We start from the raw sequence: 115,343 nt of genomic DNA on the forward strand, positions 1-115,343 counted from the left end.
ACGCCTGGCCCACTACCCGCACAACGAAACCATGCTCAAGCTGGCCGACGAAATGGGTTTGCTGGTGTGGGCCGAGGTGCCGGTGTACTGGACCATTGCTTGGGAAAACCCCGCCACCTACCAGAACGCCGAGCAGCAGCTTTCCGACCTGATTTCGATGGGGAAGAACCGCGCCAGCGTGGTGGTGTGGAGCGTAGGCAACGAAACGCCGCTGGGTGAGCCGCGCCTGAAGTTCATGAGCAGCCTGGCCCAGAAAGCCCGCTCCCTGGACGACACCCGCCTGATTTCGGCCGCCCTAGAACTGCACCGTACCCCCGACAACGTAATTCACGTGGACGATCCGCTGGGCGAATTTCTGGACCTGACCAGCATCAACGAGTACGCCGGCTGGTACTGGGGCGGCAAGCCCAGCGAAATCACCAAGTACACCTTCGACATCAAGTACAACAAGCCGGTGACCATTAGTGAGTTTGGCGGCGACGCCCTCGGCGGCTACCACGCCGACGCCGAAACGCGTTGGAGCGAGGAGTACCAGGAGGCGCTGTACGTGAACCAGCTCAAGATGCTGAGCACCATCCAGAACCTGCGCGGCATGACCCCCTGGATTCTGACCGACTTCCGCGCCACCCGCCGCCAGCACCCGGTGTACCAAAACGGATTCAACCGCAAAGGCCTGATTTCCAGCACCGGCGTCAAGAAAAAAGCTTTCTACGTGCTCCAGGATTTCTACCGCCAAATGGCCCAGAAGTATGACGGCAAGCAAGGTAAATAGTCATGCTACTTATGAAAAAGAACGTCATGCAGCGCAGCGCGAAGCATCTCGCGTGCGGTCATTGCAACGCCAACTCAACGTCAGCACGCGAGATGCTTCGCGCTGCGCTGCATGACGTTCGAATGACACGTTCTGTAATAGCTGCGGCACTTCTCGCCTTCACCCAAACCACCCAGGCCCAACAGCTCGATACCACCGAGTACACGCTACGCGTCGATGCCAAGAAAACCATCAACAACTCCACCGTGGATGGCAAGGCGGGCTTTTCGGCGTATAAGAGCTACCCCACGCGCAGCATTGCGCAGCTGCCGGGCTTTCGGCCGGGCACGGTGAAGCTGAGCAAGTACGGCGGGCGGCTCGACAAGCGCACCAAGGCTACCGGCTTCTTCCACGTGGAGAAGATAGCCGGGCGCTGGTGGGCCGTGGACCCCGAGGGCTACTACTTCCTGCACAACGCCCCGAACGACGTGCAGCCGGGCCGCTCGGAACGGACCCAGCAGGCGCTTAAAACCAAGTTCGGCGACCAGGCCGGCTGGGCGGCCGGCACCCGCAAGTTTCTGCAAGCCAACGGCTTCAACGGCACCGGGGCGTGGTCGGCTACCAAGGATATTCAGGCGGAAAACGCCCGGGCCGACAAGCCGCTGGCCTACACCATCAACCTGGATTTCATGAGCAAGTACGGGGACAAGCGCGGCGGCACCTACGTGCAGCCCGGCCACAAAGGCTACCCCAACGACGTGATTTTTGCCTTCGACCCCGGCTTTGAAACCTTTGTTGAGGAGCAGGCTAAACAGCTGGCGCAGAACAAGAACGACAAGAACCTGTTCGGCTACTTCTCTGACAACGAGATGCCGCTGCTGCGCAAAAACCTGGATGGCTACCTGAGGCTACCCACTACCGAACCCGGCTACCAGGCCGCCAAAAAGTGGGCCGATGAGCGCAACATCACCCTCGAAACCATTACCGACCAGCACCGGCAGGATTTCCTGGCCTTTGTGGCGGAGCGGTACTTTAGTATTGTGGCGAAGGCCATGAAAAAGTACGACCCCAACCACATGTACCTCGGCTGCCGCTTCCACGGAGCCCAGCGCTACTACCCCGAGTTGATGCGCGTGGCCGGCAAGTACCTCGATGCGGTGAGCATCAACTACTACAACAACTGGACGCCAGAACCCCGCTGGGTGCGCGAATGGGAGCAGACGGCCGGCAAGCCGTTCATCGTGACGGAGTGGTACGTGAAGGGCGAGGACGCGCCCGGCCTGGCCAACACGGCCGGGGCGGGCTGGGTGGTGCGCACCCAAACCGACCGGGGCTTGTTCTACCAGAATTTCACGCTGGGCTTGCTGGAATCGAAGAATTGCGTGGGCTGGCACTGGTTCAAGTACCAGGACAACGACCCGACCATTGTGGGCGCCGAACCGTCGAACACTAACGCCAACAAAGGCATTGTGGACAACTATCTGGAGCCTTACACGCCTCTGCTGGACAAAATGCGCGAGCTAAATCAGCAGATGTACCTGCTAGCCGATTACTTCGACAAGCGCCAACCCGTGGTCCGGTAGAACGATGTAGAGACGCGACACTTCGCGTCTCGGCGTCCGCGCAATTAGGATTAAACAACCTCAGCAACGACGAGACGCGAACCGAAGGTCGGCGCAGCCAAGTGTCGCGTCTATACATCTCCACATGAACCACCTTTCTCTCCTGCTTCTGACCATAACCACCCTGCTAACTGGTTCGGCGGGGGCGCAGAGCCTGCGGCCGAAGGCGCGGCAGCAGGTGACGCCACCGGTGCGAAAAGAGAAGTTCCGGCTGTATCTGTTGGTGGGGCAGTCGAATATGGCGGGGCGGGGCACGGTGGAAACGCAAGACACGCTGCCCAACCGGCACGTGCTGCGCCTGAATGCGGCCGGGCAGTGGGAAGTGGCCCAAGACCCTATTCATTTTGATAAGTCTGTGGCGGGCGTGGGGCCGGGGCTGACGTTCGGCCGGACGCTGGCGGCGCAGGACACCAGCGTAGTTATCGGACTGATTACGTGCGCGGTAGGCGGCTCGGCCATCAGCTACTGGCAGCCGGGCGCGTTCTACCCGCCCACCAAAACCAACCCCTACGACGATGCCATCCGGCGGGCCCGCGCGGCCATGCAGAGCGGCACGCTGGCCGGCATCATCTGGCACCAGGGCGAATCGGACAGCAACCCGGCCGGCAGCGCGGCCTACGCCCAGAACCTAACGGCCCTCATTGCCCGTTTCCGCCAGGATTTGCAGGCACCCACCGTGCCGTTTGTGGCCGGGCAGCTGCCAGAGTTTCAGCTTGCCAAGCCCGACAGCGCCGGCCGGCCACACACCAACCAAGCTGCCCAACGCATCAACGCCACAGTAGCCGCGCTGCGAAAAACGGTGTCGCGCTACGCCTACGTCACGGCCGAGGGCACCACCCACATCGGCGACTATACCCACTTCAATGCCACTTCGGCCCGCCTGATGGGCCGGCGCTATGCCGCGGCCATGCTGCGCCTTCAAAAAGCCAGCAAGAAAAGCTCCCGGTAATTGCTCCTACCCTCACGCCCCTACTTCATTCCCATGAAAGCAACCATCCTGCTGAGTGCCCTAAGCCTGACCTTGCTGACGCAGTGCGGCAAGAAAGATTCCGGCAACGGCAACCCACCCGAGCCGCCGCTGCCGGTGGCCAGCCTGAGGGCAGTGGCGCCGTTTCCGGTGGGGGCGGCCGTGAACATCAACCTGCTGAAAACCCGCGCCGCCTACCGGCAGGTGATGACCACCGAGTACAGCAGCATCACAGCCGAAAACGCCATGAAATTCGGCGCCCTGCACCCGTCAGCTACCACCTACAACTGGACTGATGCCGACTACCTCGTGGATTTTGCGCAGCAGAACAACATGCGTGTGCACGGCCACACGCTGCTCTGGTACAATTCGCTGCCGGGCTGGGTCACCAACTTTCAGGGCGACTCCATGGCCTGGGAAAACCTGATGCGCACCCACATTACAACCGTGGTGACGCACTTTCGGGGCAAGGTGGCCTCCTGGGACGTCGTGAACGAGGCCATCGACGATGCCGGCAACCTGCGCACTGCCAACGTGTGGCGCCAGCACCTCGGCGACCGGTACATCGACCGGGCCTTCCAGTACGCCGCCGCCGCCGACCCCGCCGCCCTGCTCTTCTACAACGACTACGGCAACGAGTACAGCACTACCCGCCGCACCGGCATCCTGAACTTAGTGAATGCCCTCAAAAGCCGCGGCGTGCCCATCCACGGCATCGGGTTGCAGATGCACACCAGCAGCAACATCTCCGATGCCCGCATTGCCGAAGCTATAACCACCGCCGCTGCTACCGGCCTGAAAGTGCACGTGGCCGAGCTGGACATATCCATGAACCCCAACCGCACCGCCACGGCCACGTTCACCGAGGCCCTGGCCGCCGCCCAAAAAGCGAAGTACAAGGCCCTCACCCAAACCTTCAAAGCCCTGCCGCCCGCCCAGCGCCACGGCATCACCACCTGGAACGTAGCCGATGCCGACACCTGGAAACGCACCGATTGCAGCTGCCCCGAGTGGCCCCTCCCCTTCGATGACAACTACCAGCGCAAACCCGCCTACGACGGCATTGTGGAGGGTTTGCAATAAGGTATAGAGACGCGACACTTGGCTACGCCGACCTTCGGTTCGCGTCTCCACGTCCGCGTAAACTGGTTCGTCCGGTTAAACAACATCAGCACATCGAGACGTGCAGGCTAAACAACATCAACAACGTCGAGACGCGAACCGAAAGTCGGCGCAGCAAAGTGTCACGTCTCTACAGCCACCCAAATCGCCAGGCTCCCCCTCTCCTTTTCGGAGAGGGGCCGGGGGGGTGAGGCCCCACCAGAACGAATTCCAACTACCCGGATGCTTCCCCCTGAAGGCAGCCTTCCCAGCCAAAGGGAAGTGTAGCCAGGTTTCTTTCAACGCGTCGGCCAGCCCGTGGGAATGCTGTCCTGACCGAAAAAAGGAAAGAACCGCTGTGCTACGCTTCTCTTTGGCCGGGAAGAATCCGACTTTTCCACGGCCCCGCGCCGTTTGCTTTTACTGCCTTCCGAATGCCAGTATCCCTATCCAAACGCCTCCTTTTTTCTAGCCTGCTGCTGTCGGCCAGCCTGACGGCCACGGCCCAGAAAACCAAAACGCCCGACGCCGCCACCATCGAGCAGCGCATCGACGGTCTGCTTCAGCAAATGACGCTGGAAGAGAAAATCGGCCAGCTCAACCAGTACTCCGGCCGCGAGGTGACGGGGCCGGCCAGCAACCGCAAAAACGACCTGCTCAACAGCATCCGCAGCGGGCAGGTGGGCTCCATGCTCAACGTGAAAGGCGTGGCCGACACCCGCACCATCCAGGCCGAGGCGCTGAAATCGAGGCTGAAGATTCCGCTGCTGTTCTCGCTCGACGTGATTCACGGCTACCAAACCGTTTTCCCGATTCCGCTGGGCGAAGCCGCCTCCTGGGACCTGGCCGCCATCCGCGAATCGGCGCACGTAGCCGCTCGTGAGGCCGCCGCCTCGGGTATCCACTGGACCTTTGCGCCGATGGTGGACATTGGGCGCGACCCACGCTGGGGCCGGGTGATGGAAGGCGCCGGCGAAGACACCTACCTCGGCTCCCAGATTGCGCGGGCCCGGGTGTTGGGCTTCCAGGGCGAAAAGCTGGGCGGCACCGATGCCATTATGGCCTGCGCCAAGCACTTTGCTGCCTACGGAGCCGCCCTCGCCGGCCGCGACTACAACGCCGTGGACATGAGCGAGCAGCAGCTGTGGGAGGTGTACCTGCCGCCGTTCAAAGCCGCCGCCGACGCCGGCGTAGCCACATTCATGAACTCCTTCAACACCCTGAACGGCGTGCCCGCCACCGGCAACAGCTACTTGCAGCGCGACATTCTGAAAGGCCAGTGGCAGTATCCCGGCTTCGTGGTGAGTGACTGGGGCAGCATCGCCGAGATGGTGCCCTGGGGCTACGCCCAGAACAAAACCGACGCCGCCCAAAAAGCCCTGGCCGCCGGCTCCGACATGGATATGGAAAGCGACGCCTACCACACCACGCTGGCTCAATCGGTGAAAGACGGTAAGGCCGACGTGAAGCTGGTGGACGATGCCGTGCGCCGCATTCTGCGCAAGAAGTTTGAGCTGGGGTTGTTTGATGACCCATACCGTTTCTCGGATTTGAAGCGCGAGAAAAAGGTACTCAACGACCCGCAGCACCGCGTAGCCGCCCGCGACGCGGCCCGTAAATCGGTGGTGCTGCTGGAAAACCGCAACAACACGCTGCCCCTCGCGCAGCAGCGCACCATTGCTGTTATCGGGCCGCTGGCCAAGGCCAAGCGCGACTTGGCCGGCAGCTGGATTGTGCTGGCTGACACCACCCAGATTACCTCCCTGCACGACGGCCTGACCAAACGCGCCGGCAAAAACGCCCAAATCCGCTACGCCAAGGGCTGTGAGGTAGAAGGCGACTCCCGCGCTGGTTTTGCGCAGGCCGTAGAAACCGCCAAAGCCGCCGACGTGGTGGTACTGGCCCTGGGCGAAACCTGGGACATGAGCGGCGAGGCCAAATCCCGCACCGACATTCACTTGCCCGGCGTGCAGGAAGAATTGTTTCAGGCCCTGAAAGCCACCGGCAAGCCCATTGTGATGGTGCTGCTGGCGGGCCGGCCGCTCATCTTCAACACCATTGCCGACCAGGCCGACGCCGTGCTCTACGGCTGGTTTCCGGGCTCGGAAGGCGGCACCGCCTTGGCCGACGTGCTCTACGGCGACTACAACCCCGGCGGCAAGCTGCCCAGCACGTTTCCGCGCGCCGTGGGCCAGATTCCGCTCAACTACCAGCAGTACAACACCGGCCGTCCCGTCACCAAGCCCGGCGACATCCGTTACAAATCCGCCTACATTGATGCGCCCAACACGCCGCGCTACGCCTTCGGGCACGGCCTAAGCTACACCACCTTCAAGTACGATAACCTCAAACTCAGCCAGCCGACCATGCAGGCCGGCCAAACCGTGACGCTGCAATGCACCGTTACGAACTCCGGCAAAGTGGCCGGCGAGGAAGTGGTGCAGCTTTACCTGCGCGACCTGGTGGCCTCGGTGGCCCGGCCGCTCAAGGAACTGAAAGACTTCCAGAAAATCAGCCTCAAGCCCGGCGAAACCAAAACCCTCACTTTCACCATCGACCAAAACAAGCTGGCTTTCTACAACCGCAAGCTGGAATGGCAGGCCGAGCCCGGCGACTTCCAGCTGATGCTCGGCTCGGCCTCCGACGATATTCGCCTCGAAAGCAAGCTCACGCTCCTCCCCTAACCTTATTCTATGACTACGCCATCATCTGAGCCGGCGGCTGCGTCCGTTCCTGCTTCCCGCCCTGCCTCTGCTCTCGACCAGTTTTCGCTGCGCGGTAAAGTAATTGTGATTACCGGCGCCACCGGCGTGCTGGGCGAAGCCATGTCGCGGGCCGTGGCGGAGGCTGGGGCCAAAGTCGCCATTCTGGGCCGTGATGCCGGCCGCGCCGCCGAGCGGGTGGCCGCCATTGAAGCGGCAGGCGGCGAGGCCCTAGCAGTGCTGGCCGATGTGCTCGATAAAGGCCAGATGCAGGCCGCCTGCAACGAAATTCTGACCACCTGGGGCACCATCGACGGGTTGGTAAATGCGGCCGGCGGCAACATGCCCGGCGCCACCGTCGGCCCCGACCAGGATTTGTTTGACTTCAGCATCGAAGACACCCGCCGCGCCGTGGACCTGAATTTGTTTGGCACCGTGATACCCACCACCGTATTTGGGCGCGTGATGGCCGAGCAAGGCAAGGGCTCGATTGTGAACATATCCAGCCTGACCGCCCAACGGCCCCTGACGCGGGTGCTGGGCTACACCATGGCCAAGAAAGCCGTGGAAGCCTACACCCAGTGGATGGCCGTGGAGCTGGGTTTGCGCTACGGCGGCGGCATCCGCATGAACGCCATTGCCCCCGGCGTGTTCCTCACCGACCAAAACCGCGCCCTCCTCGTGCAGCCCGACGGCACCCACACCGACCGCGCCCGCAAGTTCATCAACCACACGCCCTTCCAGCGTTTCGGCGAGCCGGAAGAGCTAACCGGCACGCTCATCTACCTACTCAGCGACGCCTCCCGCTTCGTGAGCGGCGAAACGGTGCTGGTGGACGGCGGCTTCAACGCGTACAGCGGGGTGTAGCTGTATGCTCCGCTCACGAAGCACGTCATTCCGAGCCTGCGAGGAATCTCGCGTGCTGACGTTGCCAAACTATTTCTGTCATGCTGAGCTTGCCGAAGCATCTCTACCGCAACAGTATATAATTTACTGTTGCGGTAGAGATGCTTCGGCAAGCTCAGCATGACGTTCTAATTTCCCGCTTTCAAACGCTACCTACAATGCCCATTATCCAAAGCTGGCGCTGGTACGGCCCCAACGACCCCGTTAGCCTCGCCGATATCCGCCAGGCCGGCGCCACCGACGTGGTGACGGCCCTACACCACATTCCGAACGGCCAGGTGTGGACCGTGGAGGAAATCCGGCAGCGCCAGCAGGAAGTGGCCGCCGCCGGCCTGACGTGGAGCGTGGTGGAAAGCGTGCCAGTACACGAGCAGATCAAAACCCGCACCGGCAGCTTCCAGCAGCACATCAGCAACTACCAGCAGAGCCTGCGCAATCTGGCCGCCTGCGGCATCTTCACGGTCACCTACAACTTCATGCCGGTGCTGGACTGGACCCGCACCGACCTGGCCTACGAAGTGGAAGACGGCTCGAAAGCCTTGCGCTTCGAAAAGGCGGCGTTTGTGGCCTTTGATGCGCTGCTGCTCAGGCGCCACGGGGCCGCCGAGAAATACTCCGCCGAAGAGCTAGCCGAGGCCGAAGCCCGCCTGAATGGCATGAGCGACGACGAAAAGCAGCTGCTCCAGCGCAATATTATTGCCGGGTTGCCGGGCTCCGAGGAAAGCTTCACGCTCCAGCAGTTTCAGCAGGCCCTGGATGCCTACGACGGTATTGACGCCGCCCGGCTGCGTGAGCACCTGGTTCTGTTTTTGCAGGAAATCGTGCCGGTGGCTGAGGAAGTCGGTATCAACCTCGCCATCCACCCCGACGACCCGCCCTACCCCATCCTGGGGCTGCCCCGCGTGGTGAGCACCGCCGCCGACGTGCAGGCGCTGGCCGACGCCGTGCCGTCGGTGCGCAACGGGCTGTGCTTCTGCACCGGCTCATTCGGGGTGCGCCCCGACAACGACCTGCCCGCCATGGTGCAGCAGTTTGCCCAGCGCATTCACTTCATCCACCTGCGCAGTACCCAGCGCGACGCGGCCGGCAATTTCTACGAAGCCAACCACCTGGAAGGCGACGTGGACATGTACGCCGTGATGCGCGAGCTGGTGCACGCCATGCAGCAGCGCCAGACCAGCCTGCCCATGCGCCCCGACCACGGCCACCAGATGCTCGACGACCTGCACAAACGCACCAATCCCGGCTACTCCGCCATCGGCCGCCTGCGCGGCCTCGCCGAGCTGCGGGGCCTGGAAATGGGCATTGCACGCGGCATGGAAGATGCCTTGGCAAGTACGCGGCAGGTGCGCTGATGGAGGGCATCAGCGCACCCGTTAGCAAGCCGCTGCCGCTTTCTGACTTAACGCAGCAGCGGGGCTACGCGGTGACCAATCAGCTCGGTAGCCTGCAGAATTTTCTCGTGCGGCAGCACGGCTACATCCATCTGAAACGTCACGCGGGAGATGCCACCCAGCGCCTCGCTGTGGCGCAGAATCTTGGCGGCTACTTCCTCGGGGCTGCCCACCAGCAGGGCGCCCAGCGGGCCGGCCTGCGCCTCTACATGCGCCCGCGTCGGGGCCATTCCGCCCCGCTCCCGGGCCCGTTGGCCGAAGGTCTGGATGTAGCCGGGCGCGAAACCATTCAGCGCCTCTTCGGTGGTAGGGGCAACATAGCCCAGTGAGTGCAGACCTACTTTCAGCTGCTCGGGCGCGTGCCCGGCCCGGCGGCCGGCCTCACGGTAGAGGTCCAGCAGGGGCCGGAAGCGGTGGGTTTCGCCCCCGATGATGGCCACCATCAGCGGCAGGCCCAGCGCCCCGGCCCGCACAAACGACTCAGGTGTGCCGCCCACGCCCAGCCAGATGGGTAGTTGCGCCTGCGCCGGACGCGGGTACACGCCCTGTCCCGTGAGGGCGGGCCGGAACCGGCCCTGCCACCGGATTTTCTCAGCGTCCCGAATGGCCAGCAGCAGCTCCAGCTTTTCGGCAAACAGCTCGTCGTAGTCATTGAGGCTGAAGCCGAATAGCGGGAAGGCTTCCGTAGACGAGCCACGGCCCACCACCATTTCGGCCCGGCCCTGCGAAATCAAATCCAGCGTGGCGAATTCCTGGAACACGCGCACCGGATCGGCAGCCGACAGCACCGTGACGGCACTGGTAAGACGAATGCGCGAGGTGCGCGCCGCTGCCGCTGCCAGAATTACGGCCGTGGCCGAATCGAGGTACTCGGCGCGGTGGTGTTCGCCAATGCCAAACACATCGAGGCCAACCTGGTCGGCGCGTTCAATCCGTTCGAGTAGCAGGCGCATGGCCTCCGTACCGCTCAGCAGGTCGCCGCCGTTTTGAAGTAGGTGGGAGGCAAAGCTATCAATTCCGACTTCCATAAGATAAATCAGTAGGTGAAAAAAGGATTTCTGCCTGGCCCTCCGGAGAAAGCCGGGCATCTGAGCTTCAACCGGACAAAGCCGCCGCCGGTTGCCCCGTAGCCGGTAGTTGCGCCGATACGCCGCTTCGGCGCGATGATAACACCCTTTTTCAGGTCTTCCGCAGTCTGGTTTACCTGGCCGACCTCGCAGCGCGCTGCGCAACCGATAAAATATGCGTGATTCGTCGGCAGCCCGGAATTTGATGGCACCTTTGTGGCCTGTTTTTCAGAATCAGCCCGTGATGAACGCAACCGAGCAAGAAGAGAGAGAATATCTGGAGGAAATCAAGGAGAAGCTCACGCTGGCCGTGCGGCGCGTGGATGACGCCGTGAAGCAGTTTTCTAGTGAGCTGCGCCAGAAAAAGCAGTATATCCACGAGCACCAGTCGGGCATGGATGAGGCCGACATGGTGGCCGCCGACCAGTCCATCAACCGCATGGCTCTCACGGGGGAAGGGGCCGTGGCCCGGAAGCGCCGCCTGCTCAAGCTGGTGCAGTCACCTTACTTCGGCCGCCTCGATTTCGGCCCGAAGAACCAGGCCGTCGCGCCGGTGTACATCGGGGTGCATTCATTTTTTGATGAGCAGCAGCGTCAGAATCTGGTGTACGACTGGCGCGCGCCCATTTCCTCTTTGTTCTATGATTTCGAGCTGGGTGAGGCCTCCTACGCCACGCCGTCGGGCACCATTCATGGCCGCATTGAGCTGAAGCGGCAGTACAAAATCCGGGACGGCCGCCTGGAGTTTCTGCTCGACAGTGATGTGAACATTCACGACGACGTGCTGCAGCAGGAGCTGGCCAAGTCCTCCGACGATAAGATGAAGAACATCGTCGCCACCATCCAGCGCGACCAGAACGCGGTAATCCGCAATGAGGAGGCCACGGTGATGATAATTCAGGGCGTGGCCGGCTCGGGCAAAACATCCATTGCGTTGCACCGCATTGCGTTTCTGCTCTACCGCTACCGCGAAACCATTGCCGCCAAGGACATCCTCATCATCTCCCCCAACAAGGTCTTCGCCGACTACATTTCTAACGTGCTGCCCGAGCTGGGCGAAGAGCACCTGCCGGAAATGGGTATGGAGGAACTGGCCGCCGACTTGCTGGAAAACCGCTACCAGTTCCAGACGTTTTTCGACCAAGTAGCGGCCCTGCTGGAGCACCACAACGCAGCCTTTATTGAGCGTATCCGGTTCAAGTCGTCGTTTGAGTTTCTGAGCCAGCTGAACCAGTATTTGCTGCACATTGAGAATACCTACTTCACCGTGAAGGAATTGCGGGTGGGCCGCACCGTGGTGCCGGCCGCCTTCATCCAGCAGAAGTTCCGGACTTACCACCGGGTGCCCCTGCTGAAACGGTTTGCCTTGGTAGCCAACGACGTGCGGGCCTACGTGCGCGACGCCGCCGGCCGCAAGCTCACGGGCCAGGAGAAAGGCACGATTGGGGAAGCCCTACCCCGCATGTTCCGGCTGCATAATGTGGCGGATCTGTACCGGGACTTCTACCGCTGGATTGGGCGGCCCGAGCTGCTGAAGTTCAACCAAGGCCAGCCCCTGGAATATGCCGACGTGTTTGCCCTGATTTACCTGCGCATCCGCCTGGAAGGCCTCCCCGGCTACGACCACGTCAAGCATTTGCTGATAGATGAAATGCAGGATTACACGCCCGTGCAGTACGCCGTGCTGTCGCGCCTGTTCCACTGCCGCAAAACCATTCTCGGCGACGTGAGTCAGACGGTAAACCCCTACAGCGCGTCGTCGGCCGAAACCATTGAGCGGGTGTTTCCGCAGGCCGATGTAGTGCGGCTTTACCGCAGCTACCGCTCCACCGTGGAAATTACCGCCTTTGCCCAGCGCATCACGCCTAATCCGAACATTATTCCGCTGGAACGGCACGGCCCCGAGCCCACGGTAACGCGCTGCACTACCCAACAGGAAGAACTGCAGGCCATCCGGCAGCTGCTGGCGGACTTCCCCGGCTCCGGCAATCAGTCGCTGGGCATCATCTGCAAAACCCTCCAGCAAGCAGAGCAGGTGTACGAGGCATTACAAGCGCCCGGCGTGTATCTGCTTACCGATGAGTCGACCAAGTTCAAGGAAGGCGTTATCATCACCACGGCGCATCTGGCCAAAGGCCTGGAGTTTGACGCCGTCATCGTGCCGTTTGCCTCCTCCCGCAACTACAAAACAGAGGTCGACCGGAGCATGCTGTACGTGGCCTGCACCCGCGCCATGCACCAGCTCACGCTCACGTATTCCGGTGAGTCTACCGCCTTCATTTGAGCGTGATAAGTCCTGTCATTTCCTGCGTTGTGGGTTACGTAAGTAGCCGGGGCTTTTCCTGGTACACCTTCCAGAGGAACTCCCCAAAGAGCGTGTTGGCCCAGGCAAACCAGGCCCGCGTGAACCTGCCGGCGTCGTCCTTGTGGAAGGATTCGTGCATGTAGCCGGTGCCGGCGTGGGTGGCGCGCAGGCTTTGCACGCAGGCCCGGATTTCGTCGTCATGCAGGCTGGTGAGGCCGCGTATGGCAATGGCAATGGGCCAGATCATGTCCTGCCCTACGTGGGGGCCTCCAATACCTTCCGCAGCCTGGCCTTTGAAGTAGAACGGGTTGTTTTCGGAGAGCAGAAACCGGCGCGTATTCTGGTAGATGGTGTCGGTAGCCGGCACCGCGCCCAGATACGGCAGGGCCAGCAGGCTGGGCACGTTGGCATCATCCATCAGCACCTGGCTGCCGAAGCCATCTACCTCGTAGGCGTAGATTTTGCCGTGTTTCGGGTGGTCGACAACCGCGTACTGGCGTAGGGCGGCTTCCACTTCGTCGGCCAAAGCAGTGAGCTCCCGCGCCGTGGTGGCGTCCCGGGTTAGCTGGTTCAGCATCTCACTGGCCTGGCGCAGGCTGGTTACGGCGAAAAAGTTACTGGGTACCAGGAAGGAATAGAGCGTAGCGTCGTCGCTGGGGCGGAAGGCCGAGCAGATCAGACCCACCGGACGCACGGGGTAACCGTAGCCGTTCATGGGCTGGGTGTCGGTGGCGGTGGCGGTTTCGCGCTGGAACTTATAAGGCCCCAGGCTGGCTTTGCGCTGCTGCGTGCGGAAAGTTTGCAGCACCGCCTTCATGGCCTGCTGCCAGGCCGCATCGAACGGCGCGGTATCCCCAGTGGTTTTCCAGTAGTGGTAGGCCAGCCGGATGGGGTAGCAAAGCGAGTCGATTTCCCACTTCCGCTCGTGCACGCCGGGCTGCATGGCCGTCAGGTCCGACTTCCACTCCCCCACCCGCGTGTCGTCGCCGTAGAAAGCGTTGGCGTAGGGGTCTTTGAGGATGCAGCGCGTCTGCCGGTTAATGACGCCGGCCACCAGCTGCCGCAGCTCCGCATCCTTCCGGATAAACTGCAGGTAGGGCCACACCTGCGCCGAACTGTCGCGCAGCCACATGGCGTCAATGTCGCCGGTAATAACGTATGTATCGGGCCGTCCCTCGCGCGTGGTGTAGGTAACGGTGGTATCCAGGGTGCTGGGGAAACAGTTCTCAAACAGCCACCCCAGTTCCGCATTGGACACTTTCTGCTGAAACTCCCGGATGGCCGCCTCCACCGCGCGGCTCCGGAACCGCCGGATGGCCGCTACCGGGCGCACCACCGGAAAGCCGGGTGCCGCTGCCAGCAGCGCAGTAGGTTGCAGCAGCGCGCCACCGGAAAGCAGCGTCAGGCCCTGGAGGAAGTGTCGGCGGTTCATCGGGTAAGTGGAACTTGGTGAGGAGTATTTTTTGGAGTGGGAGGATACAAGAACGTCATTCCTCGGCTCCGCTCGGAATGACATACCTCCTTCCGTGTCTACCAGGCAAGCTGCTTCGGGTGGCAGCTTCTGCGTGGCCGTGCTGGTGCCTTACTTACAGTACCGATTTCGGCCGGTCGGCGGGGGCCACGCCCCAGCTGGCGCTGGGTCTGGGGCCCATTTCAAACGTGAGCTTACCGCCCTGTAGTAGCTGCTGGTGCGTGATGTAGGACCTGGAGTAGGCCCGGCCGTTGAGCGTAACCGATTGAATGTATTTGTTGGCCGCGCTATTGTTTTTGGCTTCGATAGCCAGGGTTTTGCCGGCGGCCAGCTGAATAATCGCACGCTCCACGGCCGGGCTGCCGAACACGTACGCGCCATTGGCCGGGTTGAGCGGGTAGAAGCCCAAAGTGGAGAAAACGTGCCACGCCGACATCTGCCCGACATCCTCGTTACCGATGATACCATCGGGCTTAGTCGTGTAGAAATTATCGGTGATAAACCGGACTTTGTCGGCGGTTTTCCAGGGCTGGCCCACGTAGTTGTAGAGGTAGGTGATGTGGTGGCCGGGCTCGTTGCCGTGGGCATACATCCCTATCAGGCCCGAAATATCCGGGGACGCCTCCTCGCCCATGCTGCCCTTCACCAGAAACAAGGAATCCAGCTTCTGGCTGAACCGCTGTTCCCCTCCCAGCAAACCAATTAGCCCCTCCACGTCCTGGGGCACCAGCCAGGTGTACTGCCAGGCGTTGCCCTCCGTAAAGTCACTCTTCATGTGCACCGATTTGAAGGGGTCGAAGGGCGTACGCCACTCAGTTTGGGCCACGCGGCCACGCATGAAGCCGGCTTTCTTGTCGAAGTAGTTCCGGTAGTTGTTGGCCCGCTTGCTGAAGTAGGCGTAGTCCGCCGTTTTGCCCATTTTCCGGGCCATCTGCGCAATGCACCAGTCGGCCAAGGCATATTCCAGGCCTTTCGATACGCTTTCCACTTCGCCGTTAGCCGGAATATAGCCCAGCCCCTTCACCGCTTTCAGCCCGAATTCGTCGCGCATGGCGGTGGCCTTTACGGCCTCGTAGGCCAGGGCCGCATCAAAGCCTTTGAAGCCTTTCAGGTAGGCATCAACCACTACGGGTACGGCGCTGTAGCCCACCATGCAGTTGGTTTCGTTGCCCATCAGATGCCACACGGGCAGTTTGCCCTGCTGCTGGTAAATGGCTAGCATGGAGTTCACCATGTCATTGACGCGCTCAGGCTGCAGAATGGTGAACAGCGGGTGCGCCGCCCGGTAGGTGTCCCAGAGGGAGAAGGTGGTCAGGTTGGTGAAGCCGGGGTTGCGGTGTACCTGCTTGTCGGTGCCCCGGTAGTCACCGTTGTGGTCGTTGAAAACCGAGGGCGCAATCATGGTGTGGTAGAGGGCCGTGTAGAAGGTTTTCAGGCGGGTTTCATCGGCCTGCACCTGCACTTTCCGCAGCTCTTTGTTCCAGGCAGCGTCGGCCTGCTTCACTACCTTATCGAAGTTCCAGTGCGGAATTTCGGCTCGGATATTCGCCAGCGCCCCCATGGTGCTTACGGGCGAAATCCCCACTTTCAGCTGCACTCTTTCGCCTGCCCGCGTGGCGAAAGTCAACACGCCTTTGATGCGGTTGCCGGTGGCGGCGGGCTTGGTGTTGCCCAGCGTATCGAGCACCTGCACGCTGCTGAAATTACGGATGGGTTTCGAGCAGACTGCCGCGAAGTACAGGCGCTGATCTACGGCCCAGCCCCTGGAGTTGCGGTACCCCACGAGGGTGCTGTCGTTGAGCTGCTCAATGTGGGTATCAGTAGCCAGATCCCAGCCGATGCCCTGCTGCAGATCGAACACCAGGTGCGCCGCGTCGGATTTTGGAAACGTGTACCGGTGGAAGCCGACCCGCTCGGTAGCGGTCAACTCGGCCCGGATGTCGTAGCGCTTCAGGCGCACGGCGTAGTAGCCGGGCCGGGCCTCTTCTTCCTTGTGCGAAAACGTCGAAATCAGACCCCGATCGGGGGTTTTCACCCGGCCTTCGGTTACGCGCACCGGCCCGGTGGTGGGCATCACCGTCACGTCGCCCAGGTCGCCGATGCCGGTACCGCTTAGGTGAGTGTGGGAAAACCCGACGATGGTGGAGTCGGAATAGTGGTACCCGGAGCACCAGTCCCAACCCTCCGTAACGTTGACCGGCCCCAACTGCACGCCTCCGAATGGCACGTTGGCTCCCAGAAATACGTGCCCGTGAAACCCCGTGCCAATGTACGGGTCCACGTACCGGGTGAGGCTGGATTCGGGGGTTTTGGCGACTTTCTTCCGGTTGCTGGCATGAGGAGGGGCCATAGCCGTAGCGGCACCACAGATCAGGACAGTAGCGGCCAGGATAAATCGGTGGGCAATACGCTGCATAGGGTGGGGCTTGAGCCAGTAAACAGAGCAGAAATGGGCTGGTTTGGCATGAAGATAAAGCCCGTCATGCAGTATCCCTGGGCGGGCATACTGGGCGGCCAGCTTCAGCGAGGCCACCCAACGGCCAAACGGCCAGGACTACCAGCAGCGCAGTGTGTAGATGCTTCCTCATTCGAAAGAGCCCAGGGAAATAACGCAAGGCTTTACTGTACCACAATTTCACCGGCAAACAGCCAGGTTTCGGGCTTGGAGGCTCCAACCGCCTGGGCGTTCCTGGCCGTGATTCTGATAAACCGGGCCATGGTTTTCTGCACGTCGGCCCGCACTTCGCTACTGGTAGGCTTAGCTTGCGTGGCCTGCGCCGGCACGGGGGCGGAGTACACCGTTCGGTAGGTTTTACCGTCCTCCGATACCGCTACTTCCACGTTCGTTGGCAGCAGAATTCCGGAACCGGCAGCCCGCAGAAAAGTGCTTGTAACTGTGTTGATTTCGGTGGCTTTCTGCAGATCCAGCGTGGCTACCAGATCGGTGCCGTAGAAGCCCAGCCACTGCCCGTCGGCATGGTTGGTGGAGCCTTTCTGTCCATCCACCAGCGTTACAGGTCCGGTGCCTTTGTAGCTTTTGTTGGGCTCGTTGGTCAGCGTCACGGGAGTGGCAAAGGCCTTGTGCATCATTACTTCCCGGGTCGTGACTTTGCCCATCAGCTTCCCCTTTTCGAAAGATGCGGCTTTGATGACAGCCGAACTCGATACGGGAAACGGCTGAGTGTACACCCGCGACACAGCAGTTGGGGTCGAGCCATCAAGCGTATACATAATTTGCGGCCCCGCGGCGTCCGTTTGCAGGGTAACGAGGGTGGTGCGCCGGGCGGGGTCAAGGGCGAGCTGCTGCCGCACGTTGAAGGCGCTGCGGGAGTAGGTGGCACCCCAGGCTTCGTAGCGGCGGTACTGCTGCTGCATGCGCTGCTGAAAATCGGGCCAGCTCCGTTGCCGGGCCGGGGTCCAGAGCACCTCCGCCAGCGCCGACATGCGGGGAAACGCCATGTATTCCACCTGCTGCTCGGTGGGGATATACTCGGTCCAGATGTTGGCCTGCGCCCCCAGAATGTACTGCTGCTCGGCAGCGGTCAGCTCTTTGGGCGTGGGCTCGAAGGAGTATACCTTCGAGAGGGGCAGGTAGCCGCCAAACGACAACGGCTCCAGACTAGCCTCGCCCTGGGCATGGTCGAAGTAGGCGTGCGAGCCAGGGGTCATGACCACGTTGTGCTGCTGCCGGGCAGCCATGGTGCCGCCTTCCATCCCGCGCCACGACATCACGGCCGCGTTAGGTGCCAGGCCGCCTTCCAGAATTTCATCCCAGCCGATAATGCTCTTGCCCCGGGAGTTCACAAACTTCTCTATGCGCTGCACGAAGTAGCTTTGCAGCTCGTGCTCGTCCCTGAGGTTTTCCGCCTTCATGCGGGCCTGGCATTTGGGGCATTCGTGCCAGCGGGTCTTGGGTGCTTCGTCGCCCCCGATGTGCACGATGTTGCCCGGAAACAGAGGCATCACCTCCGTCAGCACGTCCTGCAAAAACGTAAACGTCTGCTCATTGCCGGCACAGAAAATATCGTCGAACACGCCCCAGAGCCGCTCCACCTTGAAGGGCCCGCCCGTGCACGACAGCTCCGGGTAGGCGGCCAGCGCGGCTACGGCGTGGCCGGGCATCTCAATTTCCGGCACCACCGTGATGTAGCGGTCCTGGGCATACTGCACCACCTCCTTAATCTGCTCCTGGGTGTAGAAGCCGCCGTAGCGGATGTTATCGAACTGGTGGGGCTGGTCGGTGTAATGCCCGATGAGCGTACCGTCGCGCCACCCGCCCACGGAGGTCAGCCTAGGGTATTTTTTGATTTCGATGCGCCAGCCCTGGTCATCGGTGAGGTGCCAGTGGAAAGTGTTCATCTTGTGCCGGGCCAGGTAGTCGATGTACCTTTTGACGAACTCCACCGGGAAGAAGTGGCGGCTTACATCCAGGTGCATGCCGCGCCACTGGTACCGGGGTTTGTCTACCACCTCCAGTGCCGGCAGGCGCACGGCCATAGCTGAGCGTTGCGTGGGCAGCAGTTGCCTGATGGTTTGCAGGCCCAGAAACACGCCCTGCGGTTTGCCGGCCGCCAGCACTACCTGCGTAGGCTGCACGCTGAGCATATATCCCTCGGTACCCAGGCTATCGAGCGGTTGTCGCAACATCAGGAAAATACTGCCGGGGCCCGGCCTGCCCGATGGTGCCGTCACTACCGGCAGCTGCACGCCGGCGGCGCGCTGCAGGTCCTGGCTCAGCACCTCCCCGATGCGGCGCAGTTCCTCATTTTTGGGGTCGACGTAAATTTTGGTGGCCGGCGTAACCGCAAAGCTGCCGCTACCGGCCGTAAGGCGCACCGGCTGCGGAATGATGGATAGGGCACTACGGTTTACGCTGGCCGGCTGGGCAGAAGCCGGTGCCCCGGCCAGTCCAATACCGCCGCCCAGACCCAGCAGCACCGCCAATGACACCCGGATTTTCTTTTTCACGAAGAAGGTAGAGTATAATAGAAGTGGCAAGAAACTTTGCTGCAACTGGGAAGCCCCGTTGTTGGGGGACAAAGGTGCAATAACCAGCCGCTTCGCCACTCCCTGAAGAGGAAAGGCACCTCACCGGGTGCTGTGTCATCGTTGGTTTGCGAAGCACCTGTAAAGTAAATAGTGTGCGCGAATCCAGTTCCGGGTGCTTGCCGCGAAGTATGCACTGGCTCAATCCAAAGGTGAGTTCAGGCACGCTGCCAATTCCCGCACGATAGTCGCATCGGTTTCCCAGCGTGGCGTATCAAACTCCGTGGCTTTCGGCGCAGGCGGAGCGGCCAGCTGCCTTTTGGCGCTGGCGTGAAACTCATGGGCACCCGTATGCCGGGCTAAGTCCCGGATGGTAGCGGGCGTCACTCCCGCGCCCGGCATAATGCTGATGCGCCCGGTTGCCTGCTGTACCAGCGCGGCCAGCTGCGTACGCCCTGCCGGCGCGGTGGGCTGACCGCCGGAAGTTAGAATCCGCTGGCAGCCCAGGCTGATAATTTCCTCCAGAGCCTGGTGTTGATCCGGGCATGCATCAAAGGCGCGGTGAAACGTAACTGGCAACGGTCCGGCCGCCGCCAGCAGCCGCCGACAAGCCGCCAGATCCACGCGGCCCGCCTGGTTCAGAGCCCCCAGCACCACGCCCGCGCACCCCAGCGCCCGGCACTGCCGGATGTCTGCTTCCATGATGGCTAGTTCCTCCGCATCGTAGCAGAAGTGCCCGGTTCGCGGCCGAATCAGCACGAATACGGGAATGGCAAGCCGGGTCAGTACGTGCCGGATGGTGCCGTATGAGGGGGTCGTGCCGCCCTGCTCCAGGTTCTGGCACAGCTCAATGCGGTGGGCGCCTCCGGCTTGCGCCGCCACGGCCGACTGCACCGAGCCCGCGCAGATTTCAAGCCCGCGCGCCCTCATTTCAGCAGGTAATCGGCCTGAATGAGCTGCTGCTGGTTGCCGGCGTCGCAAACGGCGTAGCTAAAGCCTTTCTGTAGGGCAAAGGCGCCGTGCTGGCCCTGGGCACTAATGGCAATAAAGCACACCTGAATGTCGCGGGCTTTGTCGCCTTTGATTTTGGCAATGCGCTCCACGGCGGCTTTACAGGCCGCTTTCGGTCCCATTCCCTGGCGCATAAGCTCCACCACGGTGTGCGCCCCGGCTATGCGAATCACATCCTCGCCCTGGCCGGTAGCGGCGGCGGCGCCCACGGCATTATCCACAAACAACCCCGAGCCGATCAGGGGCGAGTCGCCGAGGCGGCCGCGCATCTTAAAACCCATGCCGCTGGTGGTGCAGCTGCCGCTGAGCCGCCCCTGCGCATCCTGGGCCAGCATGGCAATGGTATCGTGGTTGTTGGCTCCGCCTACCGGGCCGGTTTTGCGGTTCCCGGTGTTTTCTATGTTGACGACGGGCTTGTACTGGCTGGTTTTGAGCCATTCGCGGTAGGCCTTTTCGGCGTCGGGGCTAAGCTTTTGGGCTTCCAGCGGAAAGCCCTGCGCCACGGCAAACTGCTGGGCACCCTCTCCTACCAGCATTACGTGCGGGGTACGCTCCATCACGCGCCGTGCCACGCTGATGGGGTGCTTAATGCGTTCCAAGGCCGCCACGCTGCCGCAGTTAAACTGCTCGTCCATGATGCAGGCATCCAGCGTCACGATGCCTTCCCGATCGGGGTTGCCGCCCAGGCCTACACAGCAGTTTTGCGAGGCTTCCGTCACCATCACGCCGGCCTCCACCGCATCGAGGGCACGGCCACCCTGGCTGAGCACTTTCCAGGCCCCGAGGTTCGCCGCCAGACCGGTGTCCCAGGTCGAAATTACCAGCGGTTTGCCAGCCACCGGAGCTGGTGGCAGACTCAGTGCCTCGGCAGACGGGCTGGCAGCCAATGCGGCTAAACTAGCGGCAGAGGAGGAGAGAAACTTACGACGGGTAGGCATACGGAAAGCAGGCAATGTGGACTCTCTCAAAGAAAGAGATTTTCGGGTGATGTTCCACAAAGTCCAGGCGGGGCGTAGCTTCCGGTTAGCTCGCCTCAGTGCGCTTGCTGCGCAATTGCCGCACTGTTGAGCGGCGGCAGTTACAGCCTGGTTATCCCGAGCTTTTCACGGGTGCTTCGCGCAGTCTGTCAATACTCTTTTCGCAGTAGCCTCCAGGAGTTGCGCATGTTCGCCTACGATGCGGGAGTTGCCTCGCGGATGAGCTGGGTCTGGTTGTTGCGCGCGTGACAACACCGGCATTCCGCCCTCGGCTACTTGGCCCCTAACCACTTTGAAACCCAATTTAAAACCACGCCCCAATTGTGTCCGGCTTAGCTGGACCACCTCATGATTCATTCAAACGGCATTGCCTTCGCAACCGAAATGGGCCTTTATCGAACCGGCCGGGCCAATGCAATTTTCCGCACAATTGCCTCAACTACAACAATTAACAGAAATAAAAAATCCCGCTTTACGATACCGTAAAGCGGGATAATGTGGGCCCAACTGGACTACCAACCATTTGCCCTATCTTATCATAATCATTCTTAAAACATCCATTTAAACGCTTTTTAAGCGGTTCATCGCAAGGATAGGACAAGTAAAAACAGGGTGAAATAAGAATTTTTGTCCCGTGAATTGTCCCGTTGACTTATCCCTCTACCTTTGACAGGGCCATTAACCCCTCCCCTGTGCTACGGACAAAATTCTACCTTACGGATGCCCAATCGGCATCTCCCACGGCTATCTATGCCGCTTGCTATCTGGATGGCAAACGCAAAAAGCTTTACACGCCCTTGTCCGTTTTACCCAGCCAATGGGACAGCAAAGCCCAACTATTTCGCCGAAGCTTCGCCAATTACTCAAATGCCAACCGACTGCTTCGGTTTCTGGTAACTGAACTGGACGACTATTTCTTGGCCACTGTATCGAAGGGCAAGTTGGTGCTGATAGAAGATCTACGCACTATCATCGCCCGCATCCTCACCGGAGCTGAGCCCCCAGAAGTCACTTTTACCGATCATCTCTCCAACTGGATTGAGGACAGCAAGCGGGATGTGAAGCCCTCCACTATCAAGAGTTACATCACGTTTCGAAACCACATTCTGGCTTTCGGTAAAGCCAAACGCTACGCCTTGGACTTCTCGACTCTGGACCTGGCATTCTCTGAGGCGTTCAAAAACTATCTACTCCAAACAGCAAGACTCACCAACACATCCGTCAATAATGTTATCAAGAATCTGAAGGTGTTCCTCAATGCCACCCATAATAAGGGCTTACATGAGTTCCAGCATCATACTCGCTTCAAAAAGCTAGAAGGGCATACTCCGGAACTCATGTGTCTTTCAAAAGAAGAGAAGGCTGCCATTATTGGCCTTAACCTGGACTACTTCCCCCGTCTGGAAAAGACGCGTGATGTGTTCCTTTTTGGTTGTGAGACAGGGCTCCGCTTCTCCGATATCATCGCGTTGTCGCCCCACCAAGTGCACAAAGATTATATCCTACTCACGACCCAGAAGACTAATGATTTTCTGAAAGTCCCACTATCAAGTCTGGCACACTCTATTCTGAAGAAGTACGCTGGAAAGCAGGTGAAGGCGCTACCAGCGAAAACAAACCAGAAAACCAATGCTGACTTAAAGCAAATTGCCAAACTCGCTCGTCTGGAAGCTCTGGTATCGGTTGCCACTGTGCGCGGCACCGACCGACAGAAACTGATGGTGCCCAAATGGAATCTATTGTGCACACACACTGCCCGCCGTACGTTCGTCACGCTGGCTCTTGAGGCTGGAATGCGGCCGGAAGTAGTGATGCGTATTACCGGCCACAAGAACTATCGAACTTTACACCAGTACACCAAAATTACCGATTCGGTGGTGCAAGATGAATTCCTAAAGCTACTAAGCTAAATAATAGAACAAAACCAATAAAAACGAGTGGCATCCGGTTAGTCCAGGTGCCACTCGTTTTTATTGGTTTCGTGTAGCAATCTGATCTTCAACCAGCCGATTTTTATCCTTAACGCAACTATAATCGGACATAATCGGACATAATCGGACATAATCGGACATCCGTGGACACGCGCTTTTATCTTCCATGTTCTTGCCTTACCCTTGCTCAACAATCACAAAAACCACCTAAACACACGTAGAGCAAGATGAAACATGATGTAGTAGAAATCCTTTGGGAACAGTTTGAAGAAAGAATTTTCCGAACAGTGTGTAAAGCACTACAACAAGCCCCACAGGATGCCGCCACAGGCAAAGCCACTGTAGACGACCGCCTGTACACGAAGGAAGAGATATGTCAGGAACTAGATATTTCTAAGACTACCCTGACCTCTTGGATGAATGACAACAAGGTTCCATTCATCCGGCTGGGCCGGCGCATCTACTTCCAAAAAAGTCTGGTACTGGAAGCTGGGCGTGCTCATCAGAAGTATCAGCGCCGGAAGTAATGAACCAGCTCACAAGCCAGTCTCTCTTTGCCTTACAAGGTGCGCAGCAAGCTCTTCGGACTATTATACATATCCGAATACAGCACGAGAAAAAGCAAGCTCAGAAAGGCCTACTGGTACCTGCATTTGTGCAACGCGAAACCAGACAGTTGGCTGAAATCCATGACGATCTGGATGACTTGATCGAACAAAGCGAAACACTGCTGCCGAATGAGGCATTACAAGGAGCTGAACTAGGGTTTTTCAAATGCTTGGACATTATGGCCAAACAGGGAATTCTATCTACTCAACCAACGGGTTCAGCCGGACGCTTACTCGACTCGTCGAAGAGAAGTGTTGACCGAATCCTTGCCCAGCGTCAATTAAATAAAGGCTCCGTAACTGCGTCTACTCATGGCCAAGTTTAATTTACCAGTCAACGAATTGCCGCCAGCCCCTAGCATGGAATTAGCGGCAGGCAGGCCTCGCATCCGGTATTCAGCTGAGCAATTACGACAGTACCGCATTACTTCTGACTCACAGGTAGCCAAGCCTGAGCCTGCTATCTACATTCGAGATTCTGTTATTGCCATGAAGGGCGACTTAGCGGTAATTTCTGGCCCAGCAAAGGGAGGCAAAAGTGCCGTTTGTCTTAATATGTTAGCTAGTGCGCTATCGCCGGATGATACGGATATCGATACGCTTAGCATCCAGGTACCTCACGCTGGTACCAAGCCGGTAATTTATGTGGATACCGAGCAGGGTGATTATGCGGTGGCTGGCATGCTCAAGCGGCTCTGTAGCATTCTGGGGCTTGACAGGGCCCCAACCAATTTGCACATGCTGTCCTTACGAGAAGAACCCAAAGAACGCGCTTACGATATCATCACAAGCTATCTGGAGGCAGAGGCCTGCCCCCACCTAGTCATTATTGATGGAATCGGTGACTTGGTTGGCAGTGCAAATGATGAGGTAGAGGGCATTCGCATCCTTCGAGAGTTTATGGCTCAGGCCTCCCGGTTGAAAACGACCATTGTGACGGTGTTGCATGATAGCCATGCCAACAGCGCCAAACCACGAGGTCACCTAGGCAGCGAAGCCGAACGCAAAGCGGGTGGCCTGATAGCGGTGGCTATGGAGAATGGGGTACGCTATTTAGTTGCCCGCAAATTGCGCTACGGAGCCAATTTCGACCCAGTACCCTTCATGTGGTGTGATATTTCCAAGCGTTTCATCTCCATGGAGCCCTCCGATATTCCGGCTCGGTTGCAAGTAGACAGAGCTGCCAACCGAGAAGCGGAGGCCCGGCTATTAGCCAAGCAGTGTTTCCCGTATGGCACCGCAGAGGTGCGCTCTAAGGCACTAGTTGACTTAGTAAGAACCACTACCAAGAAAGGCGAGAGTATTGCCTACAAGCGCATTGAGGATATGGTGGAGTTTGGGTTCGTGACGGCCCGCAAAGACGGATCAGCCACCTACTACTCCATTGCCGCTGCCTTGCAGCCCCAGCCCGACCCGCAGATGGAACTTTCCCTGCCTTAAATCGGCACTTTACTTTACTGTAGTGGGTGTATATAGGCCGCCCCACAGTAAAGCACCCTTCTCTTTTTCCTTCCGGCAGCTACTTCGGCGCTTTGCTTTACCCCTCCTTCATATAGAGAGGAAAAGTAAAGTAAAGCCCTCCTATGCCCTATTGCGAAGTTGCTCCCACTTCACCTACACTGTAATGGCTCACACTAAAAACTGTCAATCTTGCGGCACCACAATCATTGGCAACATCAACCGCCGGTTTTGTACGGATGCCTGCCGTAAATACTACAAAGCACACGGTAATACTGGGCACTCTGGTTTGTCGGACAACCGGTTGAACAGAACAGAAAAATCCGGAGAAAAGCGGAAATCAGCCTCCTCTTCCATTGGTGATTATGCTGCTAAGCGCCTGATTGACTTTGCCGGCAAAATGGCCGGAAACCAGCTTCTATCGGCTTCAGCAGAACCCAAACTGAGCAATATTGCTGGCTTGGTAGGGCAAACACCACTGCTTACTGCTACCCTCACGGGTGAAATACGCGCTGGCCGGCAGCCGGGACAGTACCGACCGGCGCTCCCCACTACTCTTCGGCACTTCCTGGGCGAGCTTATGCACCCGTTTCAGATGCTGATTTGGGGCTTGCCAGGCAGTGGCAAATCAACCATGAGCATGATAATGGCCAATGAAATGGCAGCCTTCCGTAAGGTGCTCTACATTTCCGGGGAGGAAGGACTGAATAGCGCTACACTCCGGCAAAAACAGGCTCGTACCATCACCCGCCCCGACCGGTTTTTATTCGCCAACCGGTTACCTAATTCTAAGCTGGAATGGCGGCAGATTTTGCTTACCGGTGCCACCGGTCAAACGTCCGGTCAATTGTCTGGAAACGCACTTTTTCCCACCGGTCAGCATACCGGAGCCACCGGTCAGGCAACCGGTGGCGCTCCTGAATACCGGACCATTGTGTATGACTCTATCACAATGCTGGGAATTCACCCTTTTCATGTGAAATCCACCGCTAACGACTGCCAGCTTCCAGCGTTCAGCCAACATATCAGCCACATCTTCATCAGCCACGCTCATAAAGACGGGAAAGAGTATCGGGGAGATGGTAGCTGGGGCCATGAGGTGGATATTATCATCCGGTGCCATGAAGGCGTTGCCACCATTCAGAAGAACCGTTTTGCCACGGCCGAACAGGGCCGAATAGGTACAGAATATAAAATCTATTAACCGGCTTAAAGACCAGTTGGCCGGAGTCTAGGCTCATAATTGGCTGCTCACTTTGTACCATCTGCCTGGAAGCGCAAAACGCCTACCGTAGCCAACGGTAGGCGTTTTGCGTCTATTCTGATTGCGAGTTTGCTTAAATCAGCGGTGGGCCCCGCTCGGCCAGGAATTGGTTGTGGTGGGCGGTGGCTTTGCTTGATTTCGACCAGCTGTTGGTGTACGCCTTGCAGGTCAATTTCCTTAGCGGAGGTGACCGTTCTGTGTCACCTCTACCAACAGCACCCTCATGAGCAACAGCGTACTCTAAGGCAGGTTATTCGAAGTGTAGCCTACAATTTGTTAACGCATTTAGCAGAAGTTCACTAAAAAAAATGGCACTTTAAACTAAAACATAGTCAGTTTTACTTGTAATTTAACATGAATTATTTCAGACAGCATTTAATAAAGCAAAGCACATGTCAAGATGTACAGCACCAAGATACGGACATCGCACATCGAGCGGAAGAGAGGCATGTCCAGCCTGTGGCGGCCGCTCTAGCTACAGTTCGCCCTCTTACTATTCTACACCATCCTCCCAATCATACCCTACTACATCTTTCTCGTCGAGTTATAATTCAGGGACTAGAAGTACTGGAGGCAGCAGATCAATTAAGCCACGCTGGTCGCGGGGAAGTACGGGGGTGAGAGACAGCTCGGGTTCGGCAGGGAGTTCAGCGATTCTGTACACGCCTGCCGAGGTACGAATGCTTACACCGGTTCGCGAAAACGTCGAGAAACAGCTTGCCATGGAGAAGCAATTAGTCGAGCAGCACTTGCCCGTACCGGATACCCGAGACTATTTTCTTTGCCACGCATGGGCCGACCGCAAAGAGGCTGCTAAAGAGTTGTATGACCAGTTGGTGTCGCACGGTGCCTCAGTTTGGTTCAGTGAGAAAGATGTGCTTCTCGGTTCAACGCTACTCCGTGAAATCGACAAGGGATTAGTAAAGTCCCGAGTTGGAATCGTACTAGTGACCCCTGCATTCCTAGCTGGCATACCAAAAATGGGAATCGCCGACAAAGAACTTTCGGCACTCTTGGCGCAGGATAGACTCATCCCCATCGTACACAACACAACGTATGATGCCCTGCGTGGTGTTAGCCTACTGCTCGGCTCGCGAAGTGGCTTGGATACCGCAGAGGAGTCAATGAAAGACATTGCAGCCAAGCTGGCAGAGTTGGCCGCACCCGATTTGGTCGCGTCGTAGCACTTTTCAAGTGCAAAGCAAAAGCCCGTTTCCTATCTATATCACGTACGATATAGACAGGAAACGGGCTTTTGCTTTGCGTCCCCCCTAAATTAACGGCAGCCCCAGCTCCGCCAGGAAAGCGTTATGTCGCGCAGTGGCCTCAGCAGCTTTCTGCTCTATTTCCTGTAGCTGCTTGTGCACGGCCAGCAGGTCGATTTCCTCGGCGGAAGTGGCGGTGCTCACGTAGCGCGAAATGTTGAGGTTGTAGCCGTTCTGCTCAATCTCGGCCATGGGCACGCGGCGGGCGTAGCGGTCTTCCTCGCTCCGCTCCCGGTAGGTGCCCACGATTTTGTCGATGTCGGACTGGCGCAGGAAGTTCTGGCGCTTGCCCTTTTCGAAGTAGTCGCTGGCGTTGATGAACAGCACATCGTCGGGCTTCTTGCACTTCTTGAGCACGAGGATGCAGACGGGGATGCCGGTGCTGAAAAACAGGTTGGCGGGCAGGCCGATGACGGTGTCAATGTGGCCGTCCTTGAGCAGCTTGGTGCGGATGCGCTCCTCGGCCCCGCCCCGGAACAGCACGCCGTGGGGCAGGATGATGGCCATGGTGCCCTCGGGGCTGAGGAAGTGGAAGGCGTGCAGCAGGAAGGCAAAGTCGGCGGCCGACTTGGGGGCTAGGCCGTGGCTCTTGAAGCGGAAGTCTTCGCCCAGGGCCTCGGTGGGCTCCCAGCGGTAGGAGAAGGGCGGGTTGGCCACGATGGCGTCGAACTCCATCTTTTTGGCCGGGTTGGGCTCGTTGAGCAGGTCCCAGTCATTTTTGAGGGAGTCGCCGTGGTGGATGTCGAACTCGGTGTCCTTCACGCCGTGGAGCAGCATGTTCATGCGCGCCAGGTTGTAGGTGGTGATGTTCTTTTCCTGGCCGTAAATCTTGCCGATGCCGTGCGGGCCCATATGCTTGCGCACGTTCAGCAGCAGCGAGCCCGAGCCGCAGGTGATGTCGAGCACGCGCTCCAGCTTGGCGCGCTTGCCGGCAGCGGGGTTCTGGCCGTCGAGCACCACGATGTCGGACAGGATGGTGGAGATGGGCTGCGGGGTGTAGAACTCGCCGGCCTTCTTGCCGCCGCCGGCCGCAAACTGGCCGATGAGGTACTCGTAGGCGTCGCCCAGGGTATCGGCATCGGTGGAGAAGTCGCGGATGCCTTCCGAGATTTTCTGGATGATGGTGCAGAGCTTGGCGTTGCGCTCGGGGTAGGTGCGCCCGAGCTTCTCGGAGTTGAGGTTGATTTCGGAAAAGAGGCCCTGGAAGGTGCTGTCGAAGGACTCGTTTTCGATGAACTTGAAGCCTTCGCCGAGGGTCTTCAGCAGCTCGTCGTGCTGGGTGCGGGCCAACTCGGCGATGTGGCTCCACAGGTGCCGGGGCTCGATGACGTAGTGCACGCGGCGGCGCATGAGCTGCTCAAACTCGGGCACGTCGGCCGCGTTGGCGGCGTACCACACGGCCAGCGGGGCGCGCTGGTCGCCGGGGGGCAGGGTGGGGTAGTCGATGCCCAGCTCCTTGCGGGCGGCGGTTTCGTAGTTGTCGGAGAGGTAGCGCAGGAAGAGGAACGACAGCATGTAGTCGCGGAAGTCGTCGGCGTCCATGTTGCCCCGCAGCTGGTCGGCAATTGCCCAGAGGGTTTTGCCTAGTTGTTTGCTCTGTTGTTGGGTACTCATGCGATGGGTTCGGCAGTGGTGGGGGTTACCTCCGGAAACAGTGCCGGATTAAAGCGGTAGTTAGTCATGAAATCAAACAGAATTTGTCGGAAATATCCTTTATTCTCTGGCAGCATCTCTCGGGGCTCGAAAAGCGAATAGTTTCCATGGCTCAGGATATTAATTATCCTTGCATGCACAGTACCTTCCGGGTCATCGGCTGCTTGCTTTATGCAGGCCGAAAAATTACTAAATCCGTGGAAGCTAGCTGTCTTTTCCAAGATGCCGCGTAAGATATTAAAATGGTAGGTATAGAGTTTGCCATCTGCGCCGTTAGCTGCTTGGTACAAATCCTTAATTAGCGAAACATGGTGAAAAAAAGGCGTATCAGTAGTATCTTGTATAGTATAAGATTCATCAGCCGTATTCTTGCTCAAAAAATATTTTTTTGCGTTACCCAATTCATTACACATCACATTGAAAAAAAGCGAGTGATGCGAGGATATAACAGTTTTTAATCTATTGCCTGGCCTTTTGAGCATTTGGGCCAAGTGGCTGGCAACGGCAATAGCATTATTATCATCAAGTGAAGAAATCGGGTCGTCAACGTATAGATACCTTACCCAACTATAAGGAATTGGTGTTTCAGTTTCAGTATTGGGTTCAGCATCGATTGCAAGCTGTGCAACTGCTAAGAAAAAGCACCATATGAATATGTTCTCCTCGCCTCTGCTGACTTTTATAAATTCAACCCTCTCCGTTGACTCCTCCACCCGGATGTCGCGGTAGAAGTTAACAAAGCCGCCATCGTAATTAATTGTAAAGTCAAAGTCAGCATAGCGCTGCAATAGAGGGCGGATTCGGTTATCCATCTCTAGTTCACGTAGCCCGTCAAAAAAACGTGACTGAGTATTTAGAAGCAATCGACGTTCGGTATCATTTTCCAAATCATTGTTCCAGGAAAATAGGTCTTCCGTAAACGCATTGAAGTAAAGAGTATCTCCCTGTACGTCGGCATCATCCTCGCCTTCGGCATCAACTGTGTTATTAGTCTTGCCCGCATCTTTGAATGCAACTGATAAGCGCGTTTTGCCTGTACCGTTGTAAGCATAAAGTAGAACGCACTTTTTGGACGTGGGGTTATCGAAATCTATTGTCGTACGGAGGTGAGTAACTAGTTCAGATAGAGTCATGCCTCTGGGTTCTTAAGAGAAGAGAATAGGCCCTGCATTATCCCTTTTTTATGGAGTTTGAGAGCTTCCATTTTTTGCGTTTGCGCAGTGATGCGGTTGTCGAGTGAGGTGAGACAGTCGGCAATTTTTGTCTGCTCCTCAAGTTTGACAGGAAGTTTAACTATAATAGTCCTCAACGTTTTTTGGTTAATTCCTTTCGCTGTAGAGCCAGTCGAAAGCTTTTCAAGTTCGTCTTGAAACTGTTTGCTCCAAATTAGTTGAATAAGAAATTGGTTATTTACTAAGGATTTTGTTTTGAACGCGACTACGCGCTGACTTAGAATGTATTTCTGAGAGTCAGGAACTAAAAGAGCTTTGCCTAACGGGGCTTCCATCGTGAAGACAATATCTCCCTTTTCGAGATTTACTTTCCCCATCCATTTGTCATATAACTCCTCACTGCCCAAGTTGCATTCTGCATCAAAATCAATGAACCCATTTTTTACATTGTTTGCAGAAAGACTGATAATGTTGCCACCGCCCCAACTCATTCCAAGCTTTGGAGGTGTCCTTCCCCTAAAATCAAGAACATCATCGAGCAAATCATAAAAGCTAACATCCTTCCACTCCTCCCCATCCTGAAACTCCGAAAAACGCAGTTTCGGAACTGTTTCTCCTTCGGCAGGAAAGAGCCCCTGCATCAAACCCCGCTTGTGAGCTTGGAGAGCAATCAGCTTGGTATTTTGCGCGGTGATGAGGTCGTCTAGAGAAGAAAGGGTATCAGCGATTTTTTGCTGTTCCTCAATTGAAGGAATAGCTAGCGGCAGAACTTTGATTCTTTCCGCGTTCAAGTTTAATACTGCGGCACCGGCGGCATTAGCAATAAAGTAGGTTTGGCTCGCTTCTGAAGAAATAGCATAGTACAAATAATCCGTCAGGACATCATCTGCGATGTGTCTTATTGCTATCCATCCGTCATGAATACATGATTTTGTTTTCATGATGTATGGTCTGCCGAAACTCATAGAGTTAGACAGAATCAAATCACCAGGGCTAACTTCTCGGGTTTTGGATAAGGCTTCCCGGATTACCTTCTGCTGCGTTTTGAAAATGTATTTAGCTTCTGGCGCGACGTCGCCAATTTTCAACCAGTTTAACCCGTCGGGGTCAGTTGTAATAAAGTCTTCTATCGGACGAGGCGAGCCACCTCGGACTATCTCAGAGACTTCACCAAGTTTACTTTCTTTCCAACTATTCATCTCGCGGAACTCCGGAAACCGCAGCTTCGGCAGCGCCGTCTTTTTCGTTTCGTTACTCATAGGTTTTCAGTCCGGATATTTCGCGGCCTTGGGCCATTTTCTTCAATAGGGGAATCAGCTCGGCCATGAGCTCCTTTTCTTTGGCGGCGCGGGTTTTCCAGCCCAGGCCCAGCGGGGCCAGCAGGTCGCCCAGGGCTTCGCTGTCGAAAATCATGCGGCGCAGGATGCCGGCCACGAAGGCCGTGAGGGCTTCCGGGGCTACGCCGTGCGCGGTGGCGATGGCTGCCTGGGCGGCGGCGGTTTGGGCGGCTTTGTAGGCGTCGAAGCCCGCGCGGATTTCGGCTTCGGTGAAGCCGCGGTCGGTGGGCAGGCCGGCGAAGTAGGCGGTCAGGTCGTCGGCCTCGTCCATGAGGTTGGCGCTGGAGCCCAGCAGGCCGATGATTTGCTCGCGGGTCATCTTCTGCTTTTTCGGCCCCGGCGCGGTGCTGGCGGCCATCAGGCCCAGGATGTAGTCGTAGTCGATGACGGCCGAGGCGAAAAGCACGAACTCAAAGTCGAGCTGGAGCTGCTCCCCGCCGGCGTCGGGGCCGTCGGGGCCGGGGTGGCGGCCCTGCTGGTCGCGCAGGCGCTTGGCGGTTTCGAGGTACTGGCTGCGGAAGGCGCGCAGGTCGTCGGTGGGCAGCAGGGTTTCGAGCTGGGCTTTTTCGGGCTCGCCCAGGTCGGTGTACTGGTCGAGCTGGGTGCGAAGGCGCTGCACCTCCTTGAACTTCTCGATGAACTGGCCGCGGGCGGCGTCGCCCTTCAGGTTGGCTACTTCCTCGGGCCGGGCGGGCAGGTGCTGGCCTTGCAGGAAGGTTTCGAGCTGCTGCACGGCGGTTTCGTAGCGCGCCAGCACCACGGGGGCGGGGTCCACGAGCCAGATTTCCTTGGGGTCCTGCTTGTTTTCGAGGCCCGAGAACAGGGCAATGGCGGCATCCACGGCGGGCTGCTGCTGGCGGAAGTCGAGCACGTTGCCGTAGGGCTTGGTGTCGTTGAGCACGCGGTTGGTGCGCGAAAACGCCTGGATGAGGCCGTGGTGCTTGAGGTTCTTGTCGACGTACAGGGTGTTGAGGTACTTCGAGTCGAAGCCGGTGAGCAGCATGTCGACCACGATGGTGATGTCGATGCGCTGGGCGCGGGGGTAGTCGGCCACCGGCCACTTCTGGGCCTTGATGCGCTGCTGCACGTCCTGGTAGTACTGGTCGAACTCGGCGATGCTGTGGTTGGTGCCGTACTGTCGGTTGTAGTCGGCGATGATGGTTTTGAGGGCGGCCTTCTTGGTGTCGGGGTCTTCCTGGTTGTCCTGCTTTTCGTTGGGCAGGTCTTCCTGAATCTGGCGCACGTCGGCGTTGCCCTCGGCGGGCGGCGAAAACACGCAGGCCACGTTCAGGGGGCGGAAATCGGGGTCAGCGGCCCGTTTAGCCTGCTCCTGCTTGAACAGCTCGTAGTAGGCAATGGCGTCGTTGATGCTCTGGGTGGCCAGCACGGCGTTGAAGCGGCGCTGGAGAGTGGCCCCGTCGTGCTTGGCCAGAATGGACTCGACCACGGCCTGCCGGGCCGAGGCGGTGCCGGGCTTGGGGCTGGCCGCGCCGTCGGGCTTGAAGTAGTCGACGTGGAAGCGCAGCACGTTCTTGTCCTCGATGGCGTGCGTGATGGTGTAGGGGTGCAGGCGCTTCTGGAAAATGTCCTCCGTGGTCTGGTACGACGCTTCCTGCCCGTCTACCTGCGTGTAGATGGCATTAGCCTCAAAAATGGGCGTGCCGGTGAAGCCGAATAGCTGGGCCTTCGGAAAAAACTCCTTGATGGCCTTGTGGTTTTCGCCGAACTGCGAGCGGTGGCACTCGTCGAAGATGAGCACCACGCGCTTGTCGCGCAGGGGTTGCAGTTGGGTTTTGTAGTCCTTGGGGTGGCTGGGGTCGAGGGCGAGGCCAAGCTTCTGGATGGTAGTCACGATGACCTTGTCGGCGTAGTCCTGGGAGAGCAGGCGGCGCACCAGGGCGCCGGTGTTGGTGTTTTCCTCCACGCAGCCTTCCTGAAACCGGTTGAACTCCTCGCGGGTCTGGCGGTCGAGGTCTTTGCGGTCGACCACGAAGAGGCACTTCTCAATGTCGGGGTTGTCCTTGAGCAGGGTCGAGGCCTTGAAGGAGGTGAGCGTTTTGCCGCTGCCGGTGGTGTGCCAGATGTAGCCGTTGCCCCGGTTCTGGTGGATGCAGTCGACAATGGCCTTCACGGCGTAAATCTGGTAGGGGCGCATCACCAGCAGCTTCTGCTCGCTTTCCACCAGCACCATGTAGCGGCTAATCATCTCGGCCAGCGTGCACTTGGCCAGAAATTTCTCGGCAAACTCGCCGAGCTGGGTGATTTTGCGGTTGTCTTCGGCCGCGTACTGGTACACGGGCAGAAACTGCTCGTCGGCCGAGAAGCTGAAGTGCTCGGGGCGGTTGTTGGCGAAGTAGTAGGTGCTGCTGCGGTTCGAGACGATGAACAGCTGCACGAAGCACAGGAGGGTGTTGGTGTAGCCGTTGCCGGGGTCGGCCTTGTAGTTCACAATCTGCTGCATGGCCACGCGGGGCGACACTTGCAGGGTCTTCAGCTCAATCTGAACCAGCGGCAGGCCGTTGAGCAGCAGCAGCACATCGTAGCGGTGGTGGCTATTGGCGGTGTTGATGCGTAGCTGGTTCACCACCTCAAAGTCGTTCTTGCACCAGTCCTTGAGGTTGACCAGCGTGTAGTGCAGCGGCGTGCCGTCTTCGCGGGTGAAGGTGTTTTGCTGCCGCAGGGTTTTCGACGCTTGGAACACGTCGGGGTTCACGATTTCATCGCGCAGGCGGCTGAACTCGGCGTCGGAGAGCGTCACGCGGTTCAGGGCCTCGAATTTCTGGCGGAAGTTGGCTTCCAGCGCAGCCCGGTCGCGGATGTCGGGGCGGGGGGTGTACTTCAGGCGTGTAAGGTCGCCAATGAAGCCATATTCAATTTGCTGTTCGTTAACCATATTTAGATACAGTACTATTCGTGTAGATGGCACAAGGAGATGTCCCGCTAGCTGTCCCGTGAAAAAATTTAAGCTGCATAAACTACTGAAAATCAATAGTTTATGCAGCTTAAATGTGGGCCCAACTGGAATCGAACCAGTGACCTGCTGATTATGAGTCAGCTGCTCTAACCGATTGAGCTATAGGCCCGATGCGTGGCCAGCTGCTAAAGCAGTTGGTTTCGGCAGCACAAACTTCGACTTTTACGGTGGATTTTGCAATTACCCTGATCAGGAAAAGCAGCCTGCCTGTCCAGTACCCCAGCTACTCAGCCTTATGCCTCAGAAACTACCTAACCTGCTTTTCGATTTCGGCGGGGTCATTATCAATATTGATTATAGCCTGACGCTGGCGGCCATGCGTCGACACGGCGGTACCATTGAATTTACCCAAGCCGCTCAGGCAGAACTATTCGATCAAATGGAAACCGGCCGGCTCAGCGCGGAAGCCTTCCGCGCCGGTTTGCGGCAGCACTACCAGCTCATGGCTACCGATGAGGAGTTGGACGCGGCCTGGAACGCCATGCTGCTGGATGTGCCCGCCGAACGACTGGCCCTGCTGGCCGACCTGCGCGCTCAAGGCTACCAGACGGCCCTACTATCAAATACCAACCAGATTCACATTGAGGAAATAAACCGGCGGCTACAGGTGCAGTATGGGTTGGAGCACGGCATTGCCGACTGCTTGGACCGCGTATTTTACTCCCAGCAGGTAGGGTTACGTAAGCCGGGAGAGGAAATTTTCCGGCATGCCCTGCGGGAGATGAACTGGAAGGCCGAGGAAACGTTGTTTATTGAAGATAGTCCCCAGCACATTGAAACGGCCCGCCGGCTGGGGCTGCATACGCTTTTCCTGACGCCGCCTCTCACGCTGCAAGACGCTCTGCCCGCTGCCCTCCGTGCCTTCCCCAACCGATAATGCCCCGCTGTTGCCCCTGCCTGATGTACAGGCCTCCATTCACGATACCACGGCCGGGCTACGGGAAGCCGAGGCGGCTTTTCGTCGGTATGAGCGGCCGCCCTGGCCCCGCTGGGCGCGTTACACGCTACATCTGCTGCTGTTTCTGGTTACACTCCTGACCACTACGCTGGCCGGGGTGCAACTGCGCACCGGCGGCCTCGATTTTCTGCCGGTACAGTTGCTGCTGCAGCCGCTGGCCAACAGTTGGGCCGCCCTGCAACCCGGCTTGGCGTATTCGCTGCCGTTTCTAGGGGTGCTGACGGTACACGAGTTCGGGCACTACTTCACGGCCCGTTACCACCAGATTCGGGCCACGCTACCCTACTTCATTCCGCTACCCTTGGGTATCGGCACCTTCGGGGCCGTCATCCGCATCAAGGACCGGATTTTCTCCCGTCGTGAGTTTTTTGATGTGGGTTTAGCCGGGCCGCTGGCCGGCTTTGTGGTGGCGGTGGGGGTGCTGGCTTACGGTTTTTTGCACCTGCCACCGCAGGAAGATATAGCCCCATTTACATCCATTCCAGATTTTACCCTGGCTCAGCCGTTACTTTTTCAGGGCATGGCGGCTCTGCTGGCCGACCCCACCCGGCTGCCGCACCCGAACGAGCTGCTGCACTACCCGGTGCTGACGGCGGGGTTGCTGGCGCTGTTCTTCACGGCCCTGAACCTGCTACCCATCGGGCAGCTCGATGGCGGCCATATTGTGTACGGACTACTGGGGCCGCGCCGGGCGGCGCGGGTATCGGTGGTGCTGTTCGTGGGGTTTATCTTCTATGCCGGACTGGGGCTGTTTTCACTGCTTTCTGACCTTGATACTTGGCTGTACTGGGGCGCGCCGTACGCACTCTACCTCTGGACGGTATTCCGACGGGCTGTGCCCACTGCCCGGCGCGCGGTGCTGCTGGCGGCAGCCGTGTGGCTGGGGCAGGTGGCCCTGGCCTCGGGCGTGCCCGGCCTCGATGGCAACCCGGGCTGGCTGCTATTTGGCCTGCTGCTGGCCCGCGTTATGGGCATTTTCCACCCGCCCGCGCCCGATGAGCGGCCACTTTCTAGGGGGCGCCAAGTGCTGGGCTGGCTGCTACTGGGTATTTTTGTACTCTGCTTCTCCCCTTCTCCTATCGTACTTCGCTGAAGATTTCAGCCGGTTAATCGTTTTTTTTTTCGACTCCGGCACCATTGAATGACTACTGCTCAATTCGCTTATACGCACTTTTCCCGGGGCTCCACGCTGCTGCTCATGCGCCAGCACGGCCTGTACGTGAGTCAGCGCAACCGTCGGGGCGTGGCCTGGCTGGAAACCGAAATTCCCTACGAAGAGCTGCTGCCCGTGGAGCTGGAATACCACGAGCCTGCCCCGCTGCACCTGCCCCCGGCCGGTACCTGGGTAGCCGTTTGGATAGTCGTGCAGGGCTTGAGCCGCCTACTGAAAAGTGAGCCGGGACTTTCGACCGAGCTGTGGGTGGCCTGTATCGGGTTTCTGGCGGGACTGGCGGGCGTACTGCTGACCCGCCGCTACTGGGGACGCACGGTCACCATCAGCACCAACCGCATCCGCGTTACGCTGCCCAACCGTCGTGGCCGCCGCGACGCCCTCGAAACCTTCATGGAAGCCCTGCGCCTGCGCGCCCACGCCTACCTGCGTGACGAGTACGCTCAGGTAAACCCGCTTGGCCCCATCGAACTGCAGCTGCACCGCCTCAACTGGCTCCATCACCTCAATGTCCTCTCCGAGCAGGAGCTACGTACCCTCAGCACCCGCCTCACTGGCCGCCTCTCCCTAGACTCCATCAAGCTCATGGGCCAGGATCTGGAAACGCCTTATGTGAATTAGGGTTAGAAGTGAGAACAAAGAAATGAGAGCTGAACTTTTCGTTCTGGCAACGCGCCATTGAACGAAAAGCTCAGCTCTCATTTCTTTGTTCTTACTTCTGAATCTCTACCCTAGCGCCGTTACGCCGGGCAGTTCTTTGCCTTCCATGTACTCCAGCAGCGCGCCACCGCCGGTGCTGATGTAGCTCACTTGGTCGGCGAAGCCGAGCTGGTTGACGGCCGCGGCCGAGTCGCCGCCGCCGATGAGGCTGAAGGCACCCGACTCGCGGGTGGCGTCGGCAATGGCCTGGGCTACGGCAGTGGTGCCTTTGGCGAAGGTGGGCAGTTCGAACACGCCCATCGGGCCGTTCCAGAGGATGGTTTTGGAGTTGCGCACTACCTCGCTGAACGCCTTGATGGAGTCGGGGCCGAGGTCGAGGCCGAGCCAGCCGTCGGGAATCTGGTCGTTGGCGGCCACCTTGGTTTCGGCATCGTTGGCGAATTTATCGGCAATGAGGCTGTCGGTGGGCAGCAGCAGGTTTACGCCTTTAGCTTTGGCCTTCTCGATGAGTTCCAGGGCCAGGTCCATCTTATCGGCCTCCAGCAAGGAGCTCCCAATGCTGCCGCCCTGGGCTTTGGCAAACGTGTAGGCCATGCCGCCGCCGATGAGCAGGTTGTCCACCCGGTCGAGCAGCTTCTCGATGATGAGGATTTTATCGGAAATCTTGGCCCCGCCCATGATGGCGGTGAAGGGGCGCTCAGCTTCTTCCAGCACCTTTTTGGCGTTGTCCAGCTCACCCTGCAGCAGGTAGCCGCCCACGCGGTCCTCGGGGGCAAACGACTCGGCAATAACGGCGGTGGAGGCGTGCTTGCGGTGGGCCGCCCCGAAGGCGTCGTTCACGTACACGTCGCCGAGCTTGGCCAGCTTGGCAGCAAATTCGGGGTTGCCTTTCTCTTCTTCGGCGTAGAAACGCACGTTTTCGACCAGCAGAATCTGGCCGGGCTGCAGGGCGTTAGCCTGAACTTCTGCCTGTAGCGCATCGGCGGCAAACTGCACTTCCTGCCCGTACTCTTGGCCTAGACGGGCCACCAGATGCTTGAGGGAAAACTTGTCCTCGGGACCGCCTTTGGGCCGGCCCAGATGCGAGAGCAGCACCACGGAACCACCATCCTTCAGAATTTTTTTGATAGTAGGCGTGGCAGCCCGGATGCGGGTATCGTCGGTAATGGCGAAGCTTTTGTCGAGCGGCACGTTGAAATCTACGCGCACCACGGCGCGCTTGCCGGCGAAGTTGTACTGATCGAGGGTTTTCATGGAAAGAAGAAATGGGTTTGGCTGAGGCGAAGATAGGTAATGGGGGAATGAGAGGATGAAGCAATGAATGGATGAGCAGGCGGGTAGCACGCGAGATTCCTCGCTCCGCTCGGAATGACGTGCTTGTTTTCATCAGGCGCCTTATTCCGTCCTCACCTCTTGAAATACTACCTTTGCCTCCGATATGAAAATTGGCATCTTCTTCGGTGGCCCGTCGCGCGAACGGGAAATCAGCTTCGCGGGCGGCCGCACCGTGTACGATAATCTGGATAAGTCCCTATTTGAGGCCGTGCCCGTGTTTGTGGACAGCCGGGGCAATTTCATCCTGCTGAACTGGGAGTACATCTACAAAGGTACCATCCGCGACTTTTACCCGCCCGTATCGGCGCTGCCGCACACGGAGCTGCCGGTTCAGATGTACTTCGAGAGCCTGGGCGAGCTGAGCCTGGAAGAGCAGGACCGCATCATTTTGGAAGTGGGCCGCCGCGTGGAGCCCCGGGAGCTGGCCGACCTCCTCGATTTCGCCTTCCTGGCCCTGCACGGGCCCGCCGGCGAGGACGGGGCCGTTCAGGGCCTGCTGGAGTGGTACGGCATTCCGTACTCGGGCTCCGGCATCCTGCCCTCGGCCTTCGGTATCGACAAGATTGCCCAGAAGAAACTGCTGAAAGCATTGGACCGGCCCACGCCAGATTTCCGCCTCATCACGGCCGAGGAATGGGACGCGGCCGATCCGCAGGCCACTCTGGAGTATCTGGTACGTGAGCTGGGTCTGCCACTGGTATTCAAAGCCCCGCGTCAAGGCAGCAGCATCGGCATTAGTATTTTGCGCGAAGCCGACGTAGCGAAGTTTGCTACCGCCGTGGAACGTAGCCTGTTCCGCAAAACAGTGACGCAAACGGAGTGGCAGGCACTATCGGAGCAGCAGAAAACCGTGTGGCTCCAGCAGCTGGTGGATATTCGGGATGGGATTGGGCTGCCGGTTGTTTTAGCTGATAGCTCAGAGCTGTTAGCCGTTGGCGCTTCTTTGAATGACGCTAACAGCCAACAGCCAACAGCTAACAGCCAGCACCTCATCTACCAACCCGAGGAACTGCTGCGTGCCCTGGATACGCACCTTGCCACGACCGAAGCCGTGCGCCTGACCAGCATGGAGGGCGAAACTCAGGTGCTGGTGGAGAGCTTCGTGCAGGGCCGCGAGTTTTCCTGCATTGTGGTGGAGGATGCCGCCGGTCAGCCGCTGGCCCTGCCGCCCACAGAGATTGTGAAGGGCGAGGAAATGTTCGACTACCGCTCGAAATACCTGCCCGGCCTCTCCCGCAAAATCACCCCCATCGACCTGCCCGAGGCCGACATCCAGCGCATCCGGGAAGCCTGCGAGGAGATGTTCCGCACCTTCGGTTTTCAGGTATACGCTCGCTTGGACGGCTTTATTGGCCCCGATGGCAAGCTGTTCCTCAACGACCCGAATACTACTTCGGGTATGCTGCCGGCGTCGTTCTTCTTCCACCAGGCGGCCGAAATCGGGCTGAACCCCTCGCAGTTCCTGACGTTCCTGATTCGCACCTCTTTGGCGGCGCGGCGACGCGGCGGGCTGCGGCCGGTAAAGCTGGCGGGCCTGCTGGCGCAACTGGATGCGGCCGTGGCAGCCCGGGCGTCGGAGGAGCGCACGCGCACCAAAGTGGCCGTTATTATGGGCGGCTACTCATCGGAGCGGCACATTTCGGTGGAAAGCGGCCGGAATATCTATGAAAAGCTCAGCTCCTCTGTCAAGTACGAGCCGGTGCCCGTGTTCCTGACCGGCAGCAGTCAGGAGTTCCGCCTCTACGTGCTGCCCATCAACGTGATGCTCAAGGACAACGCCGACGACATCCGCGAGAAGGTGGAGTACATGGAGGCCGGCCACGCGCTGCACCCCATTCTGGAGCGCATCCGCCGCGAGGCCCAGGGCATCACCAGCACCTTTGCCGGTCAGCCCACGGCCCAGCCGCGCCGGGTGAGCTTTGAGGAGCTGGCAGGCATGGTGGACGAGGTGTTTATTGCCCTGCACGGCCGCCCCGGCGAGGACGGCGCGCTGCAACGGGAGTTGGAGAGATTTGGCCTGCCCTACAACGGCTCGGGCGTGGAAAGCTCCAGCATCACCATCAACAAGTTCGAAACCAACAAGCGCCTGCGCGAAGCCGGCCTACGCGTGGCCGAGCACCGCATGGCCGCCCGCCTGGAGTGGGATGCCGATGCCGAGAGCTTCTACCGCAGCCTCGAAACCCAGTTCCCCTACCCATTCATTGCCAAGCCCGCCGACGACGGCTGCTCCTCGGCCGTGAAGAAAATCAAGAACCGGGCGGAGTTGGAGGCCTTCACCCGCCTCATCTTCCGCAGCCAGGAGGACCTTATGCCCGCCGATGCCACCACGCTCAGCCTGGGCTTTAAGGAGGAATTCCCGCAGAAGGAAGCCTTCCTGGTAGAAACCCTGATTGACCGCGACGGCGCGGCCCACTTCCTGGAAGTAACCGGCGGCCTGCTCACGCACTGGGACGAAAACGGCCAATTAAAAATAGAGGTGTTCGAGGCTTCCGAGGCGCTGGCCACCGGCGAGGTGCTGAGTCTGGAAGAGAAGTTCTTGGCCGGCGAAGGTCAGAACATCACCCCGGCCCGCTACGCCACCGACCTCATGGAGCGCCAACGCGTGTCGGAGGAGGTGAAACAGGAGCTTCGCCGGGTGGCTGAAATCCTGCACATCCAGGGCTACGCCCGCATCGATGCCTTTGTACGGGTGCGCCAGAACGGGGCCGTGGAGGTCATCATCATCGAGGTGAACTCCCTGCCCGGCATGACGCCCGCCACCTGCATCTTCCACCAGACGGCCCTGGCCGGCTACACGCCTTACGATTTCATCGACCGGATTCTGGAGTTCGGCAAGCAGCGCACGGAAAAGCAGATACCTACCACCCATGGATAATCAGCAAATAGCGCATTACTTGCAGCAGCAACGTGATACTGCCTTAACTTCATTTCAGGCAGTAACAACCATGCACCCGCGTATTCGGGCCTGTTTTGCCACGTTGCAGGCGTTTGATTTTGCGGCGTACCGTCAACAGTTGCACGGCGAAATACTTCGCAACTTGGCCCAGTGGCAGATTCTCGCTAAACCGGAGGAAGCGTTGCAACCGTTGGATGCTTTGCTGTTCGAATTTAACAGCATTTATGAGTACGCGGAGCAGGCTGACGCCTATGGCATAGTCGATTGGCAGGACGCTGCGCCACATATAGAGGGCTTCGATATGGGCTATAAGCATGACTTTCGAAAGGGTTTTGAAGCCGTGCCAGGCATGTCACTCAGCTTTCTAAAACCGCTCGAAGTTCTATTGGACCCTGGAACAATAGATGAATTGGTGGATGATGAACAGGATATGGAGGAAGTGCCTGGGTTCCAGCCATTGGCCGACGCCTATTTGTTCAGTGGGTTGGCTGTGGTGCACGATGTACTAGCAGAACTGAACCAGCAAAACCATTTCGCGGGTATTGGCCTCAAGCCAGCCGCACAAATTTTACTTGGTGGGCATGATACGGGGATAGTTTATCCGTTGCTTTTCACTGCTTCCAAGTAATTCCTTTTCTCTCATTTTCCCAACGACTTCCACCGAATGTCCTTTTTCCGTTCCGATACGCCGGCCGACCTGCTCAAGCACGTGCTCATCATTGTGGTAGCCACGGCGGCCTTGGTGTTCGGGTTCTTTTACGTGTACCTGCCCATCACCACCAACCATGGCGAAACCATTGTGGTACCGAAGGTCACCGGTATGAACCAGGCCGACTTGGAGAACTACCTCGACGAGCGGGACTTGGCCTATTTCGTGGACGACAGCACCTACGACGCCAGCATCAAGCCCGGCACGGTGCTTACGCAGGAGCCCAAGGCCGGCGAGAAGGTGAAGGAAGGCCGCAAGATTTACGTGTCGGTTTCAATGAAGAATCCACCCGTTATCAAGATGCCCAAGCTCACCGACGGCTCGGTGAAAAACGCCCAAATGATCCTCAAAAGCTATGATCTGGTGGTAGGCCAGTTGAAATTCGTGCCTAACATTCAGAAGGATGCGGTGCTGAAGCAGCTGGTAAACGGCAAGGAAATAGCGGCCGGCGCGGCCATCACCAAAGGCACCCGCGTAGACCTGGAAGTGGGCGACGGCCTGGGCAACCAGGAATTTCCGGTGCCCAACCTCGTGAACATGCCCGCCGATGAGGCCAAAATCCTGCTCGTGGGCCAAGGCCTGCAGGTGGGCGAAATCTTCTATCAGGAGCCCGAGGACGGCCAGACGGAAGGCACCGTGGTAAAGCAGCGCCCCGTACCCGGCCCCGGCACCACCATCCGGATGGGCCAACTGGTGGATCTGTGGGTGGCCGGCAGTGAGCCGGTAAAGGCGGTAGATTAAAGACCCTTTTAAAGAAGTTAGTACCGGTCATTTCTTATGCCTTGAAATGACCATCTGATAGCTGCAGAGGCAGCAGCATACCACTGGAGAAGAAAGGTTCGTTGGGATACAACGAACCTTTTTTCGTTTCTGACCGTGAGCAGATACGAAACTGGTACTACTCCGCCTCTATTCCTTTTCTTTGCTTCAATGACTGATTTGTTACGCTTTTTGCTTGGTACTGCCGGGCTGTTCGGCCTGGTCACGTTATCGGGCCAGGCCCAGGTAGTGCAGCCGCTGGGGGCTGAGCCTGTTCACCTTACCCCTGCCCCGACGACAACGCAACGCCCTGCTGCCCTGGCGTTGCCTTTTTTGGATGACTTTGCAAGCCAACCGGAAGGCGCCCCGGCAGTAGCCCGCTGGGAACCGGCCGGCGGGGCCCTCATCAACAACCGCTTCCCGCGCCGACCCATCAGCCGGGGCGTGGCCACCCTGGACGGGCTGGATGGCCGGGGCCGGCCTCGGGGCACCGTTTCGATGGTGGGCGACGCGGACACGCTCACGTCCCAGCCCCTGAATCTGAGTGGCCTGACAACGGGCAGCAACGTGTTTCTGAGCTTTTTCTGGCAGGCCGGCACGCTGGTAGGGCCACCCTCGCCCAGCGGTACGCGGCCCATTGCGCTGTATGTCGATTTTAAGGACGCAGCTGATCAGTGGCAGCAGGTCTGGCAGCTGCGCAGCCCCGCCGACACCACCAATTTCCGGTTTAAGGCCCTGGCCGTGAATCAGGCGGCCTTCCTGCACGATGATTTTCAATTCCGCTTCCGGGTGAGCGGCTACCTATACAATGCCCGCGACGCCTGGAGCGTGGACTACGTACGCCTAGACCGCAACCGCACCGCCACCGACTCGGCCTACCGGGATATTGCCATCAGCAAGCCGCTGCCCAGTGCCTTGAAGCGCTTTGCGGCCATGCCCGTGACGCAGTTCAATCTCAACCCCACGCAGGAACTCAACGACCGGACCGCCACCAGCATCAACAACCTTGACGCCGGCCCTGCTCCCACGCCTATCAGCTGGGAAGGCTATCTGGAGACGCTGCCGGACAATACCAGCCGCCGCTTTCTTACCGGTGGCCGTTCTCTTGATGCCGGGCTGCGCCAGCAGCCCATTACGGGCAATCCGCGTCTGGCTACGCTGCCTGCCACTGCGGCGGCCAAGCAGCTACGGCAGCGGGTGGTACTCATCAGCAACGAAACCAACCCGCTCACGCTGCCCAACGACACCATTAGCCGCGTTACGGACCTGACCGACTACTACGCCTACGACGATGGCACCGCCGAAGCCACCCTCAGCCTAGCTCCGGCCTCTACTGGGCCAGCCAGCTACCACGCGCTACGCTTCGACCTGAACCGCCCCGACCAGATTCGGGCTATCCGGCTAGCGCCATTGCTCCTCACGGCGGGAGGGCGGACTATTACGGTTAACATCTGGGAGGATAACGGCAGTGGCCAGCCCGCCGCCACACCCAAAGCCAGCAAAAGCTTTACCATTCCTACCTCTCTACCAGCCGGGCAAGTGTTTATCGAAATTCCCTTCGATAATCCAGTGCCGGTGAGCGGTCGGTTTTATGCCGGTTATGGCCATCCACCGACACTTCAATTCGTGCAGTTTCAAGTGGACTTGAATAACGCTCCGCCTGCCAACACGTTTTTCCGTAACGAATTTGGCGCATGGAGTGTAGCCTCTACGGCTACCCCTGGCGGCTACACTCCCGCCGGCTCCTTGATGCTCCGGCCGGTGACGACCGGCGTGGTAACCGGCACGGCCGCTCCGGCTGGCGTGGCAGCGGCCTATCAGCTCTATCCCAATCCGACTACCGATGGGCAGGTACAGGTAGTAGGCCGCTACGTCCGGGCCTTGGTCCTGGATGCAGTTGGCCGCGTGGTATGGGAGCAGCCGGCCAATCAGGCGGGCCAACCGATACTGCAGGTGCCGCTGCCGGCTGGGCTGTATTTCGTGCGGCTAAGTCTGCCCGATGGCCAGACGGTCACGAAGCGGCTATCCATTGCCCAACCCTAAGGTTAGCTTACCGGTTTTCTCGTTAATCTTGCACACACGGCCGTAGCTGGTCTTTTCACTACCCTTCACTTTGTTGTAAACATGAACGACATCACCTCCCCCGAGCTGAAAGAGCGCCAGCATAATGGCACGGCCCCCGTTATTATTGATGTGCGCGAAACCTGGGAGAACGAAGAAAGCCATATCAGCGGCAGCCGCAACATTCCGCTGGGCGAGCTGCCCGGCAAGCTTGATGAGTTGGAAGATCTCAAGCACCAGGAAATTGTGGTGCATTGCAAAAGCGGTGGCCGTTCGGCCTCGGCCAAAGCCTTCCTGGTCCAGCACGGGTTCGACCATGTGCGCAACCTTCTCGGAGGTATGCAGGGCTACCAACAGGCTTAAGTGGCACTGCAACTTGCCAAAAGGTCCGCTGGGCAGTGCCCAGCGGACCTTTGTTTATTAATATAACAATCAATCATTCTGCATGTTACGCTATTCATATAGCGAGGATAGCAAATTTAATTGTATACAATCAAACATTACACAACCATAAAGCGTTTATTTGCCAACGATGACTGCAACGCCTCTTTCTCCCGCTGACCAGAACCCGCTACAGAAGCTGGAAAACCAATTGTGCTTCCCGTTGTACGCTGCTTCCCGGATGCTCACAAAGGCGTATCTGCCGCTGCTGCAGGAGTTGGACTTGACGTACCCGCAGTACCTGGTGCTGCTGCTGCTGTGGGAGCACCAGGAGCTGACGGTAAAGGAGCTGGGCGACAACCTGCTGCTGGATTCCGGTACGCTCACGCCCTTGCTCAAGCGCATGGAGCAGAAGCAGTGGGTAAGCCGCCGCCGCGACCCGCGCGACGAGCGGTCGGTCATCATCGGGTTGCAACCGGCCGGTACGGCATTGCGCCGACAGGCCTGCCACATCCCCGAGCAGCTGTTTGCTAGGCTGGGCATGCCCCAAGCCGAGTTTGAAGCCCTGCGCGACCAGCTCACCCAACTACTTACCCGGCTGCAATAGCGCGGCCGTTTTGCCCTTCCCTTTTCTTCTTTTCTTTCACTTCCCCTTCTCACTTCGCATGAAAATCGAGAAAATCTTCACGGCTCAGGCCAAAGCCAAAGGTGGCCGCGACGGCGCCATCACTACCAGCAACGATGTGCTGAACCTCAACCTGAGCACGCCGAAGGAAATGGGCGGCCCCGGCAAAACCGGTGCTACCAACCCCGAGCAGCTGTTTGCGGCTGGTTACGCTGCCTGCTTCGAGGGCGCGCTGGGCGTAGCCGCCCGCCAGGCCGGCGTGAAGCTGAACGATGTGACGGTGGAAGCCCTCATCGGTTTCGGCAAAGCCGAAGATGGTGGCTACGGCATTTCGGCCGACCTGCACGTAAACCTGCCCGGCTTCGAGCAGGCCCAGGCTGAGCAACTGGTAGAAGCAGCCCACGGCATTTGTCCTTACTCGCGCGCTACCAAAGGCAATATTGAAGTAAACCTCACGACTACCACCGACAACGCCTAAGCCGCGACGGTACTTTCCAGAGGGTTGAATACGGACCGGCCGCCACTTGGTGGGCAGTCCGTATTCAACCCTCTATCTTTTCTACCGTTGAGCTTATGAGCCCTCCGTACGTCAGTGCGTCAGGCGGTTCCACCCTATTTCCTTCCTTTTCCTGCTCCCTATGAAAACCAACACCATTCTGCTGGCTAGTCGGCCCCAAGGCGAGCCGACAGCGGCCCAGTTTCAGTTTGAAATCCGCGAAGTGCCCGCGCCCAAAGCCGGCGAAGTACTGCTAAAAACCCGCTACGTCAGCGTCGACCCCTACATGCGGGGCCGCATGAGTGCCGCCAAATCATACGTGGCGCCGTTTGAGGTGGGCCAGCCCATTGCCGGCGGCGTAGTGGCCGAGGTGGTGGAAAGTCAGGCCGAAAGCCTACCTGTGGGTAGCATTGTGGTGGGCAACCTGCCCTGGCAGGAATACAGCGTGGCCCCGGCCGCCAGCCTCAACCACGTACCCGCCGACCAGGCCCCCATCAGCTACTTCCTGGGGTTGCTGGGGATGCCCGGCCTCACGGCTTACTTCGGGCTGCTCGACATCTGCCAGCCCAAGCCGGGCGAAACGGTGGTGGTATCAGGAGCGGCCGGCGCGGTAGGCATGGTAGTGGGCCAGCTAGCCAAAATCAAAGGCGCCCGCGTGATTGGCACGGCCGGCTCCGACGAGAAAGTGGCCTACCTCAAGCAGCTGGGCTTCGATGAGGCCATCAACTACAAAACCGCCGACGTGGCCCAGGCCCTGGCTGCCGCCGCGCCCAACGGCGTGGATTGCTACTTCGATAACGTGGGCGGCGTCATCACCGATGCCGTGTACGATCTGCTCAACAAGCACGCCCGCATTGCCCTCTGCGGCCAGATTTCCACCTACAACAACACCGAAGCGCCCGTGGGGCCACGCCCCGAGGGCAAGTTGCTCAAAACAAGCACTCGGCTCCAGGGATTCATCGTGAGCGACTACCTGCCTCAGTGGCCCGCGGGCGTGAAGCAGCTCACCGAATGGTACGGCCAGGGCAAGCTGCAGTTTGAGGAAACCATTACCGAGGGTTTCGAGCAGATTCCGGCCGCTTTCCTGGGCCTGTTCAAGGGCGACAACACTGGCAAGGCCATCGTGAAAGTGGCCTAGCGTTTTTCGGCGCTTCGGCGCGAAACCTAACTTTCTGTCCCATGTCAACTACCGCTGAAATCATCTGCGTGGCCGCCGAATGGCGCACCCGGCCCGAGCACGTGGACACCATTTGCCGCCTGATGCGCGAGGCCGCCACCGCCGTGCGCGCCCACGAGCCGGGCAACCTGCTGTACGTGGCCCACCAGGACCCCAAGGACCCGGCGCACTTCCTGTTCTACGAGCAGTATGCCAACCAGGCCGCGCTGGACGCCCACGTGGCCTCGGCGCACTACAAAGAGCTGGTGGCGGCCCAGATTGTCCCGCTCCTCACCGAGCGCAACGTGACGCTTTACCGGTTGCTGGCCTAGCGACCAGCTTCATTTTTCCTCTTTTTTCTCTCTAAAATTTCCTTCCGATGAAAATTCTGATGGTGCTCACCTCGCACGACCAACTGGGCAATACCGGCCACAAAACCGGTTTCTGGCTGGAAGAATTTGCCGCGCCTTACTACGTGTTCAAGGATGCCGGTGCCGAGCTAACCCTGGCCTCACCCAAAGGTGGCCAGCCGCCCCTCGACCCGAAAAGCGACGACCCCAGCGCCCAGACCGACGCCACCACCCGCTTCAAAGCCGATGAGGCCGCCCAGCAGGCCCTGGCTCATACCGTGAAGCTGGATTCGGTTTCAGGCACTGATTTCGACGCCGTATTCTACCCCGGCGGCCACGGCCCTTTGTGGGATCTGGCCGAAGACAAGAAGTCGATTGAGCTAATTGAAACCATGTATGCCGCTGGCAAGCCCGTGGCGGCCGTGTGCCATGCCCCAGGCGTACTGCGCCACGTGAAAGCCGCCAATGGTGAGCCACTGGTGAAAGGCAAATCGGTAGCTGGTTTCACCAATACCGAGGAAGAAGCCGTGCAGCTGACGAACGTGGTGCCTTTCCTGGTGGAAGACATGCTGAAGGAAAACGGCGGCGACTACTCGAAAGGTGCCGACTGGGCCCCCTACGTAACCCAGGTCGACAACCTCATCACGGGCCAGAACCCGGCTTCCTCGGAACCGGCTGCTGAAGCCCTGCTGAAGCTGCTGAAGAAGTAGTCTGACGACCGTACTTCGCCCGAAAGCCCCGGTGGCTCCCAAAGCGGGAGCTGCCGGGGCTTTTTGATATCGGCTCAAGCGTGGGGAAATAGTGGCAGAACTGCGGCCTGAAATCCGGACATATTTCTATATTTCCCGCCTGCTGACCTGCCTTTCTGCGCTATGAGTAAGATTCTGGAGGAAATTGACCAGGCCCTGGCCTCCTTCGACCCCAGCCACGGCCGCCCCATTGCCATTGAGTTGGGCGAGCGGAAATACACCCAACTGGTCCTCGACGTGGCCCACCTGCACGCCGATGGTGGCTCCCTGACCCACAATACCGGTCGCCCCCTGGCCTACCGTGGCCTCGAAATTCTGCGCGACGACACCAACCGTGACCGGGTGCGGGTGATATAGGATGAGGAGGCAGGAGGCAGAAGTAAAAGAACGTCATTCCTCGCTCCACTTGGAATGACGTTCTGCTTTTTACCATTCCTTACTTCTTCCCGGCTTCTAACTCCTAGCCCCTACCTTTGCGGCATGAATTTGCTTTCCGCTGAGAATCTTTCGAAGAATTATGCCGACCGGTGGCTTTTCCGGGACCTGAACTTTGGCTTGTTGCAGGGCCAGCGTGTGGCCTTCGTGGGCATCAACGGCACCGGCAAAACCACCCTGATGCGCATTCTGGCCGGCCTGGAGCAGCCCGATACCGGCCTGGTAAGCACGCGCAAAGGTATTCGGGTGACCTATCTGGGCCAGCAGCCGGTGTTCGATGAAAGCCTGACGGTGGAGGAAACCATCTTCGCCAGCCAGAACGATACGCTCCGCGCCATCAAGGAGTACGAGCACGTCGTGAACGACCCCGACCACAAATCCGACGACCTGCAACGGGTGCTGGAGCGCATGGACGCGCTGAATGCCTGGGACTACGAGGCGCAGGTGCAGCAGATTCTGAGCCGGCTGGGCATTCTGGGCGAGCTGCTCAACCGCAACATCAGCATGCTCTCGGGCGGGCAGCGCAAGCGCGTGGCCCTGGCCCGCGTCCTCATCGAAGAGCCCGACGTGCTGCTGCTCGATGAACCTACCAACCACTTGGACCTGGCTACCATCGAGTGGCTGGAAAACCGCCTGTCGTCGCCGAACCTGACGCTGCTCATGGTCACCCACGACCGGTACTTCCTCGACAGCGTAGCCAACGAAATTGTGGAGCTGGACCAAGGCCAAATGTATCGTTACCAGGGCAACTACGCCTACTTCGTGGAGAAAAAGGCTGACCGCGAGATGCGCCAGGCCACCGAGGTGGAAAAGGCCCGTCAGCTATTCAAGAAGGAGCTGGACTGGATGCGCCGCATGCCCCAGGCCCGCGGTACCAAGCAGAAGGCCCGCATCGACGCCTTCTACATCACGAAGGAAAAAGCCAGCACCAACCTGAGCAAGCAGCAGGTGGAGCTGAGCGTGAAAACCACCCGCCAGGGCGGCAAAATCATCGAAGCCAGCCACCTCAATAAGTCCTTCGGCGACAACGTGGTGCTCGATGATTTCAGCTACGTCTTCAAGAAAAAGGACCGGATCGGCCTCGTGGGTCCTAATGGCGCGGGCAAATCCACGCTGCTGAACATGCTCACGGGCAAGCTCCAGCCCGATTCCGGCACCATTGAGGTGGGCCAGACCACCGTGTTCGGCTACTACACCCAGACGGAGCTGGAATTCGACCCTTCCCAGCGCGTGATTGACATTGTGAAGGAAGTGGCCGAGGTGGTGGAGCTGGCCAACGGCGACGTACTCACGGCCAGCCAGTTCCTGAGCCTGTTCCTGTTTCCGCCGGCCCAGCAGTACACGCTGGTTACCAAGCTGAGCGGGGGCGAAAAGCGCCGACTGCAGCTGCTGCGCGTGCTCATCAAGAACCCCAACTTCCTGATTCTTGACGAGCCCACCAACGACCTGGACCTGGGCACGCTCAACATTCTGGAAGACTTCCTGCTGCACTTCGGCGGCTGTCTGCTCATCGTCAGCCACGACCGGTACTTCCTCGACCAGCTGGCCGAGCACCTGTTTGTGCTGGAACCCGGCGGGGCCGTGCTCAACTTCCCCGGCAACTATACCGACTACCGCGAGTACCTGGCCGAGCGCGAAACCGAAGCCGCGCTGGAAGCGGCCGAGAAGGAAGCCAAAGCTGCCCGCGCTGCCGCCAAAGCCGTAGCGACGGCCCCGGCTCCAGCACCGGTAGTGGCCCCGGCTCCGCCCGCCGCCCCTAAGCGCAAAGCCACTTTCGCCGAGAAAAAGGAGTACGATACGCTGGAAAAGGAAATCGGACAGCTCGAAATTCGTAAGGAAGAACTCATCGATAAGCTCAACTCCGGTACCGGCTCCCACCAGGAGCTGGCCGACTGGGCTGCCGAGCTCAAACGCACCGAAACCGCCCTCGACGACAAGGGCATGCGCTGGCTGGAACTAGCTGACTTTGTGTAAGCCTCCCGCAAGTGGTTTTCAAACCAATCGGCCACCATTTTGTAATTTACCCAGCCTCCCGCCCGAGGCTGGGTATTTTTTTCACTCTCTTTCCCATATCATGAAAAACCTCCGCCTTTTCCGCGTATTGACCTTGCTGCTCGCAGTTCTGCTTTGGTCCAGCTACAGCCAGGCCCAGGATGCTCCTAAAGAAAAGCCCAGCCCAGCTGCCACTGCTACTGGCAAAATTGGGAAAGCCACTGTCACGGTGGCTTACAGCAGCCCGGCCGTGAAAGGCCGCGCCATCTGGGGAAGTTTGGTGCCTTACGGGCAGGTATGGCGGGCCGGAGCCAACGAGGCTACCACGTTCACCACCGACCAGCCCGTGCAGATCGAAGGCAAAACCCTGCCAGCCGGTACGTACGCCCTCTTCGTCATTCCCACTGAAAAGCAATGGACCGTTATTTTCAACAAAACGGCCAAGCAGTGGGGTGCCTTCAAATACGATGAGAAACAGGATGCGCTGCGCGTGATAGCCACACCCCGCAAAACCGCCACTCTCGCGGAGCGGCTGGTATACGAGGTAAATCCGCAGGGCTTGGTGTTGCGCTGGGAAAACCAGGAATTGCCCATAGCCATCAAATAGGCAGCTGAATAGATCAACCAACGAGGCCCTTTCCACTGCAGTGGAAAGGGCCTCGTTGGTTGATAGAAACCTTCTTCTACTAGTAGCTTTTCAGGTGCTGGGTGAAGTTGAACTGTACCGGCCGCTCATCAAAGAACACGACTACGCGTAACTTACGGGCAGCATCCAGGCGCGGGAAATAGAGTTGGCCCGTCATGCGCTGGCCCGGTTGCAGCGTATCATGCCGCAGGGCTACTGTTTCCAGGGTACGGGTGGTGCTGTACAGGTTGTCGGCGTTTTGCGCATGGGTTTCGCGCTGCTCATCGAAATATGCGTTGTCGGACTGGTGACGATACTCCCGTTCGGCAATCTGCTCGGCGGTTTCTTTTTTCTTGATGCTGGCCACATCCTCCACTGCGTGCGTGGCAAGCGTCAGTATTTCGAACCAGCTGACGTTTTCCGCTTTTTGGGCTTCCTTCGCCAACTTAGCCTTGAGTTGCGCCAGACGTAGCTCGGGGTCGGCGGCCAGTACGCGGGCCTCGAAGTACTGTGCAGGTGCCGCTACAGTGTCAGCCAGTGTGTCGGGCAGGGCCATGTAGTAGAAGGTTTCGGGCGAGATGCGGATCGGATGGTCGGAGTAGTTTTGGATGTCCGTTTCAAAAACCAGCTCCCGCTCCTCGGCCCGAATAAACCCTAGACGCACATATACGCTGTCGGGGTGGCTGAAGAAGCTGGTGGGGTGGCCGTTTACCCAGGGGCCATCGGGGCGGGTGGGGCTCACATTCAGAAAGGAGGTGGCACCGCAGGCAGTGAGAAACAGCACGGCAGCCAGGAGCAGCGCACGCGCAGCCAACGAAGTAAACGTAACCATCAGTAGGGAAGGAATAACGGGTAACCGAATACTAAAAAGGCCGGGCCGATCATCGACCCGGCCCTGTATAGTGCCAAAAGCAAGAATAAAGCCGATTTCAGCTCAGCCCAACTCCGGGGGCAGTTGCGCGCTACCATCCGGCGCTACTGGGAAGGGCCAGCAGCGGCTTATGGAAGCCAGTGGAATGCGGCCGAATACATGCGGAAACCATGCCTGCCGCCCGGCAGCCCACTCCCGCTCTACCCGCACGCCTGCCGCTGCTAAGCCCTTTTCCGGCACTTCCAGCAGCACCGCATCGGGACTGTTCCGATAGTACAGCCGGGCCGTTTCCAGCACCTGGGCCAGCTCCGAAGCGTGAATGAAGCCCTCGGCCGTTAAATCGGCACTAGCGAAAAAGCCGGTGTCCTGGGCCTGCTGCCAGTCGGCCGGTTGGGCAATGCGGTAGAGCATGTTAAAAATTGAGAAGCAAGGAGTGAGCAGTGAAAAGTAAAAGCCCGCGCATGAGCTTCTACTTTTCACCTTTTACTGCTGTTTCACTTCCGGTTTAGGCTTGCCACAGCTCCTGCTGCACGGCTTTACCTACGGTAAGCACAATGCGGGTGGGATTGGGAATGAGGGTGATGCGGGCTTCTTTGCCGGGGTATTTTTCTGAGTCAACCCATACGCCTTCTTTGGGCGAAGGGGTCCCGCCGGTGCTGGAGGGCAGGTAGGCGGTGGGCAGCAGCACATCGGTATCGGAGTTCAGGTCGTTGTGGACTTTCTCCAGGGCCGCTTCCAGGAACGCGCCGTATTCGTCGTTGAAATCGTCTTCCAGGTCGTGCAGCTCCTCCTCTACTTCGTCGTAGCGGGTGTCGTCGTACGAAAGCTCGTGCAGAGTCTGTTTCTTCTCGATTAGCGCGGTAAGGGCGCGGTTGAGGTCCTCCTTGTTCATAGCCACGGGCAATAAAATGGTGTGCCACAAAGGTGCGTAGGTTTCGGGAAAATCCCATGGCCGAGGCCGGGGCCTTGCCTAAGCCGACCACCAACTCGGCGCAGATTCGGGTATTCCCGTATTTTTACTCCCGTCAACTCATCCACCCGCCACCCAACTGCTTCCCGCCATGGAAACCATGACTTCGCCGGCCGTGCAGGCCCACCCCGCCCACGACTTCCTGCCCCTCAACGGCACCGATTACCTAGAATTTTACGTGGGTAACGCCAAGCAGTCGGCTTACTACTACCAAGCCGCTTTTGGCTTCGAGCTAGTGGCCTACGCCGGCCCCGAAACCGGCCTGCGCGACCGGGCCAGCTATGTGCTCCAGCAGAACAAAATCCGGCTGGTGCTCACCACCTCCCTCCTGCCCGATTCCGACATCACGCGCCACGTAGCTCAGCACGGCGACGGCGTGAAGGTAATGGCCCTGTGGGTAGACGACGCCCGCAAATCCTTCGAGGAAACCACCAAGCGCGGAGCCAAACCCGCCTTTGAGCCCTACACCATCGAGGATGAGCACGGCTCGGTGACAATGGCCGGTATTTACACCTACGGCGAAACCATCCACACCTTCGTGGAGCGCCGCAACTACTCGGGGCCTTTCCTGCCCGGTTTCGTGGCAAAATCCAGCGGCATTCCGCAGGGCGCGCCCGTGGGCCTGCAGGTAGTGGACCACTGCGTGGGTAATGTAGGCTGGGGTGAGATGAACCAGTGGGTGAAGTTCTACGAGGATGTGATGGGCTTCAAGCTGCTTATCACCTTCGACGACGACGACATCAGCACCGAGTATTCGGCCCTGATGAGTAAGGTGGTCAGCAACGGGAACGGCTTTGTGAAATTCCCCATCAACGAGCCCGCCGAAGGCAAGAAAAAGAGCCAGATTGAGGAGTACCTCGACTTCTACCACGCGCCCGGGGTGCAGCACATGGCCCTGGTCACCAACGATATCCGCACGACCGTCACGGAACTGCGCCGCCGCGGCGTAGAGTTCCTGCAGGTGCCCGCCACCTACTACGACGACCTGCTGGAGCGCGTGGGCCACATCGACGAGGATCTGGACAGCATCCGCGACCTGAACCTGCTGGTGGACCGCGACGAGGAAGGCTACCTGCTCCAGATTTTCACGAAGCCCGTGGAAGACCGGCCTACCGTATTCTACGAAATCATCCAGCGCAAGGGAGCCAAGAGCTTCGGCAAAGGTAACTTCAAGGCTCTGTTCGAGGCCATTGAGCGCGAGCAGGCGTTGCGCGGCAACCTGTAAGCCGCTGTCATTGCGAGCAGGCCCGACGAAGCGCCCGAAGGACAGCGCAGCTAATCCGTCCTTCACGCAGTCAGAAGTTCAGACTCGCTCAAAAGCCCCTGACGTCAGATCCAGTCGTCAGGGGCTTTTCATTTTCCAGGGCTTTGGGAAATAAAAAGGACAGATTAGCTGCGCTGTCCTTCGGGCGCTTCGCTGTACCTCCTCGCAATAACGGAAAAACCTCTTTTCTTTACTCCCGTTCTCTGAACCAGTTCAATCCCCCCAAAGCACCTACTCTATGGCCCTCACGCCCACCATTCAGGACAAAATCAATACCTGGCTCACCGATAGCTACGACGCCCACACGCACGCCGAAATCCGGCAGCTGCAGGCCGAAAACCAGGAGGATTTTCTGTCGGACGCTTTTTACCGCAACCTGGAGTTTGGCACCGGCGGTCTGCGCGGCATTATGGGCGCGGGTTCTAACCGCATGAACCGCTACACATTGGGCATGGCCACCCAGGGCCTGAGCAACTACCTGTTGCAGTCGTTTCCAGGCCAGGAAATCAAGGTGGCTATTGCCCACGATTCGCGCAACAACAGCGCCGAGTTTGCCCGCATTGCGGCCGATATTTTCTCGGCCAACGGCATCACGGTGTACTTGTTTGAGGCCCTGCGGCCTACGCCGGAGCTGTCGTTTGCCATCCGGGAGCTGGGCTGCCAGAGCGGCTGCGTAGTCACAGCCTCGCACAACCCCAAGGAGTACAACGGTTTCAAGGTGTACTGGAACGACGGCGCGCAGGTAGTGGCCCCGCACGATAAAAATATTATTCGCGAGGTAGAAGCCATTCACTCGGTCAGCGACGTGAAGTTTCAGGCCGATACCAGCCGGATTCACGCCCTCGGCTCCGACCTCGACGCGGCCTACCTAGCCCGGGTAAAGCAGCTCAGCATCAACCCTACCGCCATCCAGCGCCAGCATGATCTGAAAATTGTGTACACGCCGCTGCACGGCACAGGCATCACGCTGGTGCCCCAGGCGCTGGCGCAGTTAGGTTTCACTAACGTGAGCATCGTGGAAGCCCAGTCTACGCCTGATGGCAATTTCCCCACGGTACAGTCGCCGAATCCGGAGGAGAAAGTTGCCATGCAAATGGCCCTCGACCAGGCCAAAGCCCTCGACGCCGATTTGGTGCTAGCCACCGACCCTGATGCTGACCGCGTGGGTATTGCCGTAAAAAACAACCACGGCGACTGGGTGCTGGTAAACGGCAACCAGACGGCGGCGCTGCTGACGCATTACCTGCTCTCAGCCCGCAAACAGGCCGGCAAGATGACGCCCCAGGACTTCATCGTGTACACCATTGTAACCAGCGACGTGCTCGGCGATATTGCCCGCCACCACGACGTGACAGCCTACCAGACGCTGACCGGCTTCAAGTACATTGCCGGCATCATCCGCGACCTGGAAGGTCAGCAGCAGTACATCGGGGGCGGCGAGGAAAGCTACGGCTACATGATTGGTGACTTTGTGCGTGACAAAGATGCCGTATCGGCCTGCGCCCTACTGGCCGAAATGGCCGCCGCCGCCAAGCACCAGGGCCGCACGCTCTACCAGGAAATGGTGCAGATGTACCTGACCTACGGCTTCTATAAGGAGCACCTGATTTCGCTCACCAAAAAAGGCCAGCGCGGGGCCGAGGAAATTCAGGAAATGATGGCCGAGCTGCGCGCCAACCCACCCCGCACCATTGCCGGCCTGCCCGTGGTGGAGCTGCGCGACTACAAAACCGGCCGCATCCGCGACCTGCGCACCAACCTCGAAACCGAAACCGGCCTAGAAAGCTCCAATGTGCTCCAGTTCATTCTGGAAGATGGCAGCAAAATCTCGGCCCGCCCCAGCGGCACCGAGCCCAAAATCAAGTTCTACTTCAGCGTGCGGCAGCCCCTCAAATCGGCCGTGGACTTCGACCTGGCCGACAAGCTGGCCGGCGAAAAAATCCAGCGCATCATTGAGGATATGCAGTTGAAATAGTCTTTCTGATTTGTGAGTAACCGCAGAGAAGCCGGAACGGCATCAGTTCCGGCTTCTCTGCGGTTACTGCCAATTGGTACGCCCTTTATTTGCTCTACAAGAAGACCGTAGCTACCTGTTCTGATCGGTCGGATGGACTATCTATCGGCAATACGCTGCTCAGGCAACCGCAAGGCCGGTAATACTTTGATATAGCTCAGTGCAAACCGTAATATTGCATCGGTCAGCAGCATACACATTCGGTCAATCCCGCTGCACGCTGCTTGTTTTATCTACTCTTTTCCTGATTACTATCACCTCATGCGAGCTGTCTATCTTCTTCCTTTATTGACACTATTTGCGGGTACTGTAGCAGCTCAAAAAACATCGAATGATTTCGTGATTACATCATCCGGAGATACTTTGCGCGGGCAAACGGTCTTCAGCAAGCGCCTCCAGCAAATTCAACTCCGGCAGCCGAACCAGCCAGTTCAGACGTTCAGTGCCTCTCAGGCGGCCGCTTACGGTGATGAAACTGGGCCAATCCGAGTGAGCAAGAGGGTAGACCACCAAGCTAACCCGAAATTTCTGACGCCTCTGTTGAATGGTCCGGTGTCGCTGTACTCGGGTGAAAACGCGGAAGGCGAGTTACGGTTTTTCTTACAGCCGCAGGACTCTGCTTACGTAATTGAAATTCAGCCACGAACCCCACGGCTGGCTTATCTGCGGGTGATGCCTGGCTGCGAAAAACTGGATTTTTCTAACTTTGGCATCGAGAGCCTTTACCGCTACAACACGGGTAGCCTGCAACACTTAGTACAAACCTACAATGCCTGCCGGTATCCGCAACAGGCCAGTAGCTCTCCGGTTACGATAGGCGGATATCGCACGCAATTTGGAGTGAAAGCAGGAGCGAATATTACTCGTTTCACCGAACAAAGTGTCATATTAGGGAAGCAGGAGTCCCTGCTTAGCTACCAAGCCGGACTATATCTGTGGATTAGCTCCAAACGAGCTTGGGGTTTGCAAACGGAAGTAACATACGCAAAAATTAAAAGTGGCTATGAGCCGGTAAACGTCTACAATGGTTACGCAACGTATACTACCACTCGCGCCATAGAAATCGATTACGCCCAGATTCAGATACCATTGCTCTTACGGTATACTTTGCCCGGAATTAACTGGCGGCCTTACATCAGCGTGGGTCCTTCCTATTCCTTTAACTTCAATCGTAAGTCGGCAGAAGTATTTCAGGATTCTGATAAGGCCTCTCCTGTACGCAAACCAATCAACATACCTATCACCAACAACATAGGCACAGCAGCAGGGATAGGCTTACTGCTTCCAAAACCCAAATTGTCGATAGAGGGTCGGGTGGACTATACGTTTGATCCAATTCGGGTTGCGTTGCGCCTTGACGTTGGCCTGGCATTTTAGGGTTACCAATAGTTTCAGCCTAGCATACATAAGTTCTTGAAGTGTTCTGTAAACTTTAACCTGGCCGACAAGAAAACCCAGCGCATCATTAAGGATATGCAGCTGAAGTAAACTTTGGGGTTTATAAATACTACAAAAGCCGCCGCAACAGTTGCAGCGGCTTTTGTAGTTTTAGGCAAACCGTTTCGGCTGGTGTACCAGCAAACACATTTGTAGTTCTAAATGGCCTCTATTTCAGCACGCAGCTACGACGGGAAAGTTAAGTACCTGTTTTCTCCCGCCGCCCGGATTGTCGGCTATGTACTCGTTGGGTTTGGATTACTCGCCTTCCTGCAAACCATGTCCAGTTTCTTCTCGGATGGCATAACCTTCATCCAGCTGCTATCGGGTCCTGCCTGTCTGCTGGTTGGCTACGTTATGCTGTCAAGCTATGAAGGCATAACCCTGGATGCGCAAACTCGCCGTTATCGAACCTATAACTGGCTGCTTGGCTTCCGTCAGGGAGAATGGGTTCATTTGCCTGCTGTTATGCGGGTTTCAGTTGCCCCGTTCAATGCTGCATATACCCTGCATGACTCAATTGCGCCAAGCATAAAGGTGCAGCAACATGGCTTGTACCGCGTACTACTCAGCGTCGAAAATTCTCGTATCGGTATCATTGCAGTCGTTGATAAGCAGGAGTCTGCTCTGCAGAAGGCAGCTGTACTACGTGACATATTCGGTGTTGAAATGGTATCGACTCTCAAGACCTGAAACGGGGTGATAGACGCGGAATAATTATACGTGCTTAGATACCACTAAAACACAAAGTTGAACGAGGCCTGCCCCAGCAGCCCGCGCAGGTCGCGGCTGTGGCTGTTCAGAGGCACAAAGTAGCTGGCCTTGGTATCGAGCAGAACATGGCGGGTTTTGAGCAGTTCTATTCCCAGGCCCAGGTTCAGATTGGGGATGAACTCGTTCTTCTGGTCGTCGTTGCGGTTCAGGATGAAGCCGCCCACCTGGTAGCTGGTGTACAGGTTGAGGTAGCGGCGGCGGCCCCGCCCGAAGTTGCGTGGGTAGAAATCCTGCCCGAAGTTGATGACGAACAGCTCATTCACGAAAGCTGAGTCCGACTTGGTGGTGGTGGTAGGCTTGTACACGCCTAGGTTGAAGTAGCTCTTGCCTCGCGTAAACAGATACTTGATAGCGTAGCCCTGGTAAGCCGGGCTGGTCAGGCCGACTTTGGGGTTATCCAGCCGCAGGTAGCCGTACTCTACGCCCGGCATGTTCACGAAGCTCACGCGCCGGTTGCCCGTAGGGAAGCTGATTTCATCGAACAGTCGCAGTGTTACGTAGGCCTGACCTTGGTGGCTAGTTAGCTGCTGCTGCTGCTGCCGGAGTTGCTGCAATCTGGTTTCATGGCGGGCTACTTCCTCTTGCGCGTCTTGTCGCTCCTCTTTAGTGAGCTTAGCCTCCCGCAGGCGCTCTTCACTCCGAGTGAGTTGCGCTACTTCAGCTTGTTCCTGGGTGCGCAATTCCTGCAGGCGAGGGGCCAGGTTGCGGGCGTTGAGGTTGTTTTCCAGCACGTAGCCCAGCGTGGCGGTCAAAGAATCCAGCCGGGGCAGCTCGCGGGTGGGCAGGCTGAACTCGGCGGTGAGCTGCTCGGGGGTCTCTTCTTGCTTCTGCACCCGCGCCGCCCGGCTCCGGATAAAGCTGGTCAGGGCCACCCGCGCCTCAGCGTACTTCGTGACGCCCACGCTCAGCCGCTTCTGGGTTTCGTAAGATTCCTGGTCGTCGGTGGTTTGGGCCGTGGCCGCCGTGGCAGTGCTGAGCAACAGGAGTGGCAGCAGCAGGAAGCGGCCGAGGGAGGAGGTAAAGTTGGTGCAGTGTAGCATGTGCGTGTGCCCTGCCAAGTAGCAGAAGGCGGACGCAAGGTGAACTACATCAGCAAAGAACTATATGCCAAAGTTGTCCTTATCCAGACTTTCTGCAAAGGACAACACACGATGAAATTTTGCTAAATACAGGCTTTATCCGGTTTTTCGCTGCATTTCAGGTCTTTTTGATTCGGACTTTTACCGCGTCTACACTGATCAGCAAGATGCCCTGAGAAGCGCTGTTACTCCCGCCGCCGCTCGTTCTTGGTACCCAGAATAAACAAAATCAGCAGCAGAAACGCGGCGAGGCCCAGGCTATACCACGTTACCACCGGCAGGCCCCGGTAGAAGGGCATGGTGGCCGGATATTGCCCCAGTAGGCTCAGACCCGCAAACACAATAACGGCCACCGCCACCGCCGCCAGAATACCCCGACTCACTAACTGGTCGGCTTTGCGCATAAGGAGCTGATAGCCGCTTAGCTCCACGCGCACTCGTAAATCACCGCGCGAGATTTTGCGCATGATCTGGCGCACGTCGCTGGGCAGGGTTTGCAGCAGGGCCAGCAGCTGGGTGCCGGTGTAGAGTGCCTCGTTCTGAATATTTTCCCGCGAGTACTGCTCCCCAATAATGCGCGCCCCGTAAGGCCGCACGAACTCGAACGTGTTGAAACGCGGGTGCAGCACCTTCCCAATACCTTCCAGAATCACCAGCGCCCGCAAAATCAGGAATACCGAGCCCGGCACCTGCAACTTGTAGCGGTAGATGATGTTCTGGAGCGCATCAGCCAGGTCCGACATGCTCATTTCCTTCACGTCGAGCAAGGCGAAATCCTCAATCAGCTGGCTGAGGTCGGCTTCGAAGGCGCGCATATCCGGTATTTCGGAGGTAAGGGCCAGCCGGCGGAAGTTCAGGGCCATGCTGCGCGCATCTTGCCGGGCCATGCCAATGAACACGCCCGCAAAGGCGTACTTCTGCTGCTTGCTGAGGCGGCCCACCATCCCGAAATCAATGAGCACCAGCGTGCCGTCGGGGCGCACCAGCACGTTGCCGGGGTGCGGGTCGGCGTGGAAAGCCCCAAACTCGAAAATCTGGGTCAGGTAGATATCCATGCCGGTTTCGGCCACTTTCTCCGGGCTCAGGCCCCATTCTAGCAGCTGCGGCTTATCCGTAATCTTGCAGCCACTTACGAACTCAATCACCAAGATGCGGTTGGTGCTCAGCTCCCGGTACGGCTGCGGAATATAGAATGAGTCGTAGTCCTCATAGAGCTTGCGAAACTGCTCCATACTGCGGGCCTCGGAGGTATAGTCCAGCTCCTTAGTCATGCTCCGCTCGAAGGCATCCACAATGTCTTGGGGGTTGCTTAGGCCCTGGCGGCGCAGAAAAGGAGCGGTCAGGCGCACCAGCTCATGTAGCAGGCTCAAGTCGGTGCGCACTTTTTCCTGCACATCGGGACGCTGTACTTTCACCACCACTTTCTCGCCCGTGAGCAGGCGTGCCCCGTGCACCTGCCCGATACTGGCGGAGCCCAGCGGCACCTCCTCAAACTCGCTGAACACCTCCTCCAACGGCCGGCCCAGCTCCTGCTCGATAATGCGCCGGGCCTGCGCCACCGGAAACGGCGGCACGTTGCTTTGCAGCTTCTCAAACTCATCAATGAGCGGCTGCGGCAACAGGTCGGCGCGGTTGCTCAAGGCCTGAGCCAGCTTAATGAAGGTGGGTCCCAACTCCTCAATAATCATCCGAATCCGTTGCCAGCGCGTGGTTTCGAACACCGCCTGCTCCCCCTCCTGCCATGAGCGGCGCCGACTCTGCGGCACCAGCCGCCGCAATGCCGTGCTGGTCACTACGTCCTCGAAGCCGTAACGAATCAGCACCTCGGCTACCTGCCGGATGCGCGTGAGGTTGGATATGGTGTTCTTAAACATGCATCACGGATTTAGACGAATTGTCGGATTTCGCAGATGAGGCCCGGCTGTTCAGAGCAGAACGAATAGCGCTGAAAGCTGTTCAGGCTGCGAAATAAGCACATAAAAAACCCCGCCCGCTGCTAACGGCCGGGGTTTCACAGACTTGTTGCAACAACTTACGTGTTGCTTTCCGCCGTAGCGGTACCGTTGGCTTCTTTTTTGGCCGCACCGGCTTTACCGGCCGCCGTTTTTTGAGTTTTGCTGGCAGCAGTGCTAGTTTTGACAGCCGCCGTTTTTACGGCACCGGCCGCTTTGCTAGCCGTTCCGGTAGCTGCCGCTTTGGCTGTAGCAGCAGGCTTGGAAGCTGGAGACTTCTTAGTGGGAGCAGCCGCAGAAGCCGACGACTTTGCACCTTTTACAGTGCGCTTAAGCTCTTCCACATCGGCATTTGGCGCTACGCCCACGGTTTTGAGCAGCCGGGCGGCCAGGCCCTGTGCCTGCTTTTCCAACTCTTTGCGCTTGGTATCCGTGTTCTTTTTCAGGTCGTCCATGATTTTGGCTCCTTCCTGCTCCGAAAGCTTGCTCTCTTTCACCAGCGCATCAATGCTTTTCTGCACCCGGTCGTTGGTAAGTGACACGAAGCCGACACCGGCGTTTACGAATTTCTTAAACAAATCTTCCATGGAGCTGAGCAGTTAAAGTAGAGGGTGAGAAAAGAATAAAGGGCCGAAGCAAGAGCTGCAATTTAACAAAGTAGTATGCAAGCCTACTACTTTCAACAAACCTACGAAAACGCCGCTATATAGTTGAACATGAGGATATATTTTTGTTTCAGGTTCTCACGGTTTATACAAGACTCTCTGCCAAATGCGCAAAATGCCGTGTTTCAGGCGGCTTGCTTCGCGGCTATACTAGTCTTGTCAGACCAAACCTGGTGCGTGAAAGCGGCTACCTGATCAAGGGCGGTACGAGCTTCAGGCAGGAAACGCCAGAACAAATGCCACCAGTGCACCAAACCCTCAAATACCTGCAGTGTAACGGGCGTGCCGGCGGCGCGGGCTTTGGCGGCAAAATGCTGCACATCTTCTCCCAGCACCTCGGCGTCAGAAATCTGAATCAGTAATGGCGGCAACCCGCGCAAATCGGCCTGCACTGGCGATACCAGCGGGTGCGCCAGAGAAGTTTCGGCGGCGTAAAGTGGCCCCCAGCCCCGGATTTCCAGGGCTTCCAGCACCTGGCTTTCCTCCTGGCACACCCGCCGCAGCGTACCGACCGGCAGGAGCAGATCGGTCCAGGGCGAGAGGCCGATGGCAGCGGCCGGCAGCGCATCACCCGCATCACGCAGGGCCACCAGCAGTGCCAGTGCCAGCCCTCCGCCGGCTGAGTCGCCGGCTACCATGATGTTGGCGGGCTCGTAGCCTTGCGCCAACAGCCAGCGGTAAGCCAGCAGCGCGTCATCGAGGGCGGCCGGAAACGGATATTCGGGGGCTTTACGATAATTGATAGCCAGGGCCGACAGGCGGCACCGCTGCGCCAGCGTGCCCACCAGTGCCCGGTGCGTGTTCAGGGAGCCTAACACGTAGCCCCCGCCGTGCAGATAAAGCAGCACCCGCCCAGGCTGGGCCTGGGCCGGCCGCACCCACTCAACGGGCATGCCGTTAATGTCCGCGTCTTCTAAAAACACGTTCCAGGGCATCAGTTGGCCAAAAGACATCAGCTCGAAAGCCAGACGCATGGCCGGCAGACGGGGCCGCTGCCGGGCCAGCGGGCCGGTGGCAGCTGTAAGCAGCTGCTTGAGCAGCAGGTGTTGAGTGGAGGGCATTGGGTATGCGGTGGGGATTTTTCTGAAGAATGAGCTATGCGTTCATTCTTCATGGGAGGCTGAGTACTGGTAGCTGGGTTCTGAAAAGCAGGCAGTGGCGGGCTGAGCAGCCCTGCCCTCTGATCTGTCACTTAGTAATCCGGTGGCCCTTGTACCCCCGGATGGCAATGGGAATCCAACCTACTACGGGAATAAAGAAGGTGAGGGTAAAGGGGTTGCGCCACAACATGCGCCAGTATGCGCCGGGGCTGCGCAAATCCAGGTCGAAGTCGCGCCGGCCGTGGCGCATGTACTGCCGCTCAAACTCGCGGAACAGCGCAGGCCAGGCCCAAGGCAGGAAAAACGGGAAGTATCGCCAGTTTTCCTTAATGCGCTGCCACAGCTCTTTCCACTGATAGGGTTGCTGGCCGTACTGCTGCACAGCAGCGTCCATTTCCGCTTGCATGCGGGCGCGTACCTGGTTCGAGAGGTCCTCGTACTCGGGCCGGGTCAGCTCATCGGTGGTCTTGTTGGTTAGCTCGTAGGGCTTGATGCGGGAGCCTAGTACGAAGGTCAGCTTGGCCGGAAAAGCCATGTAAAAAAACCAGGGCTGCAGCAGCACCAGCAGAATCACGGGGCCCATTGGAATAAACGGAATCCCGATTTTCTTGCTCAGCCGGTTTACCCAGTCCCAGCTGTAGGTATAGGGGTTGAGGTACTCGCCGTTGATGGTGTAAAACGGGATGATATCGGTGCGGTGCAGGATGCCCATCCGTACGGTGCTGGTAGCTAGCCGCTGCAGCCGGTACTTGTTGTTGAACCCCTTGCCGATGCCTGGTACACCTTCGGGGTACAGCATCAGGTTGTGGTCGTTGTAATACATCATCGTCTCGAAGTTGAGCGTGGTGGCATCCACACAACCGCAGCGTTTCCAGAAATCCTGCACCTGAAACGGGTTCATCAGGGCCGACTGGGAGAGCATGGGAGCCGACAAGGGCCGGGGCAGGTCGCGCAGGTCGGGCAGCACGCGCCATAGGTGCGAGAGGGCCACCATAGCGTCCCAGGGAAAGGCCATACCCGAGTGGTTGGAGGCAAAAATCAGCGGCCGCTCGGGGTTGTTGCGCTGCGGATAGTTTTCGAAGCCAACCAACTTCGACCGGAACCACACCCGATCCAGCAGCTGCAGAATGTTCCGGTCAAGCGTTTCAACGAAGTGTTCATCGAAATAATCACTGTAAATATGCTGGTTCGCCAGAATAGCGGGAGATGGCTGAGGCAGCGCAGCGGGAGGATGAGCCATGGATGGGCGGGCGGAGCGGCGGATGAGGGAACAGACCGAAACGATGGGCTTCTAATGTACTGATTTTGCCAGGCTCACGGCTGATAATCCGCTGTAAAAGCCGCCCGAGCGAGTTACTACACCCTGCCTTGAGCAGTACTTTTTATTTTATATATTCAAATATTTATTGAAATAATTTAAATATATATTCACCCATATTTCAGTCGCCTCTCGATATGAAAATCGTTTTACTATTCCTATGCGGATTGGCATGGCTACCTGTTGGCCCGACGTACGCCCAACAGCCAGCCGCCCGGGTAGCACCGTTGGCCTGGCAAACTGTCGCCACTGCCACTGCTTCCGGCTCCTCGGGCCGCGTAGCAGTTACCAATGCCACCACGCTGGAAGCCTTGCTGCGTATGGCTCCTCCCGAAGCCCGGGCAGCAGCCGGCATTCTGCTTCCCGTTCCTCTCCCCGACGGCACCACGGAAACCTTCCGGGTGTGGCAGGTGCCCGTGCTGGCTCCAGAGCTGGCTACCCACTACCCGAACATTCAGACCTACGCCGGCCAAAGCCTGCAGCACCCCACCGTTACGGCCCGCTTCGACCTGACTCCATAAGGATTTCATGGGTATTTGTTGGGACACCCGGCCGGCCCGGTGCTAATAGAGCCAGTAGACGCGGCCCAAGGCACTTATACCAGCAAAGCCGCCGGGCGTCCGGCGCAGTCCTGGGCCTGTGAACTGCGGGTACTGGCTGGCAAGCAGCCAGCAGTGTCCACCCGCAACCAAGCCGCAGCCTTTGGCGGCACCTTACTCACCTACCGCCTGGCGCTGGCGTGTACGGGGGAGTATGCCACGGCCGTAACCACAAGTGCTACTCCGGCAGTGGCCGCTACTAAAACCAACGTGCTGGCGGCTATGGCAACTGCTGTAAACCGGGTGACGGGTATCTACGAAAGGGAGCTGGCCATCCGGCTGGTGCTTATTGACGGTAATGACCGGCTGATTTACCTCACGCCGGCCACCGACCCCTACACCAATGATGATGGTGGGGTACTGCTCGATGAAAATCAAACGAACGTAGATGCGGTAATCGGCTCCGCGAACTATGATATCGGGCACGTATTCAGTACAGGCGGCGGCGGCGTTGCAACTCTGCAGGCAGTATGTGATGTCAATATAAAAGCCTGGGGAGTAACCGGCTTGCCCCGCCCCGTTGGCGATGCGTTTTACGTGGATTACGTGGCGCATGAAATCGGGCATCAGTTTGGGGGCAACCACACGTTTAACAGTGTGACGGGCGGCTGCAATGGGAACCGGAACCGCCAAACGGCCATGGAACCCGGCAGCGGTACTACCATTATGGCGTATGCCGGCATCTGTGGGACCGATAATATTCAGTCCAGCTCCGGCCCGTATTTTCATGCCATCAGCCAGGACGAAATCCGGAGCTATGTGCTTGATACCCGCCCTAATTACGGCGGGGCCTGCCCGGTTTCCACCAGCACCGGCAACGCCGCCCCGGTCGTTACGGCTGGGCCGGGCTATACCATTCCCCAGGGCACCCCGTTTTTCTTGGTGGGCTCGGCTACCGATGCCAACGGCGACGCACTGACGTACAGTTGGGAGCAGCTGAACCAGAGCAGCCAGGGCGGAGCACCGGCCGCCGCTGCCACCAGCACAACGGCCCCGCTGTTCCGGGCTTTTGCACCGGCTGCCGTGCCTACTCGCACGTTTCCCCGTCTCAGCGACATTCTCGGCAGTATGGCCACGCTTGGGGAAGTGCTGCCTACCGTGGCCCGCGCCCTCACCTTCCGCCTGACGGCCCGCGACAACCGGGCAGGCGGTGGCGGCGTAGGCTCGGCCACTACTACAATTACGACCACGGCGGCCGGTCCGTTTCTGGTTACTGCCGCCAACTCCGCCCTTGCCCAGCCGCCGCTCAGTTCGTTTACGGTGACCTGGAGCGTAAACAATACCGACGTTGCGCCTATCGGAGCGGTCAACGTGCGCATTACCTTTTCTGCCGATGGTGGCCAGACGTTCCCGTATGTGCTGGCGGCCAGTACTGCCAACGACGGCAGCCAGCAGATTATCTTTCCCAATGTGCTTACGGCCACCGGCCGCTTGCGGGTACAGGCGGTGAACAACGTATTTTTTGACATCAATAACGCCGATATTACCCTGAGCGGCCCTTTACCGGTTACGCTCACCCGCTTTGCAGCTACTGCCCGAGGCACCACGGCGCTGCTGCGTTGGGCAACGGCCCAGGAGCTGCACAATGCCGGTTTCGAGGTGCAGCTGCAGGGTCCTCACGACCCGGAATTCCGCAAGGTGGCCTTCGTAGCCGGCCGGGGGACCACCAGCCAAAGCCAGACGTACGAACTGGAACTCCCGAATCTGGCACCCGGCCCCTGGTACGTGCGGCTGCAGCAACTGGATGAAGCAGATTCCGGGGCCAATGGCAGCTTCAGTGCTGTACAGTCCTTTGTAATTGAGCCCCAACCGATGCGCGTCAGCTTCTGGCCTAACCCGCTGGTGGCGGGAACCGGCACGGCCAGCGTATATCTTCCAGATGCAGGCCCCGTACAGATAACGCTGTATGATTTGCTGGGGCGGCCTGTATGTACCCTGCCTACCGTGCAGGCAGCGGCCGGCCTCACCGATATTCCGTTACCTCTTCCGGCGCTGCCGGACGGTCTTTACGCGTGGCGGCTTACCGCAGGCAGGCGGCCACCCATGCAGGGCAGAGTGATGCTCACTTCCTGATTGTTGCTTGTTGCGCCGGGTACACTCCTGCTATATCTGGCGCTTCAGGCGCACGGTGGCTGTGTACAGCTCCCCATCGGTACGCCGCACCACGAACAGCAGCTGCCGGCCATCCTCTGAATGCAGCATCCGACTGAACTGGTTCAGCGTAAAAAACTCAGCCGGAATAAGGTTGATCGACAGAATTTCCTCACCTGCCTGAAGGCCGGCGCGGTCAGCAGGGCTGTCGGGCTCCACGCGCAGCACTTTAAACTGGCGGTAGTTGGCACCCGTGGCCAAGATATCGAAACCGCACATATCGTGTTCAAACGGCTCCCGGAACATCAGATTCGGGCGCAGCAGCAGCACGTTGTGCTGGTAATCAATAATCACCCGAAAGCGTTTCAGCAATTCAAAGCCCAGGTTGCCGTTACGTGGCACTTCGGCCCGCAGGGCTACATCGGCAGCGTCCGGGAAAGAGGTAAGCAGAGAAGGCATCCGGTAGCGCCCCAGCTGCAACGCGGGCACCCGGGCAAGGTAGCCGTTGATATTGCCGTTGAGGCCCCGCCCCAGGGGCGTCCGGAGGCGGGTGGCTGGCAGCTGTAGGCGGGTATCGGAGGTAGTTTCGAGGGAGAGGGCATGCCCCGCGCCGGTATCCAGCACCAGCTTCATAGGCAGCGTACTGGTGGCATCTACCTGCACCGGCAGCGTCAGGTACGCTTTGCGGCCTTCCATATCCAGCGGCAGCCGGGCCCAGCGCCCTCCCCGGGGAGGTCGATAGTGCGTTGGCTCGTGCATAAGCAGCAGTTGCCGTTCCGGATCAATTTCCACCACAAAGCTGCGGAATACGTCGGAACCCAGCAGCCCGTGGATAGGCATACCAACGTAGCCGGAAAGATTCAGCACATCATCGGATAAAATCAGGAAGGGCAGTTTGGGAGCTTCTACTCCGCCCAACAGGCGCACAGCCACGCCTGGTATCTGGAAGGCTTCCAGCGGGCGTTCTTCCCCGGCCCCGGCAACCAGGAAGCGGCCTTCCATAGGTAAATCAAGCTCCTGCCCCAAGTGAGGGTCGGTAATGAGGGAAGTACCAATGCCGGTATCCAGCAGAAAATTGTAGGGCCCTCGTCCGTTCAGCCAGGTTTCCACCACAATCAAGTTACGCTGAATCAGGAAAGGAATCCGGGTCTTGCGCATCTGCACTTTTTCAAACCGGAAAGCGGCTGGCTGGGCCTGGGCAATACCCGCACTTGCAAACAACAGCAACACACCAAACCACCCCGCCCGGCCGCGGCCCGAGAACAGCAGTAGTGCACAGATTCGCAGTAACATATCCGGAGAGAAAGAGCTCTGGTAAGTTACTGAAAAAACACGGCTGTTGCAGCAGTTTTTTCAGGAAACCCATGGTTGTGCTTCCAACACAATAAAAGCGCGGTAGAACTCGCCAGCCAGGATTTACACCGGCTCCTCCAAGCTGCCGGTGGGGCTATAATGCAACTGCCCGGCGCGGATGTGCAGCGGCGCGGCTAGGTTGTTGTGGTACAGCTGACCGGTGCCCAGCCCCTGCGGAAAACCGGGCGTAGCGTAGGAGCCCGCCAGCTGGCTAACCGCGTTCAGCCCGATGTTGGACTCCAGCGCGGAGGTAAGCCACCAGCCAATCTGCCGGGTTTCGGCCTGCGCTACCCAGTTCAGGCTAGCCCGCAGCCCACCCAACAAAGTAGGCTTCAGGATCAGGTAAGCCGGTCGGATCAGGTCCAGCAGCTCCTGCTGCTGCGCAGGCTCGGTTAGGCCAATCAGCTCCTCATCCAGGGCAACGGGCACGGGCGAGTGGCGGCAGATTTCGGCCATAGCATGCCACTGTCCCGCCCCAATGGGCTGCTCGATGGAGTGCAGGTGGAAGCGGGCCAGTTGCTCCAGTTTCGGCAGGGCCTCGTGGGGGCTGAACGCGCCATTGGCATCTACGCGCAGCGTAAGCTGCCCGGGACCAGCCACGGCTCTGATTTCCCGCAGGATTTCCAGCTCGGCGGCGAAATCCAGCCCCCCGATTTTGAGTTTGAGACAGCTGTAGCCTTCCGTTAGCTTCTTCTCAATCTGCTGGCGCATGAAGGCTGCGTCGCCCATCCACACCAGCCCGTTGATAGGCAGCCCGGCCTCTCCCCGACTGAAGGCGTTATCATAGAGCACGCGCCGGCCGCCATTCTGCCAGTCAAGGGTAGCCGTTTCGAGAGCAAAGCGCAGGGCCGGCCACTCGGGGCCAACCAGCTCGGCGGCTTCTCCGGGCAATAGGTTGCGCAGCTGCCGACGGTTGAATTCCCGCACAAACCCTTCCAGTGTAGGGGCGAAATCGGGGCGGTGGTCGGGGCTGAGACCGGCCAGCGGAGCGGCTTCGCCAATGCCCGTTACTTCCGGCTGGTTGGTGTCATACAGGTGCAGATAGTACGCTGTATGCTCCGTGAGAGCCCCGCGAGAGGTACGAGCCGGAAAATTGAAGCGCAGAACACGGTGGGAATGACGCAGCTGGAGCATAAACGGAGCAAAAAAGAGCCGGAGGCAGGGAGCAGCAATATACGCCTCCTCCCGTAACGCAAACGCCGCCTTCCGGTAAGGAAGGCGGCGCGGTAAGGCAACAGAACCGGCAAAACCGGCTCCGTTTTCATTCTCAGCAGCTTATTCTGCAACGTTGCCCTGAGTGTTGTCGCGCCCACGGCTGGCTTGGCCACCCTTGCGGCCGGCCGCGCGGGCCTCTTCTGAGGTAAAGCGGTGTCCACGCCCGCTTAGGTGCGAGGCACGGCCCCCTTCACTGGCAATGCGGCGCTGGGTGGCGGCATCCATAGCTGCAAAGCCACGCGGACGCTTGGCTACAGGTGTTTCAGGAGTGGTGGGGCGGGTGGCAGATTTCGTATTCATATCAGCTTTGGTTGGGTAGTTAGTGAACAAGTAGATTCTTCGCACCAGAAGGTCGTCTGCTTACGGCTGATAGATGCGAGAGGTAGCTTAAAAAACGCCTAAACAATAGCAGATATAGCCAAAATACCACTTTGTACTGAGGAGCTGCTCCGTATAACTACGGAGCAGCTTTGTGAAACACGCACGGTTGTGCTTGCCACGGTTGTCGTCAAAACTACTGGCCGGGTTATGCCGTTATCTTTATATCCGGCCTTTCCCTCGTTGCTTATGTCACTCGCTCCTGCTGCCGTTTCGGTATCTGCTTCCGCTATTTCTTCGCCCGTTCTCCGCTTTCAGGCTGTTCGTCAGCAGTCGGAGGCCCTGTGCCGCCCGCTCCTGCCCGAAGACACGGTAGTGCAACCCGTTATTGATGTGAGCCCCCCAAAGTGGCATCTGGCTCATACCACATGGTTCTGGGAAACCTTTTTGTTGCGCGAATATCTGCCCGGCTATCAGGTTTTTCATCCCGACTACGCCTTTCTGTTCAACTCCTACTACAACTCCCTAGGCTCCCGCGTGAACCGCGCCGACCGAGGTACTCTCTCCCGCCCCGCGCTGGCGGAAGTTTACCAGTACCGGCAGCACATAGATGAGCACATGCAGCTGCTGCTGGCGCTTGCCGATACCCTGCCAGCCGCCTGCTGGGAGGTATTTGAGCTGGGCCTGCAGCATGAGCAGCAGCATCAAGAGCTGCTGGCCACCGACATCAAATACATTCTGAGCACCAGCCCCCTGGCCCCGGCCTACCAAATGGCTTCGGCTCCTACGCCCGCCCATCTGGCGCCGCCGATGGCGTGGCTGCCGGTGCCCGGCGGCGTATACCGCATCGGCTTTGAAGAGGAAGGTTTCTGCTTCGACAACGAACAGGCCCCGCACGATACTTACGTGGCCGATTTTGAGCTACAGAACCGTTTGGTCACTAACGCTGAGTACCTGGAATTCATGGAGGCAGGCGGCTACCGGGACTTCCGGTACTGGCTGGGTGAAGGCTGGGATTTGGTGCAGCAGCAAACCTGGGAAGCCCCGCTCTACTGGGTGTTGCACCACGGCCGCTGGCACCGCTTCACGCACCACGGCCTGCAGCCCGTGAACATGGCTGCCCCCGTCACCCACATCAGCTTTTACGAGGCCGATGCCTACGCCAACTGGCGTGGTCACCGCCTGCCTACCGAGCAGGAATGGGAAATTGCCGCCCGCCATTTTGGGGCCACTGCAGCCGGTGGCACGTTTCTGGAAAGCGGCCTCTTCGACCCGCAGCCGCTACCCGCCGACGCCTCCGCCGACCAGTGTCACCAATTGCTGGGCGACGCCTGGGAATGGACGTACTCGGCCTACCACCCTTACCCCGGCTACCAGCGCGCCGCCGGTGCGCTGGGCGAGTACAATGGCAAGTTCATGGTGAACCAATTGGTGCTGCGCGGCGGCTCCTGCGCTACTCCTGAAAGTCACATCCGCCTTACTTACCGCAACTTCTTCCAGGCCGATAAACGCTGGCAGTTCACCGGCATCCGGCTGGCGCGGTAGTTTGCGGGCCTGCTTACCGACGTCCTCTCTCCAACCAATACCAGGGCCGATCCGGGGCAGTAACAGGAGCAGCCTTGTACAAATCCTTGCTGCCTGCTGCTACATTCGAACCGGCCAACGACTCTCCTCTCTCCTATGCCCTCTGCTACTACTCTCTCTACTCCCGCAGCCCCCCCCGAATTTGTGGCTACTGACCTTTCCCGGCACGTTCAGGAAGGCCTGAGCCGGCCGTTCAAGGCGCTGTCATCCATGTATTTTTACGATGACGAGGGCAGCCGCCTGTTTCAGCAGATTATGGCCCTGCCGGAATATTACCCCACCCGCACCGAGTTTGCGCTTCTCACGCGCCACCAGGCCGCCATTGCCGCCGAGCTGCGCCCGCAGAATCCGGACGAACATTTTTTCCTGCTGGAGCTGGGGGCCGGCGACGGACTGAAAACCAAAATCCTGCTGCGTCAGCTGCTCGACAGCGGCACGCAGTTCACCTACGTGCCGGTTGATATTTCGGCGGCGGCGCTGGAGGGGCTGTCTGCCAGCCTGCGGGCCGAGCTGCCTACACTGCGCGTAGAAACCGTAGTGGCCGATTACGGGGATGCCCTGCGTCTGATGGCCAGTCGGCCGGGGCGTAAGGCGGTGCTGTTCCTGGGCTCCAATATCGGTAACTTCCTGCCTGATGACCGTCACCGGTTCCTGCAACACCTGGCCCAGCCCCTCACGGCCGATGACCGGTTGCTGGTAGGGTTCGACCTGCAGAAAGACCCGCGCCAGATCAGGGCGGCCTACGATGATGCTCAGGGCGTAACGGCGGCGTTCAACTTTAATCTGCTGCACCGCCTCAATCGAGAGCTGGGTGCCGATTTCGACTTGGACCACTGGCAGCATTACACCGATTACGACCCGCTGAACGGTGCGGTGCGGTCTTTCCTGGTCAGCACCCGCGCCCAGACCGTTCGGTTTGCAGCAGTGGGCTGGGAGGTAGCATTTAAGGCCTGGGAAATGATTCACACAGAAAACTCCTACAAATTCACTCGCGCCAGCATTGCGGAAGTAGCGCAGGCTGCCGGTTTGCGTGTACAGCACGTTTTCACGGATGAGCAGGATTACTTTGCCGACGTGCTGCTGCGGCCGGCTTAATGAAGTAGTCGGGTGTTTACTATGACCGAATCTATCAGCTTGGCTTCCGGCTACGGCGCGTTTCTCACGCCGGCCGCAGCCGCCGAAGCTGCCGTGCGCAGCATGCAGGCCGGGCCGCTGCCCGTACTGGAAGCGGCCGGTTTACCTGCGTTGCGCGAGGCTATTGCGCAACCTAGCCAAACAGTACCAGCGGCCCACATCAGCCCCGAAAACGTGGTGGTAACGCCGGGAGCTAAAGCCGCTCTGTTTCTGCTGCTCCAGACCGTACTCCGTCCCGGTGATGAAGTACTGCTGCCCACACCTAACTGGTTTGGGTTCGGAGAGCTGATAACCCGGGCCGGTGGAGTTGCGCGCGCGTTGCCCCTTTCCGCCGCCGATACTTATGCTTTCCCGCCGGAGCTGTTGCGCACCGCCCTCAAGCCCCGTACGCGCGTGCTGTTGCTTTCCAACCCCAACAACCCCACCGGCCGCGTGTACCACCGCGAGGAGCTGGCGGCTTTACTGGCCATCACGCGGGAGTATCCGGAGCTGTTCGTGCTCAGTGACGAGATATACAACCTGATTACCTTCGCTGCCCGGCCCGTTCCTTCGTTGCTGGAATTTCCGGATCCGCACGGGCGGCACCTGGTTGTGAACGGGTTCAGCAAGTCGTTGGCGCTGATTGGCTGGAACATCGGCTATCTGGTGGCTCCGCTGGCTATTGCCCGGGCCTGCGCCGCCACGCAACGGGCGACGGGTGGCGCGGTAGCGGCCCCCATTCAGGACGCGGCTCTGGCCGTCACGCAAGCTGCCGCCAGTGTGGCCAGCGGGCTGGTGCGCCAGCTGCAGCCCACCCGCCGCCTGATGCTGGAGCTGCTCGCCAAAATACCCCACGTTCCGCCTGTAGCACCGGAGGCCACGTATTACGCGTTTCCTGATTTGCGGGCGTATGTACGGCCGGAGCTGGCCGCCGGAGCAGCATCGGCGGAGCTAGTGAGCCGCCTGCAACGGGGCGGCTTGGAAGTAGTGGATGGCGCTACCTGCAGCGCCCCCGGTTTTATCCGGATTTCCTACGCGGTACCCGAGCCGGTTTTGCGCGAAGGCCTGAGCCGACTGGCTGCGACATTGCAGTCAAAATAGGGTAGTTAAGCAGTAGTTCAGCCGCAACCCCGCTCAGGCTTCCGGCCCAGGCAGGGTTTCTTCGTCGTACCTTTGCGGCCTCCTGCTTGTTACTGCCGTATGTCCCGCTCCGCTTTCCGCTCCCACCTCAGGCCCACGCTCGATTTAGCTTACCCCGTGATGCTCAGCCAGCTGGGCCACGTACTAGTAAATGTGTGCGACAGTATGGTGGTAGGCCAGACCGGCAAAATCCCCTTGGCGGCCGTGTCGTTGAGTGTGAGCGTGAGCACCGTGGTGATGGTACTCGGGCTGGGCCTCACGATGGGCATCACGCCCTTGGTAGCCACCGCCGACGGCCGCCGCGACGTGCCTGCCCTAGGCCGTCTGCTGGTGAATGGCGTGTGGCTGAGCGCCAGCGCGGGGTTAGTGCTGGCGTTGCTGGGGCTGCTGGTACCGCAGGTGCTGCCCTACCTCGGGCAGCCGGCACCGGTGGTAGCGTTGGCTGCGCCCTGGGTAAAAGTGATGTTCCTGTCGTTTTTTCCGCTGATGCTATTTCAGGGGTTTAAGCAGTTTGCGGAAGGGCTGGGCCTCACCCGGCAGGCCATGTTGCTCTCGGTGCAGGCCAACCTGCTGAACGCGGTGCTGTGCTACGGGCTGGTGTTTGGGAAGCTGGGCATGCCGGAAATGGGCATGATGGGCGCGGCCTGGGCCACGTTTATTGCCCGCGTGCTGATGGCGGTGCTCATGGCCGCCTACGTGCTGGTGGCCGTGCGCCTGCGGCCTTACCGCCAGGCGGCCGCCCTCAACCTGCGCCCCGATGCCGCCGGTTTGCGCCGGCTGCTCGGGTTGGGGGCCCCCATTGGAGTTCAGATGACCTTTGAGATGGGCGCGTTCAGCTTCTCCGCCATCATGATTGGCTGGCTGGGAGCCACCCAGCTGGCCGCCCACCAGATTGCCATCAATGTGGCCTCCGTGACGTACATGGCCGCCAGCGGCATTGCCGCCGCCGCTACCATTCGGGTGGGCAAGCACGTAGGCGCCCACGATGCCCCCGGAGCCCGGCAGGCCGGCCTGATGGCTTATCTGATAACATTCGGCTTTATGAGCCTGATGGGCCTGGTGCTGGTGCTGGGCCGCCACCACATTCCGCACTACTACAACCACGACCCGGCCGTGGTGGCGCAGGCCGCCACGCTGCTGCTGATTGCCGCCGCTTTCCAGGTGTCCGATGGGTTACAGGTGGTAGGCCTCGGGGCCTTGCGGGGGCTGGAGGATGTGAAGGTACCCTCAGTGGTAGCGTTGCTGGCGTACTGGGCCGTGGCACTGCCGCTGGGCTATGTGCTGGGCTTCCGACTGGGCTGGGGGGCCACGGGCGTCTGGGTGGGCCTGCTTACCGGGCTGTCACTGGTGGCCGGAGTGTTGCTGCTGCGCTTTCGGCGGCGGCCGGTGCTGCTGGTGGCGGCCGTGAACGAACCGGCCCTGGCGGTGCGTTAAGCAGCTGTTACGGCACGTTCTTTGGTCGCTGCCTGGTTTCTGTCTTCTCCTTTCGCTTCTTTATAGCACTGAATGCTGTTCACATTTGCTCCCGCCTGGCTGCTGGGCCTGCTCACCTCCTTCACCGGCGCGCCGGCGCAAACGGCTCCGCCGGCGGCTCCCGCCAAAATTGAGTGGAGTGCCAACCGCCCACTTACCTGGACCGATTTCAAGGCCCGCCCCACTTCCGACCAACTGGCGGCTCTCACCTCTTCTACCATTGATGCCAAGGTAGGCTGCGTCGATTACCAGTTCTCGGCGCAGGTACGAGCCGTGTTTACGCCCTCTGAATCGTGGGTGCGCAACCTGGCGCAGGCCTCGCCGGCCTTACTCCGCCACGAGCAGCTTCACTTCGACCTCACTGAGATTCACGCCCGCCTGTTGCGCCAGAAGCTCAGTCTGGTGAAGCTCGACTGCGAAAAGCTCCAGCCGGCCTTCGGCAACCTCACCAAAATGGCCTTCCTGACCTGGCAGCGTGATGAAGCCCGCTACGACCAGGAAACCAACCACGGCCTTAACGCCCCCCGCCAGCAAGCCTGGGACCAGCAAATTCAGCAGCGCCTGACCCAACTGGAGGCGTTTGCGCTGAAGTAGTGAGGTAAGCTTGCCAGATAGGCAAACGGGTGGATTGTTGAATGGGTAGGTAGCATGGTCATCCTCCATATGGCGTCCGCTTGCGGAGGATGACAGTTTTTTCATTGCCCCATTCCCCCATTCCCCCATCCAACAGCTCATCCATTCAACAATTCGACCATCTCCCCTATGCTAACCTGGGCTGAATTTGAGCGGGTAGATATCCGCGCCGGTACTATCTTGGAAGCCCGGGAGTTTCCTGAAGCGCGGCGGCCGGCCTATCAGCTCGTTATCGACCTAGGTCCGGAAATCGGCCTAAAAAAGACGAGTGCGCAGATAACGCACCACTACCAACCCACCGACCTGGTTGGCCGGCAGGTGCTGTGCGTGGTCAACTTTCCGCCGAAGCAAATCGGGCGGTTCATGTCGGAGGTGCTGATCACGGGCCTCCCGGATGCCGATGGGCACATCGTACTGACGGCGCTGGCTGGCCCCGTTCCCAACGGCAGCCGCCTGATGTGAGGTGATGAACTTGTGAAACGGTGCGTTTGACGTTCTGCTTGCGTCATCAGGCTTAGTAAAACGTCAAACGCACCATTTCACAAGCTCACAATTTCACCTTACCGGTGCGGCGGTGGGCTGCCGGGCTCCTGCTGCCGGGCTTCGCGCAACGATAGGCTATCTACCACGGTAGCGTAAATATCGTCCAGATCCTTCTCATGGGTGGCGTAGTAGCGGTAGCTCTGCACAAAGGCCGAGTCACTGACTTCATAGCGCCAGTACACATTTTTCTGCTGCTGCCGAAACAGGGCGCGAGCCGAGTCGGTGGGCAGGGAGGCGGCATCGGTCCGGGCTTCCAGCAGATGCATTTCAATCAACAGGCTCACCATCTTGTCACGCGGGATGAGCTGCTGAGGTACAGGCACTTCTTCGGGTTTCTGGCAGGCTGCAACCAGCAGACTCAAGGCACTTAGCCAGCCCAGCAGGCGGAAGGAATATCGTTTCACAGCTGCAAAGTTAGGAGTAAGCCGTAGTTTAGTCAGAATGAAACCCGCTGATTCGCCTTTCCAGCAGCTCGTACGTAAGCTCCGTCAGATGGAAATCCGCATCCTGAAGGCGGTGGATGCCCAGTTGCAGGGCGATTTTCATTCCGTATTTAAAGGTACCGGCCTGGAGTTCGACGACGTGCGGTTGTACCAGTACGGCGACGAAGTGCGGGCCATCGACTGGGCGGTATCCAGCAAAGGCCACGGCACCTTTGTGAAGACCTACAAGGAAGAACGTGAACAGCAGGTGCTTTTGTTGCTTGATGTAAGCGCTTCGCAGCAGGTAGGCGCCGTTAACCGCCGCAAAATTGACGTGGGCCGCGAAATCTGTGGGGTGCTGGCTTTGGCCGCCGCCCGCCAGGATGCGCAGCTCGGTATCCTGGCCTTTTCCGATCAGAAAGAGTTTTACCTCGCGCCCGGCAAAGGTACCCGCCACGCCTACGCCCTCATCAAGCGGCTGTTTGAGCTGGAGCCCCGCAGCCGCCAGACGGGCGTGGCAGCCGGTATCAAGCAGGCCCTGGGGTTGCTCAAGCGGCGCACCATTGTGCTGCTCATTTCCGATTTTATCGACGCCGACTACGAGCGGGAACTGACGATGCTGGCCCGCAAGCACGATTTGGTGGTACTGCAGCTGCTGGATCAGCGGGAGCGGGAGTTTCCGCCCCTGGGCATTATCCCGCTCCACGACCAGGAATCGGGCCGGACGGTGTGGGTGAATACCTCTTCGGAGGCGTTCCGGGCCCGCTACCGCGCCACGTATGAGCAGAACCGGGAGCAGATTGGCCAAATCTGCCGCCGCCACCGCACCGAATACCTCTCCATTGCCACCGATACCGACTTCGTTCCGCAGTTGGTGAACCTGTTCCGGCGGCGTAACCAGCGCGGGGGCCGTGGGTAAGCTGTGCCATGCTCAGTGGCTTTCGGGTGTGACCCTGGGCTGCTTGCTGCTGGGGCCGCTGCGGATGGCAGCCCAGGCCCCAGCCGATACCGTACCCCAGGGCCGGTTTCGGCAGCCAACGGTACGCGTGGGCGAAATCATCGAGTTTGAGTTGAGCTACCGGCACGCGCCCAGCCGGGAAATCATCTTCCCCGACTCGGCCGCCGATTTTGCGCCGTTTGAGTACGTGGGACGCCGCTATTCCCCCACCCGCACCCGGCAGGGCCGCAGCCTCGACCGGGCCGTGTACCGGCTGCGCACCTTCAGCCTCGACTCCGTGCAAACCCTGACGTTGCCCGTCATCCTGCTGCAGGGCCGCGACACGCTGCTGCTGCCTACCAGCCCGGCCCGGGTGCGGCTCGTACGCACGGCCCCGCCAGCCGAAGGGTCCGGGGCACCGGTGCTACGCCAGAATCTGCAGCTGCTGCCCGTGGAGCCGCAGTTCAATTACCCGTATTGGCTGGCGGGCCTGGTGGCCGTGCTGGCGGTGGCCGGGGCGCTGGTGCTGGGGTTCCGGCAGCGTCTGCGCCGCCGTTACCGGCACTACCGGCTCCGGAAAAACCACGCCTATTTTCTGGCGCAGTACGCCCGCCACGTAGAGCGGTTTGCCCTTTCCCGCTCCCTCACCAATATGGAGCGGGCCATTACACTCTGGAAAAACTACCTCTCCGCCCTCGAAGACAACAACATCAGCAGCCTGACCACCCGCGAAATTGTGGCGCATTACCAGAATGATGCCGACGTGAGCCTAGCTCTGCGCCTGGCCGACCGGGTAGTGTATGGCAATCAGTTCTCGGAAGACGATACGGAAACGGACCTGGCGTTTGTACTGCTGCGCACGTTTGCGGAGCGGCAGTACGCTCGCGTAGCCGCACAGCAATCCACCTGAGCGGTAGCTCCCAGGCCGCGTTGCCGGCTCCCTTCTAGTTCTGCCTCCTTATTTTTGCGCATGCCCTGGCCTGATGTTCTGACTTCCCTGCTGGATAGTGTGCGCTACAGCACCCTCGTGAGCTACACCTGGGAGCAGCCACGGCTACTGCTGCTGCTGCCCCTGGTGCCGCTGCTGTTCGTGCTGCGGTGGGTGCTGGCCCGGCGGCGCCGCTCGAAACTGGGCGTGGCGTTTGTGGCCGGGCAGCTCCCGCGCGACTGGAGCACCGTACTACGCTTCGTGCCCGATGTGGTGCTGGCCCTAAGCCTTAGCTTTGGGGTGGTGGCCCTAGCTCGTCCGCAGCGGACCGATGAGCGGGTGGTGCAGACCGGTGAAGGCATTGATATTCTGCTGGTGCTGGATGTATCGGGCTCCATGGAACTGCAGGATTTGCGGCCGAACCGCCTGGAAGCTGCCAAACGCTTGGCCCGCGAATTCCTCGACGGCCGCCAGGGCGACCGGGTAGGACTGGTGGTATTTGCCGGCGACGCCTACTCGCTGGCCCCGCTCACCACCGACTACGACCTGCTGCGCGACAACCTCCAGGGGTTACGGCTGGGTATGATTCCGAACGACGGTACGGCTATTGGCACCGCCCTGGGCGTGGCTACCAACCGCCTTCGTGACTCCCGCTCCCGCACCAAAGTCTGCATCCTGATTTCGGACGGTGAAAACACAGCCGGCTCCCTTGACCCGTTGACTTCCGCCCAGCTGGCCCACGCCTACGGCCTCAAAATCTACACTATCGGGCTGGGGCAGGATGGCACGGTACCCTACGGAACGGATGAGGCTGGACAGCCCCGCTTTGTGGAAACCCGCCTCGACGAAACCACCATGCGCCAGATTGCCCAGGCAGCCGAGGGCCAGTTCTTCCGCGCCACCGACAACGCCGGCCTGCGCCAGATTTTCGGCCAGATTAACCGATACGAGAAGTCCGAAATCAAGCAGACCCGCTACCGTAACACACTCGACTATCACCGCACCTACCTGTTCTGGTGCATCGGCCTGTGGCTGCTGTGGCTAGCCCTGAAAAACACGTTTCTGACCAACGCCCTGGAAGACTAGCTCCCGGGTTTTCACGGATTGGGGCAGATTTCGTGGATGAAGCGGCCGGATTTTCACTGCGCCAACATCCTACTATATGAGGCGGTTATAGCCGGGCTGACTGTAGTGCCGACTGCGTGTTCCGTCGGCCGCACTGTAGCACCCAGCGGCAGCAAACACCATCGACCTATCGTATTGGCGCGTAGCTTTGCCCGGCATTGGGTACTGCTGGGCAGCCCCGTCAGACAGCATCAGCACAATACCACGCCATCCCCGAAATCCGCCTCAATCCGAAAAAGTCTGTGATTAAAGAGAATTTACACCACATTCAACAGCAACTTACCGGCACGGCTGCCCGGCTGGTGGTCGTTACCAAAACGCACCCGGTGGAGCGGCTACAAGAAGCCTACGACGCCGGGGCTCGCCTCTTCGGTGAAAACCGGGTGCAGGAAATGGCCGCCAAGCAGCCCGAGCTACCCGCCGACGTGGAGTGGCACCTCATCGGGCATTTGCAGACCAACAAGGTCAAGTACATTGCCCCGTTCGTGCACACCATCCAAAGCATCGACAGCCTGAAGCTGCTGCTGGAAATTGAGCGCCAAGCTGCTAAACATAACCGCATAATTGAGGGCCTGCTGCAGTTTCATATTGCTGACGAAGAAACCAAAACTGGCCTCTCTCTGCCCGAAGCCGAGGAAATACTGGGCTCGGCTGAGTTCCGGGCCTGCCGCCACGTGCACCTTACCGGCGTAATGGGCGTGGCCACCTTCACCCCCGACGAAGACCAGCTGCGCCGGGAGTTTCGCACTCTGCGCGGCTACTTTGACAAGCTCAAAGCCCTGTACTTTGCCGACGACGCGGCCTTCCGGGAAGTTTCGATGGGCATGAGTTCCGATTTTCCGCTGGCTCTGCGTGAAGGCAGCACCCTGGTACGCGTGGGCAGCGCCATTTTTGGGGCGAGGTAGAGGTTTGTTACTCGTTTTTGGTTTTGACTGCCTGTCGTTTTCAGACAGGCAACGCATGTACGCCGAAGCTACGAACCACAAAAAACCAAAGACTGAAAACGACTACCCAACGATGAACAGCGGCCCACAAAAAACCAAAAACGACTAACCACCAACAAACCATGACCGCACGACTCATTATTCAACTGGCGGCCCTGCTGGGGGCACTTAGCGTGGGCATCGGGGCGTTTGCCGCCCACGGGCTGCGCAAGATGCTGGAAGCCTCCGGCCGCTTTGAGACGTTTGAAACCGCCGTACGCTACCAGTTTTACCACGCGCTGGCACTATTGGCCGTAGGCATTCTGCTGCACATCAGGCCCGAACTCCGGAGCCTGGGCACCGTGGCCTGGCTGTGGCTGGGCGGCGTACTGGTGTTCAGTGGTTCGCTGTACGTGCTTTGCCTCACCGGTATCACGAAACTAGGGGCCATTACGCCCATCGGCGGGGTGCTGCTCATTGCCGGCTGGATTGTACTGTTGCTGGCGGCGCGTCAGCTGTAAGCTGGTTGCATTCCGCTTCTGTCAGGATAAGCCCCATAAAAAAGCAGCCGACCTCAATGGTCGGCTGCTTTTTTATGGGGCTTGGTTCGAAGCCCTACTTACGAAGCTTTACGCTTGGCTTTGATCTTGTTGTCGCCGGCTTTCACCTTCTGCTTGGCATCGCCAGCGGCAGGGGCTACATCGGTGGTGGCGGGGGCCGGGGCGGCCGAAGCTGAGATGCTGGCACCTGCTTCTTTCACATCACCGACCAGGGAAACCATGGCATTACCGGCCGCCGAGTTCGACTCAATGGTGAGGACTTTGTTCTGCATGCCCATTTTGCCAGCCGAGTTGAATTTGGCCGTTACCGTGCCGGATTTGCCGGGCATTACGGGCTCCCGCGTCCAGTCGGGGGTAGTGCAGCCACAGCTCACGCCGATGTTGGAAATTACCAGCGGCTGGGTACCCACGTTCTTGAATTTGAAGGTGTGCTCCACCACGTCACCGGTCTTGATGGAGCCGAAGTCGTACTTCATTTCCTCAAACTGGATTTGCGGACCGGCTACTTTGGTCTGGGCGTTGGCGGGCTTCACGGCGGCTGTCTGGGCTTGGGCGGCGAAACCCATAACCGACAGCGAAAGAGCCAGCAGAAGTGCTTTTTTCATGATGTTACGTGCGTTAAGGAAGTAAGCAAAAATACAAGTTTGAGCCGCCCGGCCAAGTTACGTGCCAGTTTTCGCCCCAGCCAGGGCAGCTGGCCAGAAGCATAACACGTCACCCCCGGGTTTGGGTTCTGGTTGAGCCGGCAAACTGTCATTCCCCACTCCGCTCGGAATGACAACTACTCCTCCACCGCGTCGCCGATGAGATTCTTGTTGAAGTTCAACAGAAACAGCTTCTCAGACGAGCGGGTGACGGCGGTATACAGCCAACGGGCAAACTCCGAGTTGACCATCTCGTCCTTGAGGTAGCCATGGTCCACGAACACCGCCTGCCACTGGCCGCCCTGGGCTTTGTGGCAAGTAAGGGCGTAAGCGAATTTCACCTGCAGCGCGTTCAGAAACGGGTCTTTACGAATGGCCGCGGTGCGCTCCTTCTTGGTTTCAAGGTGGGCATAGTCGGCACTCACGGCATCGTAGAGGGCCTTGTTCCGGTCGGCGGGCAGGGCGGGACTTTCGGTGTGCAGCGTATCGAGCAGGAGCTTGATTTCCATATCCGGCTCGTCGGGGTAGTCCACTAGCCGCACGCGGGCATCGGCGAAACGGAAGCCAAACTCCTCAGTGGTCCGGATAATTTTGACGACCTGCACAAAGTCCCCGTTGGCCAGAAAGCCGATGTCGGAATCCTTGGGCAGCCAGTAGTAGTTATTGCGCACCACCATCAGGTAGTCGCCCGACTCAATTTCGTCCTCCGCCTCGAACAGAATACGCCGGATAAACTGGTTGTACTGGTTGGCGTTCTTGTTGGAGCGGCAGATGATGGTGCTGTTCTCGTGGCCGAAGTTCTTGTAAGCCCAGCGCAGACCGTCTTCCAGCTTATCGCCACCCATCGAGAAGATATCGGAATAGCCTTTGGTAAAAAACTGGATGACTGGTTTCTCCTCCCGCAGCTCCTCGCGCAGCACAGTGGCATTCATCAGAATCCCTGACTGCTCGGCCTGGCGCATTACCTGGCGCAATTCCACTGAGGCTACCTCGGCCCGGAATCGGTGACGCAGTAAATCGGCGTCGAGGGCCGGGCTGAGCAGCTGGCCCACCGGCGGCAGCTGGGCCGTGTCGCCGATGAGCAGCAGGCGGTTGGAGGGCTTCTCGAAAACGTAATTCATCAGGTCATCGAGCAGGCCGTTTTCGCCGAAGGCTTTCTCATCGGAAATCATGGACGCCTCATCCACGATAAAGAGCGTGTCCTGGGCACGGTTGGGCTGGCGCTGAAACGAGAGGCCCTGGGCCGGCGTACCGCTGGTCTGGCGGTAGATTTTCTTGTGGATGGTGCTGGCCGCCACACCCGAATAGGTACCCATTACCTTGGCGGCGCGGCCGGTGGGAGCCATCAGCACGTATTTGCGGCCCATCTGGTGCAACCACTGGACCAGGGCACTTACCACGGTGGTCTTGCCGGTACCAGCATAGCCGCGCAGGATAAAGGCCTTTCGCCCCGGAAGGGCATCACCCAGAAACTTGTCCAGCTGCTGAAACAGCGTGGCCTGATCCTGGGTAGGTTCGTAGGCAAAATGGTCGCGGACGGAAGGAGTTCGAAGGGAGAGCATAGCTTTGTAATCGGAATAACAAAGCTACGTCGGTTTAGGCTCCCTCCGAGTAACTGATTGCGGGAGTAGCGAGGGAGTTGTTCTGGAAGGGTAGTTCAGGCTACTCCGTGGGCAGCGTGATGATAAACTCGGTGCCCTTTCCTTCCTCAGAGGTGACGCTGATGGTACCGCCGTGGCCCTGCACGATGTCGTGGCTGAGCGAGAGGCCCAGGCCCGTGCCTTCACCCAGGGGTTTAGTAGTGAAAAAGGCCTCGAATACTTTCTCTCGGGTTTCCTGCGGCATTCCGGTGCCATTGTCGTGCACGCGCACCTCCACGGCCCCGGCGTGCAACCTACTATCAACGCGCACCTGGGGTTCGTAGCCGGCCTCACCCGCCTGCTGACGCTGCACTACGGCGTAAAAGGCATTGGTAAACAGGTTCAGCAGCACCCGGCCCATATCGGGCGGTACTACGGGTACGGGGGGCAGATCGGGAGCCAGCCGGGTTTCAACGCCTACCGCCGCCGCCGTTTCGCGGAATTCCTGGCTCTGGCGGGCCAGCTGCAGGTATTCCAGCACCAGGGCATTCAGGTCGGTGGTGATGCGCTGACCCGTACCGGTGCGGGCATGTTCCAGCATGTCCTTGATGATGGCCGAAGCCCGCATGCCGTGCTGGCTGATTTCCTGCAGGTTCTGGCGCAACCCCACCAGAATTTCCTGCTCCAGCCCGGCGTTGTGCTGGTGGTTATCCATGTTATCCACCAGCGAAGTGCTGACCTCCGCAAAGCGCTTCATGAAGTTGAGCGGGTTTTGCAGCTCGTGCGCAATACCCGCCGATACTTCGCCCACAAAGGCCCATTTCTCTGACTGCACCAATTGGTTCTGCGTCTGGCGCAGTTGCGCCAGGGTACGCTTGTTGGTTTGCAGCTGCCGATAAACCAGCGCCCCTAGCCCCGAAATCAGCAGCAGGGCCGTCAGCGTTATGGCCAGCAGCTGGTTGCGCTGCCGCAGCCGCAGGGCCTGTAGTACTTTTTCCTGCCGCAATCGGGCAATCTGGGTGTTCTGGGCTTGCTCTACCCGCTCGCCTTCGTACTGCGCCAGCAGGTTGTTGCCCTGCGCCTTGTTGAGCGTGTCCTGCAAGGCTAAGTAGGCCAAGCTGTATTGCTGGGCTTTGGCGGCGGTGCCATGGGCTGCCTCAAAGCGCACCAGCTCCCGCAGATACTTGGGCCGCAGCATCTGAAAATTGGCGGCGGTAGCCAGCGCATACGCCTGCTGCAAGTGCTTCTCAGCCTGCGGATACTTCCCCTGAGCCGCATAATAGTCGGCCCAGGTTGCATCCAGCGCAAACTCGCCGGGGCGGCCGGTAATTTCCATTTTCAGGGAATCGGACAGCTGTTGGGCGCGCGTGAGCAGTGGCAGCGCGGCGGCGGCGCGGCGTTGCGCCAGCAGCACTTGGCTTTGCAGTATCAGGGCGTAGGCGGTGTAGAAGGACTTATTGGCTTCTGCCTCCCGGGCGGTTGCAAAGGCTTTGTTGGTGTACAGCTGCGCGGCGGCCACATCACCCGCCTGCAGATACAGGCGGGCAATGGCTAGCTTGGAATAAAACTGCGCAATGCCTTTGATGTGGTACCGCTCGTTTGTTTCTACGGCCTGCTTCAGGTATTGCAGTGCTTTGCCGGGGTTGCCCCACTCAGCGTAGGTATTGCCGGCCACCATAAGTTCGGCGGCATGCAGCCGGTGGTTGAACGTACCGAAAAGGTCGGCCGCGCGCAGGTAGTAGCTGATGGCCTGGTTATAGTCGCCCCGGTGGCGGTAGGAGCCGCCCAGCGTGAGGTAGCAGGCCGCCGCATTTTCGATGGGCCCATGCACTTGATACTGGCGCAGCTTGCGGTTGAAATACGCAACCCGGGTGGCAGATTCCCTAAGTTTGTTGTAGAGCGGTGCCAAGTCGATGAGCAGAAAAGGCACGGGCTCCCCCGCTTCGTCGAACAGCTCAATAGCCTGCTGCATAGCGCCCAGTGCGCCGCTGTACTGCTCCCGCTGCCACAGCCGCAGGCCGGCCTGCAACTCATGGTAGGGCGCGGCACTGGCCAGTTGCTGCGTCCGGGCATTCAGGCGCAGCAGTTCGGTTATCATATCGGCGGCCTGCTGCCGGCCGGCCGGCTCCGTAAGCTCCGTAATATGCAGCAGGTGCGCCAGCGTCCGGACCCGGGCCGTATCGGTCATCTGCCCCTGCAAAACGTGGCGGAGCGAGTCGTAATCGGCATTCCAGTACGACTGACGGGCCAGCAATGGCCCCCCGAGCAGCAATAGAAATACGGTAATAATCCACTTCATAACAAATACCCGGGGCAGTAGCAGGAAGCTACTCTGCCGTCTCAAGTTGGGAAGAATTCAGCACATTCCGGTACGTACATACCAAATCAGCCGACGGCCGGTTCCACTACGGCCATAGTTGCCGTAGCCTTGGCAATCAGCAGCGCATCGCACCATACTTCGGCTTCGCAGAAGTGCAGACGACGGCCTGCTTTCAGCACCCAGCCAACCGCCCGCAGCCGCTGGCCCACACCGGGGTGCAGGTAGCTGGTTTTCAGCTCCACCGTTACCACACCGGTTCCTTCGGGGACCAACGTAACAGCGGCAAAACCGGCCACCAGGTCGGCCATGGAGGCTACCAGGCCACCGTGGGCAAAGCCACTATGCTGCTGGTGCTGCTGCTGCAAGAGCAGTTCCGCCTCCACCCGGCCTTCCTCAATGCGGGTGAGGTCGGCTCCGATATGGTGCATAAAGTGCTGGCGAGTGAGTTTGCGGCGGATGCGGGCTTCGAGAGAATCAGAGGTCATACACCTGCAAAGTTGTATATTTTAGCGAGTAGCTTCCCATCTTCAGGCAGCCACCTGTTTCCCAGCTACCCTTTCCCGTATGGAACACCTTGATTTTCTGCTGGCTGGGTCATTGGGCCTGGCACTGGCCGCGTGCAGCGGCTTTCGGGTATTTGTGCCGCTGCTGGCGGCTTCCCTGGCCTACCGCACCGGGTACCTTACGCCCGCGGCCGGCTTTGCGTGGCTGGGCACTTGGCCGGCGGTAGCGGCGCTGGGAACCGCCACCGTAGCCGAAGTATTGGGGTATTATGTGCCGGTGGTTGATAACGTGCTGGATACCATCACGGGGCCGGCTGCCTTTATTGCCGGCACCATTCTCATGACTTCTGCTCTGCCCGATATGCCCCCGATGGTACGCTGGGGCCTGGGCATTCTGGTGGGGGGCGGCACGGCCGGCATCATTCAAACGGGTACTTCGCTGTTGCGCGCCGGCTCCACCGTTACCACGGCCGGCCTGGGCAACCCGGTGCTGGCCACGCTAGAAAACGTGCTGGCCATCGGGGGCTCAGTGGTGGCGTTGCTGCTGCCTTTGCTGATGGCTGCCTTTGCTGTGGGCCTTCTGATCTGGATGCTCAGCCACCTGCGGCGCTGGCGGCAGCGGCGTGCAGCGCGCCGGGAAGCTCATAGAGTAAGCCAGCGTACTACAGTGGGCTAAATAGGCGTTTAGGCTGTAGCTTTGAGCTTCGCATACTTCTGCATTATGCCTTCTTCCAACGCTTCTGTTTCTGACCCATTGCTGCAGGCCTATGCCGGTATTGCCCGGGTGCGGGTGTGCGGCCTGCTGGTGCAGGATGGTACCCTACTCCTGACCGCTCACCGGGGCCTGCTGCCCCGGCAGCTGTCCTTCTGGTCGCCGCCGGGTGGGGGCTGGCAATTTGGCGAAACGCTGCAGCAGTGCCTAGCGCGCGAGTTCGAGGAGGAAACCGGCCTGGCCGTCACCGTAGGCCGCTTCCTGCACCTGCACGAGTTTAAGGGCCCCGGGCTGCAGGCGCTGGAGCTGTTCTTCGAAGTACAGCCTACTCAGGCAGGCAGCACGCCCCGCTTGGGTCACGACCCGGAACATGGCCCCGAGGCGCAGCTGCTTACGGAGCTGGCCTTCCTGACGCCCCGGCAGCTGGGCCAGCTGCTGCCTACGCAGGTGCATCCGGTATTGCGCGACATTATCAGCACCGACGATGTATTTATCCCGCAGGTGCGGTTCCAGTAAACGCAAAGTTTCTTTCGGCCACTTGCTTTCGTATATAAACTGAAGAGCCCCCGTACCTATCGGCATGGGGGCTCTTTACGCGTACTAACAGTTCTAACGCTTATACTTTGGGCTCTGCATTCAACTCCCGCTGCCAGAACCGGCCTGTGGCCAAGTCGGTCACAAACTGCTCGGGGCTGCTGCCAATGCTAACGCCCGGGCTTTTGAGCAACTCCTCGGCTCCGGCGTAAGCAGCCGCCTGCAGCAACTCCCGGCCTGCGTCGGCGCTACCCACGGGCTTGCAATGCCGGAATGCTTCGTTAATGAAGTGAACCGCGTCGGGCTGGTGGCGTAATGCCTGCACGCTTTGCTCACCGCCGGCTACATACACGCCATCGAACATGACGGAAGCCGTCGTCTGCAGGCTGAAATCGATTCTCAGCGCCTCGCCAGTAGTGCGCAGTTGCCCCAAGTGAGGAGCCACGAGCTTGGCCACGGCCCCTCCGGCCTGCAATGCTTTGGTAATTGCCGCAATGCTGGTGGCGTCGGCCCCATCGGCCGCCAGAATGGCTACCTGTCTGGTTTCGATGCTTTTCTCCTTATTCAACGGGTTGTTCACGATGCTTAGAGCCGCTGACTGTCCCTCTTTGCCGGTGGCGGGGCCTGATTGCAGGGCCGTAGCATCGGCGTCGGCGCTCACAGCCAGGTTTAGCTGAATACCGTCCGCAGCCGGTACTTCCAGGCCCAGGCCCGTGGCCACCCGCTGGGCCAGCTCTTCGGCCACTTGGCTCAGGAGGATCAACATCCGTTTCCGCACCGATTCTGCTTCTACTTTACCCAATTCAAAGCGCAATGCCTTTACAATATGGGTCTTTTCGATATCGGCCTGGCTGTTCCAGAACAAGCGGGCCTGTGAGTAATGGTCGACGAAGCTCTTGCTGCGAGCCCGCACTTTGTTGCCGTCCACACGCTCCTGGTAGCTGGCAAAACCGCCCTCACTCTGGCGGGCCTGCTTGGGCGTATTCTCGTTAAGCAGGTTGGGCGAGTAGCTGGTCTTGCCCACGTTGACTTGCTGACGCATGTGCCCGTCGCGCTGGTTGTTATGGATGGGAGCCACTGAGCGGTTAATCGGAATTTCGTGGAAATTCGGGCTTCCCAGGCGCGTCAGCTGGGTATCGGTGTAAGAAAACAAGCGGCCCTGCAGCAACGGGTCATTCGTAAAATCGATGCCGGGCACAACGTGGCCAGGGTGGAAGGCTACCTGTTCGGTTTCGGCAAAGTAATTATCGGGGTTGCGGTCCAGCACCATCCGGCCGATGATGGTGACAGGCACCAGTTCCTCAGGAATGATCTTGGTGGCATCCAACAGGTCGAAATCGAACTTGTGCTCGTCTTCTTCCTCCACAATCTGCACGCCCAGTTCCCACTCAGGGAAGTTACCGGCCTCAATGTTGTCCCACAGGTCGCGGCGGTGGAAGTCAGGGTCTTTGCCCGAAATCTGCAATGCCTCGTCCCACACTACGGAGTGAATGCCGAGTTTCGGCTTCCAGTGAAACTTCACGAAGCGGCCTTTCCCCTGCGCGTCAATCAGCCGCCAAGTGTGCACATTAAAGCCCTCCATCATGCGCAATGTGCGCGGAATGGCCCGGTCCGACATAGCCCACATGATCATGTGCATCGACTCCGGGTTACAGGAAATAAAGTCCCAGAAGGTATTGTGCGCCGAGGCAGCCTGCGGAATTTCGTTGTGCGGCTCCGGCTTCACGGCGTGAATCAAATCCGGAAACTTGATGGCATCCTGGATAAAGAATACCGGAATATTGTTCCCCACGAAGTCGTAAATCCCCTCCTGGGTATAAAACTTCACGGCAAAGCCCCGAACGTCGCGGGCCAGATCGGTAGAGCCCCGGAAACCCGCTACAGTGCTGAACCGGGTGAAAATGGGTGTTCGGACGCCTGGTTGCAGAAACGCTGCTCTGGAATACTGCGCCGCGTTATCATAGGCCTCAAAATAGCCGTGGGCTGCCACGCCCCGGGCATGCACCACGCGCTCCGGAATCCGCTCGTGGTCGAAGTGCGTGATTTTCTCGCGCAGCAGGAAGTCTTCTAGCAGGGTTGGCCCCCGCTCCCCACCTTTCAGGGAGTTTTGGTCGTCGTTGATGCGGGTGCCCTGGTTGGAGGTCAGAAACTCCCCGGTACTATACTCGCGGTTCTGCTCCAAGTCCGCAGACTTAGCGTCCTGAGGCTTGGCATCCTGGTTTTTGGTTGTTTTGTGCTTGCTCATTCTAGGAAAGGAATGTGGGATAGGACGTATGGTTGAGGCCGTAATCAATGCGGCCAATGGGTTTGCCCGTAGCACCTTCATACGGGCAGCACCGGAAGAAGATTACCTTCCGGCACATCTGGCTCCGGCGTGTGGCCCTACTGTTCTGTTTGCTAATAGCCTCCTGGAGCAGTCCGGTTTTATGGTTGTCCGCCGTCAGTGTACCTTTGGCGGGCATCTCCTGATTTCTGCCCCTGCTTTTTATTTCTGCCTATGTCCACTGTCACTGTCACCATGCCCCCGGCGGCTCTGCACCGCCTGCGCGACGAAACACTGGACTTGGACAACTTGGCGGCCTACAACCTGTACCTCACGGCTGGTCCGGCCGGTCTGCGCCTAGGGGTGGCCGATGTGCGGCGCAATAAATTCGTGGCGCTAGATGAGTACACGGCCCCTGAAGCCGGAGTATCCGTGGCCCAGCAAATCATAGCCCTGACCACCGACCACGACCTGCTGGGCCGCGCCGGCTGGAACCGGGTGCGGCTGGCTGTGCAGAACCGGGCCTTCACACTGCTGCCCGCGCCCCTGTTCCGGGCCGGCGACGAAGCCGCTTGCCTGAAGCTGCACCACGCCCTCGATCCGCAGCGCGAATCGGTGCATCACTACACCCACCCTGGCCTCGATATCACCAGCCTGTTTGCCGTTGATACCAGTCTGAGCAGTTGGTTTCGTAACGCCTACCCGGCGGGCCGCCTGGTACACCAGACCAGTGCCCTACTGCAAGGAGTAGCCCATCAGAGCGAGCAGGGCAGCCCCCGGCGTATTTACCTGAGTATCGGGCAACAGGAAGTAACCCTGCTGGCCATGAACGGCAAGCAGCCGGAATTCTGCAACGTGTTTCCTTTCAGCACGCCCGAGGACCTGATTTACTACACCATCCTGGTAATGCAGGAACTCCAGCTCAACCCCGACCAGGATATGGTGATGGTATGGGGCGACCTGATGCACGACTCGGAGCTGTTTACCATTCTGCGCAAATACATCCGCAACCTGCGCTTCGGCAACCGCCCCTTCGACCTCAGCTACAGCTACCGCCTCAACGACCTGTTTGAGTACCGCTATTTCGAGCTGTACGCCCTACACCTATGTGAGTAGCATTGGATGGGTAAACGGGCGGAATTGTTAGTACATCTGTTCAACCTGTCTTCAACATACCAGTAGACTACCCACCAATTCGCCCGTTTACCAGTTCACTTATCTACCACTTCACCCATGCGCATTGCTCTGTTTCCTGGCTCCTTCGACCCTTTCACCAACGGCCACCTTGATGTGGTTCGGCGGGGCACTGCGCTTTTTGACAAGGTGATTATTGCCATTGGCAACAACAGCAGCAAGCAGCGGTACTTGCCCGTAGAGCAGATGGCCGGCATGATTGAACAGGTTTTTCAGGATGAGCCCAAGGTTTCGGTGCAGACGTACAAAGGCCTCACGGCTGATTTTGCCCACGAAATTGGCGCGAAATTCCTATTGCGCGGCCTGCGCAACACCACCGATTTTGAGTACGAAAACACTATTGCCCAGGCCAACCGCCACGTCAATCCGGAGCTGGAAACTGTGTTCCTGATTACTTCCCCGGCTCTGGCGGCCATCAGCAGCACCATCATCCGCGAAATACACCGCTTCGGCGGCAATGTGGACGATTTCGTACCGTTTGCCCTTCCCGCGCCGGCTCCTCAAGAATAACGCCTTTTCACACCCGTATATGTAAACAGCCCCCTGCCGTACCTACACGACAGGAGGCTGCTTGATTAAGGTGGCAGACTGCCGTTTAAGTACCCTTTACTTCCGGGATACTACGCGCATACCCACAATTTCCCGGTTATTCTGTGGGTTAGCTACGGGCAGAACCATGTAGCCAGGAGCCGTGAGGCTGAGGTTGCCGTTGCGCAACAGTTCATCCTCGTCCGAGCCTACCACCACCAAGTCGCGCACCTTGCGGGTTCGGGCGTTGAAAGTAGCCACTACGGTCGTGCCGTTGCGTTCAAAGGTATTGATCCAGTCCTCACCTTTGGTGGCCTTCATCTGGTCGGCAGTAGGCTCCAACCCAATTTTCTGGTCCTTAGTTTCGCGGGGCGTCCCCAGGGAGCGGCGCACCTGATCAATGTTGCGGCCGACCAGACTCGGGACATCTACGGCAGCCGTGCGGGAAGCTTCGGCACTACCCGTAGCCGGGTTGCTGGACTCAGAAACTGACTGCGACCCGCTGCAGGCAGCAACGCCCGACAGCAACAACACAACAGGTAGGTAGTGGAACAGGCGCATAGAACTGGGGCTGAAAACGTGTAACGGATTTAGTTGGCAGACTCCTGACTGGCTGGGGCTTGGCCGGCCACTTCGCTCAGGTAATGCCGCACGACCAGCGCAATGCTGGCGTATGACTCATCAAGCACCTTCAGCGCCTCCTGCGGCGACATCCAGCGGACTTCCTCAATGTATTCTTCGGCCTGGGGCTTCATCAGCGTGTCATCAAGGCAGCGCATAATGTACCAGTTCGTTTTTTTCAGGATTTTGTTGCCGTTGTAGGCGTAGGAGTGCCAAGTGCTGGGCAAATCTTCGCCCAACTCAATCTTGATGTTGCACTCCTCCTCCACTTCTCGCAACGCACCCAGGGCCGGATCTTCCTCTTTTTTGAGCTTGCCCTTCGGCAGGTCCCATTTACCCAGCCGGAAGATCATCAGCACCTGCCCGTCCTTTACCACCAGTCCCCCGGCTGCTTTCACAATCCGGAACTGGTCTTTCAGGTGCAGAATGAGCCGTTTTTTCTTGCGCGCCAGCAGCGTCAGAGATTTTAGCTTCTTGAGCTTTTTCACCTCCATCAGTCGCAACAGCCGGTCTACAAACACGTCGGTCACATCACGCACCAGCACGTCCCCGATTAAATCCTTGGAGATGAATTCATCCTCCGGATTCAGAATCAGGTCGTACTTGTGCTTGTACACTTTCTCGCTGTTTTTTTTGATAATCAGCGGAATATCGTTGATGAAAACGTTCATCGCGGGGTAATCTGGGGGAGCAAAAAGGTGATTCGGGCGGGTTGCTGCAAAACACAGCATATTTCCCCGGAAACGAAAGCCCGGGGGCCGGGCAAGATACGGGTTGTAGCCGGTTCAGTTGCCGGCCTGCAAGGAATGATGAGTGATGAATTCTGAATGATGAAGTATACACGACCCCTATGAGCGGGCGGCCATGCCTAATTCATCACTCATCATTGCTTCTCTGCTCCTACTTTCGCCTTATGAAAAGAATCGGCCTGCTCTCCGACACCCACAGCTACCTCGACGAACGAATTGTCCATCACCTGCAGGGCTGCGACGAAATCTGGCACGCCGGCGACTTTGGCACGGCGGCCGTAGTAGAAGAGTTGGAAGCCCTGGCCCCGCTACGCGGCGTGTACGGCAACATCGACGGCCGCGACATACGCCAGACCCAGCCGCTGGTGCAGGCGTTTGAGCTGGAAGGGCTGCAGGTGCTCATCACGCACATTGGTGGCTACCCGGGCCATTACAGCCCCGCCGGCCGGGCCTTGGTGCAGGAGCAGCGGCCGGGCCTGTTCATCAGCGGCCACTCGCACATTCTCAAGGTCATGCCCGACCCGCGCTTGGGTCTGCTGCACCTTAACCCTGGGGCTGCCGGCCGCCAGGGTTTCCATAAAGTGCGCACCCTGCTCCGCTTCGACGTAGCCGACGGCCGGGTGCAAAACCTGCAAGTCGTAGAGCTGGGGCCGAAGTGAGTGAGGTGTCATTGCCAAGATGAAAGACGAAGCAATGACAGGCTGACCGATACAAAAAAAGAGCCTTTCCGGGGGCGGAAAGGCTCTTTTTGAAGTTCTGACTTACAACCCACCGACTCCGGGACGGGCAAGTCAGCGGGAAACGCGCTTAGGCAGCAGCTTCGGTTTTGGCTTCGCTTTTGGTGAAGCGCGACTTGAGCTCTTCGAGGTCCACGTTCTTCAGAACGGGGGTGAGGAGCAGTTGCTTAATGATGCGCTGCTTGTTGTTAGCGCGGGCAATGTTCTTGCGGTGCTTCCGCTTCAGACGGGTAATGCTCATTTTTCCGGGTCGGTTAAAGTCTTTCTGTAAACGAGGGGCAAAAGTAACGACTAAATTTGACACCGGGAAACCTTTCCCGCTTTTCCCTTGCCAACCTTATGACCAATTCGCTGATTGACCTACGCTCCGACACCGTAACGCGCCCTACGCCGGCCATGCTGGAGGCCATGTTTCAGGCCCGCGTGGGCGACGATGTATACGAGGAAGACCCGACTGTAGCGGCCCTGGAACAGGAAACCGCCGACCGGTTCGGGCTGGAAGCGGGCCTGTTCTGCCCCAGCGGCACCATGACCAACCAGATTGCCATCAAGGCTCACACCGAGCCGCTGAGTGAGGTAATTTGTGAGCAGACTTCACATATTTATTTGTGGGAAGTAGGCGGCATTGCGTTTCACTCGGGAGCCTCCGTGGCGCTGCTGCCTGGCAACCGGGGACGCCTCACGGCCGCGCAGGTGGAGACTGCCATCCGGCCTCAGAACGTACACTATCCTACCACCAGCCTTATTTCTCTCGAAAATACGCACAACCGGGGCGGCGGCAGTTGCTACGAGCTGCCCGAAGTTGCCGCTATTGCCGAAGTAGCCCAGCGCCACCGCATTCCGTTGCACCTCGATGGGGCCCGCATCTTCAATGCACTGGTGGCTACCGGCCAGGATGCCCGCGAGTACGGCCGCCTGTTTGACACAATTTCGGTGTGCCTGAGCAAAGGGCTGGGCGCGCCGGTAGGATCTGTTTTGCTGGGTAGCAAGGCCTTCGTGCAGAAGACAAAACGTATTCGCAAGGTAATGGGAGGGGGCATGCGGCAGGCTGGTTACCTAGCCGCCGCCGGCCTCTACGCCCTGCACCACAACGTGGAGCGCCTGGCCGACGACCACCGCCGCGCCCGCCAGTTGGGGGCTACATTGGCCGCCCGGCCCTACGTGGCCGAAGTGCTTCCTGTGGAAACCAACCTGGTTATCTTCCGTCTCCGCGACACTACGCCCGCCGACGATTTCCTGGCTTATTTGGAGCAGCATGGCATCAAAGCCTCTTCTTTCGGCCCCCAGATGATCCGCTTCGTGACGCACCTAGATGTGGACGATGCCATGCTAGACCGTCTGGAAACCGTGCTGACTGCTCTCTAGCACCCACCTGTTCCGGTCCGGAAGTTCCTCGTCGGCACTTTTGGCGTGGGCTTCTGGGTCGGCCGGGCGGATATTTTCGTATAGGCCGCCATTGCTCCTGCCTTTTTTATCCCCTCCCACCCATGAATTTGTTTATTGTTGGCGATGTACACGGCTGCTACCACACGCTTCGGGAGCTACTCACGCACTGGAAGCCGGCGGAAGAACTCCTGGTGCAAACCGGCGACTTGGTAGATCGGGGGCGTTTCGGGCCGGAGTGCGTGCAACTGGCCCGAGAACTGGAAGCGGCGCACCCGGGCAGAGCAGTGTTTCTGCTGGGTAACCATGAGTACGAAATGCAGAAACACTTCGGCCCTGCCGGCCCTAATCCGCCGTGGCTGGAGTGGGGCGGGCGGGCCACGGTGCAGCAGTACCAGGGCCGCCGGGAAATGTTGCGGGAACACTTGGCCTGGAGTGCGCGGCGGCCATTGCTGTGGGAAAACAGCCACGTTCTCATCAGCCACGCCGGCTTCGCCGATACCCAGGAACCCCTCGATCTGGAAAACCCGCAGGGTGTGCTGTGGCGGCGCGGGCCGTTGCGCAACATTGGGCGCCGGCAGGTTGTGGGGCATACGCCCACGCCAGCCGGCGAAACTGTGTTTGATGCCGCCTCCGACACCTTGTATCTGGATACCGGCGCGTATCTGGGCCAGTACCTCACGGGCGTACGCCTAGCCTCTACCGGCGAGCTGCTGGCCGAATTTCCCGTTCCTACTTCCCGCCTCGATATTGCCCTGGTGTAACACTACGCCCCTTCTGTATGTCTGCTACTCCCGAATTGCTCAACGCAGCCGCCCTGCGCCACCTTACCCAGGCTGACCCCGTGCTGGGCCGCCTGATTGCGCAAGGCCGCGCCATTCCGCCTGCTGCGCACGAGGATCTGTACTTGGCGCTGTTGCGGGCCATTGTCAGCCAGCAGATTTCCACGAAGGCGGCAGCGGCCATTTGGCGCAAGGTGCAGGCCCTGTTTGCCCCCGATGGTTACCCCGAGCCGGCAGCCCTGCTCCTGCTCACCGATGAAGACCTGCGCACGGCTGGCATTTCGCGCCAAAAAGCCGGCTATCTGCGCGCCATTGCTGATTTTGCCCAGCGCGACCAGCTCGACCACGCACACCTCAGCCAGCTCTCCGATGATGAGTTTACCCAACATCTCACCCAGATAAAAGGCGTGGGTCGCTGGACAGCTCAGATGCTGCAGATGTTTGCTCTCGACCAGCCCGACGTATTCCCCGAAGGTGACCTAGGCATTCAAAACGCCATGCGCCGCCACTACGGCTTGGAGGAAACAGGCCGCGCCCTACTGCGCCGCATGACCGAGTTGGCCGAACCCTGGCGACCCTACCGCACCTTGGCTAGCAAGTACCTGTGGCAGTCGTTGGACAATGCTCCGGCCGCCTAGACTACGTGAGTAGTAAAGATTCAGGCTCGTCTCAAGGCCATAAAGCCCCGTTATCAGCAATCAGCATTCACTTGTATACTGCAGCAACATCGTTTTTTCAGCATGGCGGAAAGGCCCACGGCATGGCTGCGGACCTTTCCAGTTCGTAATCTGAAGATTTACTGCCTTTTTTGTACTCTGATACTCGTTGAGTGAGCACCTGTCCCGGTTTGAAATTTTCGACTGAGAAGTCAGCTGAGATGGTTCTGCGCACTCTTTTACCCCCTTCCTTTTGCGTACTGCTGCTCTTTTCGCGTTCCTGCTTTGTCTGCTTACCGGGGCTGCTTTCGGCCAAAGCAAACCCCGTAAAGCCATAGCGCGGCGCGGCGACGGCGTGCAGATATTGCTTCAGCGCTACGGCCTGAACACCCGCCAGCAACAGCAGCAGTTCCGGCGGCTGAACCAGGGCCGGCTTACGAAAGCAGGCGGCCTGGTAACTGGCCGCACCTACATGCTGCCAGCGGCTACCACCCGGGCCACGGCTACCCGGTCGAAGGCCAATGCTAGGCGTTTACAGGCTACTAACCCTACTTCACACGGTAAAAGTACCCAGCCGCTGCTCACGGCCAACCTGTTCGGGGCGGCGTACAGCCCGGTGCCGGTGCGCGACCGGGCTTTGCGTGGGGCAGTGTACTACCTCTCGCCCGGCCACGGCGGCCCCGACCCCGGCGCCATCGGCCAGTACGGCACCTATAAACTGGCCGAGGATGAGTACGCCTACGACGTGACCGTGCGCCTGGCCCGGGTGCTGCTGGAGCACGGGGCCACGGTGTACGTGATGGTGCAGGACCCCAACGACGGCATCCGCGACCAGAACGTGCTGCCCATTGACTACGATGAGGTAACCTACCCGCGCCAAGTGATTCCGCTGAGCCAACTGGGCCGCCTGCGTCAGCGCATTGCGCAGGTCAACAAACTCTATGCCCACCACAAAGGGGCCTACCAGCGCCTGTTGAGCCTGCATGTAGACAGCCGCAGCGCGGGTCAGAACATCGACGTGTTCTTCTATCACCACGCCAACAGCACCTCAGGCCTGCGCCTGGCCAAGAACATTCATAAGGTGTTCACCAACCGTTACAAGCGCGCCCAGCCCAACCGGCCCTACTCCGGCAACGTGTCGGAGCGTGGCAGCCTGTATGAGGTGCGCACCAGCCACGCCCCGGCCGTGTTTATGGAGCTGGGCAACATCCGTAACGCCAAGGACCAGCGCCGCTTCGTGGTGCCCGACAACCGCCAGGCCCTCGCCAACTGGATTTACGAAGGCCTACTGGCTGATTACACAGGTCGGTAACACGAAGCAACCCGCTTCATGAAAGCGCCTGCTCCGTGGCCGGAACAGGCGCCTGAGTGGTTTGCAAGACCTGAAAAAAACGGGTAAAAAAATAGTCTGCGTTTTAGGACCAGGCGGCGGCTCGGGTGCCTCCGGAGCCCTTTACGGTCAGTCTTGCCGAACGGTAGCTTGGTTGTCGTTGCCGCGCTGCAGAATGTCACTGCGGTTGTCGCCGGTGGTCTGGTACGTGCGGGCATCGTTGCCGCCGCCCAGCTGGCGCTGCCGGGCATAGTTGCCCCCGCTCTCCGAGTCCTGGCTGATGTAGCCGTAGTTGCTGCTGCCCAGGCGCTGCTCCTGCACGGCCACGTTGCGGTTGCCCTTCTGCTCGATGATGGCCTGGCTGAAACCGGATTCCTGGGTTTGGGTTGCCGTGTTGCGGTTGCCCTGCTGGGTGATGGAGGCACTGACGAAGGCCGTTCGGGTCTGGGTCTGGGTGGCAGTGTTGTTATTGCCGGTTTGCGTAGCCGTAGCCGTACCGCTGTAATACAACTGGTCCTGGGTTTGGGTTGCGGTGTTGCGGCTGCCGGTTTGCGTGAGCGTGGCCGTCGCGCTGCCATACACCGTGCTTTGCTGCTGGGTGGCCGTGTTGTAGTTACCGGTTTGCGTGGCGGTGGCTTCGGCCGCGCCCAACTGCGTCTGGCGGGCCCCGTTGAAGTCGCCCTGCTGCGTGATGGTGGCCGTAGTACGGTCAATGGTAACCTGTTGCAGCTGGGTAGCCTCGTTGCTGTTGCCTACCTGCCGGACGGTGGCCATGGCTTGTTTGCCTAACTCACCTGACTGCTGTTGCAACGACTTGTTGCGGGCTCCTTGTTGCGTGGCAACAGCCAAGCTGTACGAAGACTGCTGTTGGGTAGCTAGGTTGTCGTTACCGCCGCTCTGCACGATGCTGGCGGAGGAGTTGCGGCCACCTTGCGTTTGCGTGGCGGTGTTGTAGCTGCTGCGCTGCTCGATGGATGCGTTCAGGCTGAACCCACCCTGGCTCTGACTGGCATAGTTACCCGTGCTGCCTACGCCTCCTAAGCCTTGCCGAATGGTTGCATTATTGCCGCCCCGCGAAACGTCCGACTCCTGGGTTTGCACGGCCCGCTGGGCGTTGCCGGCCTGGTCGGTCCGGGCCGTGTGCTGGCTTCCGGTCTGAGTCTGGCTGACTTGATTATTGTTGCCGCTGCTGCCGCCGCCGTTGGCGGCGGCATCGTTCTGGCGGGCTACGGCGGTGTTGTCGCGCCCGTTTTGCGTTACCGTTACCCGGTTGCGGTTTCCGTAGCTGGTAGAGGTTTGGGAATTGTTCTGCGCGAAAGCAGAGCCGCTCACTAACAGCGCGGCAACAAAGAATAGGTTCGACTTCATAATGCGGTGGGGTAAAAAAGTACAGAGAAGTGGCCTTGCAAACGCACTTTCTCCCCCAATATATTTAAATAAATATAAATATTTTTACAAAAATTATAAATATCACATATACTGATTTCTATGGGTTCATCAGCAGGAAAAGCAGATTGTGGTAGAGAATGCCCTGCTCGCCGTCATGGATGCCATCGAGGCCGGCGTCCTCCAGCAGGGCTTCTACTTCTTCGTAGTCAGTGAGAAAGTCAATCTCGGGCTCTTCCTCGTCGGGTTGGTGGGTATGGGTGAGGTAGCGGCGTTTTGGCTCCAGGGTGATGAAGAGCTTGCGGAACCGCGTTTGGGCCACCAGCAGGGCATCATAAGAGGCTATTTCGTCCTCATCGACGTGAATAAACACGGTGGTCTTCTCGTTCTCGGGCGTGTGGTGCAGGAAGCTGGCAAGGTCGAGGGACATAACGGCGGGCGGAGGGTGGAACAGCGCGAAGGTAGGCGTTCTAGACACGCAAAACAGCACCCGCACGCTTGGATCAATGCCGAGCCAGTACTTCAAATATCTCACTGAAATATTGGGGCGTCAGCGGCGCAGTTAGCGCAATGGTTTCACGCAGGGCTGCTGGGCAACTTCCATTATGAGTGCATGAATGCCGATGAGCAAGACTTGTTCACTTTCAAACACCCCGAAACAGGCTTTCTATTCTTCTCTTCTCTGCGTGGCGTACAGATACCGCAAAGGTTTGTCACCCGCGAGGCGCTTACGGCTTTTATCAAGCAATATAAAGACGATGTCAGAAACTGAATTACGAGTGATTTAGGGTTCGATGCGAACTTATCCTTAAGCCAATAGGGACCGTATCTTAACGCAAAAAAGCCTGTCACTGACGTTCAGCGGCGGGCTTTTTGTATAATATACAGTATTATTAATCCTTCAATCTTTCTTTTTCGACTCTCCGCAGTATGTCCTCCGTTTCCTTTCCTTCCGCACCTGTTGCCGCGCATCATTCCCTTCCTCCAGAGGCTGCGCATACCGCCGCGCATACGTGCCTGAACTGCGGCCACCCCGTACCCGACCGGTTCTGCGGGCAGTGTGGGCAGGATGCGCACCACACCCACCGCTTCACGATGGCCGACATGCCCCACGACGTGCTGCACAGCATCTGGCACATTGATAAGGGCATTCTGTACACGCTGCGTACCATGATCCGGCGGCCCGGCGCTACCATCCGGGAGTATCTGGCCGGCAAGCGCGTCGACCACTTCCGGCCTCTGGCGCTGCTGTTTTTCATCACCGGCCTCTACGCGCTGCTGTTTTCGGCGCTGCACATCAACATGATGCCGCCCCGCGACCCAGCCATGCCCGAGGCCGTGTATCAGATGCAGACGTCGTTTAACACGTTCTTCATGAAATACCTGAGCTGGTTTTACGTGGCAACGGTGCCGGCCTGGGCCCTGACGGCCCGCTTATTTCTGCGGCGCGGCGGTTACAACTACGCCGAGTGCCTCATCATTGCCGCCTTCATCACGGCCATCAACAACTTCCTCACCCTGCTGCTGCTGCCTGTCACGTACGTCTACAGCGGCACACCCCAAATTCAGACGTTCACCTTCTACGCGCTGCTGCTGGTGATTGGGTACGCCTCGTGGGCCTACGGCAGCCTGCTGAACCACACGGCCCTGGGCTGGCTGAGCCGCCTCTGGCGCGGCTTCCTGACGTTCATGCTGGGCTACCTTATGCTCAGCCTGGTGGGTGTCGTGGTAGTGTTTGCCCTGAACTGGTCCAGCATCAAGCATTCGGTGCAGCAGCAGGCGCAGGCCAAACAGGAGCAGCAGCGCAACGCCGCCGCCACCCCACCCGCTGCTCGGTAGCAGTAAGCGCCACCGCTTGCGCAGCACCCACAAGAAAGCCCGCCGCTGACACTCAGCGGCGGGCTTTCTTGTGGGTACCCCACCGTATTCCAGAGTTGGAAAATCCAGTTTACCAACTATACTCGGTTAGCGTAACATTGCAAGAACCGGCTTGGTGCTTATCTTGTGATATTGGTTGTAACAGCCTTATGTATCACGCTATTTCTATGCAAAATTCTACTAACCTGGTAGCGCCCGGCGACCAAATTGTACCGGGCTGGCTGAAAACCTTCTGGCTATACTTCATGCTAACCTCGGCCCTGATTTGGGGGTGGTCGAGTTTATCGGGGCCGCGGAGCGCGGCGTCGGTGGTGCTTACGGTGGTAACGGTTGGGTTGGGTCACTCTATCGGGCTGCACCGGGGCATCATTCACCGGTCGTACCGATGCAGCCGGGTAGTCCGCGGGACGCTGGCCTACCTGTTTGTGCACAGCGGCCTGGGCGGTCCGCTTTCCTGGATCCGGGTGCACTACTTTCGGGATTATTGGCAAAACCGCCTCGATTGCCCCGCATTCTTCCGCTACGACCACTCTATTGGGCGGGATTATTACTGGAACCTGCACTTTTCCCTGCAGCCGGCGGATATTGGACAGTATGAAATTCCAGCGGAGGATCTGCACGATCCTTGGTTGGCGTTTCTGGAAAAAACCTGGTACCTACATGTGCTGGCGGCGGCTGGCCTCATCTGGGCAGTATTCGGTTTTGAAGCCATGATTGTGTGCGTACCGCTGCGCATCAGTATCACTATCCTGGGACATTGGCTTGTCGGCTTCATCTCGCACAAATACGGCTATGCTCGTTATGATATTGACGATGCTACCGAGCACGGCTACAACAACTGGGTATTGGGGGCGCTTTCCTTTGGGGAAGGATTTCATAACAACCACCATGCTCATCCTAGCTCCGCCAAAATGAGCTCAACATGGTACGAACTGGATATGGGCTGGTACCTGGTCGCCATACTACGAGCCCTTGGCTTGGTATGGGACGTGCAGGTACAAGGCCGAACCCCAACCAAACGCGACCGGGCAAAGCCCCGGCTATTCCGTTGGCACTGGCCCTGGCAGGATTAATATTCTCTCCCGAAACACAAAAAGCCCGCCGCTGACGTCAGCGGCGGGCTTTTTATATGCGTTGCTAAGCGGCAATTACTGCCCCAGTACCATGGCAAATACCAGCGGGGCTACGATGGTAGCATCCGACTCGATGATGAACTTGGGCGTGTCCTGGCCCAGCTTGCCCCAGGTGATTTTCTCATTGGGCACGGCACCGGAGTACGAACCATACGAAGTCGTCGAGTCCGAAATCTGGCAGAAATAGCCCCACAGCGGCACCGAGGTGCGGCCTAGGTCCTGGTGCAGCATGGGCACCACGCAGATGGGGAAGTCGCCGGCAATGCCGCCGCCAATCTGGAAAAAGCCCACAGGGCTGGCTTCGGTGGCCTGCTCAGTGTACCAGCCGGCCAGGTAAATCATGTACTCAATGCCGGTGCGCACGGTGTGCACGTTCTTGATGTCGCCGCTGATGACGTGGCCGGCGAAGATGTTACCCAGCGTGCTGTCTTCCCAACCGGGGCAGATGATGGGCAGGTTTTTCTCGGCGGCGGCCAGCATCCAGCTGTCCTTGGGGTCAATCTGGTAGTATTGCTCCAGCTCGCCCGACTTCAGGATCTGGTAGAAGAACTCGTGGGGGAAGTACTGCTCGCCGGCCTTATCGGCCTTTTCCCAGAACTTCAGTACCGAGTGCTCCAGGCGGCGCATGGCTTCTTCCTCGGGGATGCAGGTGTCGGTTACACGGTTCATGTGGCGCTCCAGCAGGGCCTGCTCGTCGGCGGGCGTCAGGTCGCGGTAGTTGGGCACCCGCTCGTAGAAGTCGTGGGCCACCAGGTTGAAAATGTCCTCCTCCAGGTTGGCACCCGTGCAGCTGATGATCTGCACCTTATCCTGGCGGATCAGCTCGGCCAGCTGGATGCCCATTTCGGCGGTGCTCATAGCCCCGGCCAGGGTAATCATCATCTTGCCACCATCGGCCAGGTGCTTATTGTAGCCTTCAGCGGCATCAATAAGGGCAGCAGCGTTGAAGTGGCGGTAGTGGTGCTTGAGGAAGTTGGTGATTTGCATGGGTTGGGTGGTTTATGTTGTTCTTCGGGTCATGCTGAGCCTGTCGAAGCATCTCAGGTGCTGATGCTGGATTACTATTCTTGTTTCAGCACCCGAGATACTTCGGCAAGCTCAGCATGACGTTCTTTTCTTACTTTCTACCAGCCTATACCGGCTCCTCAATCATGAGGTTGTGGTTGGTATAGATGCAGATGTCGGCGGCAATATGCAGGGCTTCTTCCACCATTTGGCGGGCCGTGAGGTGGGGCGCGTGCTTTTTCAGGGCCAGGGCGGCGGCCTGGGCGTACATGGCGCCCGAGCCGATGGCGGCTACATCGGAGTCGGGCTCCAGCACGTCGCCGGTGCCGGCAATGATGAGCAACTCGTCTTTATCGGCCACCACCATCATGGCTTCCAGCTTGCGCAGGTACTGGTCTTTGCGCCATTCCTTGGCCAGCTCGATGGCAGCCCGACGCAGCTGTCCGCCATAGCCGCCCAGCTTCTCCTCAAACTTATCGAGCAGCATAAAGGCATCGGCAGTGGAGCCGGCAAAGCCGGTTACCACTTTGCCATCCTGAAGCTTACGCACTTTGCGCACGTTGCTTTTGGCTACGTGCTTGTCCATGGTGGCCTGGCCGTCGGCCCCGAGGGCAATCTGACCGTTGTGGCGCACGCCCAGCACGGTAGTAGAGCGAATTTTCATATCAGTTGCGGGTTGCGGGTTACCCGTTATCAGTTGCCGGTTGCGGTTTATCAGTTGCCGGTTGTGAGTTGCCTGAATGGAAAGAGAGCCAGTCTGCAGCGCCCAAGGCCCCGCTAACTGACTCCCTATCCTATTGTTCCGGCAACTTGTCACCGGCAACCGGCAACTGATTCTAGAATCGGGCCTGCAATTTAGCAAAGTAAAACCGACCGTTCGAGCCCATCTGTACCGGGTCCCAGGCGCCACCAGTTTCGGTGTTGTTGGGGTTGAAGAACGTGGGGTAGCGGTTGAACAAGTTGGTACTACCCACCGAGAATTGCAGGTGGTCCGTCAGGGCGTAGCTCAGGGTAAGGTCAGTGGTGACGCGGGCCTCGTAGTTCATGTCGTTGCCGTCGAAATCCACCAGCCGCACCTTATCGAAGCGCACAAACCGCAGCAGCGTGCTGAAGCGACCCAGCTGATAGTCGAAGGTGAGGTTGATTTTGGACGGCGGGGCCGAGGCTTTCACGAAGGCCTGTTCCCGGGGGCCGAAGAAGTCATCCTCCCGTCCCGCCAGCCGCCCGGACGTCTGCACCCGGTCGATTTTGAGTTGGTTGATGTTGGCCGCCACCGACGAGTTCAGCCGCCCCTCCCCCAGCTTGGCCGTGTGGTTCAGCACCACATCCAGACCTAAGGACCGAGTATCCACGGCGTTGGCAAAAAACTGGGCCTGGTCCACGTTCAGCGCCGTCAGATCGGGGCCGATAACCGGGTCATCGGCCGAGAACTGGCTGGTGAGTACCACCCGGTCCTTTACCTTGATGTAGTAGCCATCCACCGTCAAACTCAGCGAGGAGCCGATGCGGCTGGTGAGGCCCAGGTTGGCGCTGTTGGAGGTTTCCTGCTTGAGGGCCGGCACGCCCAGCTTCTGGGTTACGGCGCTGTTGTTGCGGGCCAGCAGCACCTCCACTGGGTCGCCGCCGATGAAGTTGGTGAAGGTGGAGTTGAAGTTAATCTGGGCCAGCGAGGGTGCCCGGAAGCCAGTGCTGTAGGTGCCGCGCAGCGTGAGGAACTCGGTGAGGTTGTAGCGGGTGGAGGCCTTGTAGTTGAGCGTACTGCCGAAGTCGGTATAGTGCTCGTAGCGCAGCGCGGCGGCCAGCAGCCACTGCGGCGTCACGCTCAGCTCGGCATCCACGTACGCCCCCACGTTGTCCCGGTCGGCCTTGATGGCGTCACTCGGCTGGTAGCCCGGGAAACCCTGCGACCCACCCGACAGGTTGGGGTCGTAGTTGCGGTAAGAGGCTTCCTCGCCAGCAAACAGCGAGTACCACTCCCGCCGAAACTCGGCCCCGGCAGCCACGTTCAGGCCGTTGAGCACGGTTTTGTAGTTGCGCGTGAGGCCCAGGCTCACCACATCCTGCTGCAACTGGAAGCCCCCGGCGTTAAACGACGTAGGCGAGGCCGCCCCCAACGAGGCATTTAGCGAGTTCTCCACCCCGTACTCGAAGCGGTTGGAGCCGAAGTTGTTGCTCAGGTCCAGGTCCCACTCGCCCAGCTTGGTGCGCAGGCCCACCACCGCCGAAGCGTCCCAGATGTCGCTGGTGATGATGGGGTCGAAGCCGTTGGGGTAGATGGCGGGTACGTTCCGGTCGTCGTCGGCGAAGCGCGTCCAGGCATAGGCGTCGCCGGTGCGCTTGTTGGCCCCGCCAAACACGTAAATGTGGCTGCGTTCCGAAAGGGCAAACTTGGAATTGAGGTAGGCCGACAGGTTCTGCACCTTGGGGTCGCCGTACTCGCGGCGGGCCAAGCCGTCGGGGGCGGGCACGTTGGCGCGCTGGGTGTGCTGGCGCTGGTTGAAGTCGAGGGTGGCATTCACGAAGCTGCCCCGCTCGCCCAGGCCTAGGCCGTAATTCACGTTGGCGTTGAGGTTGCCCCCGTCAAATTTCTGGTCGTCGCGGCGGTACTTGGCGTCGTAGGCGCCGTAGTTGGCACTGGCGGTCAGCTCGTTCACCGAGCTTTTCAGCACGATGTTAATCACGCCGGCAATGGCGTCGGAACCGTACTGGGCGGCCGCGCCATCGCGCAGAATCTCAATCCGCTCGATGCTGGCGGCGGGAATCACGTTCAGGTCGGTGCCGGTGTTGCCGCGCCCGCGGGAGCCAAACAGGTTCACTAGGGCCGACTGGTGCTGACGCTTGCCGTTCACCAGCACCAGGGTCTGGTCGGGCCCGAGGCCGCGCAAGGAGGCCGGGTCCACGTGGTCAGCCCCGTCGGAACCGGTCTGGCGGTTGGAGTTAAACGAAGGGGCCACGAATTGCAGCAGCTGGTTCACGTCGAGCTGGCCGGTCTTGGTGGTCACCTCCCGCAGGTCGATAATGTCCACCGGCGAGGGCGAATCGGTAACGGAGCGGTTCTGGCTGCGCGAGCCCACTACCTGCACGTCGCCGAGGCTGGTGGAGGAATCCGACAAACGCACGCTCACTTCGCCGCCGGTAGCAGCTACTTCCTGCGAGCCGTAGCCGATGGAGCTGATTTGCAGGCGGGGGCTGGCCGTACGGGTTTTCAGGGTAAAGCGGCCCGCGTTGTCGGTGGCGGTGCCGTTGTTGGTGCCTTTCTCCACTACCGTGGCCCCGATGACGGGTTTGCCGGCGCTATCCAGCACCTGTCCGGAAAGGGTCTGGCCCTGCCCGAAGACAGTAGTAGCACTTGCGACGCATAGCGTCAGAGCCAATAGAGGCTGCTTCATATAGTCTGCTGATTGGTGAATAGATCCTACTCACGAAGTCCGCCGGCGCAACCTCCGCTGCCGGTAAGTATAGAGGATTTGGAATGATTTGTCACTTGCCACGACGATACTGCCAACAAAAAAGCCAGTCCCGGCGAGGGACTGGCTTTTTTACTTTGCGGGTTAAGCAACTCAGATGAGCATACGCATAGGATCTTCCAGCAGGGATTTCACCGTCTGGAGGAAGGCCGCGCCGGTAGCGCCGTCCACCACGCGGTGGTCACAGCTCAGGGTTACCTTCATCACATTGCCGATGGCCAGTTGGCCGTCTTTTACCACGGCCGTCTGCTTGATGCCACCCACGGCCAGGATGCAGGCATCCGGCGGGTTGATGATGGCAGTAAACTCCTCGATGCCGAACATGCCCAGGTTGGAGATGGTGAAGGTGCTGCCTTCCCACTCGGCGGGCTGGAGCTTCTTGCTCTTGGCTTTGCCGGCCAGCTCTTTCACTTCCGTAGCAATGGCGGAGAGGCCTTTGCCGTCGGCGTTGCGCACCACCGGCACCAGCAGGCCTTCATCCACGGCCACGGCTACTCCGATGTTCACCACCTTGTTCTGACGAATTTTGTCGCCGAGCCAGGAGGAATTAACGGCCGGATGCTGCTTTAGCGCCACGGCGGCGGCCTTAATAACCAAATCGTTGAAGCTGAGCTTCACCGGCGACAGGGTATTGAGCTGCGTCCGCACCTCCATAGCCCGGTCCATCAGGATTTCCATCGTCAGATAGAAATGCGGGGCGGTGAACAGGCTTTCGGAGAGGCGGCGGGCAATAACCTTGCGCATCTGCGACACGGGCGTGTCGGTGTAGGTGCCATCGGCAGGCTGGGCAGCAGGAGTAGCCGGAGCAGCCGCAGGGGCCGGAGCGGGAGCAGCCGTAATAGCTTGCGGAGCCGGGGCGGCAGCGGGCTGGGCAGCTGAGGCCGGGGCGGCTGCGGCTGCGGCCGGAGCAGCTTCCAAGTCGCGGGACACGATGCGGCCGTTTTCACCTGAGCCTTTGATGGTGTTCAGGTCGATACCTTTGTCTTTGGCAATGCTCTTGGCCAGCGGCGAGGCGAAAATGCGGCCACCATTCTGGGCCGGAGCTTCGGCGGGGGCCGGAGCAGCTTCTGCTGCCGGCGCCGGGGCTGAGGTAGTAGCAGCGGCCGGAGCAGCTTCGGCGGCTACCGGAGCCGCGCTGCCGCCGCTCTGGCCGCCCAGCAGGGCCTGCACGTCGGCTCCTTCTTCGCCGATGATAGCCAGGACACCGTCAACCGCTACAGCTTCTCCTTCTTTGGGGCCGATGTAGAGCAGGGTGCCGTCTTCGTAGTTATCCAGCTCCATGGTGGCCTTGTCGGTTTCCACTTCCGCCAAAATGTCGCCGGATTTCACTTTGTCGCCTACTTTTTTGAGCCAGGCGGCAATGGTGCCCTCCGTCATCGTGTCGCTCATTTTGGGCATCCGGATGACGGTAGCTTTCTTGCCATTGCCAGCCGGGGCAGCAGCCGGGGCGGCGGGAGCCGGAGCAGCTTCCGCTTTGGGAGCTTCCGGGGCGGGCGCGGGAGTCGGAGCCGCCTCGGCTTTGGGAGCTTCCGCTACGGCCGGAGCCGGCGCGGCGGCACCGCCTCCGCTGAGCAGGGCCGAAATATCTTCGCCTTCCTTGCCTACAATGGCCAGCAAACCGTCAACGGGTACCGATTCGCCTTCTTTCGGACCGATGTGGAGCAGGGTGCCGTCCTCGTAGTTTTCGAGTTCCATGGTGGCCTTGTCGGTTTCTACCTCGGCCAGAATGTCCCCGGATTTTACTTTGTCGCCTACTTTTTTGAGCCACGAAGCAATGACCCCATCGGTCATCGTGTCGCTCATCTTGGGCATTTTTATGAGTTCGGCCATCTGCGTCGTCGTCGTTGGGTTGAGTGGGGCCAAAATTAGCCCGAAAATCCGGGGCTGCAAACGAAAGCCGTTCTTCTCAAACGACCGTTAAAACAGCGAATTTTCGCCTGAGTAAGTCCCCACTGGTCAGGAGTTTTATCAGCGGCGGCTGATCCGGCTCTTTACGCAAGATTCCGGGGCCCGGCCGTTACCATATCGATGTGTCGGTTACGGCCTGGGGCCTGCTTCATACCGTTTCCTGCAGGTGTCGCACATCCAAAAAGTTGCGTACGGTGAACATCGAGCCGGTGTAATCGAGCTGGTAGAGGCAGAGGTTGTGGTGCTCGAAGCTGTCCATCTGGCTGAGCGGATAACCCAGCAGCTGGCACAGCAGCACCCGCATGGCCCGGCCGTGCATGCACACCAGCACAGTTTTTTCGTGGGACCGACTGGTTATCAGGTCGATGACCGGGCGCTGGCGGGCGGCCACCTGGTCGGGGCTTTCGCCGCCCTGTAGGCTCAGGTGCGTCTGGCCGGCGCGCCACTGCTGCAACACGCTGAAGTACTCCTCGTCCTCCTCGGGCGTGATGCGCGTGCCTTCACGGGTACCCCAGCTGATTTCGTTGAGGCCCGCGTGCTGCTCATGCGGCAGGCCCAGTTCCAGAAACCCGCGTACCGACTGGTGGGTGCGCTGCAGCACGGAAGTGTACACCCTATCGAAGGCGACATGGCGGTAGGCCGCGAAAAAGCGGGCTGCCTGCCGGTGGCCGGCCTCGTTGAGCGAGGAATCGACGCCGCTGCCCTGCACAATGCCGCGCACGTTGAAATCCGTTTGCCCGTGGCGAATGAGGTAGATTTTTTTGACGCCCATTTCCCGCTGTTTTTGCTGGTTACGTCGTTAAAGTACGGCCTTTTCGCGCACACGGATGCTGGCTTTGTCGCGCCTAGAGCCGGCAAGCTGCGCAACACCCCGTACCTTTTCGCCCCGAAATGGTTGTCTACCGCTACCGCCAGTAAAAATTCATCCGGCTTCCGACTCTCTCGTACCGCCGGTATTCTCTCTCTTTTTCGCCCGCTAATGACGCTGGAGCAGCTTAACCACTGGGTAGGTACCCGCCCCACTCTCGCCGACGCCCTCGGCATCGAACTGACCGCCCTCACTGAAGAGTATCTGGAAGGCCGCATGCCCGTGGACGGGCGCACGCACCAGCCCATGGGCCTGCTGCACGGCGGAGCCTCGGTAGCCTTGGCCGAAACCCTGGGCAGCGTGGGCGCGGCCACTAAAATCGACCCCACCAAGCAAGCCTGCGTAGGCCTCGAAATCAACGCCAACCACCTGAAAGGCGTGCGCGACGGCCACGTTATCGGGCGGGCCACCCCTTTGCATGTGGGCCGTAGCACGCAGGTATGGGAAATCCGGATTACCCACGAGGAAACGGGCGTGCTGGTGTGCATCAGCCGCATTACCATGGCCGTTATCGACCTGAAATAAGAAGTAAGGAATAGACGTCAGAAGTCTAGTAGCTGAAAACATTGTGATGGGCCGTCTTCTTTGATTTTTGCCTTTCTGTTGTTGCCTCCCCTACCCCGATTCCTGACGCCTCCCCGCATTTTTTCCTGCTTCTAATTCCTCGCTTCCCCCAGCTTCTTTCCCATGTTGCAGCGTATTTCCTGGAAGCCGGAACTGCCGGTGGCCGCCCGGCTGCGCCGCCTGGTGGCCCTGGCTCTCACCAGCGGCCGTCCAGTGGCTTTATGGCGACTCCCGAACACCCAGCATGCCCGGCTGTGCCTGTGCCTGCGCACCGACTCGGCCTACGCAGGACTACCACCAGCCCTAGAGCCTACCGCCCCGGCCGGGTTTGCGTTTTTCCCGTTCCGCGACTCTGACCATAATCCGCCCCTGTTCCTGCCGGCCGACTTGTTTTTCGACCTGGCCCAGCCGGAGGAAATCCACGTCAGCGCGGCGGCAGCGGCCCGGTTGCCGGAGCTGCGCCAGCATTTCGCGGCGCTGCCCGAGTCGGTGGAGCTGCCTTGGCACGTAAGTCGGCAGCCCGAGCCCGCCACCGCCTCCCGCGCCGAGTACGAGGCGCTGGTAGCCGCCGGCGTAGCGGCTATTGAGACTGAAACGGTGCGCAAGGTGGTATCGAGCCGGGCGGTACGGCAGTCGCTGCCGGCCGGGTTTGATGCGCTGGCGGCATTTGAGGATTTGCAGGCCCGCTACCCCAATGCGTTTGTCTCGTTGGTGAGTGCGCCGGGTGTGGGTACCTGGCTGGGGGCTACGCCGGAAGTACTGGCGGAAATCGACGAGCAGCAGATTTTCCGGACGATGGCGCTGGCCGGCACACAGCCGCTACTGCCCGGCATGAAGCCGGCTACCGCGAAGTGGGCCGGCAAGGATCTGGAGGAACACGCCATGGTGGCCCGCTACATTGTGAGCTGCTTTAAGCAGCTGCGGCTGCGGGAGTACGATGAGCAGGGGCCGCGCACCGTGGTAGCGGGCCAGCTGCTGCACCTGCGCACCGATTTTGCCGTGCACCTGCGGGAAGTGCCTTTCCCCACTCTCGGCACCGATATGCTGCGGCTGCTGCACCCCACGCCCGCCGTGGGCGGCGTGCCCAAGCAACCGGCCCTGGAGTTTCTGCGCCACCACGAAGGTTACGACCGAGCCTACTACGCCGGTTTCCTGGGGCCCGTAAACCTGCCCGAAACCGGCGTAGCCCGCCTCTACGTAAACCTGCGCTGCCTGCAGCTCCGCCCCCGGGAAGCCATCCTCTACGCCGGCACCGGCCTCACCATCGACTCCGACCCCGCCCGCGAGTGGCAGGAGACAGAACTGAAGCTGCGCACCATCGGGGCTATTTTACAGTAGTGCGAAGTGCCATTTCGCGTATGGTTGAGCGGTTGACTTATCCTTCGTTCACCAAAAACCGTTCATTACGCTGCGCGAAGCAAAGGCTTCGTGCTACTTTTCTGGCCGATGTCCTCTCTCCAAGCTGTTCACAACATTCCCGAAATCTGCGCCCAGCTGGGTATTACTGACGTGGTGCTTTCGCCGGGCAGCCGGTGCGCGCCGCTGACCATTGCCTTTGCGCGACACCCCAAAATAAGGGTGCGGACCGTGCCCGACGAGCGGGCAGCGGCCTTTATCGGGCTGGGGCTGGCGCAGGCCCAGCGGCGGGCCGTGGCCCTGGTGTGCACCTCCGGCACGGCGGGCCTGAACTACGCGCCGGCCGTGGCGGAGGCGTATTTTCAGCAGATTCCGCTCGTCATCTTCACGGCCGACCGACCGCCGGAGTGGATTGACCAGCTTGATGGCCAGACCATCCGGCAGCATAACCTCTACGGTGCCCATGCCAAAGGCACCTTCGAATTTCCGGCTGACACCTCGCACTCGGATGCGCAGTGGCACGCGGCGCGGCTCGTGAATGAGGCCATTAATCTGGCGCAGACCAGCCCGGCCGGGCCGGTGCAGGTAAATGTGCCGCTGCGGGAGCCGTTCTACCCCAAACAAGGCGAAGAGCTGCAGTTTGTCCCGGTGAAAGTGACGCGTGAACTGCCCGGCCGCCCCCAATTATCCATCACCACACTTCAAGAACTGCACGAGGCTATTCGGAGCACCAGCCGCGTCCTGGTAGTGGCCGGTCAGCACCCCGCCGATGCCGAATTGCTGCTGGCGTTGCACCAGTTTGCCGCCGCCTACCAGGTACCCGTGGTGGGTGACTTAATTGCGAACCTGCACCTACCCGCCGCGGCCAGCTACGACCAGCGCCTGCGTCCCCTAGGCCGCCAGGATGTATTTATGGCCGTGCCGGAACCGGGCCTGAAGGAAGCACTGAAGCCGGAGCTGCTCATCACCTTCGGTCAGTCGCTGATTTCCAAGGCCCTCAAGCTGTACCTGCGCACCACCAAACCCGCCCAGCACTGGCACATTCAGGCCGCCGGCACCGTGGCCGATACATTTCAGTCGCTGACCAAAATAGTGCGGATGGAGCCGGCTGATTTCTTTGCGGCGTTTGGGGAAGCCAGTTTATCGTCACTCGAAACGGCTCAGCAGAAGCAGACAACTCGTTCGATTCCAGTTGGCCCCACCACGCGCGTGGAGCCGCAGGGATTCGAGCCCTTTGAGCCGGTGATTATTGCCCGAACGGATGCCACCCGCGTAGCGCCCGGCCCTACCCGGCTGCTGTGGCCTGGCACTGCGACCCAGCTCACCGACACCGAAGCCTCGGCCAAAGCGGCTTACCTCAAGCCTTGGCTGGCCGCCGAAAACTGGGCCGCCGGCTTCCTGCAGGAGTTCATGCACCAGCCCACGCAGCCGTTCAACGAGTTTACGGCCATCCACCGGGCGTTGCAGCACCTGCCCGATGGCACGGCCCTGCACTTGGCCAACAGCATGGCTGTGCGCTACGCCAACATTCTTGGGGTGCCGCCGGGCCAGCAAGTGGAGGTGTTTGCCAACCGGGGCACCAGCGGTATTGATGGCTGCACCAGCACAGCGGTGGGCGCGGCCTTGGCCCGGCCGCAACGGCCGGTCGTGCTGCTTACCGGCGACGTGGCGTTTTTCTATGACCGCAACGCCTTCTGGCACAATTACCCTACTCCCAACCTGCGCGTGGTACTGCTCAACAACCACGCCGGCGGCATTTTCCGGCTGATTGACGGGCCGCGCCAGCAGCCGGAACTGGAGGAGCTTTTCGAAACGAGCCAGCCGCTACGCGCCGAGAATACGGCCCGGGATTTTGGGCTGCACTACTTCCCGGTTTCTACTTTTGCTGAACTAGAGTCGGCGCTACCGGTTTTCTTTGCAGCCGAAACCGGCGCGGCGCTGCTGGAAATCACCACCGACAGCCCTACCAACGCCGACTTCTTTGAACGATACCGCGCGGCGGTTCGCACGTCTTTCTCTACTTAACTTTAACTAAGGTAACTGCCCCTTTTATGGCCGAACAACTTACCTGGACTCCGATTAAGGAGTTCCGCGAAATCCTCTTCACCCAGCACGGAGGTATCGCCAAAATCAGCATCAACCGCCCGCAGGTGCATAACGCCTTCACGCCGCTCACGGTGCAGGAGATGATTGAGGCCATGCGCATCTGCCAGGACCGCACCGATATCGGCGTCATCATCCTCACGGGCGAGGGCGGCAGGGCCTTCTGCTCGGGCGGCGACCAGAGCGTACGTGGCCACGGCGGCTACGTGGGCGAGGACACTGTGCCCCGCCTGAACGTATTGGAACTCCAGAAAATCATCCGCTCCATCCCCAAGCCGGTGGTAGCCATGGTGGCTGGTTGGGCCATTGGGGGCGGCCACGTGCTGCACGTCGTCTGCGACTTGAGCATTGCCGCCGATAACGCCCGTTTCGGCCAGACCGGCCCGAATGTGGGTTCGTTTGATGGTGGCTTCGGTGCCTCCTACCTCGCCCGCGTGGTGGGTCAGAAGAAGGCCCGC

General features: G+C 59.3%; 100 protein-coding genes and 1 tRNA gene (2 of these 101 cut by a window edge). 62 read left to right on the plus strand and 39 right to left on the minus strand.

Annotated elements, in window-relative coordinates; all coding sequences use genetic code 11:
* From HSW_RS15035 to uxuA, 7 genes are all read left to right on the plus strand, one after another.
* Window positions 1–772, plus strand: the 3' portion of a protein-coding gene (locus HSW_RS15035) for a glycoside hydrolase family 2 protein (RefSeq protein ID WP_197031884.1). 1,106 nt of this gene lie to the left of the window's left edge; the window shows 772 of its 1,878 coding nt (coding positions 1,107–1,878); the start codon falls outside the window, past its left edge; its stop codon occupies window positions 770–772.
* Between the two features lie 122 nt (window positions 773–894).
* The gene (locus HSW_RS15040; protein ID WP_155832996.1) at window positions 895–2,334 is read left to right on the plus strand and encodes an agarase; all 1,440 of its coding nucleotides are present in this window, start codon (window positions 895–897) and stop codon (window positions 2,332–2,334) included.
* A 124-nt stretch (window positions 2,335–2,458) separates the two neighbouring features.
* Complete coding sequence (locus tag HSW_RS15045) at window positions 2,459–3,322, plus strand: sialate O-acetylesterase (protein ID WP_052346490.1); 864 nt, start codon at window positions 2,459–2,461, stop codon at window positions 3,320–3,322.
* Window positions 3,323–3,355: 33 nt separating this feature from the next.
* Window positions 3,356–4,423 carry an endo-1,4-beta-xylanase gene (locus tag HSW_RS15050; protein ID WP_052346491.1) on the plus strand — a complete coding sequence of 356 codons (1,068 nt, stop codon included), beginning with the start codon at window positions 3,356–3,358 and terminating at the stop codon, window positions 4,421–4,423.
* 452 nt (window positions 4,424–4,875) lie between these two features.
* Window positions 4,876–7,125, plus strand: coding sequence for a beta-glucosidase BglX (gene bglX, locus HSW_RS15055; RefSeq protein WP_044002592.1), 2,250 nt, complete (start codon window positions 4,876–4,878; stop codon window positions 7,123–7,125).
* Window positions 7,126–7,134: 9 nt separating this feature from the next.
* A complete protein-coding gene (locus HSW_RS15060; RefSeq protein ID WP_052346492.1) occupies window positions 7,135–8,010 on the plus strand; it encodes an SDR family oxidoreductase in 876 nt (291 codons plus the stop codon).
* 197 nt (window positions 8,011–8,207) lie between these two features.
* Window positions 8,208–9,404 carry a mannonate dehydratase gene (gene uxuA, locus HSW_RS15065; RefSeq protein ID WP_044002593.1) on the plus strand — a complete coding sequence of 399 codons (1,197 nt, stop codon included), beginning with the start codon at window positions 8,208–8,210 and terminating at the stop codon, window positions 9,402–9,404.
* A 47-nt stretch (window positions 9,405–9,451) separates the two neighbouring features.
* Here the strand turns inward: uxuA and HSW_RS15070 are convergent, their stop codons facing one another.
* Window positions 9,452–10,471 (minus strand): Atu2307/SP_0267 family LLM class monooxygenase, encoded by a 1,020-nt coding sequence (locus HSW_RS15070; protein ID WP_044002594.1) that lies wholly within the window; start codon window positions 10,469–10,471, stop codon window positions 9,452–9,454.
* A 283-nt stretch (window positions 10,472–10,754) separates the two neighbouring features.
* Between HSW_RS15070 and HSW_RS15075 the strand changes: the two genes are divergently transcribed.
* Complete coding sequence (locus HSW_RS15075) at window positions 10,755–12,794, plus strand: HelD family protein (RefSeq protein WP_044002595.1); 2,040 nt, start codon at window positions 10,755–10,757, stop codon at window positions 12,792–12,794.
* Between the two features lie 34 nt (window positions 12,795–12,828).
* On the opposite strand, the gene HSW_RS15080 is transcribed toward HSW_RS15075, so the two are convergent.
* From HSW_RS15080 to HSW_RS15100, 5 genes are all read right to left on the minus strand, one after another.
* Entirely contained in the window at window positions 12,829–14,247 is a 1,419-nt protein-coding gene (locus tag HSW_RS15080; RefSeq protein ID WP_044002596.1) for a glycoside hydrolase family 125 protein, read from the minus strand.
* 154 nt (window positions 14,248–14,401) lie between these two features.
* Window positions 14,402–16,702, minus strand: a complete 2,301-nt coding sequence (locus HSW_RS15085; protein ID WP_044002597.1) for a GH92 family glycosyl hydrolase — start codon at window positions 16,700–16,702, stop codon at window positions 14,402–14,404.
* Between the two features lie 203 nt (window positions 16,703–16,905).
* Window positions 16,906–19,254: a glycoside hydrolase family 20 protein gene (locus tag HSW_RS15090; protein WP_081768601.1), complete on the minus strand. Its 2,349-nt coding sequence runs from the start codon at window positions 19,252–19,254 to the stop codon at window positions 16,906–16,908.
* Between the two features lie 219 nt (window positions 19,255–19,473).
* Entirely contained in the window at window positions 19,474–20,202 is a 729-nt protein-coding gene (locus HSW_RS15095; protein WP_071883121.1) for a copper homeostasis protein CutC, read from the minus strand.
* Window positions 20,199–21,221, minus strand: a complete 1,023-nt coding sequence (locus HSW_RS15100; protein ID WP_044002598.1) for a N(4)-(beta-N-acetylglucosaminyl)-L-asparaginase — start codon at window positions 21,219–21,221, stop codon at window positions 20,199–20,201. The genes HSW_RS15095 and HSW_RS15100 overlap by 4 nt, the downstream gene beginning before the upstream one ends.
* 731 nt (window positions 21,222–21,952) lie before the next feature.
* On the opposite strand from HSW_RS15100, the gene HSW_RS15105 reads away from it, so the two are divergent.
* From HSW_RS15105 to HSW_RS24815, 6 genes are all read left to right on the plus strand, one after another.
* On the plus strand, window positions 21,953–23,170 hold the full coding sequence (locus HSW_RS15105; protein WP_197031886.1) for a site-specific integrase: 1,218 nt from the start codon (window positions 21,953–21,955) through the stop codon (window positions 23,168–23,170).
* Between the two features lie 248 nt (window positions 23,171–23,418).
* A complete protein-coding gene (locus HSW_RS23565; protein WP_081768434.1) occupies window positions 23,419–23,718 on the plus strand; it encodes a helix-turn-helix domain-containing protein in 300 nt (99 codons plus the stop codon).
* The gene (locus HSW_RS15110; protein WP_044002600.1) at window positions 23,718–24,125 is read left to right on the plus strand and encodes a hypothetical protein; all 408 of its coding nucleotides are present in this window, start codon (window positions 23,718–23,720) and stop codon (window positions 24,123–24,125) included. The genes HSW_RS23565 and HSW_RS15110 overlap by 1 nt, the downstream gene beginning before the upstream one ends.
* Window positions 24,112–25,239 (plus strand): AAA family ATPase, encoded by a 1,128-nt coding sequence (locus HSW_RS15115; RefSeq protein ID WP_081768435.1) that lies wholly within the window; start codon window positions 24,112–24,114, stop codon window positions 25,237–25,239. Before HSW_RS15110 ends, HSW_RS15115 begins: the two co-directional genes overlap by 14 nt.
* Before the next feature lie 184 nt (window positions 25,240–25,423).
* The gene (locus HSW_RS15120; RefSeq protein ID WP_155832998.1) at window positions 25,424–26,461 is read left to right on the plus strand and encodes a hypothetical protein; all 1,038 of its coding nucleotides are present in this window, start codon (window positions 25,424–25,426) and stop codon (window positions 26,459–26,461) included.
* A 740-nt stretch (window positions 26,462–27,201) separates the two neighbouring features.
* Complete coding sequence (locus tag HSW_RS24815) at window positions 27,202–27,705, plus strand: toll/interleukin-1 receptor domain-containing protein (protein ID WP_231501299.1); 504 nt, start codon at window positions 27,202–27,204, stop codon at window positions 27,703–27,705.
* 87 nt (window positions 27,706–27,792) lie between these two features.
* On the opposite strand, the gene HSW_RS15130 is transcribed toward HSW_RS24815, so the two are convergent.
* The 5 genes from HSW_RS15130 to HSW_RS15150 all read right to left on the minus strand — a co-directional run bounded on the left by HSW_RS15130 (window position 27,793) and on the right by HSW_RS15150 (window position 35,031).
* Window positions 27,793–29,400, minus strand: a complete 1,608-nt coding sequence (locus HSW_RS15130; protein ID WP_044002604.1) for a type I restriction-modification system subunit M — start codon at window positions 29,398–29,400, stop codon at window positions 27,793–27,795.
* Window positions 29,397–30,572, minus strand: coding sequence for an AAA family ATPase (locus tag HSW_RS15135; protein ID WP_044002605.1), 1,176 nt, complete (start codon window positions 30,570–30,572; stop codon window positions 29,397–29,399). Before HSW_RS15135 ends, HSW_RS15130 begins: the two co-directional genes overlap by 4 nt.
* Window positions 30,569–31,870 carry a restriction endonuclease subunit S gene (locus HSW_RS15140; protein ID WP_044002606.1) on the minus strand — a complete coding sequence of 434 codons (1,302 nt, stop codon included), beginning with the start codon at window positions 31,868–31,870 and terminating at the stop codon, window positions 30,569–30,571. The genes HSW_RS15135 and HSW_RS15140 overlap by 4 nt, the downstream gene beginning before the upstream one ends.
* Complete coding sequence (locus HSW_RS15145) at window positions 31,863–34,841, minus strand: type I restriction endonuclease subunit R (protein ID WP_044002607.1); 2,979 nt, start codon at window positions 34,839–34,841, stop codon at window positions 31,863–31,865. Before HSW_RS15145 ends, HSW_RS15140 begins: the two co-directional genes overlap by 8 nt.
* A 116-nt stretch (window positions 34,842–34,957) precedes the next feature.
* Window positions 34,958–35,031, minus strand: a tRNA-Ile gene (locus HSW_RS15150).
* Window positions 35,032–35,157: 126 nt separating this feature from the next.
* On the opposite strand from HSW_RS15150, the gene HSW_RS15155 reads away from it, so the two are divergent.
* Genes HSW_RS15155 through HSW_RS15165 form a run of 3 tightly spaced genes read left to right on the plus strand, consistent with a single transcriptional unit; the run spans window position 35,158 to window position 37,672 of the window.
* Window positions 35,158–35,799, plus strand: coding sequence for an HAD family hydrolase (locus HSW_RS15155; RefSeq protein ID WP_052346495.1), 642 nt, complete (start codon window positions 35,158–35,160; stop codon window positions 35,797–35,799).
* Window positions 35,780–36,973, plus strand: coding sequence for a site-2 protease family protein (locus HSW_RS15160; protein ID WP_231501300.1), 1,194 nt, complete (start codon window positions 35,780–35,782; stop codon window positions 36,971–36,973). The genes HSW_RS15155 and HSW_RS15160 overlap by 20 nt, the downstream gene beginning before the upstream one ends.
* A gap of 48 nt (window positions 36,974–37,021) precedes the next feature.
* The gene (locus HSW_RS15165; RefSeq protein WP_044002608.1) at window positions 37,022–37,672 is read left to right on the plus strand and encodes a hypothetical protein; all 651 of its coding nucleotides are present in this window, start codon (window positions 37,022–37,024) and stop codon (window positions 37,670–37,672) included.
* Window positions 37,673–37,777: 105 nt separating this feature from the next.
* Here HSW_RS15165 and HSW_RS15170 read toward each other — a convergent pair whose 3' ends face one another.
* Window positions 37,778–38,965, minus strand: coding sequence for a phosphoglycerate kinase (locus HSW_RS15170; RefSeq protein ID WP_044002609.1), 1,188 nt, complete (start codon window positions 38,963–38,965; stop codon window positions 37,778–37,780).
* Window positions 38,966–39,149: 184 nt separating this feature from the next.
* On the opposite strand from HSW_RS15170, the gene HSW_RS15175 reads away from it, so the two are divergent.
* The 13 genes from HSW_RS15175 (at window position 39,150) to HSW_RS15235 (ending at window position 52,262) form a co-directional block, all read left to right on the plus strand.
* Window positions 39,150–41,921: a D-alanine--D-alanine ligase family protein gene (locus HSW_RS15175; RefSeq protein ID WP_044002610.1), complete on the plus strand. Its 2,772-nt coding sequence runs from the start codon at window positions 39,150–39,152 to the stop codon at window positions 41,919–41,921.
* Complete coding sequence (locus tag HSW_RS15180; protein WP_155832999.1) at window positions 41,914–42,570, plus strand: hypothetical protein; 657 nt, start codon at window positions 41,914–41,916, stop codon at window positions 42,568–42,570. The genes HSW_RS15175 and HSW_RS15180 overlap by 8 nt, the downstream gene beginning before the upstream one ends.
* Window positions 42,571–42,606: 36 nt before the next feature.
* Entirely contained in the window at window positions 42,607–43,392 is a 786-nt protein-coding gene (locus HSW_RS15185) for a PASTA domain-containing protein (RefSeq protein ID WP_044002612.1), read from the plus strand.
* 189 nt (window positions 43,393–43,581) lie between these two features.
* Complete coding sequence (locus HSW_RS15190) at window positions 43,582–45,453, plus strand: T9SS type A sorting domain-containing protein (RefSeq protein WP_044002613.1); 1,872 nt, start codon at window positions 43,582–43,584, stop codon at window positions 45,451–45,453.
* Between the two features lie 81 nt (window positions 45,454–45,534).
* Window positions 45,535–45,834 carry a rhodanese-like domain-containing protein gene (locus HSW_RS15195; RefSeq protein WP_044002614.1) on the plus strand — a complete coding sequence of 100 codons (300 nt, stop codon included), beginning with the start codon at window positions 45,535–45,537 and terminating at the stop codon, window positions 45,832–45,834.
* A gap of 169 nt (window positions 45,835–46,003) precedes the next feature.
* Window positions 46,004–46,459 carry a MarR family winged helix-turn-helix transcriptional regulator gene (locus HSW_RS15200; protein WP_052346496.1) on the plus strand — a complete coding sequence of 152 codons (456 nt, stop codon included), beginning with the start codon at window positions 46,004–46,006 and terminating at the stop codon, window positions 46,457–46,459.
* A 58-nt stretch (window positions 46,460–46,517) separates the two neighbouring features.
* Window positions 46,518–46,955, plus strand: a complete 438-nt coding sequence (locus HSW_RS15205; protein ID WP_044002615.1) for an organic hydroperoxide resistance protein — start codon at window positions 46,518–46,520, stop codon at window positions 46,953–46,955.
* A gap of 160 nt (window positions 46,956–47,115) precedes the next feature.
* Window positions 47,116–48,111, plus strand: coding sequence for an NADP-dependent oxidoreductase (locus HSW_RS15210; protein WP_044002616.1), 996 nt, complete (start codon window positions 47,116–47,118; stop codon window positions 48,109–48,111).
* 41 nt (window positions 48,112–48,152) lie between these two features.
* Window positions 48,153–48,461 (plus strand): putative quinol monooxygenase, encoded by a 309-nt coding sequence (locus tag HSW_RS15215; protein ID WP_044002617.1) that lies wholly within the window; start codon window positions 48,153–48,155, stop codon window positions 48,459–48,461.
* Between the two features lie 47 nt (window positions 48,462–48,508).
* Window positions 48,509–49,189, plus strand: a complete 681-nt coding sequence (locus HSW_RS15220) for a type 1 glutamine amidotransferase domain-containing protein (RefSeq protein WP_044002618.1) — start codon at window positions 48,509–48,511, stop codon at window positions 49,187–49,189.
* A gap of 162 nt (window positions 49,190–49,351) precedes the next feature.
* On the plus strand, window positions 49,352–49,585 hold the full coding sequence (locus HSW_RS15225; protein WP_044002619.1) for a hypothetical protein: 234 nt from the start codon (window positions 49,352–49,354) through the stop codon (window positions 49,583–49,585).
* 123 nt (window positions 49,586–49,708) lie between these two features.
* On the plus strand, window positions 49,709–51,637 hold the full coding sequence (locus HSW_RS15230; protein ID WP_044002620.1) for an ABC-F family ATP-binding cassette domain-containing protein: 1,929 nt from the start codon (window positions 49,709–49,711) through the stop codon (window positions 51,635–51,637).
* 100 nt (window positions 51,638–51,737) lie between these two features.
* A complete protein-coding gene (locus HSW_RS15235; protein ID WP_044002621.1) occupies window positions 51,738–52,262 on the plus strand; it encodes a DUF2911 domain-containing protein in 525 nt (174 codons plus the stop codon).
* Between the two features lie 79 nt (window positions 52,263–52,341).
* Here HSW_RS15235 and HSW_RS15240 read toward each other — a convergent pair whose 3' ends face one another.
* The 3 genes from HSW_RS15240 to HSW_RS15250 form a co-directional block, all read right to left on the minus strand.
* Complete coding sequence (locus tag HSW_RS15240) at window positions 52,342–53,112, minus strand: hypothetical protein (protein WP_044002622.1); 771 nt, start codon at window positions 53,110–53,112, stop codon at window positions 52,342–52,344.
* A gap of 102 nt (window positions 53,113–53,214) precedes the next feature.
* On the minus strand, window positions 53,215–53,562 hold the full coding sequence (locus tag HSW_RS15245) for a DUF952 domain-containing protein (RefSeq protein WP_052346497.1): 348 nt from the start codon (window positions 53,560–53,562) through the stop codon (window positions 53,215–53,217).
* 94 nt (window positions 53,563–53,656) lie between these two features.
* On the minus strand, window positions 53,657–54,043 hold the full coding sequence (locus tag HSW_RS15250; RefSeq protein ID WP_044004858.1) for a hypothetical protein: 387 nt from the start codon (window positions 54,041–54,043) through the stop codon (window positions 53,657–53,659).
* Window positions 54,044–54,212: 169 nt separating this feature from the next.
* Between HSW_RS15250 and hppD the strand changes: the two genes are divergently transcribed.
* The 4 genes from hppD (at window position 54,213) to HSW_RS15270 (ending at window position 59,529) form a co-directional block, all read left to right on the plus strand.
* Window positions 54,213–55,346 (plus strand): 4-hydroxyphenylpyruvate dioxygenase, encoded by a 1,134-nt coding sequence (gene hppD, locus HSW_RS15255; RefSeq protein ID WP_197031887.1) that lies wholly within the window; start codon window positions 54,213–54,215, stop codon window positions 55,344–55,346.
* Between the two features lie 277 nt (window positions 55,347–55,623).
* Entirely contained in the window at window positions 55,624–57,360 is a 1,737-nt protein-coding gene (locus tag HSW_RS15260; RefSeq protein WP_044002623.1) for a phospho-sugar mutase, read from the plus strand.
* Between the two features lie 300 nt (window positions 57,361–57,660).
* Window positions 57,661–58,776: a porin family protein gene (locus HSW_RS15265; RefSeq protein WP_044002624.1), complete on the plus strand. Its 1,116-nt coding sequence runs from the start codon at window positions 57,661–57,663 to the stop codon at window positions 58,774–58,776.
* Window positions 58,777–58,998: 222 nt separating this feature from the next.
* The gene (locus HSW_RS15270; protein WP_044002625.1) at window positions 58,999–59,529 is read left to right on the plus strand and encodes a hypothetical protein; all 531 of its coding nucleotides are present in this window, start codon (window positions 58,999–59,001) and stop codon (window positions 59,527–59,529) included.
* Window positions 59,530–59,573: 44 nt separating this feature from the next.
* Here the strand turns inward: HSW_RS15270 and HSW_RS15275 are convergent, their stop codons facing one another.
* The 5 genes from HSW_RS15275 to HSW_RS15295 all read right to left on the minus strand — a co-directional run bounded on the left by HSW_RS15275 (window position 59,574) and on the right by HSW_RS15295 (window position 65,646).
* Window positions 59,574–60,650: a hypothetical protein gene (locus HSW_RS15275; protein ID WP_044002626.1), complete on the minus strand. Its 1,077-nt coding sequence runs from the start codon at window positions 60,648–60,650 to the stop codon at window positions 59,574–59,576.
* 224 nt (window positions 60,651–60,874) lie between these two features.
* Window positions 60,875–62,563 carry an ABC1 kinase family protein gene (locus HSW_RS15280; protein ID WP_044002627.1) on the minus strand — a complete coding sequence of 563 codons (1,689 nt, stop codon included), beginning with the start codon at window positions 62,561–62,563 and terminating at the stop codon, window positions 60,875–60,877.
* A gap of 158 nt (window positions 62,564–62,721) precedes the next feature.
* Window positions 62,722–63,228 (minus strand): phasin family protein, encoded by a 507-nt coding sequence (locus HSW_RS15285; protein ID WP_044002628.1) that lies wholly within the window; start codon window positions 63,226–63,228, stop codon window positions 62,722–62,724.
* 203 nt (window positions 63,229–63,431) lie between these two features.
* Window positions 63,432–64,367: an alpha/beta hydrolase gene (locus HSW_RS15290; RefSeq protein ID WP_052346498.1), complete on the minus strand. Its 936-nt coding sequence runs from the start codon at window positions 64,365–64,367 to the stop codon at window positions 63,432–63,434.
* A 127-nt stretch (window positions 64,368–64,494) separates the two neighbouring features.
* Complete coding sequence (locus HSW_RS15295) at window positions 64,495–65,646, minus strand: lysophospholipid acyltransferase family protein (protein ID WP_231501301.1); 1,152 nt, start codon at window positions 65,644–65,646, stop codon at window positions 64,495–64,497.
* Between the two features lie 215 nt (window positions 65,647–65,861).
* Here HSW_RS15295 and HSW_RS22965 point away from each other — a divergent pair, with 215 nt between their 5' ends.
* Both HSW_RS22965 and HSW_RS15300 read left to right on the plus strand, forming a co-directional pair.
* Entirely contained in the window at window positions 65,862–66,245 is a 384-nt protein-coding gene (locus HSW_RS22965; RefSeq protein ID WP_155833000.1) for a hypothetical protein, read from the plus strand.
* Between the two features lie 15 nt (window positions 66,246–66,260).
* Complete coding sequence (locus HSW_RS15300) at window positions 66,261–68,396, plus strand: reprolysin-like metallopeptidase (protein WP_081768436.1); 2,136 nt, start codon at window positions 66,261–66,263, stop codon at window positions 68,394–68,396.
* 30 nt (window positions 68,397–68,426) lie between these two features.
* On the opposite strand, the gene HSW_RS15305 is transcribed toward HSW_RS15300, so the two are convergent.
* The 3 genes from HSW_RS15305 to HSW_RS15315 all read right to left on the minus strand — a co-directional run bounded on the left by HSW_RS15305 (window position 68,427) and on the right by HSW_RS15315 (window position 71,282).
* Window positions 68,427–69,707, minus strand: a complete 1,281-nt coding sequence (locus tag HSW_RS15305) for an aspartyl protease family protein (protein WP_044002629.1) — start codon at window positions 69,705–69,707, stop codon at window positions 68,427–68,429.
* Between the two features lie 123 nt (window positions 69,708–69,830).
* On the minus strand, window positions 69,831–70,901 hold the full coding sequence (locus tag HSW_RS15310; protein ID WP_044002630.1) for an o-succinylbenzoate synthase: 1,071 nt from the start codon (window positions 70,899–70,901) through the stop codon (window positions 69,831–69,833).
* Window positions 70,902–71,042: 141 nt separating this feature from the next.
* Window positions 71,043–71,282 carry a KGG domain-containing protein gene (locus tag HSW_RS15315; RefSeq protein ID WP_052346834.1) on the minus strand — a complete coding sequence of 80 codons (240 nt, stop codon included), beginning with the start codon at window positions 71,280–71,282 and terminating at the stop codon, window positions 71,043–71,045.
* A gap of 267 nt (window positions 71,283–71,549) precedes the next feature.
* Here HSW_RS15315 and egtB point away from each other — a divergent pair, with 267 nt between their 5' ends.
* The 6 genes from egtB (at window position 71,550) to HSW_RS15345 (ending at window position 77,705) form a co-directional block, all read left to right on the plus strand.
* Window positions 71,550–72,845: an ergothioneine biosynthesis protein EgtB gene (egtB, locus tag HSW_RS15320; protein ID WP_052346501.1), complete on the plus strand. Its 1,296-nt coding sequence runs from the start codon at window positions 71,550–71,552 to the stop codon at window positions 72,843–72,845.
* 135 nt (window positions 72,846–72,980) lie between these two features.
* A complete protein-coding gene (gene egtD / locus HSW_RS15325) occupies window positions 72,981–73,979 on the plus strand; it encodes an L-histidine N(alpha)-methyltransferase (RefSeq protein ID WP_071883125.1) in 999 nt (332 codons plus the stop codon).
* Between the two features lie 21 nt (window positions 73,980–74,000).
* A complete protein-coding gene (locus tag HSW_RS15330) occupies window positions 74,001–75,098 on the plus strand; it encodes a pyridoxal phosphate-dependent aminotransferase (protein ID WP_044002632.1) in 1,098 nt (365 codons plus the stop codon).
* A 99-nt stretch (window positions 75,099–75,197) separates the two neighbouring features.
* Entirely contained in the window at window positions 75,198–76,571 is a 1,374-nt protein-coding gene (locus HSW_RS15335) for an MATE family efflux transporter (protein WP_044002633.1), read from the plus strand.
* A gap of 72 nt (window positions 76,572–76,643) precedes the next feature.
* Window positions 76,644–77,204, plus strand: coding sequence for a DUF922 domain-containing protein (locus HSW_RS15340; protein ID WP_052346502.1), 561 nt, complete (start codon window positions 76,644–76,646; stop codon window positions 77,202–77,204).
* Window positions 77,205–77,372: 168 nt separating this feature from the next.
* Window positions 77,373–77,705: a tRNA-binding protein gene (locus HSW_RS15345; protein ID WP_044002634.1), complete on the plus strand. Its 333-nt coding sequence runs from the start codon at window positions 77,373–77,375 to the stop codon at window positions 77,703–77,705.
* Between the two features lie 98 nt (window positions 77,706–77,803).
* Here HSW_RS15345 and HSW_RS15350 read toward each other — a convergent pair whose 3' ends face one another.
* A complete protein-coding gene (locus HSW_RS15350; protein WP_044002635.1) occupies window positions 77,804–78,190 on the minus strand; it encodes a DUF4296 domain-containing protein in 387 nt (128 codons plus the stop codon).
* 37 nt (window positions 78,191–78,227) lie between these two features.
* Between HSW_RS15350 and HSW_RS15355 the strand changes: the two genes are divergently transcribed.
* The 5 genes from HSW_RS15355 to HSW_RS15375 all read left to right on the plus strand — a co-directional run bounded on the left by HSW_RS15355 (window position 78,228) and on the right by HSW_RS15375 (window position 82,642).
* Window positions 78,228–79,127 (plus strand): DUF58 domain-containing protein, encoded by a 900-nt coding sequence (locus HSW_RS15355; RefSeq protein ID WP_044002636.1) that lies wholly within the window; start codon window positions 78,228–78,230, stop codon window positions 79,125–79,127.
* Window positions 79,120–80,055, plus strand: a complete 936-nt coding sequence (locus HSW_RS15360) for a hypothetical protein (protein WP_155833001.1) — start codon at window positions 79,120–79,122, stop codon at window positions 80,053–80,055. The genes HSW_RS15355 and HSW_RS15360 overlap by 8 nt, the downstream gene beginning before the upstream one ends.
* A gap of 60 nt (window positions 80,056–80,115) precedes the next feature.
* Window positions 80,116–81,159, plus strand: a complete 1,044-nt coding sequence (locus HSW_RS15365; RefSeq protein ID WP_052346503.1) for a vWA domain-containing protein — start codon at window positions 80,116–80,118, stop codon at window positions 81,157–81,159.
* A gap of 281 nt (window positions 81,160–81,440) precedes the next feature.
* Window positions 81,441–82,103, plus strand: a complete 663-nt coding sequence (locus HSW_RS15370) for a YggS family pyridoxal phosphate-dependent enzyme (protein ID WP_044004870.1) — start codon at window positions 81,441–81,443, stop codon at window positions 82,101–82,103.
* 161 nt (window positions 82,104–82,264) lie between these two features.
* Window positions 82,265–82,642, plus strand: coding sequence for a DUF423 domain-containing protein (locus HSW_RS15375; protein ID WP_044002638.1), 378 nt, complete (start codon window positions 82,265–82,267; stop codon window positions 82,640–82,642).
* A 98-nt stretch (window positions 82,643–82,740) separates the two neighbouring features.
* Here HSW_RS15375 and HSW_RS15380 read toward each other — a convergent pair whose 3' ends face one another.
* From HSW_RS15380 to HSW_RS15395, 4 genes are all read right to left on the minus strand, one after another.
* Window positions 82,741–83,286 (minus strand): DUF1573 domain-containing protein, encoded by a 546-nt coding sequence (locus HSW_RS15380; protein ID WP_071883126.1) that lies wholly within the window; start codon window positions 83,284–83,286, stop codon window positions 82,741–82,743.
* Between the two features lie 176 nt (window positions 83,287–83,462).
* Complete coding sequence (locus HSW_RS15385; protein WP_044002639.1) at window positions 83,463–84,887, minus strand: ATP-dependent DNA helicase; 1,425 nt, start codon at window positions 84,885–84,887, stop codon at window positions 83,463–83,465.
* Window positions 84,888–84,987: 100 nt separating this feature from the next.
* Window positions 84,988–87,204, minus strand: coding sequence for an ATP-binding protein (locus HSW_RS22970; protein WP_052346504.1), 2,217 nt, complete (start codon window positions 87,202–87,204; stop codon window positions 84,988–84,990).
* Window positions 87,205–87,290: 86 nt separating this feature from the next.
* On the minus strand, window positions 87,291–87,710 hold the full coding sequence (locus HSW_RS15395) for a PaaI family thioesterase (protein ID WP_044002640.1): 420 nt from the start codon (window positions 87,708–87,710) through the stop codon (window positions 87,291–87,293).
* A gap of 79 nt (window positions 87,711–87,789) precedes the next feature.
* Between HSW_RS15395 and HSW_RS15400 the strand changes: the two genes are divergently transcribed.
* Together HSW_RS15400 and HSW_RS15405 are read left to right on the plus strand one after the other, a co-directional pair.
* Window positions 87,790–88,404 carry a DUF4126 domain-containing protein gene (locus tag HSW_RS15400; protein ID WP_044002641.1) on the plus strand — a complete coding sequence of 205 codons (615 nt, stop codon included), beginning with the start codon at window positions 87,790–87,792 and terminating at the stop codon, window positions 88,402–88,404.
* Between the two features lie 45 nt (window positions 88,405–88,449).
* A complete protein-coding gene (locus HSW_RS15405) occupies window positions 88,450–88,956 on the plus strand; it encodes an NUDIX domain-containing protein (protein WP_044002642.1) in 507 nt (168 codons plus the stop codon).
* A gap of 100 nt (window positions 88,957–89,056) precedes the next feature.
* Here HSW_RS15405 and HSW_RS15410 read toward each other — a convergent pair whose 3' ends face one another.
* Window positions 89,057–91,219, minus strand: a complete 2,163-nt coding sequence (locus HSW_RS15410) for a catalase (protein ID WP_044002643.1) — start codon at window positions 91,217–91,219, stop codon at window positions 89,057–89,059.
* Between the two features lie 252 nt (window positions 91,220–91,471).
* On the opposite strand from HSW_RS15410, the gene HSW_RS15415 reads away from it, so the two are divergent.
* Window positions 91,472–92,353 (plus strand): DUF3822 family protein, encoded by an 882-nt coding sequence (locus HSW_RS15415; protein WP_081768437.1) that lies wholly within the window; start codon window positions 91,472–91,474, stop codon window positions 92,351–92,353.
* Between the two features lie 117 nt (window positions 92,354–92,470).
* Complete coding sequence (gene coaD, locus HSW_RS15420) at window positions 92,471–92,941, plus strand: pantetheine-phosphate adenylyltransferase (protein WP_044002645.1); 471 nt, start codon at window positions 92,471–92,473, stop codon at window positions 92,939–92,941.
* A 96-nt stretch (window positions 92,942–93,037) separates the two neighbouring features.
* On the opposite strand, the gene HSW_RS15425 is transcribed toward coaD, so the two are convergent.
* A complete protein-coding gene (locus tag HSW_RS15425; RefSeq protein WP_044002646.1) occupies window positions 93,038–93,520 on the minus strand; it encodes a hypothetical protein in 483 nt (160 codons plus the stop codon).
* A 29-nt stretch (window positions 93,521–93,549) separates the two neighbouring features.
* On the minus strand, window positions 93,550–94,251 hold the full coding sequence (locus tag HSW_RS15430; protein WP_044002647.1) for an NUDIX hydrolase: 702 nt from the start codon (window positions 94,249–94,251) through the stop codon (window positions 93,550–93,552).
* A gap of 242 nt (window positions 94,252–94,493) precedes the next feature.
* Here HSW_RS15430 and HSW_RS15435 point away from each other — a divergent pair, with 242 nt between their 5' ends.
* A complete protein-coding gene (locus HSW_RS15435) occupies window positions 94,494–94,988 on the plus strand; it encodes a metallophosphoesterase family protein (protein ID WP_044002648.1) in 495 nt (164 codons plus the stop codon).
* Between the two features lie 148 nt (window positions 94,989–95,136).
* Here the strand turns inward: HSW_RS15435 and HSW_RS24580 are convergent, their stop codons facing one another.
* Window positions 95,137–95,307, minus strand: coding sequence for a hypothetical protein (locus HSW_RS24580; protein WP_170170283.1), 171 nt, complete (start codon window positions 95,305–95,307; stop codon window positions 95,137–95,139).
* A 98-nt stretch (window positions 95,308–95,405) separates the two neighbouring features.
* On the opposite strand from HSW_RS24580, the gene HSW_RS15440 reads away from it, so the two are divergent.
* The 4 genes from HSW_RS15440 to HSW_RS15455 all read left to right on the plus strand — a co-directional run bounded on the left by HSW_RS15440 (window position 95,406) and on the right by HSW_RS15455 (window position 99,199).
* Window positions 95,406–96,431 carry a threonine aldolase family protein gene (locus tag HSW_RS15440; RefSeq protein ID WP_044002649.1) on the plus strand — a complete coding sequence of 342 codons (1,026 nt, stop codon included), beginning with the start codon at window positions 95,406–95,408 and terminating at the stop codon, window positions 96,429–96,431.
* 122 nt (window positions 96,432–96,553) lie between these two features.
* Window positions 96,554–97,213, plus strand: a complete 660-nt coding sequence (locus HSW_RS15445) for a metallophosphoesterase (protein WP_044002650.1) — start codon at window positions 96,554–96,556, stop codon at window positions 97,211–97,213.
* 17 nt (window positions 97,214–97,230) lie between these two features.
* Complete coding sequence (locus HSW_RS15450; RefSeq protein ID WP_044002651.1) at window positions 97,231–97,869, plus strand: DNA-3-methyladenine glycosylase family protein; 639 nt, start codon at window positions 97,231–97,233, stop codon at window positions 97,867–97,869.
* A 271-nt stretch (window positions 97,870–98,140) separates the two neighbouring features.
* Window positions 98,141–99,199 (plus strand): N-acetylmuramoyl-L-alanine amidase family protein, encoded by a 1,059-nt coding sequence (locus HSW_RS15455; protein ID WP_052346506.1) that lies wholly within the window; start codon window positions 98,141–98,143, stop codon window positions 99,197–99,199.
* Window positions 99,200–99,346: 147 nt separating this feature from the next.
* Here the strand turns inward: HSW_RS15455 and HSW_RS15460 are convergent, their stop codons facing one another.
* A complete protein-coding gene (locus tag HSW_RS15460; RefSeq protein ID WP_044002652.1) occupies window positions 99,347–100,585 on the minus strand; it encodes a hypothetical protein in 1,239 nt (412 codons plus the stop codon).
* Window positions 100,586–100,703: 118 nt separating this feature from the next.
* Window positions 100,704–101,033 carry a hypothetical protein gene (locus HSW_RS15465; RefSeq protein ID WP_155833002.1) on the minus strand — a complete coding sequence of 110 codons (330 nt, stop codon included), beginning with the start codon at window positions 101,031–101,033 and terminating at the stop codon, window positions 100,704–100,706.
* Window positions 101,034–101,533: 500 nt separating this feature from the next.
* Here HSW_RS15465 and HSW_RS22975 point away from each other — a divergent pair, with 500 nt between their 5' ends.
* Together HSW_RS22975 and HSW_RS15475 are read left to right on the plus strand one after the other, a co-directional pair.
* On the plus strand, window positions 101,534–102,442 hold the full coding sequence (locus HSW_RS22975; RefSeq protein WP_081768438.1) for a DUF3667 domain-containing protein: 909 nt from the start codon (window positions 101,534–101,536) through the stop codon (window positions 102,440–102,442).
* A 206-nt stretch (window positions 102,443–102,648) separates the two neighbouring features.
* Entirely contained in the window at window positions 102,649–103,554 is a 906-nt protein-coding gene (locus tag HSW_RS15475) for a fatty acid desaturase (RefSeq protein ID WP_052346508.1), read from the plus strand.
* A gap of 75 nt (window positions 103,555–103,629) precedes the next feature.
* On the opposite strand, the gene HSW_RS15480 is transcribed toward HSW_RS15475, so the two are convergent.
* From HSW_RS15480 to HSW_RS15500, 5 genes are all read right to left on the minus strand, one after another.
* Window positions 103,630–104,601 (minus strand): deoxyhypusine synthase family protein, encoded by a 972-nt coding sequence (locus HSW_RS15480; RefSeq protein ID WP_044002654.1) that lies wholly within the window; start codon window positions 104,599–104,601, stop codon window positions 103,630–103,632.
* A 145-nt stretch (window positions 104,602–104,746) separates the two neighbouring features.
* Window positions 104,747–105,283, minus strand: coding sequence for an ATP-dependent protease subunit HslV (gene hslV / locus HSW_RS15485; protein ID WP_044002655.1), 537 nt, complete (start codon window positions 105,281–105,283; stop codon window positions 104,747–104,749).
* A 172-nt stretch (window positions 105,284–105,455) separates the two neighbouring features.
* On the minus strand, window positions 105,456–108,008 hold the full coding sequence (locus HSW_RS15490) for a TonB-dependent receptor (RefSeq protein ID WP_044002656.1): 2,553 nt from the start codon (window positions 108,006–108,008) through the stop codon (window positions 105,456–105,458).
* A gap of 171 nt (window positions 108,009–108,179) precedes the next feature.
* Window positions 108,180–109,916 carry a pyruvate dehydrogenase complex dihydrolipoamide acetyltransferase gene (locus tag HSW_RS15495; protein ID WP_044002657.1) on the minus strand — a complete coding sequence of 579 codons (1,737 nt, stop codon included), beginning with the start codon at window positions 109,914–109,916 and terminating at the stop codon, window positions 108,180–108,182.
* 226 nt (window positions 109,917–110,142) lie between these two features.
* Window positions 110,143–110,766, minus strand: a complete 624-nt coding sequence (locus HSW_RS15500) for a histidine phosphatase family protein (protein WP_044002658.1) — start codon at window positions 110,764–110,766, stop codon at window positions 110,143–110,145.
* Between the two features lie 207 nt (window positions 110,767–110,973).
* On the opposite strand from HSW_RS15500, the gene HSW_RS15505 reads away from it, so the two are divergent.
* The 4 genes from HSW_RS15505 to menB all read left to right on the plus strand — a co-directional run.
* Window positions 110,974–111,387 (plus strand): hotdog fold thioesterase, encoded by a 414-nt coding sequence (locus HSW_RS15505; RefSeq protein WP_044002659.1) that lies wholly within the window; start codon window positions 110,974–110,976, stop codon window positions 111,385–111,387.
* A gap of 162 nt (window positions 111,388–111,549) precedes the next feature.
* Entirely contained in the window at window positions 111,550–112,764 is a 1,215-nt protein-coding gene (locus HSW_RS15510) for a chorismate-binding protein (RefSeq protein WP_044002660.1), read from the plus strand.
* A gap of 108 nt (window positions 112,765–112,872) precedes the next feature.
* Window positions 112,873–114,807, plus strand: coding sequence for a 2-succinyl-5-enolpyruvyl-6-hydroxy-3-cyclohexene-1-carboxylic-acid synthase (gene menD / locus HSW_RS15515; RefSeq protein WP_044002661.1), 1,935 nt, complete (start codon window positions 112,873–112,875; stop codon window positions 114,805–114,807).
* 26 nt (window positions 114,808–114,833) lie between these two features.
* Window positions 114,834–115,343, plus strand: partial view of a 1,4-dihydroxy-2-naphthoyl-CoA synthase gene (gene menB, locus HSW_RS15520; protein WP_044002662.1) — the 5' portion only. Its footprint extends 315 nt past the window's final position; the window shows 510 of its 825 coding nt (coding positions 1–510); it begins with the start codon at window positions 114,834–114,836; its stop codon lies off the right edge, out of view.

Origin of the sequence: Hymenobacter swuensis DY53, assembly GCF_000576555.1 — a bacterium.
In the GTDB taxonomy this organism is placed as follows: domain Bacteria; phylum Bacteroidota; class Bacteroidia; order Cytophagales; family Hymenobacteraceae; genus Hymenobacter; species Hymenobacter swuensis.

Excerpts from the sequence above, each read along its gene's own strand:
- HSW_RS15075 (WP_044002595.1), top strand. The coding sequence starts at position 10,755 with ATGAACGCAACCGAGCAAGAAGAGAGAGAATATCTGGAGGAAATCAAG.
- HSW_RS15305 (WP_044002629.1), bottom strand. The coding sequence starts at position 69,707 with ATGTTACTGCGAATCTGTGCACTACTGCTGTTCTCGGGCCGCGGCCGG.
- HSW_RS15265 (WP_044002624.1), top strand. The coding sequence starts at position 57,661 with ATGCGAGCTGTCTATCTTCTTCCTTTATTGACACTATTTGCGGGTACT.
- HSW_RS15495 (WP_044002657.1), bottom strand. The coding sequence starts at position 109,916 with ATGGCCGAACTCATAAAAATGCCCAAGATGAGCGACACGATGACCGAT.
- HSW_RS15330 (WP_044002632.1), top strand. The coding sequence starts at position 74,001 with ATGACCGAATCTATCAGCTTGGCTTCCGGCTACGGCGCGTTTCTCACG.
- HSW_RS24580 (WP_170170283.1), bottom strand. The coding sequence starts at position 95,307 with ATGAGCATTACCCGTCTGAAGCGGAAGCACCGCAAGAACATTGCCCGC.
- HSW_RS15280 (WP_044002627.1), bottom strand. The coding sequence starts at position 62,563 with ATGTTTAAGAACACCATATCCAACCTCACGCGCATCCGGCAGGTAGCC.
- HSW_RS15250 (WP_044004858.1), bottom strand. The coding sequence starts at position 54,043 with ATGAACAAGGAGGACCTCAACCGCGCCCTTACCGCGCTAATCGAGAAG.
- HSW_RS15115 (WP_081768435.1), top strand. The coding sequence starts at position 24,112 with ATGGCCAAGTTTAATTTACCAGTCAACGAATTGCCGCCAGCCCCTAGC.
- HSW_RS15135 (WP_044002605.1), bottom strand. The coding sequence starts at position 30,572 with ATGACTCTATCTGAACTAGTTACTCACCTCCGTACGACAATAGATTTC.
- HSW_RS15315 (WP_052346834.1), bottom strand. The coding sequence starts at position 71,282 with ATGAATACGAAATCTGCCACCCGCCCCACCACTCCTGAAACACCTGTA.
- HSW_RS24815 (WP_231501299.1), top strand. The coding sequence starts at position 27,202 with ATGCTTACACCGGTTCGCGAAAACGTCGAGAAACAGCTTGCCATGGAG.
- HSW_RS15210 (WP_044002616.1), top strand. The coding sequence starts at position 47,116 with ATGAAAACCAACACCATTCTGCTGGCTAGTCGGCCCCAAGGCGAGCCG.
- HSW_RS15100 (WP_044002598.1), bottom strand. The coding sequence starts at position 21,221 with ATGCCTACCCGTCGTAAGTTTCTCTCCTCCTCTGCCGCTAGTTTAGCC.
- HSW_RS15120 (WP_155832998.1), top strand. The coding sequence starts at position 25,424 with ATGGCTCACACTAAAAACTGTCAATCTTGCGGCACCACAATCATTGGC.
- HSW_RS15340 (WP_052346502.1), top strand. The coding sequence starts at position 76,644 with ATGCTGTTCACATTTGCTCCCGCCTGGCTGCTGGGCCTGCTCACCTCC.
- HSW_RS15345 (WP_044002634.1), top strand. The coding sequence starts at position 77,373 with ATGCTAACCTGGGCTGAATTTGAGCGGGTAGATATCCGCGCCGGTACT.
- HSW_RS15050 (WP_052346491.1), top strand. The coding sequence starts at position 3,356 with ATGAAAGCAACCATCCTGCTGAGTGCCCTAAGCCTGACCTTGCTGACG.
- HSW_RS15465 (WP_155833002.1), bottom strand. The coding sequence starts at position 101,033 with ATGTCCCTCGACCTTGCCAGCTTCCTGCACCACACGCCCGAGAACGAG.
- HSW_RS15235 (WP_044002621.1), top strand. The coding sequence starts at position 51,738 with ATGAAAAACCTCCGCCTTTTCCGCGTATTGACCTTGCTGCTCGCAGTT.
- HSW_RS15375 (WP_044002638.1), top strand. The coding sequence starts at position 82,265 with ATGACCGCACGACTCATTATTCAACTGGCGGCCCTGCTGGGGGCACTT.
- HSW_RS15060 (WP_052346492.1), top strand. The coding sequence starts at position 7,135 with ATGACTACGCCATCATCTGAGCCGGCGGCTGCGTCCGTTCCTGCTTCC.
- HSW_RS15185 (WP_044002612.1), top strand. The coding sequence starts at position 42,607 with ATGTCCTTTTTCCGTTCCGATACGCCGGCCGACCTGCTCAAGCACGTG.
- HSW_RS15215 (WP_044002617.1), top strand. The coding sequence starts at position 48,153 with ATGTCAACTACCGCTGAAATCATCTGCGTGGCCGCCGAATGGCGCACC.
- coaD (WP_044002645.1), top strand. The coding sequence starts at position 92,471 with ATGCGCATTGCTCTGTTTCCTGGCTCCTTCGACCCTTTCACCAACGGC.
- HSW_RS15070 (WP_044002594.1), bottom strand. The coding sequence starts at position 10,471 with ATGGAAGTCGGAATTGATAGCTTTGCCTCCCACCTACTTCAAAACGGC.
- HSW_RS15335 (WP_044002633.1), top strand. The coding sequence starts at position 75,198 with ATGTCCCGCTCCGCTTTCCGCTCCCACCTCAGGCCCACGCTCGATTTA.
- HSW_RS15435 (WP_044002648.1), top strand. The coding sequence starts at position 94,494 with ATGAAAAGAATCGGCCTGCTCTCCGACACCCACAGCTACCTCGACGAA.
- HSW_RS15200 (WP_052346496.1), top strand. The coding sequence starts at position 46,004 with ATGACTGCAACGCCTCTTTCTCCCGCTGACCAGAACCCGCTACAGAAG.
- HSW_RS15225 (WP_044002619.1), top strand. The coding sequence starts at position 49,352 with ATGAGTAAGATTCTGGAGGAAATTGACCAGGCCCTGGCCTCCTTCGAC.
- HSW_RS15490 (WP_044002656.1), bottom strand. The coding sequence starts at position 108,008 with ATGAAGCAGCCTCTATTGGCTCTGACGCTATGCGTCGCAAGTGCTACT.
- HSW_RS22975 (WP_081768438.1), top strand. The coding sequence starts at position 101,534 with ATGTCCTCCGTTTCCTTTCCTTCCGCACCTGTTGCCGCGCATCATTCC.
- HSW_RS15405 (WP_044002642.1), top strand. The coding sequence starts at position 88,450 with ATGCCTTCTTCCAACGCTTCTGTTTCTGACCCATTGCTGCAGGCCTAT.
- HSW_RS15295 (WP_231501301.1), bottom strand. The coding sequence starts at position 65,646 with ATGGCTCATCCTCCCGCTGCGCTGCCTCAGCCATCTCCCGCTATTCTG.
- HSW_RS15085 (WP_044002597.1), bottom strand. The coding sequence starts at position 16,702 with ATGCAGCGTATTGCCCACCGATTTATCCTGGCCGCTACTGTCCTGATC.
- hppD (WP_197031887.1), top strand. The coding sequence starts at position 54,213 with ATGGAAACCATGACTTCGCCGGCCGTGCAGGCCCACCCCGCCCACGAC.
- HSW_RS15190 (WP_044002613.1), top strand. The coding sequence starts at position 43,582 with ATGACTGATTTGTTACGCTTTTTGCTTGGTACTGCCGGGCTGTTCGGC.
- HSW_RS15415 (WP_081768437.1), top strand. The coding sequence starts at position 91,472 with ATGTCCACTGTCACTGTCACCATGCCCCCGGCGGCTCTGCACCGCCTG.
- HSW_RS15285 (WP_044002628.1), bottom strand. The coding sequence starts at position 63,228 with ATGGAAGATTTGTTTAAGAAATTCGTAAACGCCGGTGTCGGCTTCGTG.
- HSW_RS15445 (WP_044002650.1), top strand. The coding sequence starts at position 96,554 with ATGAATTTGTTTATTGTTGGCGATGTACACGGCTGCTACCACACGCTT.
- HSW_RS15180 (WP_155832999.1), top strand. The coding sequence starts at position 41,914 with ATGGATAATCAGCAAATAGCGCATTACTTGCAGCAGCAACGTGATACT.
- HSW_RS15230 (WP_044002620.1), top strand. The coding sequence starts at position 49,709 with ATGAATTTGCTTTCCGCTGAGAATCTTTCGAAGAATTATGCCGACCGG.
- egtB (WP_052346501.1), top strand. The coding sequence starts at position 71,550 with ATGTCACTCGCTCCTGCTGCCGTTTCGGTATCTGCTTCCGCTATTTCT.
- HSW_RS15195 (WP_044002614.1), top strand. The coding sequence starts at position 45,535 with ATGAACGACATCACCTCCCCCGAGCTGAAAGAGCGCCAGCATAATGGC.
- HSW_RS15365 (WP_052346503.1), top strand. The coding sequence starts at position 80,116 with ATGCCCTGGCCTGATGTTCTGACTTCCCTGCTGGATAGTGTGCGCTAC.
- HSW_RS15395 (WP_044002640.1), bottom strand. The coding sequence starts at position 87,710 with ATGACCTCTGATTCTCTCGAAGCCCGCATCCGCCGCAAACTCACTCGC.
- HSW_RS15245 (WP_052346497.1), bottom strand. The coding sequence starts at position 53,562 with ATGCTCTACCGCATTGCCCAACCGGCCGACTGGCAGCAGGCCCAGGAC.
- HSW_RS15400 (WP_044002641.1), top strand. The coding sequence starts at position 87,790 with ATGGAACACCTTGATTTTCTGCTGGCTGGGTCATTGGGCCTGGCACTG.
- HSW_RS15040 (WP_155832996.1), top strand. The coding sequence starts at position 895 with ATGACACGTTCTGTAATAGCTGCGGCACTTCTCGCCTTCACCCAAACC.
- HSW_RS15510 (WP_044002660.1), top strand. The coding sequence starts at position 111,550 with ATGTTGCAGCGTATTTCCTGGAAGCCGGAACTGCCGGTGGCCGCCCGG.
- HSW_RS15385 (WP_044002639.1), bottom strand. The coding sequence starts at position 84,887 with ATGCTCTCCCTTCGAACTCCTTCCGTCCGCGACCATTTTGCCTACGAA.
- HSW_RS15165 (WP_044002608.1), top strand. The coding sequence starts at position 37,022 with ATGACTACTGCTCAATTCGCTTATACGCACTTTTCCCGGGGCTCCACG.
- HSW_RS15145 (WP_044002607.1), bottom strand. The coding sequence starts at position 34,841 with ATGGTTAACGAACAGCAAATTGAATATGGCTTCATTGGCGACCTTACA.
- HSW_RS15410 (WP_044002643.1), bottom strand. The coding sequence starts at position 91,219 with ATGAGCAAGCACAAAACAACCAAAAACCAGGATGCCAAGCCTCAGGAC.
- HSW_RS15140 (WP_044002606.1), bottom strand. The coding sequence starts at position 31,870 with ATGAGTAACGAAACGAAAAAGACGGCGCTGCCGAAGCTGCGGTTTCCG.
- HSW_RS15425 (WP_044002646.1), bottom strand. The coding sequence starts at position 93,520 with ATGCGCCTGTTCCACTACCTACCTGTTGTGTTGTTGCTGTCGGGCGTT.
- HSW_RS15175 (WP_044002610.1), top strand. The coding sequence starts at position 39,150 with ATGAAAATTGGCATCTTCTTCGGTGGCCCGTCGCGCGAACGGGAAATC.
- HSW_RS15240 (WP_044002622.1), bottom strand. The coding sequence starts at position 53,112 with ATGGTTACGTTTACTTCGTTGGCTGCGCGTGCGCTGCTCCTGGCTGCC.
- uxuA (WP_044002593.1), top strand. The coding sequence starts at position 8,208 with ATGCCCATTATCCAAAGCTGGCGCTGGTACGGCCCCAACGACCCCGTT.
- HSW_RS22970 (WP_052346504.1), bottom strand. The coding sequence starts at position 87,204 with ATGAAGTGGATTATTACCGTATTTCTATTGCTGCTCGGGGGGCCATTG.
- bglX (WP_044002592.1), top strand. The coding sequence starts at position 4,876 with ATGCCAGTATCCCTATCCAAACGCCTCCTTTTTTCTAGCCTGCTGCTG.
- HSW_RS15270 (WP_044002625.1), top strand. The coding sequence starts at position 58,999 with ATGGCCTCTATTTCAGCACGCAGCTACGACGGGAAAGTTAAGTACCTG.
- HSW_RS15505 (WP_044002659.1), top strand. The coding sequence starts at position 110,974 with ATGACGCTGGAGCAGCTTAACCACTGGGTAGGTACCCGCCCCACTCTC.
- HSW_RS15080 (WP_044002596.1), bottom strand. The coding sequence starts at position 14,247 with ATGAACCGCCGACACTTCCTCCAGGGCCTGACGCTGCTTTCCGGTGGC.
- HSW_RS15460 (WP_044002652.1), bottom strand. The coding sequence starts at position 100,585 with ATGAAGTCGAACCTATTCTTTGTTGCCGCGCTGTTAGTGAGCGGCTCT.
- HSW_RS23565 (WP_081768434.1), top strand. The coding sequence starts at position 23,419 with ATGAAACATGATGTAGTAGAAATCCTTTGGGAACAGTTTGAAGAAAGA.
- HSW_RS22965 (WP_155833000.1), top strand. The coding sequence starts at position 65,862 with ATGAAAATCGTTTTACTATTCCTATGCGGATTGGCATGGCTACCTGTT.
- hslV (WP_044002655.1), bottom strand. The coding sequence starts at position 105,283 with ATGAAAATTCGCTCTACTACCGTGCTGGGCGTGCGCCACAACGGTCAG.
- HSW_RS15430 (WP_044002647.1), bottom strand. The coding sequence starts at position 94,251 with ATGAACGTTTTCATCAACGATATTCCGCTGATTATCAAAAAAAACAGC.
- HSW_RS15290 (WP_052346498.1), bottom strand. The coding sequence starts at position 64,367 with ATGCCCTCCACTCAACACCTGCTGCTCAAGCAGCTGCTTACAGCTGCC.
- HSW_RS15170 (WP_044002609.1), bottom strand. The coding sequence starts at position 38,965 with ATGAAAACCCTCGATCAGTACAACTTCGCCGGCAAGCGCGCCGTGGTG.
- HSW_RS15110 (WP_044002600.1), top strand. The coding sequence starts at position 23,718 with ATGAACCAGCTCACAAGCCAGTCTCTCTTTGCCTTACAAGGTGCGCAG.
- egtD (WP_071883125.1), top strand. The coding sequence starts at position 72,981 with ATGCCCTCTGCTACTACTCTCTCTACTCCCGCAGCCCCCCCCGAATTT.
- HSW_RS15440 (WP_044002649.1), top strand. The coding sequence starts at position 95,406 with ATGACCAATTCGCTGATTGACCTACGCTCCGACACCGTAACGCGCCCT.
- HSW_RS15275 (WP_044002626.1), bottom strand. The coding sequence starts at position 60,650 with ATGCTACACTGCACCAACTTTACCTCCTCCCTCGGCCGCTTCCTGCTG.
- HSW_RS15205 (WP_044002615.1), top strand. The coding sequence starts at position 46,518 with ATGAAAATCGAGAAAATCTTCACGGCTCAGGCCAAAGCCAAAGGTGGC.
- HSW_RS15155 (WP_052346495.1), top strand. The coding sequence starts at position 35,158 with ATGCCTCAGAAACTACCTAACCTGCTTTTCGATTTCGGCGGGGTCATT.
- HSW_RS15260 (WP_044002623.1), top strand. The coding sequence starts at position 55,624 with ATGGCCCTCACGCCCACCATTCAGGACAAAATCAATACCTGGCTCACC.
- menD (WP_044002661.1), top strand. The coding sequence starts at position 112,873 with ATGTCCTCTCTCCAAGCTGTTCACAACATTCCCGAAATCTGCGCCCAG.
- HSW_RS15130 (WP_044002604.1), bottom strand. The coding sequence starts at position 29,400 with ATGAGTACCCAACAACAGAGCAAACAACTAGGCAAAACCCTCTGGGCA.
- HSW_RS15475 (WP_052346508.1), top strand. The coding sequence starts at position 102,649 with ATGCAAAATTCTACTAACCTGGTAGCGCCCGGCGACCAAATTGTACCG.
- HSW_RS15380 (WP_071883126.1), bottom strand. The coding sequence starts at position 83,286 with ATGAAAAAAGCACTTCTGCTGGCTCTTTCGCTGTCGGTTATGGGTTTC.
- HSW_RS15450 (WP_044002651.1), top strand. The coding sequence starts at position 97,231 with ATGTCTGCTACTCCCGAATTGCTCAACGCAGCCGCCCTGCGCCACCTT.
- HSW_RS15500 (WP_044002658.1), bottom strand. The coding sequence starts at position 110,766 with ATGGGCGTCAAAAAAATCTACCTCATTCGCCACGGGCAAACGGATTTC.
- HSW_RS15355 (WP_044002636.1), top strand. The coding sequence starts at position 78,228 with ATGAAACCCGCTGATTCGCCTTTCCAGCAGCTCGTACGTAAGCTCCGT.
- HSW_RS15480 (WP_044002654.1), bottom strand. The coding sequence starts at position 104,601 with ATGCAAATCACCAACTTCCTCAAGCACCACTACCGCCACTTCAACGCT.
- HSW_RS15045 (WP_052346490.1), top strand. The coding sequence starts at position 2,459 with ATGAACCACCTTTCTCTCCTGCTTCTGACCATAACCACCCTGCTAACT.
- HSW_RS15095 (WP_071883121.1), bottom strand. The coding sequence starts at position 20,202 with ATGAGGGCGCGCGGGCTTGAAATCTGCGCGGGCTCGGTGCAGTCGGCC.
- HSW_RS15220 (WP_044002618.1), top strand. The coding sequence starts at position 48,509 with ATGAAAATTCTGATGGTGCTCACCTCGCACGACCAACTGGGCAATACC.
- HSW_RS15310 (WP_044002630.1), bottom strand. The coding sequence starts at position 70,901 with ATGCTCCAGCTGCGTCATTCCCACCGTGTTCTGCGCTTCAATTTTCCG.